The sequence below is a fragment of the Arthrobacter terricola genome (assembly GCF_004354015.1).
GTDB classification, from domain to species: domain Bacteria; phylum Actinomycetota; class Actinomycetes; order Actinomycetales; family Micrococcaceae; genus Arthrobacter; species Arthrobacter terricola.
In genome coordinates, this window is the sequence record NZ_SMRU01000001.1 from 1 (window position 1) to 111720 (window position 111720).

Annotated in this window: 118 protein-coding genes, 1 tRNA gene and 1 pseudogene (1 of these 120 only partly in view); 49 read left to right on the plus strand and 71 right to left on the minus strand. The window is 63.0% G+C overall.

All coding sequences use genetic code 11. From position 1 onward, the window contains the following. The 5 genes from E1809_RS00005 to E1809_RS00025 form a co-directional block, all read left to right on the plus strand. On the plus strand, nt 1-298 hold a 298-nt coding region (locus E1809_RS00005), incomplete at its 5' end, for a transposase (RefSeq protein WP_205754049.1). 142 nt (nt 299-440) lie between these two features. Beyond that, on the plus strand, nt 441-1376 hold the full coding sequence (locus tag E1809_RS00010; RefSeq protein ID WP_165962156.1) for a lysophospholipid acyltransferase family protein: 936 nt from the start codon (nt 441-443) through the stop codon (nt 1374-1376). Next, nucleotides 1373-2161: an ABC transporter ATP-binding protein gene (locus E1809_RS00015; RefSeq protein ID WP_165962157.1), complete on the plus strand. Its 789-nt coding sequence runs from the start codon at nt 1373-1375 to the stop codon at nt 2159-2161. The genes E1809_RS00010 and E1809_RS00015 overlap by 4 nt, the downstream gene beginning before the upstream one ends. Further along, nucleotides 2112-4598 carry an FtsX-like permease family protein gene (locus E1809_RS00020; protein ID WP_165962158.1) on the plus strand — a complete coding sequence of 829 codons (2487 nt, stop codon included), beginning with the start codon at nt 2112-2114 and terminating at the stop codon, nt 4596-4598. The genes E1809_RS00015 and E1809_RS00020 overlap by 50 nt, the downstream gene beginning before the upstream one ends. 32 nt (nt 4599-4630) lie before the next feature. Then, the gene (locus E1809_RS00025) at nt 4631-5497 is read left to right on the plus strand and encodes a HesA/MoeB/ThiF family protein (protein WP_235835376.1); all 867 of its coding nucleotides are present in this window, start codon (nt 4631-4633) and stop codon (nt 5495-5497) included. A 12-nt stretch (nt 5498-5509) separates the two neighbouring features. Here E1809_RS00025 and E1809_RS00030 read toward each other — a convergent pair whose 3' ends face one another. Then, complete coding sequence (locus E1809_RS00030; RefSeq protein ID WP_205754050.1) at nt 5510-6331, minus strand: general stress protein; 822 nt, start codon at nt 6329-6331, stop codon at nt 5510-5512. A gap of 76 nt (nt 6332-6407) precedes the next feature. Here E1809_RS00030 and E1809_RS00035 point away from each other — a divergent pair, with 76 nt between their 5' ends. Genes E1809_RS00035 through E1809_RS00045 form a run of 3 tightly spaced genes read left to right on the plus strand, consistent with a single transcriptional unit; the run spans nt 6408 to nt 9525 of the window. Then, complete coding sequence (locus E1809_RS00035; RefSeq protein WP_133202185.1) at nt 6408-7691, plus strand: magnesium transporter MgtE N-terminal domain-containing protein; 1284 nt, start codon at nt 6408-6410, stop codon at nt 7689-7691. Nucleotides 7692-7740: 49 nt separating this feature from the next. Then, nucleotides 7741-8385: a DUF1003 domain-containing protein gene (locus E1809_RS00040; protein WP_133202479.1), complete on the plus strand. Its 645-nt coding sequence runs from the start codon at nt 7741-7743 to the stop codon at nt 8383-8385. Nucleotides 8386-8397: 12 nt separating this feature from the next. After that, nucleotides 8398-9525: an Mrp/NBP35 family ATP-binding protein gene (locus tag E1809_RS00045; RefSeq protein ID WP_133202187.1), complete on the plus strand. Its 1128-nt coding sequence runs from the start codon at nt 8398-8400 to the stop codon at nt 9523-9525. Nucleotides 9526-9536: 11 nt separating this feature from the next. Here the strand turns inward: E1809_RS00045 and E1809_RS00050 are convergent, their stop codons facing one another. Genes E1809_RS00050 through sigE form a run of 3 tightly spaced genes read right to left on the minus strand, consistent with a single transcriptional unit; the run spans nt 9537 to nt 11515 of the window. Beyond that, nucleotides 9537-9923, minus strand: coding sequence for a twin-arginine translocase TatA/TatE family subunit (locus tag E1809_RS00050; RefSeq protein ID WP_133202189.1), 387 nt, complete (start codon nt 9921-9923; stop codon nt 9537-9539). 31 nt (nt 9924-9954) lie between these two features. After that, nucleotides 9955-10863 carry a hypothetical protein gene (locus E1809_RS00055; protein ID WP_133202191.1) on the minus strand — a complete coding sequence of 303 codons (909 nt, stop codon included), beginning with the start codon at nt 10861-10863 and terminating at the stop codon, nt 9955-9957. 7 nt (nt 10864-10870) lie between these two features. Continuing rightward, a complete protein-coding gene (gene sigE, locus E1809_RS00060; RefSeq protein WP_133202193.1) occupies nt 10871-11515 on the minus strand; it encodes an RNA polymerase sigma factor SigE in 645 nt (214 codons plus the stop codon). A gap of 270 nt (nt 11516-11785) precedes the next feature. Here sigE and E1809_RS00065 point away from each other — a divergent pair, with 270 nt between their 5' ends. Then, nucleotides 11786-12418 (plus strand): O-methyltransferase, encoded by a 633-nt coding sequence (locus E1809_RS00065; protein WP_133202195.1) that lies wholly within the window; start codon nt 11786-11788, stop codon nt 12416-12418. Between the two features lie 53 nt (nt 12419-12471). Here E1809_RS00065 and E1809_RS00070 read toward each other — a convergent pair whose 3' ends face one another. The 4 genes from E1809_RS00070 to E1809_RS00085 form a co-directional block, all read right to left on the minus strand. Then, entirely contained in the window at nt 12472-12639 is a 168-nt protein-coding gene (locus tag E1809_RS00070; RefSeq protein WP_009357720.1) for a DUF3117 domain-containing protein, read from the minus strand. A gap of 231 nt (nt 12640-12870) precedes the next feature. Next, nucleotides 12871-14124 (minus strand): hypothetical protein, encoded by a 1254-nt coding sequence (locus E1809_RS00075; RefSeq protein ID WP_374102625.1) that lies wholly within the window; start codon nt 14122-14124, stop codon nt 12871-12873. Beyond that, nucleotides 14121-14525, minus strand: coding sequence for a DivIVA domain-containing protein (locus E1809_RS00080; protein WP_235835360.1), 405 nt, complete (start codon nt 14523-14525; stop codon nt 14121-14123). The genes E1809_RS00075 and E1809_RS00080 overlap by 4 nt, the downstream gene beginning before the upstream one ends. Nucleotides 14526-14567: 42 nt before the next feature. Further along, nucleotides 14568-15419 (minus strand): LOG family protein, encoded by an 852-nt coding sequence (locus E1809_RS00085; RefSeq protein WP_133202197.1) that lies wholly within the window; start codon nt 15417-15419, stop codon nt 14568-14570. Nucleotides 15420-15628: 209 nt separating this feature from the next. Between E1809_RS00085 and E1809_RS00090 the strand changes: the two genes are divergently transcribed. From E1809_RS00090 to E1809_RS00105, 4 genes are all read left to right on the plus strand, one after another. Continuing rightward, nucleotides 15629-16384, plus strand: a complete 756-nt coding sequence (locus tag E1809_RS00090) for an amino acid ABC transporter ATP-binding protein (RefSeq protein ID WP_133202199.1) — start codon at nt 15629-15631, stop codon at nt 16382-16384. A gap of 49 nt (nt 16385-16433) precedes the next feature. Beyond that, on the plus strand, nt 16434-17330 hold the full coding sequence (locus tag E1809_RS00095) for a glutamate ABC transporter substrate-binding protein (RefSeq protein ID WP_133202201.1): 897 nt from the start codon (nt 16434-16436) through the stop codon (nt 17328-17330). Between the two features lie 62 nt (nt 17331-17392). Then, nucleotides 17393-18040 (plus strand): amino acid ABC transporter permease, encoded by a 648-nt coding sequence (locus tag E1809_RS00100; RefSeq protein WP_133202203.1) that lies wholly within the window; start codon nt 17393-17395, stop codon nt 18038-18040. Beyond that, the gene (locus E1809_RS00105; protein WP_133202205.1) at nt 18037-18891 is read left to right on the plus strand and encodes an amino acid ABC transporter permease; all 855 of its coding nucleotides are present in this window, start codon (nt 18037-18039) and stop codon (nt 18889-18891) included. Before E1809_RS00100 ends, E1809_RS00105 begins: the two co-directional genes overlap by 4 nt. A 69-nt stretch (nt 18892-18960) precedes the next feature. On the opposite strand, the gene dapE is transcribed toward E1809_RS00105, so the two are convergent. Then, nucleotides 18961-20085, minus strand: a complete 1125-nt coding sequence (dapE, locus tag E1809_RS00110; RefSeq protein ID WP_133202207.1) for a succinyl-diaminopimelate desuccinylase — start codon at nt 20083-20085, stop codon at nt 18961-18963. Nucleotides 20086-20171: 86 nt separating this feature from the next. Here dapE and dapD point away from each other — a divergent pair, with 86 nt between their 5' ends. Together dapD and E1809_RS00120 are read left to right on the plus strand one after the other, a co-directional pair. Beyond that, nucleotides 20172-21197 carry a 2,3,4,5-tetrahydropyridine-2,6-dicarboxylate N-succinyltransferase gene (dapD, locus tag E1809_RS00115; protein WP_133202209.1) on the plus strand — a complete coding sequence of 342 codons (1026 nt, stop codon included), beginning with the start codon at nt 20172-20174 and terminating at the stop codon, nt 21195-21197. A gap of 13 nt (nt 21198-21210) precedes the next feature. Beyond that, complete coding sequence (locus E1809_RS00120; RefSeq protein WP_133202211.1) at nt 21211-22053, plus strand: hypothetical protein; 843 nt, start codon at nt 21211-21213, stop codon at nt 22051-22053. A gap of 43 nt (nt 22054-22096) precedes the next feature. Here the strand turns inward: E1809_RS00120 and E1809_RS00125 are convergent, their stop codons facing one another. Both E1809_RS00125 and E1809_RS00130 read right to left on the minus strand, forming a co-directional pair. Continuing rightward, nucleotides 22097-22708, minus strand: coding sequence for a hypothetical protein (locus E1809_RS00125; protein ID WP_133202213.1), 612 nt, complete (start codon nt 22706-22708; stop codon nt 22097-22099). A gap of 62 nt (nt 22709-22770) precedes the next feature. Then, nucleotides 22771-23397, minus strand: coding sequence for a TetR/AcrR family transcriptional regulator (locus tag E1809_RS00130; RefSeq protein WP_133202215.1), 627 nt, complete (start codon nt 23395-23397; stop codon nt 22771-22773). Between the two features lie 114 nt (nt 23398-23511). Here E1809_RS00130 and galE point away from each other — a divergent pair, with 114 nt between their 5' ends. After that, nucleotides 23512-24528 (plus strand): UDP-glucose 4-epimerase GalE, encoded by a 1017-nt coding sequence (galE, locus tag E1809_RS00135; protein WP_133202217.1) that lies wholly within the window; start codon nt 23512-23514, stop codon nt 24526-24528. 137 nt (nt 24529-24665) lie between these two features. Here the strand turns inward: galE and E1809_RS00140 are convergent, their stop codons facing one another. The 3 genes from E1809_RS00140 to fdxA form a co-directional block, all read right to left on the minus strand. After that, on the minus strand, nt 24666-25949 hold the full coding sequence (locus E1809_RS00140; RefSeq protein WP_133202219.1) for a citrate synthase: 1284 nt from the start codon (nt 25947-25949) through the stop codon (nt 24666-24668). A 231-nt stretch (nt 25950-26180) separates the two neighbouring features. After that, a complete protein-coding gene (dapC, locus tag E1809_RS00145) occupies nt 26181-27329 on the minus strand; it encodes a succinyldiaminopimelate transaminase (RefSeq protein ID WP_133202483.1) in 1149 nt (382 codons plus the stop codon). Between the two features lie 15 nt (nt 27330-27344). Beyond that, nucleotides 27345-27671, minus strand: coding sequence for a ferredoxin (gene fdxA / locus E1809_RS00150; RefSeq protein ID WP_018776555.1), 327 nt, complete (start codon nt 27669-27671; stop codon nt 27345-27347). A 136-nt stretch (nt 27672-27807) separates the two neighbouring features. Between fdxA and E1809_RS00155 the strand changes: the two genes are divergently transcribed. After that, complete coding sequence (locus E1809_RS00155) at nt 27808-28050, plus strand: putative acetyltransferase (protein WP_165962161.1); 243 nt, start codon at nt 27808-27810, stop codon at nt 28048-28050. A gap of 416 nt (nt 28051-28466) precedes the next feature. Here the strand turns inward: E1809_RS00155 and E1809_RS00160 are convergent, their stop codons facing one another. Then, on the minus strand, nt 28467-29291 hold the full coding sequence (locus E1809_RS00160; protein WP_133202221.1) for a type IV toxin-antitoxin system AbiEi family antitoxin domain-containing protein: 825 nt from the start codon (nt 29289-29291) through the stop codon (nt 28467-28469). A 177-nt stretch (nt 29292-29468) separates the two neighbouring features. After that, a complete protein-coding gene (locus tag E1809_RS00165; protein WP_133202222.1) occupies nt 29469-30749 on the minus strand; it encodes an MFS transporter in 1281 nt (426 codons plus the stop codon). Nucleotides 30750-30812: 63 nt separating this feature from the next. Between E1809_RS00165 and E1809_RS00170 the strand changes: the two genes are divergently transcribed. Continuing rightward, a complete protein-coding gene (locus E1809_RS00170) occupies nt 30813-31319 on the plus strand; it encodes a helix-turn-helix domain-containing protein (RefSeq protein ID WP_133202223.1) in 507 nt (168 codons plus the stop codon). Here E1809_RS00170 and E1809_RS00175 read toward each other — a convergent pair whose 3' ends face one another. From E1809_RS00175 to E1809_RS00205, 7 genes are all read right to left on the minus strand, one after another. Next, the gene (locus E1809_RS00175) at nt 31320-31697 is read right to left on the minus strand and encodes a hypothetical protein (protein WP_133202224.1); all 378 of its coding nucleotides are present in this window, start codon (nt 31695-31697) and stop codon (nt 31320-31322) included. 43 nt (nt 31698-31740) lie between these two features. After that, nucleotides 31741-33669: a translational GTPase TypA gene (typA, locus tag E1809_RS00180; RefSeq protein WP_133202225.1), complete on the minus strand. Its 1929-nt coding sequence runs from the start codon at nt 33667-33669 to the stop codon at nt 31741-31743. A 290-nt stretch (nt 33670-33959) separates the two neighbouring features. Continuing rightward, complete coding sequence (locus E1809_RS00185) at nt 33960-35672, minus strand: dipeptide ABC transporter ATP-binding protein (RefSeq protein WP_133202226.1); 1713 nt, start codon at nt 35670-35672, stop codon at nt 33960-33962. Nucleotides 35673-35683: 11 nt separating this feature from the next. Continuing rightward, nucleotides 35684-36634, minus strand: coding sequence for an ABC transporter permease (locus E1809_RS00190; RefSeq protein WP_133202227.1), 951 nt, complete (start codon nt 36632-36634; stop codon nt 35684-35686). Between the two features lie 7 nt (nt 36635-36641). Continuing rightward, nucleotides 36642-37571 carry an ABC transporter permease gene (locus E1809_RS00195; RefSeq protein ID WP_133202228.1) on the minus strand — a complete coding sequence of 310 codons (930 nt, stop codon included), beginning with the start codon at nt 37569-37571 and terminating at the stop codon, nt 36642-36644. A gap of 138 nt (nt 37572-37709) precedes the next feature. Continuing rightward, nucleotides 37710-39392 (minus strand): peptide ABC transporter substrate-binding protein, encoded by a 1683-nt coding sequence (locus E1809_RS00200; RefSeq protein WP_133202229.1) that lies wholly within the window; start codon nt 39390-39392, stop codon nt 37710-37712. Nucleotides 39393-39817: 425 nt separating this feature from the next. Continuing rightward, complete coding sequence (locus tag E1809_RS00205; protein ID WP_133202230.1) at nt 39818-41665, minus strand: ABC transporter ATP-binding protein; 1848 nt, start codon at nt 41663-41665, stop codon at nt 39818-39820. Between the two features lie 79 nt (nt 41666-41744). Between E1809_RS00205 and E1809_RS00210 the strand changes: the two genes are divergently transcribed. Next, nucleotides 41745-42374, plus strand: coding sequence for a PH domain-containing protein (locus E1809_RS00210; RefSeq protein WP_133202231.1), 630 nt, complete (start codon nt 41745-41747; stop codon nt 42372-42374). Between the two features lie 45 nt (nt 42375-42419). Here E1809_RS00210 and E1809_RS00215 read toward each other — a convergent pair whose 3' ends face one another. From E1809_RS00215 to E1809_RS00225, 3 genes are all read right to left on the minus strand, one after another. Further along, entirely contained in the window at nt 42420-43514 is a 1095-nt protein-coding gene (locus E1809_RS00215) for an ABC transporter permease (protein ID WP_133202232.1), read from the minus strand. Then, nucleotides 43511-45052: an ABC transporter permease gene (locus E1809_RS00220; RefSeq protein ID WP_133202233.1), complete on the minus strand. Its 1542-nt coding sequence runs from the start codon at nt 45050-45052 to the stop codon at nt 43511-43513. Before E1809_RS00220 ends, E1809_RS00215 begins: the two co-directional genes overlap by 4 nt. A 134-nt stretch (nt 45053-45186) precedes the next feature. Continuing rightward, a complete protein-coding gene (locus E1809_RS00225) occupies nt 45187-46962 on the minus strand; it encodes an ABC transporter family substrate-binding protein (protein WP_133202234.1) in 1776 nt (591 codons plus the stop codon). 391 nt (nt 46963-47353) lie between these two features. On the opposite strand from E1809_RS00225, the gene E1809_RS00230 reads away from it, so the two are divergent. Continuing rightward, nucleotides 47354-47551 carry a hypothetical protein gene (locus E1809_RS00230; RefSeq protein ID WP_133202235.1) on the plus strand — a complete coding sequence of 66 codons (198 nt, stop codon included), beginning with the start codon at nt 47354-47356 and terminating at the stop codon, nt 47549-47551. Between the two features lie 124 nt (nt 47552-47675). Here the strand turns inward: E1809_RS00230 and E1809_RS00235 are convergent, their stop codons facing one another. Together E1809_RS00235 and ychF are read right to left on the minus strand one after the other, a co-directional pair. Next, nucleotides 47676-48188, minus strand: a complete 513-nt coding sequence (locus E1809_RS00235; RefSeq protein ID WP_133202236.1) for a DUF1877 family protein — start codon at nt 48186-48188, stop codon at nt 47676-47678. An 82-nt stretch (nt 48189-48270) separates the two neighbouring features. Then, a complete protein-coding gene (gene ychF, locus E1809_RS00240) occupies nt 48271-49356 on the minus strand; it encodes a redox-regulated ATPase YchF (RefSeq protein ID WP_133202237.1) in 1086 nt (361 codons plus the stop codon). 134 nt (nt 49357-49490) lie between these two features. Here ychF and rmuC point away from each other — a divergent pair, with 134 nt between their 5' ends. Further along, complete coding sequence (rmuC, locus tag E1809_RS00245; protein ID WP_133202238.1) at nt 49491-50768, plus strand: DNA recombination protein RmuC; 1278 nt, start codon at nt 49491-49493, stop codon at nt 50766-50768. 319 nt (nt 50769-51087) lie between these two features. Here the strand turns inward: rmuC and E1809_RS00250 are convergent, their stop codons facing one another. Beyond that, nucleotides 51088-52173 (minus strand): 4-hydroxy-3-methylbut-2-enyl diphosphate reductase, encoded by a 1086-nt coding sequence (locus tag E1809_RS00250; RefSeq protein ID WP_133202239.1) that lies wholly within the window; start codon nt 52171-52173, stop codon nt 51088-51090. Nucleotides 52174-52195: 22 nt separating this feature from the next. Continuing rightward, entirely contained in the window at nt 52196-53047 is an 852-nt protein-coding gene (locus E1809_RS00255) for a hypothetical protein (RefSeq protein WP_133202240.1), read from the minus strand. A 290-nt stretch (nt 53048-53337) separates the two neighbouring features. On the opposite strand from E1809_RS00255, the gene xseA reads away from it, so the two are divergent. Together xseA and E1809_RS00265 are read left to right on the plus strand one after the other, a co-directional pair. Continuing rightward, a complete protein-coding gene (gene xseA / locus E1809_RS00260) occupies nt 53338-54657 on the plus strand; it encodes an exodeoxyribonuclease VII large subunit (protein ID WP_235835379.1) in 1320 nt (439 codons plus the stop codon). 3 nt (nt 54658-54660) lie between these two features. Continuing rightward, nucleotides 54661-54903: an exodeoxyribonuclease VII small subunit gene (locus E1809_RS00265; RefSeq protein ID WP_133202242.1), complete on the plus strand. Its 243-nt coding sequence runs from the start codon at nt 54661-54663 to the stop codon at nt 54901-54903. A gap of 45 nt (nt 54904-54948) precedes the next feature. On the opposite strand, the gene E1809_RS00270 is transcribed toward E1809_RS00265, so the two are convergent. The 8 genes from E1809_RS00270 to E1809_RS00305 form a co-directional block, all read right to left on the minus strand. Beyond that, entirely contained in the window at nt 54949-55803 is an 855-nt protein-coding gene (locus tag E1809_RS00270; RefSeq protein ID WP_133202243.1) for a polyphosphate kinase 2 family protein, read from the minus strand. A gap of 50 nt (nt 55804-55853) precedes the next feature. Further along, nucleotides 55854-57074, minus strand: coding sequence for a pyridoxal phosphate-dependent aminotransferase (locus tag E1809_RS00275; RefSeq protein WP_133202244.1), 1221 nt, complete (start codon nt 57072-57074; stop codon nt 55854-55856). A gap of 129 nt (nt 57075-57203) precedes the next feature. After that, nucleotides 57204-58148 carry an ABC transporter substrate-binding protein gene (locus E1809_RS00280; RefSeq protein WP_133202245.1) on the minus strand — a complete coding sequence of 315 codons (945 nt, stop codon included), beginning with the start codon at nt 58146-58148 and terminating at the stop codon, nt 57204-57206. Continuing rightward, entirely contained in the window at nt 58145-58888 is a 744-nt protein-coding gene (locus E1809_RS00285; protein WP_133202246.1) for an ABC transporter permease, read from the minus strand. The genes E1809_RS00280 and E1809_RS00285 overlap by 4 nt, the downstream gene beginning before the upstream one ends. Beyond that, nucleotides 58885-59607 carry an ABC transporter permease gene (locus E1809_RS00290; RefSeq protein ID WP_133202247.1) on the minus strand — a complete coding sequence of 241 codons (723 nt, stop codon included), beginning with the start codon at nt 59605-59607 and terminating at the stop codon, nt 58885-58887. Before E1809_RS00290 ends, E1809_RS00285 begins: the two co-directional genes overlap by 4 nt. After that, nucleotides 59607-60692: an ABC transporter ATP-binding protein gene (locus E1809_RS00295; RefSeq protein WP_133202248.1), complete on the minus strand. Its 1086-nt coding sequence runs from the start codon at nt 60690-60692 to the stop codon at nt 59607-59609. The genes E1809_RS00290 and E1809_RS00295 overlap by 1 nt, the downstream gene beginning before the upstream one ends. Nucleotides 60693-60828: 136 nt before the next feature. Next, the gene (locus E1809_RS00300; RefSeq protein WP_133202249.1) at nt 60829-61287 is read right to left on the minus strand and encodes an NUDIX hydrolase; all 459 of its coding nucleotides are present in this window, start codon (nt 61285-61287) and stop codon (nt 60829-60831) included. Between the two features lie 9 nt (nt 61288-61296). After that, nucleotides 61297-63096: a glycoside hydrolase family 35 protein gene (locus E1809_RS00305; protein ID WP_133202250.1), complete on the minus strand. Its 1800-nt coding sequence runs from the start codon at nt 63094-63096 to the stop codon at nt 61297-61299. 50 nt (nt 63097-63146) lie between these two features. Between E1809_RS00305 and E1809_RS00310 the strand changes: the two genes are divergently transcribed. Continuing rightward, nucleotides 63147-64199, plus strand: coding sequence for a pirin family protein (locus E1809_RS00310; protein WP_133202251.1), 1053 nt, complete (start codon nt 63147-63149; stop codon nt 64197-64199). Here E1809_RS00310 and E1809_RS00315 read toward each other — a convergent pair. Both E1809_RS00315 and E1809_RS00320 read right to left on the minus strand, forming a co-directional pair. Further along, nucleotides 64196-65116, minus strand: coding sequence for an N-acetylglucosamine kinase (locus E1809_RS00315; protein ID WP_235835361.1), 921 nt, complete (start codon nt 65114-65116; stop codon nt 64196-64198). The genes E1809_RS00310 and E1809_RS00315 overlap by 4 nt on opposite strands. 49 nt (nt 65117-65165) lie before the next feature. Further along, on the minus strand, nt 65166-66140 hold the full coding sequence (locus tag E1809_RS00320) for a LysR substrate-binding domain-containing protein (RefSeq protein WP_133202253.1): 975 nt from the start codon (nt 66138-66140) through the stop codon (nt 65166-65168). Between the two features lie 106 nt (nt 66141-66246). Here E1809_RS00320 and E1809_RS00325 point away from each other — a divergent pair, with 106 nt between their 5' ends. After that, complete coding sequence (locus tag E1809_RS00325; RefSeq protein WP_133202254.1) at nt 66247-67503, plus strand: MFS transporter; 1257 nt, start codon at nt 66247-66249, stop codon at nt 67501-67503. 3 nt (nt 67504-67506) lie between these two features. Here the strand turns inward: E1809_RS00325 and E1809_RS00330 are convergent, their stop codons facing one another. Then, a complete protein-coding gene (locus E1809_RS00330; protein ID WP_133202255.1) occupies nt 67507-68466 on the minus strand; it encodes an MIP/aquaporin family protein in 960 nt (319 codons plus the stop codon). A gap of 411 nt (nt 68467-68877) precedes the next feature. Here E1809_RS00330 and E1809_RS00335 point away from each other — a divergent pair, with 411 nt between their 5' ends. Further along, a complete protein-coding gene (locus E1809_RS00335; protein WP_133202486.1) occupies nt 68878-69345 on the plus strand; it encodes an Lrp/AsnC family transcriptional regulator in 468 nt (155 codons plus the stop codon). A 19-nt stretch (nt 69346-69364) separates the two neighbouring features. Here the strand turns inward: E1809_RS00335 and E1809_RS00340 are convergent, their stop codons facing one another. The 3 genes from E1809_RS00340 to E1809_RS00350 all read right to left on the minus strand — a co-directional run bounded on the left by E1809_RS00340 (nt 69365) and on the right by E1809_RS00350 (nt 71581). Next, entirely contained in the window at nt 69365-69592 is a 228-nt protein-coding gene (locus E1809_RS00340; protein WP_133202256.1) for a 2-nitropropane dioxygenase, read from the minus strand. Next, nucleotides 69589-70254 carry an ArsR/SmtB family transcription factor gene (locus E1809_RS00345; protein ID WP_133202257.1) on the minus strand — a complete coding sequence of 222 codons (666 nt, stop codon included), beginning with the start codon at nt 70252-70254 and terminating at the stop codon, nt 69589-69591. The genes E1809_RS00340 and E1809_RS00345 overlap by 4 nt, the downstream gene beginning before the upstream one ends. A gap of 88 nt (nt 70255-70342) precedes the next feature. Continuing rightward, a complete protein-coding gene (locus E1809_RS00350) occupies nt 70343-71581 on the minus strand; it encodes an MFS transporter (RefSeq protein ID WP_133202258.1) in 1239 nt (412 codons plus the stop codon). A 182-nt stretch (nt 71582-71763) separates the two neighbouring features. Here E1809_RS00350 and E1809_RS00355 point away from each other — a divergent pair, with 182 nt between their 5' ends. The 4 genes from E1809_RS00355 to zapE are packed head-to-tail and all read left to right on the plus strand — an operon-like array spanning nt 71764 to nt 74355. Further along, complete coding sequence (locus tag E1809_RS00355) at nt 71764-72294, plus strand: Lrp/AsnC family transcriptional regulator (RefSeq protein WP_133202259.1); 531 nt, start codon at nt 71764-71766, stop codon at nt 72292-72294. A gap of 9 nt (nt 72295-72303) precedes the next feature. Next, entirely contained in the window at nt 72304-72729 is a 426-nt protein-coding gene (locus E1809_RS00360; RefSeq protein ID WP_133202260.1) for a DUF1761 domain-containing protein, read from the plus strand. 18 nt (nt 72730-72747) lie between these two features. Then, nucleotides 72748-73743: a magnesium/cobalt transporter CorA gene (gene corA / locus E1809_RS00365; RefSeq protein WP_133202261.1), complete on the plus strand. Its 996-nt coding sequence runs from the start codon at nt 72748-72750 to the stop codon at nt 73741-73743. A 27-nt stretch (nt 73744-73770) separates the two neighbouring features. Then, complete coding sequence (gene zapE, locus E1809_RS00370) at nt 73771-74355, plus strand: AFG1/ZapE family ATPase (protein ID WP_165962162.1); 585 nt, start codon at nt 73771-73773, stop codon at nt 74353-74355. 15 nt (nt 74356-74370) lie between these two features. Here zapE and crcB read toward each other — a convergent pair whose 3' ends face one another. From crcB to E1809_RS00385, 3 genes are read right to left on the minus strand one after another with little or no spacing between them, the layout of a single operon-like run. Beyond that, on the minus strand, nt 74371-74739 hold the full coding sequence (crcB, locus tag E1809_RS00375; protein WP_133202263.1) for a fluoride efflux transporter CrcB: 369 nt from the start codon (nt 74737-74739) through the stop codon (nt 74371-74373). Continuing rightward, nucleotides 74736-75233 carry a fluoride efflux transporter FluC gene (locus tag E1809_RS00380; protein ID WP_133202264.1) on the minus strand — a complete coding sequence of 166 codons (498 nt, stop codon included), beginning with the start codon at nt 75231-75233 and terminating at the stop codon, nt 74736-74738. The genes crcB and E1809_RS00380 overlap by 4 nt, the downstream gene beginning before the upstream one ends. Further along, nucleotides 75230-75766: a universal stress protein gene (locus E1809_RS00385; RefSeq protein WP_133202265.1), complete on the minus strand. Its 537-nt coding sequence runs from the start codon at nt 75764-75766 to the stop codon at nt 75230-75232. Before E1809_RS00385 ends, E1809_RS00380 begins: the two co-directional genes overlap by 4 nt. 107 nt (nt 75767-75873) lie before the next feature. On the opposite strand from E1809_RS00385, the gene E1809_RS00390 reads away from it, so the two are divergent. Together E1809_RS00390 and E1809_RS00395 are read left to right on the plus strand one after the other, a co-directional pair. Then, nucleotides 75874-76608: an SOS response-associated peptidase gene (locus tag E1809_RS00390; RefSeq protein ID WP_133202266.1), complete on the plus strand. Its 735-nt coding sequence runs from the start codon at nt 75874-75876 to the stop codon at nt 76606-76608. A gap of 59 nt (nt 76609-76667) precedes the next feature. Then, nucleotides 76668-76943: a hypothetical protein gene (locus E1809_RS00395; protein ID WP_133202267.1), complete on the plus strand. Its 276-nt coding sequence runs from the start codon at nt 76668-76670 to the stop codon at nt 76941-76943. 17 nt (nt 76944-76960) lie between these two features. Here the strand turns inward: E1809_RS00395 and E1809_RS27665 are convergent, their stop codons facing one another. The 7 genes from E1809_RS27665 to E1809_RS00425 all read right to left on the minus strand — a co-directional run bounded on the left by E1809_RS27665 (nt 76961) and on the right by E1809_RS00425 (nt 85900). After that, entirely contained in the window at nt 76961-77083 is a 123-nt protein-coding gene (locus E1809_RS27665) for a hypothetical protein (protein WP_268908650.1), read from the minus strand. Beyond that, on the minus strand, nt 77073-78302 hold the full coding sequence (gene manD / locus E1809_RS00400; RefSeq protein ID WP_133202268.1) for a D-mannonate dehydratase ManD: 1230 nt from the start codon (nt 78300-78302) through the stop codon (nt 77073-77075). Before manD ends, E1809_RS27665 begins: the two co-directional genes overlap by 11 nt. A 218-nt stretch (nt 78303-78520) precedes the next feature. Continuing rightward, nucleotides 78521-79888: a glucuronide transporter gene (uidB, locus tag E1809_RS00405; RefSeq protein WP_133202269.1), complete on the minus strand. Its 1368-nt coding sequence runs from the start codon at nt 79886-79888 to the stop codon at nt 78521-78523. Between the two features lie 59 nt (nt 79889-79947). Then, nucleotides 79948-81744: a beta-glucuronidase gene (gene uidA, locus E1809_RS00410; protein ID WP_133202270.1), complete on the minus strand. Its 1797-nt coding sequence runs from the start codon at nt 81742-81744 to the stop codon at nt 79948-79950. Between the two features lie 214 nt (nt 81745-81958). Continuing rightward, nucleotides 81959-83356, minus strand: coding sequence for a mannitol dehydrogenase family protein (locus E1809_RS00415; protein ID WP_235835362.1), 1398 nt, complete (start codon nt 83354-83356; stop codon nt 81959-81961). After that, entirely contained in the window at nt 83353-84759 is a 1407-nt protein-coding gene (uxaC, locus tag E1809_RS00420; RefSeq protein WP_133202271.1) for a glucuronate isomerase, read from the minus strand. Before uxaC ends, E1809_RS00415 begins: the two co-directional genes overlap by 4 nt. A gap of 94 nt (nt 84760-84853) precedes the next feature. After that, entirely contained in the window at nt 84854-85900 is a 1047-nt protein-coding gene (locus E1809_RS00425) for a LacI family DNA-binding transcriptional regulator (protein WP_235835363.1), read from the minus strand. Nucleotides 85901-86075: 175 nt separating this feature from the next. Between E1809_RS00425 and E1809_RS00430 the strand changes: the two genes are divergently transcribed. The 3 genes from E1809_RS00430 to E1809_RS00440 all read left to right on the plus strand — a co-directional run bounded on the left by E1809_RS00430 (nt 86076) and on the right by E1809_RS00440 (nt 88409). Next, entirely contained in the window at nt 86076-86585 is a 510-nt protein-coding gene (locus tag E1809_RS00430) for a DUF2127 domain-containing protein (protein WP_133202273.1), read from the plus strand. 106 nt (nt 86586-86691) lie between these two features. Beyond that, complete coding sequence (locus E1809_RS00435; protein WP_133202274.1) at nt 86692-87147, plus strand: MarR family winged helix-turn-helix transcriptional regulator; 456 nt, start codon at nt 86692-86694, stop codon at nt 87145-87147. Beyond that, on the plus strand, nt 87144-88409 hold the full coding sequence (locus tag E1809_RS00440) for an MFS transporter (protein ID WP_133202275.1): 1266 nt from the start codon (nt 87144-87146) through the stop codon (nt 88407-88409). The genes E1809_RS00435 and E1809_RS00440 overlap by 4 nt, the downstream gene beginning before the upstream one ends. A gap of 60 nt (nt 88410-88469) precedes the next feature. On the opposite strand, the gene E1809_RS00445 is transcribed toward E1809_RS00440, so the two are convergent. Together E1809_RS00445 and E1809_RS00450 are read right to left on the minus strand one after the other, a co-directional pair. After that, nucleotides 88470-89111 (minus strand): FMN-binding negative transcriptional regulator, encoded by a 642-nt coding sequence (locus tag E1809_RS00445; protein ID WP_133202276.1) that lies wholly within the window; start codon nt 89109-89111, stop codon nt 88470-88472. Next, on the minus strand, nt 89111-90034 hold the full coding sequence (locus E1809_RS00450) for a DMT family transporter (protein ID WP_133202277.1): 924 nt from the start codon (nt 90032-90034) through the stop codon (nt 89111-89113). Before E1809_RS00450 ends, E1809_RS00445 begins: the two co-directional genes overlap by 1 nt. Here E1809_RS00450 and E1809_RS00455 point away from each other — a divergent pair. Continuing rightward, a complete protein-coding gene (locus E1809_RS00455; protein ID WP_133202278.1) occupies nt 90033-91442 on the plus strand; it encodes an aminotransferase-like domain-containing protein in 1410 nt (469 codons plus the stop codon). The genes E1809_RS00450 and E1809_RS00455 overlap by 2 nt on opposite strands. A 228-nt stretch (nt 91443-91670) precedes the next feature. Here E1809_RS00455 and E1809_RS00460 read toward each other — a convergent pair whose 3' ends face one another. Continuing rightward, entirely contained in the window at nt 91671-92144 is a 474-nt protein-coding gene (locus E1809_RS00460) for an MFS transporter (RefSeq protein WP_133202279.1), read from the minus strand. Nucleotides 92145-92186: 42 nt separating this feature from the next. Between E1809_RS00460 and E1809_RS00465 the strand changes: the two genes are divergently transcribed. Next, entirely contained in the window at nt 92187-92435 is a 249-nt protein-coding gene (locus E1809_RS00465) for an MFS transporter (protein WP_133202280.1), read from the plus strand. On the opposite strand, the gene E1809_RS00470 is transcribed toward E1809_RS00465, so the two are convergent. Beyond that, nucleotides 92432-92710, minus strand: a complete 279-nt coding sequence (locus E1809_RS00470) for a YciI family protein (protein WP_133202281.1) — start codon at nt 92708-92710, stop codon at nt 92432-92434. The genes E1809_RS00465 and E1809_RS00470 overlap by 4 nt on opposite strands. A 96-nt stretch (nt 92711-92806) precedes the next feature. Between E1809_RS00470 and E1809_RS00475 the strand changes: the two genes are divergently transcribed. Beyond that, the gene (locus tag E1809_RS00475) at nt 92807-93373 is read left to right on the plus strand and encodes a dihydrofolate reductase family protein (protein WP_133202282.1); all 567 of its coding nucleotides are present in this window, start codon (nt 92807-92809) and stop codon (nt 93371-93373) included. Nucleotides 93374-93415: 42 nt separating this feature from the next. Here the strand turns inward: E1809_RS00475 and E1809_RS00480 are convergent, their stop codons facing one another. Both E1809_RS00480 and E1809_RS00485 read right to left on the minus strand, forming a co-directional pair. Then, entirely contained in the window at nt 93416-93775 is a 360-nt protein-coding gene (locus tag E1809_RS00480; RefSeq protein ID WP_133202283.1) for a hypothetical protein, read from the minus strand. Nucleotides 93776-94177: 402 nt separating this feature from the next. Continuing rightward, on the minus strand, nt 94178-95344 hold the full coding sequence (locus E1809_RS00485) for a helix-turn-helix domain-containing protein (RefSeq protein WP_165962163.1): 1167 nt from the start codon (nt 95342-95344) through the stop codon (nt 94178-94180). 175 nt (nt 95345-95519) lie between these two features. Between E1809_RS00485 and E1809_RS00490 the strand changes: the two genes are divergently transcribed. The 4 genes from E1809_RS00490 to E1809_RS00505 are packed head-to-tail and all read left to right on the plus strand — an operon-like array spanning nt 95520 to nt 100832. Continuing rightward, complete coding sequence (locus tag E1809_RS00490) at nt 95520-97007, plus strand: amino acid permease (RefSeq protein WP_133202285.1); 1488 nt, start codon at nt 95520-95522, stop codon at nt 97005-97007. Between the two features lie 5 nt (nt 97008-97012). After that, nucleotides 97013-98275 (plus strand): M20 family metallo-hydrolase, encoded by a 1263-nt coding sequence (locus E1809_RS00495; RefSeq protein ID WP_133202286.1) that lies wholly within the window; start codon nt 97013-97015, stop codon nt 98273-98275. Continuing rightward, entirely contained in the window at nt 98272-99129 is an 858-nt protein-coding gene (locus tag E1809_RS00500) for a nitrilase-related carbon-nitrogen hydrolase (protein WP_133202287.1), read from the plus strand. Before E1809_RS00495 ends, E1809_RS00500 begins: the two co-directional genes overlap by 4 nt. A 56-nt stretch (nt 99130-99185) precedes the next feature. Next, the gene (locus E1809_RS00505) at nt 99186-100832 is read left to right on the plus strand and encodes a flavin monoamine oxidase family protein (RefSeq protein ID WP_133202489.1); all 1647 of its coding nucleotides are present in this window, start codon (nt 99186-99188) and stop codon (nt 100830-100832) included. A gap of 51 nt (nt 100833-100883) precedes the next feature. Here the strand turns inward: E1809_RS00505 and E1809_RS00510 are convergent, their stop codons facing one another. Next, complete coding sequence (locus E1809_RS00510) at nt 100884-101126, minus strand: fibronectin type III-like domain-contianing protein (RefSeq protein ID WP_133202490.1); 243 nt, start codon at nt 101124-101126, stop codon at nt 100884-100886. On the opposite strand from E1809_RS00510, the pseudogene E1809_RS00515 reads away from it, so the two are divergent. Both E1809_RS00515 and E1809_RS00520 read left to right on the plus strand, forming a co-directional pair. Further along, a pseudogene (locus tag E1809_RS00515) lies at nt 101111-101803 on the plus strand (transaldolase family protein); the annotation flags it as partial. The gene E1809_RS00510 and the pseudogene E1809_RS00515 overlap by 16 nt on opposite strands. Nucleotides 101804-101876: 73 nt before the next feature. After that, nucleotides 101877-102605: an SDR family oxidoreductase gene (locus tag E1809_RS00520; RefSeq protein ID WP_133202288.1), complete on the plus strand. Its 729-nt coding sequence runs from the start codon at nt 101877-101879 to the stop codon at nt 102603-102605. Nucleotides 102606-102904: 299 nt separating this feature from the next. On the opposite strand, the gene E1809_RS00525 is transcribed toward E1809_RS00520, so the two are convergent. The 3 genes from E1809_RS00525 to E1809_RS00535 form a co-directional block, all read right to left on the minus strand. Further along, nucleotides 102905-103387, minus strand: a complete 483-nt coding sequence (locus E1809_RS00525; RefSeq protein ID WP_133202493.1) for a GNAT family N-acetyltransferase — start codon at nt 103385-103387, stop codon at nt 102905-102907. A 32-nt stretch (nt 103388-103419) separates the two neighbouring features. Continuing rightward, nucleotides 103420-103770 carry an ArsR/SmtB family transcription factor gene (locus tag E1809_RS00530; RefSeq protein WP_133202289.1) on the minus strand — a complete coding sequence of 117 codons (351 nt, stop codon included), beginning with the start codon at nt 103768-103770 and terminating at the stop codon, nt 103420-103422. Nucleotides 103771-103853: 83 nt separating this feature from the next. After that, nucleotides 103854-104594: an aquaporin gene (locus E1809_RS00535; RefSeq protein WP_133202290.1), complete on the minus strand. Its 741-nt coding sequence runs from the start codon at nt 104592-104594 to the stop codon at nt 103854-103856. Nucleotides 104595-104640: 46 nt separating this feature from the next. Here E1809_RS00535 and E1809_RS00540 point away from each other — a divergent pair, with 46 nt between their 5' ends. Both E1809_RS00540 and E1809_RS00545 read left to right on the plus strand, forming a co-directional pair. Next, nucleotides 104641-105315: a metalloregulator ArsR/SmtB family transcription factor gene (locus E1809_RS00540; RefSeq protein WP_133202291.1), complete on the plus strand. Its 675-nt coding sequence runs from the start codon at nt 104641-104643 to the stop codon at nt 105313-105315. A 109-nt stretch (nt 105316-105424) separates the two neighbouring features. Beyond that, nucleotides 105425-105847 (plus strand): arsenate reductase ArsC, encoded by a 423-nt coding sequence (locus E1809_RS00545; RefSeq protein ID WP_133202292.1) that lies wholly within the window; start codon nt 105425-105427, stop codon nt 105845-105847. Between the two features lie 141 nt (nt 105848-105988). Here E1809_RS00545 and E1809_RS00550 read toward each other — a convergent pair whose 3' ends face one another. The 7 genes from E1809_RS00550 to galU form a co-directional block, all read right to left on the minus strand. Continuing rightward, the gene (locus E1809_RS00550) at nt 105989-106198 is read right to left on the minus strand and encodes a hypothetical protein (protein ID WP_133202293.1); all 210 of its coding nucleotides are present in this window, start codon (nt 106196-106198) and stop codon (nt 105989-105991) included. Nucleotides 106199-106203: 5 nt separating this feature from the next. Further along, nucleotides 106204-106371, minus strand: coding sequence for a hypothetical protein (locus E1809_RS26500; protein ID WP_165962164.1), 168 nt, complete (start codon nt 106369-106371; stop codon nt 106204-106206). Nucleotides 106372-106828: 457 nt separating this feature from the next. Then, nucleotides 106829-106901, minus strand: a tRNA-Ala gene (locus E1809_RS00555). Nucleotides 106902-106931: 30 nt separating this feature from the next. Beyond that, on the minus strand, nt 106932-107726 hold the full coding sequence (locus E1809_RS00560; RefSeq protein ID WP_133202294.1) for an SDR family oxidoreductase: 795 nt from the start codon (nt 107724-107726) through the stop codon (nt 106932-106934). A gap of 7 nt (nt 107727-107733) precedes the next feature. Then, nucleotides 107734-108483, minus strand: coding sequence for a hypothetical protein (locus E1809_RS00565; RefSeq protein ID WP_308166702.1), 750 nt, complete (start codon nt 108481-108483; stop codon nt 107734-107736). A 307-nt stretch (nt 108484-108790) separates the two neighbouring features. Further along, nucleotides 108791-109411 (minus strand): GNAT family N-acetyltransferase, encoded by a 621-nt coding sequence (locus E1809_RS00570; protein ID WP_133202295.1) that lies wholly within the window; start codon nt 109409-109411, stop codon nt 108791-108793. A 6-nt stretch (nt 109412-109417) separates the two neighbouring features. Continuing rightward, nucleotides 109418-110323 (minus strand): UTP--glucose-1-phosphate uridylyltransferase GalU, encoded by a 906-nt coding sequence (galU, locus tag E1809_RS00575; protein WP_133202296.1) that lies wholly within the window; start codon nt 110321-110323, stop codon nt 109418-109420. A 118-nt stretch (nt 110324-110441) separates the two neighbouring features. Here galU and E1809_RS00580 point away from each other — a divergent pair, with 118 nt between their 5' ends. The 3 genes from E1809_RS00580 to E1809_RS00590 form a co-directional block, all read left to right on the plus strand. Further along, the gene (locus E1809_RS00580) at nt 110442-111047 is read left to right on the plus strand and encodes a 5-formyltetrahydrofolate cyclo-ligase (protein ID WP_133202297.1); all 606 of its coding nucleotides are present in this window, start codon (nt 110442-110444) and stop codon (nt 111045-111047) included. A 159-nt stretch (nt 111048-111206) separates the two neighbouring features. Next, a complete protein-coding gene (locus E1809_RS00585) occupies nt 111207-111482 on the plus strand; it encodes an FmdB family zinc ribbon protein (RefSeq protein WP_133202298.1) in 276 nt (91 codons plus the stop codon). Between the two features lie 78 nt (nt 111483-111560). Continuing rightward, nucleotides 111561-111720 carry the 5' portion of an RcpC/CpaB family pilus assembly protein gene (locus E1809_RS00590; RefSeq protein ID WP_133202299.1) on the plus strand. The gene runs 632 nt beyond the window's last position, so the window shows 160 of its 792 coding nt (coding positions 1-160); its start codon is at nt 111561-111563; its stop codon lies beyond the right edge, outside the window.

Below are 111720 nucleotides of genomic sequence, written 5' to 3' on the forward strand. Positions count from 1 at the left end.
CTACGCCACGCACAAGACCCCCGAAGTCAAGGCATGGCTTGCGGCCCATCCCCGCTTCACCGTCCACTTCACTCCTACCTCGGGATCCTGGCTGAATCTCGTCGAAGTCTGGTTCGGCATCATCGACCGGCAGGCCATCCGGCGCGGCGTCTTCACAAGCGTCAAAGACCTCAACCAGAAAATCCGCCAGTTCATCACCGGCTGGAACGACCGATGCCACCCGTTCGTCTGGACCAAAACCCCCGAACAAATCCTCGCAAAAGCCAACCGCTTAACTACTTCAGAAACGCGACACTAGATTGCCGCTCCGGGCACCTAGTTCGTCCATGGGCCACCCATCGGGGTCGTACTTTCGTCGTAGGCGGCACCGAGGAGATTCCGCTCCCGCCGCCAACAATCCACCATCACAGCAATTACCGATACGGGAATATGGGGAAACCGTGCGCTTACCACTCTTTAATGTTTTTGAGTTCCCACAACACAAGAGCCTCTATGAGGCCATCCACGCCGCAGGTCCAGGGGTCGCGTGGAGCATCATGAAAGAGCTTGAAGCTTTCGATCAGCCGCTCTACCGGGCACACCAAACAGGCGACGATAATTTTGATTCATTAAGGACGCGTGCCCTCGGATTCATGAATGCCGTTCCTGGCCTTGCTGCCCACGACAAATCCATCCATGCAACACGATTTGCCGAATACGGCCCAAAACTGCAGTTTGAGTCGACGTTCCTCAATCTTTGGATGAGGGACAAAGAGACCCTCTTCCGTGATGTTGTCGAAGTCGTCGGGCGGCACCACCTTCATGAAGCAGCCGGTACCGGACGTGGCGTCATTGCGCTCCCGCTTCATCTGGGTCCCTCGTATGCTGCAATTCCCATGCTTGCCCATGAGATGCCGACAACAACTCTGTATAACCGGATGAATTTCGACGAGATTCAGGCTGTGTCATTCCCCGACTTGGACTTCCGCGGAATTCAGCTTGGAAGCAGGTCCGCCTTGCGTGCAGGACTGTCCGCACTGCGAGAAGGCAGGATCTTCTCCATGTTCCCGGAACTCGATCCCCGCGGCGTGGACGAACACCATGTGCGGGTTCCATTCCTTGGGACGACAATCATGGTTCCGACGGGCCCCGTCATCCTCAGCCATATGTCGCGTGCTTCCATGGTTCCGGTGGTGCTCAAAGCCGTGGGCGGAGGTCGCTTCCAACTCACATTCCATCCTGCGATAGTTCCACCGACGTCTGAGAACGCGCTCCTCAATTCGTTGCTGGACCTCTGGAAGGTCATAGAGTCAGAACTCCTCACCGGCGAAATCGGTGAATGGGAAATGTGGTTCGAATTCGATCGGATGCTCCCAAAAATAGGCAAAGCTGCATGAATACAAATTGCCAACCACTGCTCTCCATCAGAGGAGCCGGCCGCAACTACAACGACGGGGCCGGGAACACAAAGATCGCGCTCAGCAGGGTCGGCCTGGACGTACTTCCCGGGGAACTCGTCGCAATCATTGGTCCTTCGGGATCAGGCAAATCCACTCTGCTCCAGCTTGCCGGAGGAATCGACTCACCGACGACTGGAAGCGTCGACGTGGCCGGTCGCCGGATCTCTGATATGACCGAGAAGGAACGGACGCTGTTTAGGCGCGAACACATTGGGTTCGTTTTCCAAGCCATTCATCTTGTCCCAAGCATGACGGTGGTGGAGAACATCGGATTATCGTCGATTGTTTCGAACCACAGAACTGTCGATTGGAAGGCCGAAGCCCTGGTTCTGCTGCAGCATTTGGGACTTCATGAATATGCGGACAAGTTCCCTGACCAATTGTCGGGAGGCCAGCGGCAACGAGTAGGTGTGGGACGCGCGATCTTCGGAAATCCGAGTGTGATCCTCGCCGACGAGCCGACCGGAAGCCTCGACTCCGGAAACCGGGATATCGTCCTCAAGCTGATCCGCCACGCTATCGATGACGGTCAGCGGACAGGTGGCCTCATGGTCACCCATGACCTGCAGGCCGCAAGCTATGCGGACAGGGTCATAGCAATAAGCGATGGAATCATCATTGACCAGTTCGTGAATACTGCGGCTCAACCGTTCAATGGCCAGAGGGGAGGCCATGACCATGATGAGCGCATTCGCTCGTGGTTTACGGCAATTTCGCTTTGACTTTCCACGCTATGGGATAGCGGGGATTGCCCTGACACTGGGTGTGGCACTGGTTTTTGGAACGCTGCTGACTTCGAAAGCCTTCAACGATCAACTCACACGCGGCGTCGGTTCGCTGAACGGGATTGCGGATGTCGCCGTGGTTCCAGCAATTCCAGGTACCACGGTGCCCGAAAGCACCGTGGAACAAATAGCCAAGTTGGCGAATGTTGAAACCACCATCCCAACCCTCGCCCGCAACACAAGCCTCAGGTCTTCGACATCGGCTGAATCAGAGCAACGACTCACTTTGACGGGGTACCCGACCTCGCTCAACGCGGTATTAATGATGGGCTTGGATGTCCGGGGAAGGGCTCCCGCCGCGGACAAGCCGGAGGCGTTAGTCCCGGAAGACGTAGCCACTCGCCTTGGCGTCAGAATTAATGACTTTCTCACAGCTTCGTCAAGCGAAGGTGCAACAAAGTTACAGGTGGTGGGTATTTTTGACGGACGACGCCTCGGCCCACTTGCCTACGACAACATATTTGTCGATTTGCAGTACGTCCAGAGAATATTCTCCCTGCCGGGCCAAATATCCAGGGTCGACATTCGTTTGCATCCAGGGCATTCAGCAGCAGACTGGCAAACCGACAACGTAGGAAGCTTGCCACGCGTTCTAAAGGTGCAGGACACCTCCGTGCTCAGCTCCACCTTTGGACCGCTCCTCACTGTGGTGTCCATTATTTTGATGGTGGCGTCCGGGACGGTTCTCGGCATAGCAATACTGCTGTCGGCGACGGCCTTTCGCATGGTGGTCGCCGCCCGCCAACCGGCCTACGGCATTTTGAGAACCGTTGGTGCGCAAGGTCGGTGGCTTGCAACGTCCGTCCTTTTCGAATCACTCATCCTCGCGCTGGCATGCTCAATTGTGGGTGTTGCAGCCGGGTATGGGGTCAGCTTGCTCCTCAATCAGGTGCTCTCATCAGTTGGCAATCTTCCGGGCGGAACAATTGCAGCCGAGCCATGGCAGATTGTCATCGCAGTTTCGAGCGGTGTGTTGGCAAGCATGGCCGGCGCATCCGCGTCCATCTTGAAAGTGCTCCGCCAAGTCCCCATGGCGGCCATCTCACCAGAAAACGCCGAACGTCGGCGTCGGCAAACTCTCCGATCCATCCTCGGATTCCTTTTGCTGGCGTTCGGCGCTGCCACTTACATGCTGCATGCTGCAGCAGCCAAGTGGCTTGGTGTGGTCGTTTCGCTGGGAGCATCCGGACTTCTCGCTCCCCAAGTCCTCATGGCCCTGGTGCGGCTGAAATTTCATCCGGAATGGACGGGAAAGGCCGCGGCCAGCCGACTGAGGCGGCATGCCTCGTTGGACTCGACCGTCACCGTCACCGCGATGGTTGTGTGCCTTGGAACCGCGCTCGTCATTGGGGTTAGTTCGGTACGGAGCGCCATGGTCGAACAGATCGATCGCCAATTTGGCGCAGATATCCAGATATCCTCGGCCACGGCAATGACCGGAAAGTTGGACGCAAAGCTATCCTCGGTCCCTGGCATTCAGAAGATTTCGGAGACGGTCTGGGATTATGGGGCCATCGATTTCGCCGGAAAAACAGGTCAGGTTGGAATCCTCGCCGTCGATCCAACCAGCTATTTTGACACGGCCCAACTCCCTTGGCGTCAAGGCAACGACGTTTCCTCACCAACTGCCCTCAAAGATGGTGGATCAATCATTTTTCCTGAGGCCCTTGCAGCCAGCCGGGAGATTTCAGTCGGCGATCGCGTGCAACTGAGCCGGGCCGGGAAGGCAGTTACCCTCCGAGTGGTCGCGACGTTTGCCTCTCTCGCCACCGGGACGCAGGTAGTTGTTGATCGTGACACTGCCTCTGCGCTCGGATTGATCGGATTCAATGGCTGGAACATTGAAGCCAAGCCAGGTGTTGACATTGCAAGCCTCCGTGACGCGATCTCCGCTGTAACGGCGGACATCCCGGGGACCACCGTGATAACCGCAGAAAAAATGCGACAACGCTCGGAGTCTGAACTCGGTTCTTATGCCAGGGCAGCGTTCGGGGTAGTGGTGATTGCACTCGGTCTCGGCGCAATCGGTTCAGCGGGCCTGTTTTCGGTGGCCGTCGTGAGGCGGGAGAAAGAATTCGGAATGCTCCGCGCGGTTGGTGCAACCCGTGGAAACATCACAAAGCTCGTTGTCTACGAAGCAATTTTGACGGGGACCGCAGCTTCATTGAGCGGCCTGCTCATCGGTCAGTTGTCGGGCTGGATCCTCACCCAAATCGTCGCCGAAACCCTTGGAGCGACGCTGCAACCGTCGTTTGGCATATCCGCTTGCATTGGAATCCTTGCCACCACTCTGACATCCCTGTGCCTCGCGGCACTGGGTCCCGCCATCCGCAGCTCGCGGGTCGAGCCGGCAACCGCGCTACGGACCGAATAGCACACAAATAGTTAGGGTTGACTTTGGACGAAATGCCCTTGAGGCTGCGTGACAGTGTGCTGGTGTTTAATCAAGAAAACCGCCTGCAATTTATTTGCACCATGGAATTGAGAGTCATCGAATTCAATGTGTTGCCGTACGTCGTCGAGCTAATTCCCTTGCTGGATGGGACGAATTCCATTGAAGCAATTGAACTGGCTCTTGATGGAACCCCCGGATTCACTCGCCAGTCGTTGAAAGACGTCCTGACAGTCATGCGGGACCAGCGCCTCCTCGATCGTCACCCACAGATAGAACATCCGGGAACCTACCGATTTGAAAGACAGGCGAGGCTTTTTCACGAGTTCGCCTCAACCTTTTCCCTTGATGCGTCGCCTTCCCAACTTCAGGAGCTACTTGAGGCGTCGAAAGTAGTGGTTGTGGGGACCGGTGGAACGGGAACCTGGCTTCTGCAATCCCTGTTAGCCGCCGGCGTTGGGAGCTTCGAGATCTTCGACCCGGATTACGTCGAGCTGACGAACCTGAATCGGCAGGTCCTCTATCGGCCAGAGGACGTCGGGCGCTCCAAGGTGGTCGCGGCGTCTGATCGCCTAAGGGCAATTAACGAAAGCGTCAACATCAAATGTCACCCCGTCAAGATTGACTCCCCGGTGGCACTGAATGCGGCATTGCGGGACGCGAGCGTTCCGATCAAAGGTAGGACAAGGAGCGGTGGGAGCCTTGCCGCCGTCTCCGGGCTCGTCGCGAACTTGACGGCGTGGGAAGCGTTACGGCTGCTGCTCAGTCTGCCGCTGGCTCTGTCCAATCAGGTGCGCGAGCTTGACCTATTCACTTTGGAGTGGCGGATCAGAAAAATTGCACCACGGCCCGGATGCCAAGCCTGCGAAAACGTACCTTAGCGCCCGGCGCCCCTACTGCTTTGCCGCGTCGCCGCCGTCGTTGTTTTCCTCGCCGTTTCCGGAACCGTCCACGCGGATGCCGTATTGCGGCCGCCCGTCCGGGAGATCCGGGTACCGCACGCTGCTGGTTGGGCGTGCCGCCGGCGCGGGAGCTTCCGCACCTTGCTGGCCCGGCTCCGCCGTCCCCGGTTGCTGGTTTTCCGGACCGCGCTGGCCATATGGATCCTGCCAGGACGCAGGACGTTCCGGGGCGGGACCATGTGATCCACCGGACTGGGTGGGCTGGTTCCGGTAGTCCTGGGGCGTGTACGACTGCGGCGGCCGGCCGAAGGAAGCCTCCGAAGGGTTCATCGGCAGTTGGTGGAGCAGGCGGCGGGCTTCCTGCGAGGCTTCGACGGCCACAATGACGTCGTAGTTGGTGGCCACTACCTGGCTCGTTGACGTGAAGTCGCGCTTACCGCGTTGCGCCGCATAGGTAACGATCCCGAAGAGCATGAAGAACGCCGCACCCATCAGGACCGATGTGAAGATCGAGAACGGGCCACCGGCCGGGGTGAAAAACGAAAGCATGACTCCGACGAACAAGCCGAACCACATACCACTCAACGCCCCGGACAACGCAACCCGTGGGTAGCTGAGCCGTCCAGTGACCCGCTCCACCATCTTGAGGTCATTGCCCACGATGGAAACATGCTGCACCGGGAACTGCTGGTCAGCTAGGTAGTCCACCGCCTTCTGGGCATCAAGATAGGAGGTGTAGGAACCAACAGTGTCTCCCTTAGGGACGCTGCGGGACTCCTCCGTGGCCTTGGGGGCACCGAAAATGTTCGCCATAGCCCCATTCTGTCCCATTCGTATGGGAAGCGGCTGAAATTCAGCTAAAAGAGAGCAGACTCGGTAGCCTGTAAACGTGAGCACAAATCCTTCACGCGTCTTTGTTGCGCGCTTGCTCGGCCTCGACGTCTTCGACCCCCTTGGAGACCGCCTCGGCCGGCTACGTGACGTCGTAGTGCTCTCGCGCGGCATGCGCGGGGCCCCGCATGCGGTGGGTATCGTCGTCGAAGTTCCGGGCAAGAAGCGCGTCTTCGTTCCCATGACCCGGCTGACGTCGATGGACCAGAGCCAAATCATCTGCACTGGGCTGGTCAACTTGCGCCGGTTCCAGCAACGCGGCGCCGAACAATTGGTGGTCGGTGGACTTTTCGACCGCAAAGTGACGCTCAAGGATGGCAGCGGCGAGGCCATCATCGAGGACATTGCGATGGACCAGCAGCGCAATGGCGACTGGCTTGTCTCAAAGCTCTTCGTACGCCGCGGGACATCAACCTCCAGGCTGCGTGGATTGCGCCGCGGCCACACCTTGCTCGTGGACTGGGGGGACACCCTGCCGGACACCACCACGGATCCCCAGGGCGCCAGTCAGTTCGTCGCCACCCATGAGGACCTGAAACCCGCAGACTTCGCCGATGCCCTCCAGGAGATGTCGGACAAGCGCCGAATCGAAGTAGCGAGCGAGCTCCAGGACGAACGCCTGGCTGACGTCCTCCAGGAATTGCCGGAAGAAGACCAGGTAACGCTGCTGTCCGCGTTGGACAAGGAACGCGCCGCCGACGTCCTCGAGGAGATGGACCCGGATGACGCCGCGGACCTCCTCGCCGACCTTCCATCCGCCAAGGCGGAGGAATTGCTGCTCCTGATGGAGCCGGACGAAGCCGACGACGTCCGAAGACTCCTGCAGTACGACGAAGACACCGCCGGCGGCTTGATGACCCCGGTACCCGTCATCCTGCCACCGGAAGCAACGGTCGCCGAAGCCTTGGCCCACGTCCGAAGCGAGGAACTCTCTCCCGCGTTGGCGTCCGCTATATTTATCTGCCGTCCGCCGCTCGAGACTCCGACGGGACGTTTCCTGGGCGTCGTCCACATCCAGCAATTGCTCCGCAGTGCCCCGCCCGAACAACTCGGCACTATCGTGGATAAGAACCTCGAACCGGTATCGGACCATGCCAGCGTCGGCGAAGTCAGCCACACCATGGCGTCGTACAACCTGAACTCCTTGCCGGTAGTCAACAGCGCCGGCCGCCTGGTGGGGGCGGTGACAGTTGACGACCTCCTGGACCATCTCCTCCCGGACGACTGGCGAACCCACGAAGACGGAGCCCCGATCAGGAAACTAGGAGGTCGCATTGGCTGAGAAGCACACCACTGCCGGGCTGGATACGCCGCTCGAGCTACGTTCGAGGATGCTCCCGAACTTCGGTAGCGACCCCGACGCGTTCGGCCGTTTCGCCGAACGTTTCGCCCGGTACATGGGCACCGCGAATTTCCTGTTCTACATGACGATCTTCGTGACCGTCTGGATCATCTTCAACGTTGTAGGACTGTTCGGGTTCCAGTGGGACCCCTACCCCTTCATTCTCCTCAATCTCTTCTTCTCGACGCAGGCTTCCTACGCCGCACCCCTGATCCTCCTGGCGCAGAACCGCCAAGATGACAGGGACAGGGTAACGATCGAGCAGGACCGAGCACGCGACGAGCGCAACTTGGCTGACACCGAGTACCTCACCCGCGAGGTCGCGGCGCTCCGCATCGCCTTGCGCGAAGTCGCCACCCGTGACTACATGCGGGCGGAACTCCGTTCCTTGCTCACAGACCTGCTCGAGGCCCAGGAAGAACTCCGCACCGACGAATCGACCGGCCCCGAGAGGCGCGAGAAGGTCAAGGACAAGATCAAGGACAAGAGGGAGAAGCAGCGCAATCCGCGGACGCAGCAAATCCCCAAGGTCCAGGCCGCCCAGCCGAAGAACGAGGACCTGGATTCGGGGCTTTCGTCTGTGGGCACCTCCTCGGAACGGCAATCAGGACCATCCAGCAATCCCGAAAGTTAGAATGACCCACCCATGAGCATTCCCACCCCCGAGGCCCTTCACGGCGCCCTGGCCACCGTCATCGATCCCGAACTGCGCCGTCCCATAACTGAACTCGGGATGCTGGATTCGGTTGAAGCCAACGCCGACGGAACGGTCCGGGTCACCGTGTTGTTGACCATCGCAGGGTGTCCCCTCCGTGAAACCATCACGACGGACGCGACGGCGGCCCTCGCCAAACTGCCGGGGGTTACCGGCGTCGATGTTGAACTGAAGGTGATGACGCAAGCCCAGCGCGATGCGCTCAAGGAGCGTCTCCGCGGTCCGGGCGGCCAGCGCGGCATCCCCTTCAATGAGCCCGGTTCACTCACCAAGGTCTTTGCCGTTGCCAGCGGCAAGGGCGGGGTGGGGAAGTCTTCCGTGACCGTCAATCTGGCGTGCGCCCTCGCGGCGCAGGGGCTCAGGGTGGGGATTGTCGACGCCGACGTCCATGGCTTCTCGGTCCCGGCACTTATGGGCATCACGCAAAAGCCGACGCCCGTGGACGACATGATCCTCCCGCCGGTGGCATTTGGCGTCAAAGTGATTTCCGTCGGCATGTTCGTCGCCGGCAACAAAGCAGTCGCGTGGCGGGGCCCGATGCTGCACCGCGCATTGGAGCAATTCCTCACCGACGTCTATTTCGGCGATCTTGACGCCTTGTTCCTCGACCTCCCGCCGGGCACGGGCGACATCGCGATCTCCGTGGCCCAGTTGCTCCCCAAAGCCGAAATCCTCGTGGTGACCACTCCGCAAGCGGCTGCGGCCGATGTTGCCGAGCGCGCCGGCACCATCGCTACGCAGACCGGCCAGCACCTCGCCGGGGTCGTGGAGAACATGTCCTTCCTGGAAATGCCCGACGGCGGCAGGATGGAATTGTTCGGAAGCGGCGGCGGGCAGGTGCTCGCCGAGAGGCTGAGCGCGGCCGTGGGAACCGAGGTGCCGCTCCTTGGCCAAATACCACTCGATATCCGCCTACGCGAAGGCGGAGACGCGGGCCGACCGGTAGTGTTGGGCGCTCCGGAGACGGCAGCCGCGCAAGCACTTCAAACGATCGCGGACAAGTTGAGCGCGAAACCGCGCGGCTTGGCCGGCATGTCGCTGGGCATACAGCCTAAATAGCCTCCAGGTGGCTAGGTGGCCTCGGAATCGAACGGGGCCAGCTCTCCGGCCGCGAGCCGCTCGACCACGCGCTCGGGAGCCTTGGGGGCCGGCTCCCCCACGACTGACGCAGCAACGGGAGCGCCCGGGCTGACAGGCTTCGTGTCGTCCTCGAGCAACGCCTCCCGGATAATCCGGCGGGGATCGTACTGGCGGGGATCGTACTTCTTCCAGTCGACTTCGTCGATGTCGATGCCGACTTCTTCCCTGATCTGGTCCCGGGCGCCGGACGCCATGCGCCGCAATTCCTTGACCAGGTTCGCCAGTTTCCGGGTATATTCGGGCAAGCGGCTGGGACCGATCACGATGACGCCGATGACCAGCAGGATCAGAAATTCCGGGCCGTTGATTCCAAGCACGTATCGAAGATTACCTTGTCCTCTGGTCCGCTCAGAAACCTGCGAGCCCGGCAAGGGTTCGCAACCCGCGCTGCACGCGATCGTTCCATGATTCGCTTATGTCCTGGGCGGGCCGGGCGAGCAAGCCGTCCCCTGCCTTGACGAGCTCGGGAAGGGCGCTGGCAGCTTGTTCGGGCGGCATGTCCGACGAGTAACGCAAGACAGCCACGGGCGAGGTATACACGGCCTGCCACGGCATTCCGGGGCTAGTGGAAAGCCGGGTGCCCGTTGATCCGCTGCCCTCCAGGTGTTCCTCAGTCAGGGTGGCGTGATGCACGCCGTTGTCGAGCTGCAATTCCACTGCCGGGTGGCCGTCCTGCATCATGGCCCGCGCCCCGACGACGTGGAACCCCATGCTTTGAAGCTCGGGACATGCCCATCCTTCATTGCGCAGCTCGGCCAGTTGTTTCGGGTTGAGCGCGACAGATGCGGCAACGGTGACGGGCAGGCTAACTTGCGGGCTTGTCAACGGCAACTGGTCCGGCAAATTGGCGGCAGAGGTTGAACTGACGAGGGTCCGGACTTCCTGCTCGCCGGCATTCGACGCCTGCGGAGTGGCCTCGCCACCGAGGACGTAGGCCGCGACCGCCAGGATCCCGGCACTCAATGCGAGTCCGCCCGCCGCCGCTCCGGCAATCCGCATGCCTTGCCAAGGCCGCCGCTCCGACGCCGGTTGGCCGGTGTCATCCGACTCGGCCAGTCTTCGGGTGTGCTCGATCAAGCGATTCGTGAAATCCTGGCTTGCTTCGGGCACGGAAGCACGCCGAAGACGTTCCAAGTATTGCCGCTCCCGGAGAACGGCCGCCTGGCACTCGGAGCACTCCTCCACGTGGCCTTCGGCACGGCTATGCCGGAAGTTCACCCTCTGCAAACCGCCTCGACGTCCGTTCAACAGACCCATCGGCGAACTAGAGAAGACCGGCGATCCGCGGCATCTTGAGGCGCGGCTTGCGGGATTGGACCGGGCGGGGGTCGCGGTGCGCCAGCTTTTCACGCAGCATGGTTCGGCCGCGGTGGATACGGGACCGGACGGTCCCGAGCTTTACGTCGAGCGCTTCAGCAACTTCGTCGTACGAGAGACCTTCGAGGTCGCAAAGAACGACGGCGGCGCGAAAGTCCGGGGGAAGTTCCTCCAAGGCGCGCTGGACGTCAAGGTCCAGGTTGTTCAGCTCGAAGCTCTGTTCAGGGCCTGGCTCGTGCCCGGGCAAGCGGGATTCGGCGTCTTCGGCCAGGGCATCGAAACGGATGCGGCTCTTCCTGCGGGCCTGGTCGAGGAAGAGGTTGGTGGTGATGCGGTGCAGCCAACCGTCGAGGGTGCCGGGCTTGAAGTTGTCGAGCGACCGGAAGACGCGGACGAAGACTTCCTGTGTGAGGTCCTCTGCGTCGAACTTGTTGCCGGTCAGCCGGTAGGCAAGGCGGAAGACCTTCGCCGAGTGGTTTTCCACCACTTCTTCCCAGCTGGGCCTGACCCATTCTTCCGCAGGCGGAGCCGCATCGGTGGAACCCAGGACTGCTGCCGTTGACTGGACTGGCGCAGCATTTGATGCCCGCATCGTCCGCTCCCCTCAAACTGGTGGTCGTCCTGCCTGTTACTCAGGACTTCGATGCCGGCCGCCGCTTGGATGGCCGGATTTACATCATCCCAGTGTTGCCTGTGTTTTTGCTGGTCGAGGGCTTCCTGTTCCCCCAGAGCGAACATTGGCGGAAGGACGGCGGCGAACAGTGCTCCGGGACACAGAATTCCGCGGCCCGGGCGTCCGTTCCCGGTGGCCCGGAACCAGTAGTCTGGAACCATCACCCCTCTGTCTGGAAAGCGAACCCCCATGAGTGCCGACAAGTCAACAAGCTGGTCCTACGCAGAAGGTCTTCCTGCCGAGGACGACGTGTTGCTTCGTGCCCGTGAACGGTCCTTCGACTTGGGCGTTACTCCTGTCAGCGCCGGCGTCGGCGCGGTACTCACCGTGCTGGCCGCGGCCTCGAAGGCCCAGACAGTTGTTGAGGTAGGTTCAGGAGCCGGCGTCTCCGGCGTTTGCCTTCTGCGCGGGCTGGGTCCGCAGGCGGTCCTCACCACGATCGACGTCGACGTCGAACACCTCAAGGCCGCCCGGGAAGCCTTCCTGGAATCCGGCAGTCCTGCCAACCGTACGCGGACCATTTCCGGCCGCGCGGCCGATGTCTTGCCCCGCCTCACCGATTCCGCGTACGACCTCGTTTTCATCGATGCGGACAAGCCGAACTTCCCGGGCTACGTCGAGCAGGCGATCCGCCTCCTGAAATCAGGCGGAACACTGGTCGTCAACGACGCCCTGGACAAAGACAAAGTGTCCAACCCCGCTGCCCGGGACACCACCACCGTGGTGCTGCGCCAGATCGGCAAGGCCATCCGGGACGACGAGCGGCTCTCCTCGGCAATGCTTCCGACCGGCGATGGCTTGTTGGTAGCGGTCAAAAAGTAGCTTAAACATGAAAGCAGGGCTCCGGCTCTCTTGCCGGGCCCTGCCCAGTGAATCTATTCGGTAACGCCTACGAGGCATTCCTTGAGGTTCGCCGCTTCTGCTGCGTTGAGCTCGACCACAAGCCGTCCTCCGCCTTCGAGCGGCACACGCATGATCAGGCTGCGTCCCTCTTTGGTTACTTCCATAGGGCCGTCGCCAGTACGTGGTTTCATAGCCGCCATTAGGAAAATCCCCTCCAGTTTGTCCCAGATCCCGCCAACCCGGCCGGGCTGGCTCCGCGTGGAATGTACGGCGTTGACAGTTCGGGCTTCCAGCCGTCTTCACCGAGCACCCGGAGGTGCCGTCTAGTCCTTGCTTATATCTATTATCCCGTAATTACCCGCCCGTAGCTAATTGATGGATTTTTTCCCTTGCCCCGCGATCCCGCGCCAATAGGCGGCAGAGCCACGGCATCACGGTGGATAGTCGCCGCCGCCGGGCAGCGGTGCCCACGCCCACAACCAGACGATCCACACGATTTGGAGCAAGAGGAACATCACCACGACGGTGCCCCGGTACGCCCTTGACCGCGAGAGCCACGCGGCACTGAGCGCCAACGGGAACAACGGCAAAAGCATCCGGAATGTGCTCGTTTGCGGTTGCAGGAAGACCAGTAGATAGCCCATGTAGCACGCACACCACAGCCTCAACTCCGTGCCCAGCGCCCGGACCGGCTTGCTGAACATGAGCAGTGCGAACAAGGCGACGAACACCAACGGCGCGAACGGTCCGATGACCGGCCCGAAAAGCATCCTCCCGGTATCGAACCACGGTTGGAACGGAACGAGGTCGTCCCCGCGCCACACCGTTTCGGTCTTCGTGTAGGCCAGCGGATCGCCCGTCACCGCCCAGGCAATGGCCGGCCAGGCGAGGGCTCCCGCTGCGCTGACCACAACAAGGGCGGCGAGGGAAACAAGGTCGCGGATGGTGGGCGCTACGCCGTCCAGGCCCAGCCCGGGCTGGCGCCGCCGGCCGAACCTTTGCCAGAGTTGGATCAGGAGGAGGAAGCCGGTCATTGCCGCGAATGGCACGCCTGTGGGCCTGGAAAGGCACATAAGCACGACGACCGGCATCGCCAGGAGATATTTTCGACGCAGGACCAGCAGGAGCGACGCTGCGATCAGCAGGATGTTGAGGGACTCTGCGTAGGGCACCTGCAGCACCGGCGAGACCGGGAACGTGGAGAAAAAGACCACAGCCCACAGCGCGGTATGGCGCCCGGCAAATTCGCGGAACAGCTTGTAGGCAAGCAGTGCCGCCCCAAGTCCGGCCACCATCGCAAGGGTTGTCAGGGCAGGAAGAGTCGCCATTCCCGTGAAGGTGCTGAGGGCCCGGGCCAGGAACGGGAACAACGCGTAGAACGCCCACGTATTTTCGGCAACGCCGCCGCCCGAATTGAGCGGCAGCACCGAGGGATACCCGTTGTCGGCCGCGTTGGCGTACCAACGGCCGTCCCAGATGGTGATGAAATTCCAGTAGTCGGGCGCCGGCGGAAACCACGGATTGACGCCTTGCTGCAAGGCAGCGGCCATGAAGATGCAGGCGCTGACCAGCCGAGCGGCGAGGTAGATGAGGAATACGTGGACCCACCACGGCCACCCAGCGGCATGCCTTGCGAGGCGGCCCAGCGCCAGCCTGGGCGATCGCGATTCGACTGATTGGGTCACGCGTCCGGTTCCGGTTCTTCCGATTTTCCAGGCTCCACAGGCTCTACGGGCTTCCCAAGCTCTCCGGTTTTCCCAGGCTCCGCAGGCACCTCCGGAGATCCTTGCAGCTCCAAGGCCCGTTTCAGCTGCTCGATCTCGGCTTCCCTCGCGATCAATTGGTCCCTCAGCTCATCAAGCACCTCGTCAACCTGGTCCATCCGGTAGCCTCTCAGGCCGAGCGCGAACCTGACGTGATCGACGTCAGACGCTTTCGCTCCCGCAGGGAGCAGGACAGGCGGGAGGTTCGGAACGGGATCATCGAGACCGGCCCCGGGGTTGCGCCCGGAGCGGGTCATCCCGGTACCGATGAACAGGACGACCCCGACGACGACGATCGCGAGGAAAACCAGAAAGAAGCTCACAAACCCATCGTGCCAGACTCGGACGTGAGCCCGGCGCGCAGGTTACTCCGGGCGCTGGTCTCCGTTGGGCTCGGGCGGCAGCGGGACGCCGTGGAGCACCCGGTGCACCGCGTCTGCGGGGTCGTCCACCAGCTGGATGAGGTCCAGGTCCTTGGCGGACACCATGCCTTCAGCCACCAGCGTCCCCTTGATCCACTCGATCATGGGTCTCCAGAATGCAACACCCAGGAGGACGATCGGGAACGATGTAACTTTCCGGGTCTGCACCAGGACCATTGCTTCAAAGAGCTCGTCCAGCGTTCCGAGGCCACCCGGGAGAACGATGAATCCCTGCGCGTACTTCACGAACATCGTCTTGCGGGCGAAGAAGTACCTGAAATTGATGCCGAGGTCCACCCAACGGTTCAGGCCCTGCTCGAAAGGCAACTCAATGCCCAGGCCGACGGACACTCCGTTGCCTTCGACCGCGCCCCTGTTTGCAGCTTCCATCGACCCCGGTCCGCCGCCGGTGATGACGGCAACCCCGGCTTCGGCGAGGTGCCGGCCAACGCGGACTGCCATGTCGTAAAAATCGGAACCTGGCTTGGTGCGGGCAGAGCCGAAGACGCTCACGGCCGGGCCGAGTTCCGCGAGCGCGCCGAAGCCTTCGACGAACTCGCTCTGGATGCGCAGGACGCGCCAAGGATCGGTGTGGATGAAATGTTCGGCCCCGCGGGTATCGAGGAGCCGTTGATCGGACATCGGTACGGCAGCCTGTTTACGCCGGAGTTCCAACGGTCCTTTGTGCTTGGCGGGCGCTTCCGCAGTGATCGCGGAAGTGGATGTCGCTGCTCCGTTGCTGGCGGCATCGCCATGGGCGTCTGAACGTGGAACTTCGGGCTGGCTGGTACTCATTGACCAAGGCTAACGCGGATAACGGGCAGTACATTCGCAAGATAGCAGTGTTGTTTCTGATGTTGACGTGATTGAAGTGGCGGGCCGCGCGTGGACACAAGCACATTTAGCTGATTGTTAACTGCAAGTCAGGTTTCTGTTGAATCACGATCTGCCCAAGTTCGCGTGATCGCCGTCATCTTGAGTCGTTTCTTCGCTAGATTCGACCCATGACTATTCAAGCCTCCAGCGATGCCCTCGTCTCACTGAATGGCGTCAACAAGCATTATGGTCAACTGCATGTCCTGAAGGACATCAACTTGCAGGTCAAGAAGGGTGAGGTCGTGGTGGTGATCGGGCCTTCGGGCTCGGGCAAGTCAACCCTCTGCCGGGCCATCAACCGGCTGGAAACCATCGACACGGGAGTGATCTCGATCGACGGCAGGAAGCTCCCCGAAGAAGGCAAGGAACTCGCTACGCTCCGTGCCGACGTCGGGATGGTCTTCCAGTCCTTCAACCTGTTCGCCCACAAGACGATCCTCGAGAACGTCACCCTGGGCCCCATCAAGGTCAAGAAGCTGGACAAAGCAACCGCGGACAAAGACGCGATGGCGTTGCTGGAGCGGGTGGGGGTAGGGCAGCAAGCGCCCAAAATGCCCGCCCAGTTGTCCGGCGGGCAACAGCAGCGCGTGGCCATCGCGCGCGCCCTGGCCATGAAGCCGAAGGTCATGCTGTTCGACGAGCCGACCTCTGCGTTGGACCCGGAAATGATCAACGAAGTCCTCGACGTTATGGTTCAGCTGGCCAGGGAAGGCATGACCATGATCGTGGTGACACACGAAATGGGCTTTGCCCGAAAGGCCGCGGACCGCGTGGTCTTCATGGCTGACGGCCAGATTGTCGAGGACGCCAAACCCGAGGAGTTCTTCACGAATCCCCAGAGCAACCGTGCCAAGGACTTCCTCTCCAAACTCCTGACCCACTAGTACGCCCGCACCCAGGCCGCGGGGGCGGCCGCACAATGAAAGGTATGTCATGAGAGCTTTTATCACCCGGAGGAAAACTCTGCTGGTCGCTGCCAGCGCCGCGATTGCGCTTTCGCTCAGCGCGTGCGGCGGTAGCGGCGGCGCAGGCGCTCCGAGCACCGACGCAGCACCCTTCACCGTTGCGCAGAACGTGTCCATCACGGGTAGCCCGACGTTCGACACGATCAAGTCGAACGGAAAAGTCCGGATCGGCGTAAAGCAGGACCAGCCCGGCCTTGGATTCAAGGATGCCGCCACCGGCGAGTACAGCGGCTTCGACATCCAAATCGCGGAATGGATTGCAGCTTCCCTCGGGTACTCCAAGGACAAGATCGAGTTCAAGCCCATCCCGTCAGCCAACCGCGAGTCTGCGATCACCAACGGTGACATCGACTACTACGTGGGCACCTACTCCATTACCGACAAGCGCAAGCAGCTCATTGACTTCGCGGGCCCGTACTTCGTGACCGGCCAGGGCCTGCTCGTCAAGAAGGACAACAGCACGATCAACAGCGAGAAAGACCTTTCCGGAAAGAACGTCTGCTCGGCAACCGGATCCACCCCGATCCAGAACATCAAGGCCAACTTCCCGGGTACCAAGACCACCGAATTCGATACCTACTCCCAGTGCGTCGAAGCCCTCAAGAGCGGCCAGGTGGACGCAGTTACCACCGATCAGGCAATCCTCATCGGCTACGCCTCACAGGACACGGACAACCTCAAGGTGGTCGGCCAGCCGTTCACGGTTGAGAAGTACGGCGTAGGCCTGAAGAAGGGCGACACCGCCCTGCGCACCTTCGTCAACAAGATGTTTACCGACGGCGGCTCTACGTGGCAGAAGATCTACGACTCCACGCTGGGGCAGTCCGGCACCAAGGTCACCCAGCCCGCAGTAGACAACTACTAAATCGGTGGTGAGGGGGCGGCGTACTGCCGTCCCCTCAAACATAGGCTGAAAGCGACCATTCCATGAATACGCTGCTGAACAACCTGGACCTCTTCACGACGGGGTTCCGGAACACCCTCATCCTTTTCGTTGTCTCGGGAATCTTCGCCCTGATCCTGGGGACCATAGTTGCAACGCTCCGGGTTTCCCCCATCCCCGCAATGCGGGGTGCTGCCACGCTGTACATCAACGTAGTCCGCAATACGCCCCTGACGCTCGTCTTGTTCTTCTTCGCGCTCGGCTATCCAAAGCTGGGGCTCGTGGAAATCGACTTCATGACTGCCGCGATCATCGGGCTTAGCCTCTACACCGCAACCTACGTGGCCGAAGCCGTCCGCTCCGGAATCAACACCGTTCCGGTCGGCCAAGCGGAGGCGGCACGCGCAATCGGGCTTCCGTTCACACAGACCCTGACTTTGGTAGTCCTCCCCCAAGCGTTCCGCGCGGTCATCCCGCCGATGTTCAGCGTGTTCATCGCGCTGCTGAAGAACACCACGGTTGCCGCGGGTTTCTCGGTCCTCGAAGCCGGTGCCATCCGTTCGAACCTGTCCGAGCGCGGCGAACCTGCCATGGCCGGCCTGTTGTGGGTCGCGTTGGTGTTTGTCCTGCTTGTTTTCATCCTTTCCTTCGTGCAGCGAAAGCTTGAGAAGAAATGGAAGGTGGCTCGATGACTTCGGTCCTCTTTGACTCCCCGGGCCCCAAAGCCCGCACACGCTACCGGATCCTTGGCGTGGTCACCGCGTTGGTCATCATTGCCATCGTCGGCTTCATCGTCCTGCGGTTCGCCGAAAGCGGCCAGTTCGATGCGAAGAAATGGCGTTTGTTCACTTTTCCGCTGGTGCAGCAGACCATCGTCCAATCGGTCGGCGCCACTCTTTCAGCATTCGCCACGGCCGCGATCCTCAGCTTGGCGCTGGGTATTCTCCTGGCCTTCGGACGTCTTTCCGACCGCCGCTGGATCAGCCTGCCGTGCTACGGATTCACGGAGTTCTTCCGTGCCATTCCGCTGCTGATCCTAATGATGATCTTCTACTACGGCCTTCCTCCGCTGGGCGTCCAAGGCATTACGCCCTTCACCGCCGTCGTGGCCGGCCTGGTGCTGTATAACGGCTCGGTCCTCGCCGAGGTCTTCCGTGCCGGCATTGAATCGCTTCCACGCGGACAAAGCGAGGCAGGTTATGCGATCGGCCTTCGAAAGAGCGCGGTCATGACCAACATCCTGCTCCCCCAGGCGATACGTTCCATGCTTCCCGTCATCATCTCTCAGCTCGTCGTGATCCTTAAGGACACCGCGTTGGGCTTCATCGTGACCTACAACGAGATCCTGTTCCAGGCGAAGTACTTCGGAAGCCAGGCCCAGTACGGTTCACCCATCATCCCGTCGGCGATCATCGCAGGCGTGCTGTACGTGGGCATGTGCTTGATCCTCGCAGGCATCGCAAAATGGCTTGAGAGCCGGATGCGCCGTAGCCCCAAAGTGGCGAAGGTCGCCAAATCGGACATCGTGGCCGTCGAAGGCTAAGCCGCACCCAGGCTGGCAAACGGAGGACCCGCAAGCAATAGCTTGCGGGTCCTCCGTTTTTCAGTCGTCTTAGTCAGCCAGCCACAGCCGCAGAACCCGCAGGCACTCACGGATGGCATCGGCGTCGACATGTTCGTTGTCCTTGTGCGCCAGCAACGGGTCTCCCGGGCCGAAGTTGACGGCTGGAACTCCCAGCTCGCTGAAGCGCGCGACGTCGGTCCACCCGTATTTGGGTTTGGGTTCCGCGCCGACCGCCGCAACGAAGGACGCGGCGGCAGGGTGCTTCAGTCCGGGACGCGCTCCGGCGGCCGCGTCAGTGCGGACGACGTCGAAGCCTTTGAGCAATTCGCGGACGTGGGCCTCCGCCTGGTCCGGAGACTTGTCCGGAGCAAAGCGGTAATTGATCTCGACGACGCAGCGGTCCGGGATCACGTTGCCCGCGGTTCCGCCATTGATCCTGACGGCGTTCAGGCTCTCGCGATAGTCCAGCCCGTCCACATTGATCGTCCTGGGCTCATATGCTGCCAAACGGCCCAGGATCGGCGCCGCCGCGTGGATCGCATTGCTTCCCATCCATGCCCGGGCCGAATGGGCTGCTTCCCCCACGGTGGTCGCTTCGAAACGGCTCGTGCCGTTGCAGCCGCCCTCAACAGTGCCGTCGGTTGGTTCGAGCAGGATCGCGAAGTCACCCTCGAGGAGGTGCCCATGGTTCCGGACCAGGCGGCCGAGGCCGCTCTTGGCCGCTTCCACTTCCTCGTGGTCGTAAAAGACGAACGTGACATCCTTGCCCGGCTCCGCACCGCCGTCGAACATTGTTGCCGCGAGCGCCAGCTGCACCGCGACGCCGCCCTTCATGTCGGTAGCGCCGCGCCCGTAGAGGACGCCCTCGCCCGGGACGCCGGACTCCCAGGTGGAGGGCACCGTGCCAAGCGATCCCTCAACAGTAGGCAGCGGCACAGTATCGAGGTGGCCCGCCAGGATCACCCGTTCCGGGCGGCCCAGTTCGGTGCGGGCGATGATGGCGTCGCCGTCGCGCACGAGGTTCAGGCCGGGGATGGTGCGAAGGGCTGACTCGACGGCGTTGGCCAAGGGGGTTTCGTTGCCGGACACACTGTTGATGTCCATGATTGCGGCGGTGAGCAAGGCGACATCTTGCCGGAGGTCGAGGGGAATCGGGGAGGGTTCAACGGTCACCCGTCCACTGTATCCCGAGCCGAATGCGACCTTCCGGGTCCATACGCGGTTTCAAAGGAGCCAACTGCTCTCGATAGAATTGCGCTATGACTGAAACCGCTGCTTCTGCCGTGCTCTCCGGCGCATCCTCAAACCATCGTTCCGCCTTCGGCTTCGGCCTGGCAACCATCGCTACCTCCGGCTCCGGTGAAGCGACAGTTCTCGACGCATGGTTTCCGGCACCGGCCCTGGGGGTAGCGGCCGAATCCCTGCGGGCGGTGGAGAACGCGGACGAGTCCCTGACCGCAATTGCCGCCGACAGCCGAGACGCCGACCGCGGTACCGAGCAGAAGGTGGTCTTCGCGCAGATCAACCTTGACGAAGCTCCCGCGGACACCGTGGACGCCTACTTGCGCCTGCACTTGCTCTCCCACCGCTTGGTCCAGCCGAACAGCATCAACCTGGACGGCATCTTCGGTAAGCTCCCCAACGTCGTATGGACCAACTTCGGGCCCGCGGCAGTCGAAGGCTTCGAGCTGACCCGCGCCCGCCTGCGCAAGCGCGGCGCCGTGACCGTGTACGGCGTGGACAAGTTCCCCCGCATGGTGGACTACGTGGTTCCCACGGGCGTCCGGATCGCCGACGCCGACCGCGTCCGCCTGGGTGCCTACCTCTCCGAAGGAACCACGGTCATGCACGAAGGCTTTGTGAACTTCAACGCCGGCACCCTTGGCACCTCCATGGTCGAGGGCCGCATTTCCGCAGGCGTCGTGGCCGGTGACGGCACCGACGTCGGCGGTGGCGCCTCGATCATGGGCACCCTGTCCGGTGGCGGCAAAGAGAAGATCGCCCTCGGTGAGCGCGTGCTCCTCGGTGCCAACTCCGGCGTTGGGATCAGCATCGGCGATGACTCTGTGGTGGAGGCCGGCCTGTACGTGACGGCCGGAACCCGCGTGCGCGTCCCCGGCCCCAAGGACGAGAACGGCGAGGACACCAGCAACATCATCAAGGCCGTTGAGCTCTCGGGTGTCCCCAACCTGCTGTTCCGCCGCAATTCAACCACCGGCGAAGTCGAGGTCCTTCCGCGCAAGGGCCAGACGGTAGAGCTTAACGAAGCCCTCCACGCCAACTAGCCCGACCATCTGGATGCGCCGTCTCCGACGCACCATCATCCTGTCGCTGGCGCTTGCCTTGGTGGCTGGCGCCATCGTTACAGTGGTGACTGTACTGCAGCGCTCCGAAACCCTGGTTACGGAGCGCTGCGTCGCCGTCGTCGGCTCCGATTCATACGAGTTGGCGACGGACCAGGCAGCGAATGCCGCCCTCATTACCGCAATCTCGGTCCAGCGCGGCCTCCCGCCGCGGGCAGCTACGATCGCGGTGGCCACCGCCATGCAGGAGTCGAAACTGCGGAACATCGGTCATGGTGACGAAGTTGGCCCTGACTCACGTGGACTGTTCCAACAGCGGCCTTCGCAAGGTTGGGGCACCGAGGCGCAGGTTTCGGATCCCGTGTATGCCACGAATGCGTTCTACGACCATCTGGTGAAAGTGCCCGGCTACGAATCCATGGCGATCACTGACGCCGCGCAGGCCGTCCAGCACTCGGCCTACCCGGAGGCGTACGCGCAACACGAACCAATGGCCCGGGCATACGCTTCGGCGCTGACAGGAAACTCCCAGAGAGCCTTGGACTGCACCCTCCGCCAAGCGGATACCGCCGGCGATCCGAACGCAGTGGTGGACGCAATGACGGCAGTGTTCGGTTCGCTTCCGGCCGACACCCAAGGCCGCGCTGTGGAATTGAACCTCACCGGGACCCAAGCCTGGGCCGTCGCCCAGTGGGCAGTCGCGAACGCCAAGGCGCTTTCCATCACCGAAGTGGACGTCGCGGGATCGAAGTGGAACCGGCAGGACCGGAATGGCTGGCAGGAAACCGGGGGCACATCCGGACCTGTGACCATCACGGTTTCCGCGCCGAAGACCTAGCGCAATTCCCGACGGCGGCCGGTCGCCAGTAGGGGCCCGGCCGTTAGACGAGCAGCTCCACCACAGGCTGGACGTAGCTCCGGAAAATCTCGGGCTGGGACAAAAGCCTGTGGCTCATGATCATCTTGTCCGGCTCGAGGTACCACGCCCGGGGTTCGTTGAGGGGCAGTTCGATAATGCTCAGTTTGAAGTCCCGTGAACTCCGGCCGACTTCGAGCAATCGATCCTCCACCATGTCCCCCAGGAGCAAGGTGGCCCCGCTGGCCTCGCGCTCGGCTTCGAGTTTCTCGTACTCCTCAAGCCGCTCACGAGCCCACGTCAGGGCAGCCCCGAAGTGCGCTTGGAGTACCTTTCGAAGGGCGGGCGAGTTGCCAAAGGCGTTGAAACCCGGGGGCGAGAGTTCGGGCGCGGCGTCCGGGTAGGCCTTCAGCAGCTTCTCCCACCACGCTTCCCACTCCGTTTTGAGCGCCTTCACCCCGCCCACTTCGGCTGTGAGGTGCGTATGGTCCGCATGCCTGACTTTGGGTGCCGCATGGGACAGGGTGGGTGTTCCGGCTCCGTCCAGTCCAGCGACGTCTCTGAGATACAGGGCAATAAGCATTGGTCCTGAGGTGTCCATGGTAATCCGCCACCCCTGGCCGCCTGTGTCATGCATCCGAATGCCTCCCTTTGCAGGTGCCGCTCAGAGTTCCAGTCTATTCCCGATGGGCCGCGACGTTAACGGTTAGTCGGGAGTCGTCCAAGCGTGGCTAAATGGGCCTGCAGGACATCCCCGCACCCCTCGGCCGTCATCCATTCCGGTTGAAGGAGCGCGTGCATGCAGAGTCCGTCCATCGTCGCGAGCAGGCGCTCCGCCTCGGTGACGAGGCGCTCCTGGCTCGTTCCGCCGTCGGGCATCAACCGCATCACCAAGCGGCCTACGACGGCGGCCACCGCGCGGTGGCTGCGCCCGGCCTCCTCAGCGAGCACGGGCTTGATCCTGGCCGCTTGGCGGAAGGCCATCCATACGCAAGCGTCGACGGCGAGTTCCTCGTCCAGGGGCAGGAATTGGCCCAAGAGGGTTAACACGGCATGGTCATGTTCCGTCGTGCCCGGTTCCACGGATTCGACTGTCGAGAACGCGTCCTCGAGCCGGCCGACAATCCGGTCGATGACCACGGCGAAGGAATGGACCAGCAAGTCATCGCTGCTGGCGAAGTAGTGCCGGACCGAACCGACGGCCAGGTTCGCTTCCTCGGCCACTTCCCGCAAGGAGGCGCGCTCCAGGCCATCGCTTGCGATGATCCTGAAGACGGCGTCGACGACGTCCTGGCGCCGGGCTACGGCATCAACAATCTTGGGCACAGATCTTTTTAGCACGAACGTGCTTGAACGGAGCCGGCGGCACACCCGAGCCGCACGGTTGTGGCCAATGCAACACTCAGCGTGGCTCCACAAAAGTTCGCTAGCGTTGGTCCCATGAGAATTCTTGTCACGGGTGGCACCGGGTACATCGGCTCGCACACCGTTCTGTCCTTGTTGGAAAGTGGACACGAAGTGGTGGTGGTGGACAACCTCGTGAACTCGAGCGAAGAATCCTTGCGCCGGGTGGGGGAACTTGCCGGCAGGACGGCGGCTTTCCACGAGTTGGACCTCGTCGACGAATCTGCGCTCGAGTCCGTGTTCGATCAGCACAGCATCGACGCCGTCATCCATTTCGCCGGCCTTAAGGCGGTTGGTGAGTCTGTGCAGGAACCGCTCAGCTATTACTACAACAACATCGTGGGCACCTTGAACCTGCTCCGGGCCATGGACAAGCACGGCGTCCGCTCCATCGTGTTCAGTTCCTCGGCTACCGTGTACGGGGAGCACAATCCGATCCCCTACGTCGAGAAGATGGAGATCGGCGCGAACAACCCCTACGGGCGCACCAAGGAACAGATCGAGGACATCCTGACGGACTTGGGGGCGGCGGACGAGCGCTGGCATATCGCCCTGCTCCGCTACTTCAACCCGGTCGGCGCGCACCCTTCGGGGAAGATCGGTGAGGATCCGCAGGGCATTCCCAACAACCTCGTGCCATTCATCGCACAAGTGGCGGTCGGTCGACGCGAAAAGCTCATGGTGTTCGGCGGCGACTACGACACGCCTGACGGGACGTGCCTGCGCGACTACATCCACGTCGTCGACCTCGCCCAAGGGCACGTGGCCGCCCTCGACTACGTCTCAGCCCGCCCGGGCGTGCACCGCTGGAACCTTGGCTCCGGGAAGGGCACCTCGGTGCTCGAGATGCTCCATGCCTTCGAGCAAGCTGTCGGCCGCCCCTTGCCCTACGAGATCACCGGGCGCCGCTCCGGAGACCTTCCCGCATTCTGGGCCGACGCGTCATCGGCCCTCGCGGACCTCAGCTGGTCCACCACGAAGTCGGTGGAGCAGATGTGCGAAGACCACTGGCGCTGGCAAAAGAACAACCCGTTCGGCTACCGGCAGTCCTAACAGGAACGCGGGGTCACCTACGGCCCATGGTGGCGCCCGGGATGGGCCGTAAATGACCCCGCGTTGGAACGACGGCGGCCGCTCACCTCGCGCGAGGTGAGCGGCCGCCGTCGTTATGTCAGTTCTTGCGCTGGGCGTTAGACCGCCGGGTAGTTGCGCTCAGGTTCCCCTGTATAGAGCTGCCGCGGACGGCCGATCTTGGTCTGGGGGTCGTTGATCATTTCGCGCCACTGGGCGATCCAGCCGGGGAGGCGGCCGATCGCGAACAGGACGGTGAACATCTTCTCCGGGAAGCCCATGGCCTTGTAGATCAAGCCCGTGTAGAAATCGACGTTCGGGTAGAGCTTGCGCTGGATGAAGTAATCATCCGCCAGGGCTTTCTCTTCGAGCCGCAGCGCGATGTCCAGGAGTTCGTCGTTGCCGCCAAGCTTGCCCAGGATCTCGTGCGCGGTGGCCTTGATGATCTTCGCGCGGGGGTCGTAGTTCTTGTAGACTCGGTGCCCGAAGCCCATGAGGCGGACGCCGTCTTCCTTCTTCTTGACCTTCTCCATGTAGTCCTCGGGCTTGATGCCCTCGGCCTGGATCTGGCGCAGCATCTTCAACACAGCTTCGTTGGCGCCACCGTGCGCGGGACCGAAGAGTGCGTTGATGCCGGCCGAAACCGAAGCGAAGAGGTTCGCGTTGGACGAGCCCACCAGGCGGACGGTGGAAGTGGAGCAGTTCTGCTCGTGGTCGGCGTGCAGGATCAGGAGGAGATCCAAGGCCTTCACGACAACCGGATCGAGTTCGTACTGCTCTGCCGGCAGGCCGAAGCTCAAACGCAGGAAGTTCTCCACCAGGTTCATGGAGTTGTCCGGGTACAGCATCGGCTGGCCGATGGACTTCTTGTGCGCGTAGGCCGCGATAACCGGAAGCTTGGCCATGAGGCGGATCGTGGACACTTCCACATGTTCCGGGTTGAACGGATCCAAGGAGTCCTGGTAGAAGGTGGACAGCGCGGAAACAGCCGAAGAAAGCACGGGCATCGGGTGCGCGTCACGCGGGAAGCCGCCGAAGAAGCCCTTGAGCTCTTCGTGGAGCAGGGTGTGGCGGCGGATCTTCCGGTCGAACTCTTCCAGCTCCGTAGGGGTGGGAAGGTCGCCGTAGATCAGCAGGTAGGAAACTTCCAGGAAGCTGGAGTGCTGGGCAAGCTGCTCGATCGGGTAGCCGCGGTAGCGCAGGATGCCGGCGTCGCCATCGATGTAAGTGATTGCCGACGTGGTGGCGGCGGTGTTCATGAAGCCGGGGTCATAGGCGACGGCGCCCGTCTGCTTCAGCAGCTTGGAAACGTCGTATCCTTCGTTCCCTTCTACAACCTTGATCCGCGGGAGCTCGAGCTCTCCGCCGGCATGGCGCAGGGTAGCGCTGGTGGTCTCAGTCATGGAGTCCCCTTCATGAGGCTCTTGGCCTCGGTCGAAAGCTTGATCCAACCACCATCTGGTGACACCGCCCTTGGCCTGCGGGTCCGCAGGAGTGATGGGCGGGACTGCTTTCGCGGGGAAAGCCACCATTGATAGTCAGTTAAAAGCTACCGCCAGTAAGCGGGACAAACTAATTCACTAGCTCCGATTACTGGCGGAATGACGCGCCCTGTGCCACAAGTCACAGGATTGTTACTGAGTGGCGTTCAGGCGCTCGACGGCGGCATCGATGCGTTCGTCGGTGCCCGTGAGCGCCACTCTGATGAAGCCGTTGCCGGCTTCGCCGTAGAACACGCCCGGGCCGACCACGATGCCGAGATCAGCGAAACGCTGGACGGTATCCCAGGTCTGCTCCCCCGCGGTGGACCAAAGGTAGAGGCCGGCTTTGGATTCCTGAATCTCCAAGCCGAACTTTTGGAGTGCCGGGAGGAGCCGTTCGCGGCGGCCCCGGTAAAGGTCCTTCTGGGCCAGGACGTGCCCGGCGTCGCCGAGTGCGACGCGCATGGCTTCCTGGACCGGGAAAGGAACGATCATGCCGGCGTGTTTGCGGCTGTTGACCAGGTTGGCAACGATCGACGAGTCCCCAGCAACGAAAGCGGCCCGGTATCCTGCGAGGTTCGATTGCTTACTCAACGAATAGACGCACAGCAAGCCGTCCGTGGAACCGCCTGAAACCCGGGGGTCGAGCACGCTGGGCACGGCTTCGCCGCCACGCTGGGCGTCCCATTCGCCCCAGCCAAGTTCGGCATAGCATTCATCCGAAGCCACCACCGCGCCGACTTCCCGGGCCTGGGCGACAACCTCCCGAAGGGACTCAACGTCCCGGACGCTTCCGGTGGGGTTGCCCGGAGAGTTGATCCAGACCAGCCGGACCTTCGCGCGGGTCGCGGCATCCAGCTCGTCCAGGTTGTCCGCAGCTACCGGCGTAGCCCCTGCGAGCATGGCCCCGATGTCGTAGGTCGGGTACGCAACGGTGGGCCGGACGACGACGTCTCCCGCACCGAGTCCCAGGAGGAACGGCAGCCAGGCCACCAGTTCCTTGGACCCGACGGTCGGCATGATGTCCCGCGGGTCAAGGCCAGGGACGCCGCGACGGTTGGCAAACCAGCCGGACACGGCTTCGCGCAAGGCCTCCGTGCCGTGAACCGTCGGGTACCCGTGGGCGTCAGCGGCGCCGGCAAGCGCCGCCCTGATCAACTCCGGCGTAGGGTCCACGGGAGTGCCGATGGAAAGGTTGACCACGCCATCCGCGTGTTCCGCAGCTTTGGCCACATAAGGTGCCATGGCTTCCCACGGGTAATCGGGCAGGTTGAGTCCAAAGGCGGGGGCCGCGGAAATCAAGAGGGGCAACCGTCCTTAGTGGTCTTGGTTCTGCGGAGGCAGGGCCGCGATGAACGGGTGGTCCTTCCCGGTGTTGCCGATCTTGGCTGCTCCGCCAGGGGAACCGAGGTCATCGAAGAACTCGACGTTGGCCTTGTAGTAGTCGGCCCATTCCTCAGGAGTGTCGTCTTCGTAGTAGATGGCTTCCACCGGGCAAACGGGCTCGCACGCACCACAGTCGACGCATTCGTCCGGGTGGATGTACAGGGACCGTTCACCTTCGTAAATGCAGTCGACAGGGCATTCTTCAATACACGCCTTGTCCTTGACGTCTACACATGGCTGCGCGATTACGTAGGTCACGTCCCTTGCCTCTCCACAGTTGCCCCGGAACATCTCCGGGTAGTACCACCGGCGTTGTTGCCGGTACATCGAATTCTGAGCCTATTATCCACCAGCCCGAACTCGCCAACCTACTCGGGCGTCCTACTATGAACTGGTGACCTTCCTCCGCCCCCAGGATTTCCTGCTCAACGCCGCCTCCGGGACCCGGGTGGTCGTTCGTTACCGGGTAGATGGCGGCTTCACCGACGCCCTCGGCTACTTGTTATCCGCCACCGCTGGTTCCTGCACTGTCCGCACCCGTCAATCCGACGTCGAGATCCCTTTGGCGCTCGTGGTAGCGGCCAAGGAAGTCCCGCCCCCACCCCCACGCCGCGAAGCCCGGAGTGGTCGAGCGTAGGTACCTCCCTCTCCCAACGGACATGCGCCCCCGCCTACTCCCCAGCTGAGCATGCGCCTCCCTTGGGCCAAGGAATGCGCATATTCCCTATATGTCCATTCCTTGCGCCTCGCAATGAGCATGCTCCTCGGTGGCAAACGCTTCGCTAAGGAGCATGTCCATTTTTCGCGGACAGAGCTGGGCATGTCCTCTGCCAGCCCGGCTCGTTTCGCTCATCCGGGCCGACACAGTTCTCTAGCCCGACAAGTTTCCTAATTCGGCCCAAGACGTCTCTCTAGCCGGGTTCGATTCTCTGATCCGGCTCGACGCGCTTCGCTAGCCGGACGCGTACTCTAATCCGGATCGACGCGCTCTTTTAATGGAGTCGAGTTTTGTACCTGCCTCGAAAGCCCCAGTGCTCCCACCATGCCCGTGGGCTAAGCCGCTTGTGTCGTAAGGCCGCGATCGAAGGATTTCAACGTTTCCCTGACCATCCACACAAACTCTCGCGGCCTTTGGACCAATAGAGCGTGGCTCACCACCAAAGTGGGTACGCCGAGCCTGGTGGTGACGTTCCAACGGCGTCGGTCTTCTTCGAAACTCGCTTTGTCCATGTGGAAGCCGGTTCCATCGGTTTCAATTCCCAGCCTCCCATCCACCATGAGATCCAGATGTCCCATGCCTGGAATATTCACTTGCGACTCGACGTGAAATCCGGCTTGACGCAGCAGGAACCTGGCAATGCACTCAATGGTCGACTGGGATTGCGGGACGATCATCGACACCAGCCGGCGTTCCCTCAAATCGTTCCGTCCGGTAAGTCGGTTACGCAAGGCCGACAGCTCCACTTTGCCCAGCGCCACCGCGGACTCGGCTATGACGAGGCCGTCCAAATCCGGCATGCATCGCAACGCTTGGACAACCGAATCCAGCAGGGTGGGAGGAGCCGCAGATCTGTGGCATATGAATCCGGGATATTTGCGGCTATGCGGAGCGGCAACATGCGGCACCCGAGGCCTTTCGACGATCCATAATCCTGCCAATTCAGCGGCCGAGATACAGGCTGGTTCGGCCGGGAGGGAGCGGATAGCTACAAGGGTGGGATTTGCTCCCTGCCTCGCATAAACCCCGCGGGCAACCCGACCGACCTGTCCCTTCGCCAGCGCAGCCCTTAGCTGAAAATCGGAGATTCCCGCCGCCGCAAAATGTTTGGCGCGCGCAACGCCGTCGAACTTGGAAAGTACGCCATCGATCTTATGCATGCCGCCATCGTCTCCCGCGTCGGAAGCCGGCAGAAGGGGCGTTTTGCCGTATGTGGACAACGCAGCAGTCCATTTCTGGGCACGGACAATGAGCATGCGAGGCGCGGAGGCCAAGGAATGCGCATATTGCCAATATGTCCACTGTTGAGCGTGGACAATGGGCATGCTCCGCGGGGGTCAGGGGTGGTGGACGGCGTCGGGGAGCGTGCGCATTCCCATCAGCGGGGAGAACAACACCGGCGCCACGCTGAGCACGCTGCCGGCTAACGCAATCCATAGCGTGGGGACGAGTCCTAAGCTCTCAGCGAGCAGGCCCGAGGCAAGCGCCGAGATCGGCATGACGCCCCACACCACAAAGCGGATGGAAGCGTTCATTCGCCCGAGGAGGCGGGGTGGGCACACGCGCTGCCGCATGCTGAGCTGCATGATGTTGTACACCAGGACACCGAAGCCGAAACCGAAGTCGGAAACGATGAGCATCACCAGAGACATCCAACGCTCCGGGGCGAATACGCTCAGCGGGACAAGGAGGAGGAAGACCGAGCTGATGATGGATGCCACCGGGATGGCGGTGCCTTCGCCGGTCCAAGCGGCGAAACGGGGCGCGGCAACGGCTCCGATCAATCCGCCGACGGCACCCACTGCCATGATGAGGCCCATGCCTTGCGGTCCCAGCTCCAATTCCCGCAACACCAGGATCGGCATCAGCGTGAAGGCAATGGTCGTGAAGAAGTTGACTCCTGCCGTGCACGCCGCGATCCTGCTGATCAACGGGTGCTTGGCCACAAAAGCGAGGCCCTCCTTGATCTCGCTGCCCAACGGACGCCGATCCGCCGTCGGGATCCGCTGCTCGGCATCCCGTGTCCGGAACAGGAAAACGGCGGACAAGAGATAGCCGGCAGCCTCTCCGACAAAAAGCACGGGTGCCGAGACAACTGCGAGGAGTGCGCCACCGGCTGCAGGACCGCCGATCCGGGCAATCTGCGAGGTAGCCTCAAGCTTGGAGTTGGCTTGTGGCACCTTTGCCGCGTCAACCAGTACCGGTACGTAGCTTTGGTAGGAAACGTCGAAGAAGACGGTCGCTGCCCCGACCACGGCGGACACCACGTAGAGGTGCCACATCTGAAGGACACCCGACCACCACAGGACCGGGACGCTTGCCATCGCAACGGTACGGACGAGGTCGGCCAGCATCATGGTCCGGCGCTTCAACCAGCGGTCCACCCATGCCCCGGCCGGAAGTCCGATCACAAGGAACGCCGCCAATCCCGCAGCATTGAGCGCCCCGACTTCGAATTCGCTTGCCGACAGCAGCGCAACGGCAAGGACGGGAAAGGCGAGTTGTCCCAGTTGCGCACCCAACTGGCTGACCGCCTGGCCCGACCAGAAAGTGATGAAGTTCTTGTCTCGCCAGAGAGATGCGGCGGCCTGGTCTGTGCGCGTGGTCCCGGCAGTCACGCGCCCAGTTTCACGCACTGATTGGGATATGTCAATCACTTGCTGGTGGCTACACTGGCGTCCATGACCGAACAAGAGCGGACCGATGCCGATCTTGTCGCCAAGGGGCGGGCCCTCAGCTCGCCCCTGCGCTTGAGGATCCTTCGGCTGTGCCTGCACCAAGCACGTACCAACAAGGAAATTGCCGGTTTGCTGGGTATCAACCCGGCGTCCAGCCTGCACCACGTCCGGACTTTGGTCCGTACTGGTTTCCTCGCGCCGCAGGAGGGCCGCAAAGGAAAACGGGGCGCGAAGGAGGTGCCTTATATCGCCACGCGCACCTCGTGGAGCACTCCTGTAGACAACATTTCCCCGGTCCTGATTGAAACTTTCGTGCAGGAAACCCGCGGACTCGCTCCGGAGGATATCGACGTCTGGCGGCTCGGGGTGAAGTTCAACGCGGCCCGCCAACAGGAGATGATGGCAAAGCTGCGCGCCGTGGTGGAGGAGTACATGCAACTACCCGCGGACGACGACGGCGAGGCCACCTCGCTGCTGATCGCCCACCACCGGGATCCCACCGCGGATTAGCTACTCACGTCGGCGGCGGTACCGGTGGCACCACAAGAGCATGACGACAGTTACTGCCGCGATCCCGAAGACCCACACATTTCCGGGCAGGTCCGCGACGATCAGCTGCTTGCCCGTCCCGCCGGTCGACAAGAGCCCGACCGTCGCGTAGCAAACAATCCCGACGACCGCCGTCGGGATCAAAGAACGCGACCACGCACCCAGCAGCAGCTGGAGCGCCGCGAGCAAGAGCAGGGCGGCAGCGCAACCCCAAAAGATGTCGACGCCGGATATCGCGAGGGATTGCCTGTGCAACGCCGTGCCGGCCAAGGCAGCAAAAAGAGCCGCCGGAACAGCTACGGCAATTCCACGTAGTGTTCCAGCGGCTCTTCTATTCATTTCGTCTATCCGTAGGATGCGTCAGGCTGCAGGCAGGGCCAGCTTAGGCCTTGGCGCGCGCACGGGTCGCCTTGGCACGCTCGTTGGCGTCCAGGATCACCTTGCGGATGCGGATGTCTTCCGGGGTGACTTCCACGCACTCGTCTTCGCGGGCGAATTCGAGGGACTCTTCGAGGGTCAGCTCGCGCGGCGGGGTCAGGTTCTCGAAGGAATCCGAAGACGCCGCACGCATGTTGGTGAGCTTCTTTTCCTTCGTGATGTTGACGTCCATGTCGTCGGCGCGGGAGTTCTCGCCCACGATCATGCCTTCGTAGACCTCGGACGTGGGCTTCACGAAGAAGGAACCGCGCTCCTGCAGGTTGATCATGGCGAACGGGGTGACTACGCCTGCACGGTCGGCGACCATCGAACCATTGGTGCGGTATTCGATGGGGCCGGCCCACGGCTCGTAGCCCTCGGAGATCGAGGACGCGATACCGGCGCCGCGCGTGTCGGTGAGGAACTTGGTGCGGAAGCCGATGAGGCCACGGGCAGGAACGATGAATTCCATGCGGCACCAGCCGGTTCCGTGGTTGGCCATGTTGGTCATGCGGCCCTTGCGGGCAGCCATGAGCTGGGTGACGGCACCGAGGTATTCCTCAGGAACGTCGATGGTCATGTGTTCCATCGGCTCGTTGAGCTTGCCGTCGATGGTGCGGGTGACCACCTGTGGCTTGCCGACAGTCAATTCAAAGCCTTCGCGGCGCATCTGCTCGACGAGGATGGCCAGCGCGAGCTCGCCACGGCCCTGAACTTCCCAGGCGTCGGGACGCTCGGTGGGCAGAACCTTGATGGAGACGTTACCGATCAGTTCCTTGTCCAGGCGGTCCTTCACCTGGCGGGCCGTAACCTTGGCGCCCTTGACCTTGCCGGCCAACGGCGAGGTGTTGATACCAATGGTCATGGAGATCGCGGGGTCGTCAACCGTGATGAGCGGAAGCGGCTGCGGGTTCTCGACGTCGGTGAGGGTCTCGCCGATGGTGATTTCCTCGATACCGGCGACGGCCACGATCTCGCCGGGCCCGGCGGACTCTGCCGGGACACGGTCCAGGGCCTTGGTGGCGAGGAGTTCGGTGATCTTGACGTTCTTCAACTCACCGTTGGCGCGTGCCCAAGCAACGGTCTGGCCCTTGCGGAGCGTGCCGTTGTAGATACGCAGGAGGGCGAGGCGGCCGAGGAACGGCGAAGCGTCGAGGTTGGTGACGTGGGCCTGGAGGACGCCCTCGGGGTTGTACGTCGGAGCCGGGATGTGCTCGATGATGGTCTTGAAGAGGGGTTCCAGGTTTTCGTTGTCCGGAGCGGCGCCGTCAGCCGGCTGCTCGAGGGACGCGCGGCCCACCTTGGCGGCCGCGTAGACCACGGGAACTTCAAGGACCTTGTCGAGGTCAAGATCGGGAACTTCGTCCGCGAGGTCGGATGCCAGGCCCAGCAGCAGGTCCATGGACTCGTGGACAACCTCTTCGATGCGGGCGTCGGGACGGTCCGTCTTGTTGACGAGCAGGATGACTGGAAGGTGCGCGGCGAGGGCCTTGCGCAGCACGAAGCGGGTCTGCGGCAGCGGACCTTCGGAGGCGTCCACGAGAAGGACGACGCCGTCAACCATGGACAGGCCGCGCTCCACCTCGCCGCCGAAGTCGGCGTGGCCGGGGGTGTCGATCACGTTGATGGTGATGGTTTCGCCGTTCGACGACGGGCCGTTGTAGGCAACCGTGGTGTTCTTGGCGAGGATCGTGATGCCCTTTTCGCGTTCCAGGTCACCGGAGTCCATGACGCGGTCTTCGAGGTGGTTGTGCTCGGCGAAGGAGTTGGTCTGCTTGAGCATGGCGTCGACCAAGGTGGTCTTGCCGTGGTCAACGTGCGCCACAATCGCGACGTTCCGCAGGTCGCTGCGCGAGGCAGTGGCCGCAGCGATGTTGGTAGTGGTTTCAGACATGCGTTATGGCTCGATTCAGTGGTGAAGTCAGCTGTAGTATCGCGACATCCCCAACCGGAACGCACGACGGATCAGACCCTTTGCACAGGGCACCTTATTAGAGTCTAAACGCTGCGGTATTTGTTGGCCTAAAAATCGCCCCTACGGGCACTATTTTGTGCTCCTCATCACAGGGGCGGACGGTTCGCGGCAAACCGAAAGGCCGGCATCCCCGCGAGAAGGGACACCGGCCAATCGGCAGCTCCGGCCGCATCTCAGCTCAACGCTGCGGCTTAGGCCACCGCCGCAGCTCAGGCCACCGCCGGCGGAAGCATGAGGCTCGCACCCGGGATCGCATTGAGCAGTGCCCTCGTGTAGTCCTGCTGCGGCGAATCGAAGACCTCGTCCGTGCTTCCGGTTTCAACGAGCTTGCCCTTCTGCATGACGCACACGTGGTCGGCGATCTGCCGGACCACAGCGAGGTCGTGCGTGATGAAGAGATAGGTCAGGCCGAGGTTGGCCTGCAGCTCAGCCAGGAGGTTCAGCACCTGGGCCTGGACCAGCACGTCCAAGGCCGAGACGGCTTCATCGCAAATGATCACTTCGGGGTCCAGAGCCAAAGCCCGGGCAATCGCGACGCGCTGCCGCTGGCCGCCGGAGAGCTCGTTCGGGTACCTCTGCATGGTGCTCTGCGGCAACGCCACCTGGTCCAGCAGTTCCCGGACCTTCTTTTCGCGGCTGGCTTTGTCCCCGATCTTGTGGGTCCGGAGCGGTTCCTCGATGGTCCTGAAGATGTTGTACATCGGATCAAGGGAACCGTACGGATCCTGGAAGATCGGCTGGACGCGGCGACGGAAGGAGAAGATCTCCCGGCTCTTCAACGTGGAGGTGTCCACGCCGTCGAACACGATCCGGCCGGATGTCGGCGGTAGGAGGTTGAGGACCATCTGGGCCACAGTGGACTTGCCGGACCCCGACTCCCCAACGATCGCCGTCGTAGTACCGCGCTTGACGTTAAAAGAGACGTTGTCCACCGCGGTGAAGTCCGTGGCCTTGCCGATGCTCGAACGCAGCTTGAAGACCTTGCTCAGGCTTTCGACCTTCAGCACGTCCTCGGTCAGGGCCTTTTCCACGATGGTCTCCGTGGGTGCCAGAAGCTCTTCGGCCTGGATTCCCTCGGCTTTGGCAGCCTGGATCCGGCGGGAAGCCAGCGAGGGCGCCGACGCGACGAGCCGCTGGGTGTAAGGGTGCTGCGGGTTGCGCAGCAGTTCCAGGGAGGGTCCGGCTTCCACCACGTTTCCGCGGTACATGACCACTACCTTGTCCGCCCGCTCGGCGGCGAGGCCGAGGTCGTGGGTGATGAGCAGGACTGCCGTGCCAAGCTCCGACGTCATGGTCTCGAGGTGGTCGAGGATCTGCCGCTGCACAGTGACGTCCAACGCCGACGTCGGTTCGTCCGCAATCAGCAACCGGGGCTGGCAGGACAAGCCGATGGCAATCAGGGCGCGCTGGCGCATGCCACCGGAGAACTCGTGCGGGTACTGCTTCGCGCGCCGCGCCGAGTCCGGCAAGCCGGCTTCGGCCAGGACCCTTGCGACGTCGGCCGGGGCGTTGGGCTTGCCGTTGGCACGCAGCGTCTCGCGAACCTGGTAGCCGATCTTCCACACCGGGTTGAGGTTGGACATCGGATCCTGCGGAACCATGCCGATCGTGTTGCCACGCAGTTCGATCATCCGCTTTTCGGGCGCGTGCGAGATGTCTTCGCCGTCGAGAAGGATCCGGCCGCCGGAAACCTTGCCGTTTTCCGGCAGGAGGCCGATGGCCGCGAGCGCCGTCGTCGACTTCCCCGAACCGGACTCCCCCACGATGGCGACCGTCTCACCCGGCATGATGGTCAGGTGCGCGTTCTTGACGGCCTGGAATTCCCCGTTGGCCGTCTGGAAGGAGATGGCGAGGTCCCGGATTTCCAGAAGCGGCCGCTCTTCGGTATCGGCCTCGTTGATGGTCACGTTGGACGTTGTCATAATTGCCTCCTTCATCGCTTGCGGCTCTTGGGGTCAAGGGCGTCCCGCAGCGCGTCGCCAAGCATGATGAAGCTCAAGACCGTGATGGACAGTGCCGTCGCGGGATACAGCAGCACTTCGGGGTTGGTGCGCAGCGTGTCCTTCGCCGCGGAAATGTCATTGCCCCAGGACATGATGCTTCCTGGCAGGCCAATGCCGAGGAAGGAAAGCGTTGCCTCCGTGACGATGAAGACGCCGAGTTCCATGGTGGCCAGGACAATGATCGGCGCAAGGGCGTTCGGTACCACGTGCCGGACGAGCGTTCCGATCTTCGAGACGCCCAAGGAGCGTGCGGCGGTGACGAAGTCCGCGTTGCGGACCTCGATGACCGCGCCGCGCGTGATGCGTGCCATTTGCGGCCAACCGAGCATCACGATGACCATGACCACCGTGAAGACGCTCTTGTTCTCGCGGAAGAACGGGAGCTGGGTGACAACCAGCGCGCCAAGGACCAGCGGAAGGGCAAAGAAGATATCGCCGAGGCGGGCAATGACGGTATCGATCCAGCCGCCGAAGAAGCCGGCGAGGGCACCCAGCGTCACTCCGATGATCAGGACGAAGATGACGGACACGACGCCGACAGTCAGGGATGCCTGCGTGCCATGGATGATGCGGGAATAGATGTCGCAGCCCTGGAAGGTGAATCCGAGGGGGTGCCCGGCCGAGGGGCCTCCGAGGGAGTCGCTTAGCTGGCAGTTGTCGTTCGGCGCGGTCTGCGTGAACAGGCCCGGGAAGAACGCAACGACGAGAAGCAGGCAGATCATGAGTGCCGAGATGATGAACAGCGGACGACGGCGGAGCTTCCGCCATGCATCCGCCCACAGGCTCAGCGGTGCTGCGTCTACTTTGAGCGTATCGGTCGCCAGCAGGGGCGTCTCGTCAATGGGGGCAACATAGTGCTCGATCTGGCGGTTACTTTTCATAGCGGATCTACTTTTCATAGCGAATCCTGGGGTCAAGCCAGGCGTACAGGAGGTCGACCAACAGGTTGGCGGCGACGAACACCAGGACCAATACGCTCACGATGGCCACGACGGTGGGGCCTTCGCTGCGGATCACCGCCTGGTAGAGCTTTTGCCCGACGCCGGGCACGTTGAAGATTCCTTCGGTGACGATGGCGCCGCCCATGAGGCCGCCGAGGTTCGCACCCAGGTAGGTGACCACGGGAATCATGGAGTTCCGCAGGATGTGGGCCAGGACCACCCGGGGGCGCGAGAGGCCCTTCGCGGTGGCGGTGCGGACGTAATCGGCGTTCATGTTCTCGATGACCGAAGCACGGGTCAGGCGCAAGACGTAGGCGAAGGACACCAGGCCAAGGCCCGTCGCCGGGAGGATCAGCGTCCCCCAGTCAGCGCTCGAACCGACGGTCGGCTTGGCCCAGCCGAGCTGGACGCCGACGAGCAGCTGGAGCACGAAGCCCAGGACAAAAGTGGGAACGGCAATGACAACGAGCGATGCGACCAACACGGTGGAGTCGAACAGCTTTCCTTTGCGCAGGCCTGCGATCAGGCCGAACGCAACACCGAAGACCGCCTGGATGGCGAGGGCTTCGATGGCGAGCATGGCAGTCACCGGGAAGATGCGGCCGAGGGTGGCAGCGATCGGCTGTCCGGTGAAGTCCACGCCGAGGTTGAAGGTGAACAGGTTTTTGAGGAACAGTCCGTATTGGACCCAGAACGGCTGGTCCAGGTTGTATTGCTGGCGAAGCGCGGCAATAACGGCTTCGCTCGGCGGACGGTCGCCGAATAGTGCGCGAATGGGGTCGCCGGGGAGGGCGAAAACCATGAAGTAGACGAGCAGGGTGGTTCCCAGGAAGACAGGAATGACCTGTAGCAGACGCCGGAGGATGTACTGGATCACAGCAAGGTTCCCTCGAGGCTCGTGGAAATGTGGGATTTCATGTGGGACAGCTTTCGTGCCGGTGCAAGCGCGTTCGGGGGCCCGGGTGTGACACCGGACCCCCAAATGCGCTAGCGAGCTTGGAACAGGTCCAGTGGACTACTTAGCGGTGATGTTGTAGTAGAGCAGGTCGCCGTTCCAGCCGGAGTCGACGTTGCTCACGTTCTGGCTCCAGACGACCTGGCGGGCCTGGTACCACAGCGGCAGGTTGGGCAGGTCCTGGAAGAGGATCTCCTGTGCCTGGGTGAACTTCTGGTTGGCATCCGCCGTGGTCTTGGAGGCGAGGCCTTCCTGGAGCAGCTTGTCGAAAGCCGGGTTGCTGTAGCCCTCGTAGTTGGCGCTGGCGCCGGTCTGGAGGACGGGTCCGAGGAAGTTGAACAGGGACGGGTAGTCTGCCTGCCAGCCAGCGCGGGTGAAGCCCGGGAGGGTCTTTGCCTTACGGAGGTTCAGGATCTCGGCAAACTTGGCGAACGGCTGGCCTTCGGCCTGGATGCCGAGGTTGTTCTTCAGGTTGTTGGCAACGGCGTCGATCCATTCCTTGTTGCCGCCGTCGGTGTTGTAAGCGAGCTGCAGGACCTTGCCTGCGGGCCACGGGCTCATGGCGTTTGCCTTTGCCCACAGGTCCTTTGCCTTCGCGGCGTCGAACTTCAGGACGTCGGATCCGGGGACGTTGTCGTTGTAGCCGTCAATGGACGGAGAGGTGAAGTCCTTGGCCGGGATGCGGGTTCCGCTGAAGACCACCTTGGTGATTTCGTCACGGTTGATCGCCATGGAAATGGCCTGGCGGCGGAGCTTGCCGGCCTCTCCCTGGAATTCAGGCAAGTAGTTCGGGATGTTGAGCGTCGCGTTGCCGGCGTAAGCCTTGTTCAGGTTGTGGTCCGGGAAGTCCGTGGTGTAGGTCTTCAGCGCGTTGGTCGGCAGGACGTCGGTGACGTCGAGGTTGTTGGCCTGGATGTCAGTGTAGGCCGGTGCCGGATCGGTGTAGAACTTGAACGTCACGCCACCGTTCTTGGCGGTGCGCTCGCCTTGGTAGTCGGCATTCTTGACGAGGGCGATCTGGCTGTCGTGCTGCCAGGCACCCTTGGCTGCCATCTTGTAGGGGCCGTTGCCGATCGGGTTTTCGCCGAATGCCTTCGGGTCCTTCAGCGCTTCGGCCGGAAGCGGCATGAACGCGGAGTAGCCGAGACGCTGGGGCCAGTCGGCTTCCGGCTGCGACAGCTTCACGGAGATGGTGTAGTCGTCCTTCAGGACCAAGCCGGACATCGTCTGGGCAGTCGGCGCAGGCACGTCGTTGGACTTGCCGTCCGCTCCGGTCTCCTTCTTGGTGGCGCTGACGGCGTCATAGCCTTCGATGGACTCGAAGAAGCTGCTGCTCGCCTGGGCATTGGTGCTCAGCGCGGCGAAGTTCCAGGCATCGACAAAGCTCTTGGCGGTGACTTCCTCGCCATTGGTGAACTTGGTGCCCTTCTTGACCTTGATCGTGTAGTTCTGGCCATCGGTGGTGTCAATGGAGTCCGCGAGTTCGTTCACGGTCTTTCCACTGGCGTCGTAGCTGGTCAGGCCCTCGAAAAGGAGCTCGACGACGCGGCCGCCGTACACCTCGTTGGTGTTGGCCGGCATCAGGGGGTGCTGGGGTTCATTGCTGTATGCGGTGATGATCTTGTTCGGATCGCCGGCGGCCTGACCGCTGCCTCCGGTGCTGGCGCCGCCGCCGCATCCGGTAAGGGCAAGTGCGGCAACCGCGAGCAAGCCAAGAGCTGTGGAAGTGCGCGAGAAACGCATTCCGCCTCCTATGGAGTCAGGGGGATTAGTCAGGGCAACTCACGGTTGCCGCTGGGCCAGGCACAGAGATGTCCTGTGACGAGGCCTACATGGATGTGTAATCCTAACCACAGCTTGTCCGAAATATGGAATCCTCTTGGCACTTTCCAGCGATTATGCATATGACAGTTTTAGTAATGAAGCAGTCATTTCAAGTAAATGAAGCAGTCACTTCACGTAACAGGTTACTCACTGGTAGACTTGTCAGGCCTGACCCTTGTTTTCCCGCGGAAATCCGGGGTTTCTCGCAGTACCCGAAACACCGCGGAGATGGATTAAAGCATCGGCGCCGCAAGCGCAAAAAAGCCCCGAAGCCGGTTGGCTCAGGGCTCTTTCGTCGTCAAGGGCAGGCTATGCTGCCACGCCGGAGGTGGCGCTGGAGGGCGCTACTCGATCCCGGCGGCCATCAACTGTTCACGCAGTTCCCGGCGCTCCCGTTGCTTTTCCGGGTCCGGAAGGGGAACGGCAGCCAACAGCCGCTGCGTGTACGCCTCCTGCGGGTTGCGCAGGATCTGGTCGCGGGTTCCCTGCTCCACGATCCGCCCGCGTTGCATCACGCAGATACGGTCGGCCAGCACGTCCACCACGGCGAGGTCGTGCGTGACGAAGAGGCACGCGAACCCCAGTTCCTTCTGGAGGCTCTGGAAGAGTTCCAGCACCTTGGCCTGCACGGAAACGTCCAGCGCCGACGTCGGCTCATCCGCCACCATCAGCTTGGGCTGGAGCGACAACGCCCGGGCGATTCCAACCCTCTGCTTCTGGCCGCCGGACAACTCGTGCGGGTATCGGTTGCGATAGCTCCGCGGAAGTTCCACTTGGTCGAGGAGGTTCTCGATCCGCTTCTGCAGGTCCACACCCTTGGCCACCCCGGCGAGGTACATGGGCTCGCCAATGCTCTCACCAATCGGCAAACGCGGGTTGAGCGAGGACGACGGGTCCTGGAAGACCATGCCGATATCGCGCCGGACCTGGTGGAGTTGCTTGCCGTTCCGCTTGGCGGCGGAAATATCCTGCCCCACCACGTGCATCTTGCCTGCGGCCACCGGCAAGAGCCCGACGGCGGCACGTCCGATGGTCGTTTTGCCGGAACCGGATTCGCCGACCAGGCCTACGACCTGCCCGGGGTAGATCACGAGGTTGGCGCCTTCAACCGCTCGGAAGGCGGGGACGCGGCCCTGCTTCGGGTACTCGATGGCGACGTCGATCAATTCGAGGACCGGGCTGCCTTTGGGCTTTGCAGCTTCCTCGGCGGCAGCCTTCAGGGCCTCCTGGTTCTCGCGCTCGCGACGCAGCAACTCGTCATGCTCAACGGAGTCCAGCTCCGTCTTGGTTGCAGCTGCCAAGGCGGCGGTGACGTCAACATCCGCGGACTCCGCGCTTTGGCCAAGGTGCGGGACGGCAGCCAAGAGCGCCTGGGTGTATTCGTGCTGCGGATTGCTGAAGATCTGCTGCGCCGTTCCGGTCTCCACGATGACGCCTTTGCGCATGACGGCGATGCGGTCGGCGAGGTCGGCCACCACGCCCATATCGTGCGTGATGAGCACGATCGCGCTATCCAGCTTATTGCGGAGGTGCCGCATCAAATCCAGGATTTCGGCCTGCACCGTGACGTCCAGGGCGGTGGTCGGTTCGTCCGCGATCAGGAGCCTGGGGTCGCAGGACAACGATTGGGCGATCATGGCTCGTTGCCGCTGCCCGCCCGACAATTGGTGCGGGTAGGACTTGAAGGCCTTTTCCGGATCGGGGAGTTCCACAAGGTCAAGCATCCGCAGGGCGCGTTGCTTCGCTTCATCCGGCGAGATGGTGTTGTGCAGCCGCAGGGTCTCCACAATCTGGGCGCCTACGGTGTAAACGGGGTTAAGCGCTGTCATAGGCTCCTGGAAGATCACCGCCACATCCTTGCCGCGAACTTCCCTGATGGCCGAAGCCTTGGCCCCGAGCAACTCCTTGCCCCCGAGCTTGACGCTTCCCCGCACGCGGCTGTTGCTGGGCAACAGCCCCAGAAGTGCCATGGAACTCGCGCTCTTCCCGGAGCCGGACTCACCGACAATCGCCAGGACCTCACCTGCCCGGACCTCGTAGTTCAGGCCAATCGCGGCCGGCACCCATTTCTTCTCCACGCCGAAGTCGACGCTGAGGTCACGCACTTCCAGGACCACGCGTCCCGGCTCAACCCTGTCCGAAGCCGTTTCAAGCGGTGTGGCTTCCGGTTCGGGAATAGCGTTGTCAGTCATGGTGGGTCTTCCCTTCCACCCGGGCCACCCTCCACAAGGTGATTAGTGAAGTAGCCCGGAATCCTGAATTATTAGGGGCATGAGCCCTGAGCCGCATGCCGGAAATGTCGAAATCTTCAAGGCGCGAACCAGCAAGCTGCTCGCTTGGACGTGCTGGGCGGTTGCCGCGATTGGAATCATCGTCACGCTCGCCGTCGGCGGACCACGGAACCTTCCTGGAACTGCTCCCCTGTTGCTGCTCGCATTCCTTGGATGGCTGCTCTTCTGGCGGCCGGCCGTGCTGGTCATGGACTCGGGCGTGACGTTGGAAAATCCCTACCGAACCATTGACGTCCCTTGGGATGCCTTGGTGCAGGTCGATACCCGGTACGCCCTCACCCTCATGACCCCGCACAAGAAGTACCCCGCCTGGGCAGCTCCGGCCCCCGGCATCTGGGGAGGCCGGAACGCCCGCCCGGAGCACTTGCGGGGACTTCCCGAAACTACCTACGGTCCCGGCAGCTCCGTCCGTCCCGGAGACCTCCGGAACACGGATTCGGGGGCTGCCGCAGTGCTGGTCCGCGCCCGCTGGCGGGACTTGGTGGAATCCGGCCGCGTCGAGCCTGGCCGCGCCGAAGACACGGCGGTGGCCGTGCGGATCGAATGGCTCCGCCTCGGAGGCACCATAGTCCTCGCCGCAGCGAGCTACTGGGCGATCTTCATCCAATGAGGCCCCTCGGGCCTCAACGAGCCCGATACCCCTGACGGGAATCACTCACTGTTCCTTCGGCACATTGGGGACTACCGGCGTCGTACTTGAATGCCGTGTGGTTTCAACGGCGCTCTTCGCCTTGAACTTCTTCTGGCGCGGGTCGAAAGCGTCCCGCAGGCCGTCGCCGATGAAGTTGATGCTGAGGCAGATCAAGATGATGAACAGGCCCGGGAACCAAAACAGCCAAGGGCGCGTGGCGAAGGCTTCCTGGTTTTGCGCCACCAGGAGGCCCAGCGAAATATCCGGTGCGTGCACGCCGAGTCCCAGATAGCTCAACGCCGTCTCAAGCAGGATTGCCGCGGACATAGTCAGGGTGACGTTGACGATCAGGACGCCGACGGCGTTCGGCAGGATGTGCTTGAAGATGATCCTCGCGTTCGATGCCCCGGAAATGCGGGCAGCGTCCACGAATTCCCGCTCGCGGAGCGTCAGGAATTCGCCGCGGACCAAACGCGCAAGGCCAACCCAGCTGACAAAGCCGAGGAAGATGCCAAGAATCACGACGCCGTTGCTGGAAGCGAAGCTCGCAAACCAGCTGCCCTCGTCCCTCCGGTTGGCGATCTGGCCAACGACGGCGGCGAGAAGGAGCACGGGAATGATGATGATGACGTCCGTGAGGCGCATCAGCACTGCTTCAACCCAACCGCGGAAATACCCGGCAAGACCTCCGACAATCGCGCCAACGGCACCCGCGATCGCCCCGATCAGGACCATGACAGTGATGGACTGTTGGGCGCCGCGCATGGTCATTGCAAACAAGTCGCGGCCGATGCGGTCCTGGCCGAAGGGGTGCTCGCCCCAAGCGAGCGGCCACAATGACGCCGTCGGAGCGCCGTCGTTCACCAGGGGCGAAACGTCGAGGTAGTTGTACTTCCACCATCCCGGAAGACCCCAGGCCCCGACTGAGGTGAAGGCGAGGACAAGGATGATGGCGAGGACGGCCAAGCCGACCAAGGCGCCCGTGTGGCCAAAGAACCGTTTACGGACAATCTGGCCTTGGCTCAGGCCGCTGGTCTCTTCGCTGCTGGCTTCGGTGGCTGCAGCCTCTGCAAGCGCCTGTTGCGCGAGGATTTCTTCCTCTTGTGTTGGCTGGCTCATGCTTTGATCCTTACGCGTGGGTCGAGGGCGGAGTACGCGAGGTCCGCTATGAGGTTGAATGCCATGGCTGTGATGGCGACGCACACGAAGACACCCATGACAGGGTTGGGATCGGTGTGCAGCAGTCCGTCGATAAACAGGAAGCCCATCCCGTGGACGGAGAACACCGTCTCTGTGATGACGGCACCACCGATCAAGGCGCCGATATCGAAGGCAACAATCGTCGCGATCGGAATCAAAGCGTTCCGGAAGGCATGGCCCATGATCACGGAACGTTCGCTGAGGCCCTTGGCGCGAGCCGTCCGGATGTAGTCCATGTTCATGATTTCCAGCATGGACGAGCGTGTGAAGCGCGTGTAGCTCGCCAACGAAACAAGGATCAGGGCAATGGTCGGCAGCACGAGGTGGGTCATCGTGTCCGTTGACAGGACCCAGAAGTCCCCCTGGATGTTGGGAGTCCCCGCGCCGATGGTCGCAATAGGACGCCCGCGGACCCTGCTGTTGTCGAAGTACGACGGCCATGCCTGCATGTACCTGTCGATCAGGACAAGCGCGCCGACGAGGAACGCGGTGATTCCGGCGGCACGCATTGACTGTCCACGGTCGTAGCCGCCCATGAAATAACCGACCGCAACACCGATCAGGATGGTGCCGACGGCGAGGATGAAGATCATGAGCCCAGTGGCTTCATTGAGCAGCGGCTGCACGGCGAAGTAGGCAATGACCCCGATGGCCACGACGATCAGGCTGGACTGCAACGCCTTGCGGTTCTTGAGGCCGGACACCAGAACCGTGATTCCGACGGCGATGCCCGCACCCAGGATGGCGATGACCACCGGCCCCAACCCGGGATTGCGGAACCAGAGCGTGATCGAGAAGTAGATGAGGATCAGTGTGACGACCGCGAACACGGTGCCGCCCACGATCAGTCGACGCTTGGCCGCCCCGCCAACCACGACGGCGGCGATCACGCCGAGGACCGCCCCGATCCCGAGCGCCACTCCCGGTGGTATTTGCGGATTTCGGAGGAAGTCGTTGAAGCCGATGGCACCGAACTCCTTGAGGAGTACGGCGACCCAGAAGATCGGCAGGGAGAAGAACAGGAATGCCATGAACGTCACTCCGTAGTCCAGCGCGCTGTACTGGCGGAGGGCGGTGACGATACCCAACGAGATGCCGATGAGGATGGCAAGGACCGTGGCCCCGGTAACCAGGGTGAGGGTCTGGACCAGCGCGAATCCGAGGGCCTCGGTAATCGGCTGGCCGGCGATGTTCTTACCCAGGTTGCACGCGTTCCCGAAGGGAACCAGGCATTGCGCGGCTCCCCCCAGCCATTTGAAGTAGCGCACCGGGGCGGGGGTGTCCAGGTCAAGGAGGGAGCTGCGTGCGTCCATGAGCGCTTGCCTGTTGGGCGCACTACTGGCGCGGAGATCGGCCAGTGGGTCTCCGGACAACGCTGTCAGGAGATACACCAGGAACGATGCTCCAAGGAGAATCAAAGCGGCGGTCACTAGTCGCCGGACAACATAGGTCAACATTTGTGAGGAACCTCGAAATCCAGGCCCGGGGTCGCCGGTGCCCATTGCAGTTGCCGATCGACCAACCGAAAGCGCCGGGACCAAGTTACGTCGGTCCCGGCGCCTCGGCTGGTCATGTGCTCAGTGAGCGGGGTCTACTTCTGTGCCCACTCCCAGAAGTTCCACCAGACACCCGTCTGGTTCGGCATGAGCTTCACGCCCGTGATGCGGTCACTGTACGCGTCCACGTTCACGGACTGGAAGAGCGGCAGGCCGTACGAGCTGTCCCAGATCTTCTTGTCGATCTGCTTCTCGAGGTCGTCCTGCTTGCTGCGGTCGGTGGTGACCACAAGGTCTTCCATCAGCTTGTCGGCATCCGGGTTGCTGAACTGGTTGAAGTTGTTTCCGCCGGCGGTCTTGAAGATCTGCGGAACACCAGAAACACCGACGCCCGGGTTGATCCAGCCGAAGATCGTGGCATCGTAGCCGCCCTTGCCGAGGGCCTTGCCCCAGTCGGAGGCGCCCAGTCCGCCGTCGTCGATCTTGAAGCCGGCCTTCGTGGCGGATTCGCGGATCAGCGAGAACGCGTCCACGCGGTTCGGGTTGTCCTTGTTGTACATGATCCGGATTTCCGGAGTAGCGCCGTTGAGGAGCTTCTTGGCACCGTCGATGTCAACATCCTGGTAGGCCGAGGAGCCGTTGTTCTTGGCCGAGTCCGCGTAGGCTGCCTGCTGCGGTACGAAGATCTGCGAATCGAGCGGCTTGGCATTGGGGTCGAGCTTGCCGACGATCTTGTTGACGATGTCCTTGCGCGGAACCGTCTTCATGAAGGCCGTGCGGACGTTTTGGTCAGCGAACGGGCCGGTGTAGTTGAGGTCGAGGTGGTCGAAGGCCAACTGGTTGCCTTGGTCCACCGTGACGCCCTGGCTTTCCAACTGTTTCAACTGGTCTAGCGTGTCAGCCGAGGCCTGCGGAGCGATGATGTCCGCTTCGCCGTTCTTGAGGGCCTGGACCTGTGCCGGTGCCGAGCCGATGTAGCGAACCGTGATTTCGTCGAGGCTCGGGATCGGTCCCCAGTTGTAGTCCTTGTTACGGACCATCGTGAGGGACTGGTCCTGGTTCATGCTCTTGACGATGTAAGGACCGTTGGAAAGGAACAGGGTGGGATCCGCGGGAAGCGTCTTGGTGTCAAAGCCGGTGTTCCACATGTCCGACATTGCCTTCAACTTTGGATCGACAGGCTGGGGATTCTTGGTATCTCCGCGCGGCTTGCTCTTCATGAAATCGATCATTGCCTGGGTGTCCTTCAGGCCGGCTTTCTGGGCCAGGACGTGCGCAGGAACGTCGATCCCAGGTCCGCCGAGGGCAATCTCCCAGTCCGCGAAGGGCTTGGAGTACTTGAGCGTCAGGCTCTGGTTGTTGTCGCCGATCTCCGGGAAATCAGTAAGGCTGAGTCCGGTGTTGTCGCCAGCGTAGGAGAAGTAGGACGTTCCGGTCTTTGCCTTCGGATCGGCGTCGTCGTAGTAACCGGAGAAGGCGGCCCATTGGAGGAGGAGGTCGGCTGCCGTGACGGGCGCACCATCGGACCACTTCACGCCATCGTTGATGGTGTACTTGACGGTCAGCGGGTTGTCCGAGACCTTCTCAAACTTGCCGAATTTGTCGTTATGGACAACGTTCAGCTTGTTGTCGATGTAGTAGAAACCCGAGTGCGTGGCGTAACTGATCTTGGAGTTGATGTCAGTATTGCCGTCGGCCGTGTTGGGGTTGAAGGTATTGAGTGCGTTGACCTCAACGACAGTGGCCGAGCCACCTTGCTTGGATGCTCCTGTGGAAGGTGTGTTGCCACCGGAATTGCCGGCGCAGGCACTCAGCGCGAGAGCGGCGATTGCCGCTATGCCCACTGCTTTGGAAATACGTCCGAAACGCATTCCGCCTCCTATTTATAGAGTGGAAAAAGCCGGCGCGGTTGACTCCGGCAGACTGCCACAAATCCCCTCAGCAGGCTTGTGGCTAGTCTCACATGAGCAGTAGCCTAGCGTCCGGAACGGACGATTGGGCGCAAAGTTTCCGGCGAGTAAAGTTTGTTACCGAGATGCAATCTTTGCGGGTTGCACGTGGCTCTGCGCGGTCCGGCCGACATGACAAAACGCCCCGATTCTCAGCGAATCGGGGCGTCAGTCAGTTAATTCTCCATCACTGAAGATGGCTGGGAAGCGAACGAAACCGAATGCAATTAAGGTCGTGGCGTTTGTCCCGCGCGCTGGTCGCCGATAACCGAGGGTACCCAAGCGCTCTCCCTTACGGTTTACGTTGGGGAGCATGGGTGAGAAATTCGTGGATCTGGGCGGTCCCCGGGACAAAGAGCACAGCGAAGGTGAGGTCTCGGATTTCCCGGAGATCCACCCCGACGGCGAGTACCAGTGGTCAGGCCTGGCCCATGGCGCCGAGGCTGAATCGGCCAACCCGTCAGACGACGGCGACCCGGCTACCGCCGTCTTGTATCCAAGAGTCGACTAGCCTGCCCTGGCCTCCGCTCCCCCGCTACACGCACTGGGGTTGATACGACGGATCTGCGGGCCCGCTCTGGAGAAATAGCCAAATCCAAAGACTCCGCGACCGCGGGGCGCTATCAGGCTCATCGCTACCCAATCAGGTAGACCATGCCGCGCCCCTCGTCGGCGAGGTTCCTGGCAAAGACCCGAGCCCGTCGAAGATAGCCAACGGCATACTCAACATCAAGGTCGCGATCGACATACGGCGAAACGGGCAAACGCAGCCTCACCTCCGCGTCAGAAACATCGTCCAAGTCCTGAGCAATCGCCAAGACCTCGGACGGAGCCAGGGCCCGTACCCACGGCTCCCAACCATCGTCATGCATGGTCACGTTGCCTTCAAACATGCGAAAAGCGGGTCGCGCCGCCATGCCCGCCCGCAACGGGGCAGTGAGAACCTGCAGATGCCCCCACGCCTTGTCCAGGTAGAGCATGTCGCGCTCAGGTATTGATTGCCCGAAGGTGGTATAGCTGGTCCCGACACCCGGTTCAAGGCCCCAAGCGTCAGCAAGAGGATCGGCCGACATGAAGCTCATCGGGTCGGAAAGCGCCTTTTTAGCGACGTCGCCGTCGAATGCATATGCGTAATATCTGATTCCCATTCACCAAGTATTGCCACGACGAAAGCTTCGAAATGCCGCCGCGTTGCGTTATGTGGATAACTTTGCGAAATGGTTTATAACGCTAGACGTTGAACCTGAACTCCACGACGTCGCCGTCGGCCATCACATATTCCTTGCCTTCAATGCGGACCTTGCCGCGCGACTTCGCCTCGGCCATGGAGCCGGCGTCGATCAGGTCGTCGTAGGAGACAACTTCGGCCTTGATGAATCCGCGTTGGAAATCCGAGTGGATGACACCGGCAGCCTGGGGGGCGGTGTCGCCCTGGTGGATGGTCCAGGCTCGCGCTTCCTTGGGGCCGGCCGTCAGGTAGGTCTGGAGGCCCAGGGTGTGGAAACCGACGCGGGCCAATTGGTCCAGGCCGGACTCATCCTGCCCGTTCATCTCGAGCATCTCGCGGGCTTCTTCCTCGTCCAGCTCCACCAAGTCCGATTCGAGCTTGGCGTCAAGGAAAATGCAATCGGCCGGGGCAACCAGGGTACGCAGTTCTTCCTGCTTTTCCGGGCTGCCGAGGATTCCTTCGTCGGCGTTGAACACGTAGATGAAAGGCTTGGCCGTCAGGAGGCTGAGCTCCTTGAGGTGTTCCATCTCCAGTTTGTCGCTCTTGATCGAGGCAAAGATGGTGTCTCCGCGCTCAAGAACCACCTTCGCAGCCTCGATGGCCTTCAGCTCGGCGGCCTCGCGCTTCTTGATCTTGACTTCTTTTTCGATCCGGGGAATGGCTTTTTCGATCGTCTGGAGATCGGCCAGGATAAGTTCGGTATTAATGGTTTCAATGTCCGAGCGCGGATCGACCTTGCCGTCGACGTGGACGACGTCCGGATCATCGAAAACGCGAATGACCTGGGCGATGGCTTCAGCTTCGCGGATGTTGGCGAGGAACTTGTTGCCCAGGCCTTCGCCTTCGGAGGCGCCCTTCACGATTCCCGCGATGTCCACGAAGGAAACCACGGCCGGCAGGAGGCGCTGCGAGCCGAACACATCGGCGAGCTTCTGCAGCCGCGGATCCGGCAAGTTGACGACACCGATGTTGGGCTCGATCGTGGCGAACGGGTAGTTCGCAGCGAGCACCTGGTTGCGCGTCAGGGCGTTGAAAAGGGTTGATTTGCCGACGTTGGGCAGTCCGACGATGCCAATAGTAAGAGCCACGAGCGTTAATTCTACCTGCTGGAATCGGTTGCCCCACCGTGAGCCAAGGGTCAGCGTGCCCCGCCTGGAACCCTGCGGGGCACGCTGGGATCCGGCTTCCTTATATTGTCGGTGCCCTATGCCAAGGTTGGGGCATGGATGGTTTTGCAGTGTTGTTGGCGTTTTTCATGCTTCTCCTCGGGGCCGCTGCCGGCCTCGTGGCGGGATTCCTCCTCTTCCGGCGCCGGAGCGCCGCCTTGGAGGAAGATTTCGACGGCGTTTCGGCCCGCCTTGCGGAGGTAAACGCGCAGTTTGCAGCGGCCGACGCCGAAAGGCGGCTTCTGTTGTCACAGAACCGGGAACTCAGCGAGTCAAGGACCCAGGACGGCAGTGTGCTCCGCGCGCTCGCACCGGTCGCCGAAAAGTTGAGTGCTGTCCAGCAACAGGTCTCCCTGCTGGAACGGGACCGGCTGGAGCAATACGGCCAGTTGGCGCAACAGCTTCAGGAAGCCCGGTTGTCTGATGAGCAATTGCTCCGCTCCACCCATGCCTTGGCGTCGGCCCTGCGGTCCAACAGCGCACGTGGCCAGTGGGGAGAGGTCCAGTTGCGCAGGGTCGTGGAGGCTGCGGGCATGTTGCGGCACGTCGATTTTCTCGAGCAAGTCCATTCCGCCTCCGCGGACAACACCGTGCGGCCGGACTTGGTTGTCCAGTTGCCCGGCGGAAAGCAACTCGTCGTGGATTCCAAAGTCCCGTTGGCCTCGTACCTGGCCGCGCAGGACAGCGCGAACCAGACGCAAACGAGCCCGTTACAAGGGAACACGGCACAGGGAAATGCATCCCAGGCTGACGCCCAGTTCAACGCAGTCCGGGCCGAAGCGCCGTACGGGGCAAATTCGAATTCCTTGCTTCTAGCTCACGCTAAAGCCCTCAAGTCCCATGTGGATGCCTTGGGTTCCAAGAAATACTGGGACATAGCCGGGAACTCCCCCGAACTGGTCATCTGCTTCCTGCCGGCTGAATCCATCCTGGCCGCTGCATTGGAAGCCGACCCTGCGCTCCTTGACCACGCCCTGTCACGGAATGTTGTGCTGGCCTCGCCCGGAACGCTCCTGGCTGTCCTGAAATCAGTCGCCTTCACCTGGCGCCAGGATGTCTTGACGGACAACGCCCGCGAACTCTTCGAACTCGCAAAGCAGTTGTACGAGCGCATGGGCACCCTCGGAGAGAACGTGGGCAAGCTGGGCTCGTCGCTCAAGACCTCGGTGGATCGCTACAACGCGCTGGTAGGCACCCTTGAGGCCCGTGTATTGCCGACGGCGCGAAAGCTCAATGCCATGGACACAGCAGCACTCGCCTCACCGGCTGCTGTGGAAGCGGTGCCTCGAGCCCTTTCGGCGCCCGAACTGCTTGAGGAGGACCCGGCGGCCTGATGGCGCGTGCCGGGGATCCTCGTGCCGGGGATCCTCGTGTCGAGGACGCCCCGCCTGGGGGACTCCGTTCGCCTCCGGGTAGCTGCGACATCCAACCACAACAAACGCACCCGATACGGACCCACGCACCCGGAGCAACGGCGGCGCAGGTCCTTACGGGGTGCCGCTGGCCCGGATGGAGGCCCGGGTCCTTACGGGGTGCCGCTGGCCCGGATGGAGGCCCGGGTCCTTACGGGGTGCGTTATCAGACGCGTTGATAGGGCAGTGGAGGTCCGGGACGAACGATCGGGCGCGGGATCCGGAGGGGAAGTTGCGGAAGCTAGGATGTAGACCGGTTCCCGCGTCCACCCAGGGCGCGGGAAACGTCGCCGGCTTCCTTGAGCGTGGCGCGCAGTTCCTTGGGGAGGGAGAACAGCAGGTCTTCCTCCGCAGTGACTACCTCTTCAACAGCTCCATAGCCGTACTCAGCCAGAAGCCGAAGCACATCCTGAACCAGGACTTCTGGGACGGAAGCACCGGAGGTCACACCCACGGTGGCAACGCCTTCGAACCAGGACTCATCCACTTCATTCGCAAAGTCCACCCGGTGGGAAGCCTTGGCCCCGTATTCCAGTGCCACTTCCACGAGCCGTACGGAGTTGGAGGAGTTCGCCGATCCAACCACGATCACGAGGTCCGCCTGCGGAGCGATCTTCTTGATCGCGACTTGGCGGTTGGTGGTGGCGTAGCAGATGTCGTCGCTGGGCGGATCCTGGAGGGTGGGGAACCGCTCCTTGAGCAGCCGGACGGTTTCCATGGTCTCGTCCACGCTCAGTGTGGTTTGCGAGAGCCAAATAGTCTTTTCCGGATTGCGCACGGTGACTTTATCCACTTCGTGCGGACCGTTGATGATCTGAATGTGGTCCGGTGCTTCGCCGGCCGTGCCTTCTACCTCTTCGTGGCCGTCGTGGCCGATCAGGAGGATGTCGTAGTCGTCCTTGGCGAAGCGCACGGCTTCGCGGTGGACCTTCGTGACAAGGGGACACGTGGCGTCGATAGTGCGCAGCCCGCGGTCCTCTGCGGACTGCACCACCGCAGGGGACACGCCATGGGCGGAAAAGATAACGAGTGCGCCCTCCGGAACCTCGTCCGTTTCATCGACGAAGATGGCACCCTTTTCCTCCAACGACGTGACCACATGCACGTTGTGGACGATCTGCTTGCGCACGTAAACGGGAGGACCATAGTGTTCGAGGGCCTTCTCGACGGCGATAACCGCACGATCCACCCCGGCACAGTATCCACGGGGGGCGGCAAGAAGGACCCTCTTGGGGCCGGAAACCGGAGCGGCGGCCAGCACCTCTTCCGGTGTCCGACGCCTGCGGGGGACGGTGGGCATCGGAATGGAAACGACTGAGCTGCTCATGCTTCCATGCTACCGGCAGCGATCAGCGGGCTGGCCGGCGTGCCTTTGGCGTAAGGATCAGGATGAGCACTCCGAGCACCGCGAGGACTCCCCCGGCCACCGCGGCTGTGGCAATCCAGCTGGAGAAGTCGGACACGGCAGCCGCCATCAATTGCTTCACGAAAAGCGCTCCCGCGGCTGTTCCTCCCAGGCCCGCGTCTCCCGCACCCTTCGCGATGGTGGAGAGCGCTTCCCACAGCCCTGCAAGCGCTGCCAAACCCAAGCCGGCGAAGAGCACCACCGCACCCCTGCGCCTAGCGAGAAGCAAAGCCAGGGCGAACAACAGGACGGCTCCAAGCGCCGGAACCCACCACAGCGGCGCGTATGCCGCCACACTGTCAACCTGCTGGCGTTGGGTGGGGCCTCCGATATTGATCGGTACCGAGTCCGGCGGGGTGACCGGAATTCCGGTTGTCGATGCCAAGCGTTTGGCCACAAGCGCCGTCAGGGGTCCGACGTCGAGCACCAGCGAGGTTGACGCGTTCGCCTGCCCCGCCACGGCGGCGCCCCCGAAATTCAGCCGGTGGCTTTGGCGCACCGTGTCGCTCCAGGCTTGGGGGTACTCGGGCCAGGTAGTCATCGACGTTGCCGCATTCTTGAAGAGCGAGGCGCCGACTTGTTCCGCTGGCCCAGGCAAGTCGACTTTGGATTCAAGGCTTCCGACGGCGGCAGCCGCCAGGCGGGACTGGAAGGCCTGGTCTTTCCCGAGGGGAGCCGTGAGGGCCACGAAGCCGTCCTCGCGTACGACGTTTTGGTTGGTCCACGCCATCGGAACGGCAACTCCCGTGAGCAGGAGGGAAAGGATCACTGCCAGGGCAGAGACAACGGAGCGCAATTTGTTCCTCACATATTGGCGACTGGTGGTCCCGGGAGCAGCCCGGACGACTGAATGTCAGTCATGCATGCTACAAGGTATGGATAGAGTGGTAAGCCTGCCGGCAACCCCCAAAACGTACTGGATACGTACTAGCAACGTATCAGCACTTAGCAGCGAGGACGGATCCATGCACCAGCCACGTGAAGGAGGCTTCACGCGTGTCACATGATGCCGCCCATGGCGGCACTCCAGCGGCGTTCCCACTCGCGGCTTCCCCTGAAGCGGGATCCGAGGGCACTGAATCCACCTTGCCCGCCACGGCGGCCGAAACCAGCCCGGACAACCCATGGCCGCTGCAACTGCTGTCCCGGAAGCTCAAGGTGCACATCGAACGTGCCCCTGCCGCGTGGATCGAAGGCCAGGTCATCGAACTCAACCGCCGCGGCAGCAGCGCGTTCGTGACATTGAGGGACACTGACGCGGAAATTTCCCTGCCGGCCTCGCTCTGGTCCAACGTGCTGGACCGCCAGAAAGTACCCCTGGAGCGTGGCTCGCGCGTCGTGGCCCTCGTAAAACCGGAGTTCTGGCTCAAGACGGGCAGGCTCAACATGTCCGTCAAGGACATCCGGCCCGTTGGACTCGGCGACCTCCTCGCAAGGATCGAACGCCTCCGCCAGGCCTTGGGCGCCGAGGGCCTCTTTTCGGATTCGCGGAAGAAGCGGTTGCCGTTGCTCCCCCACCGGATCGGCCTGATCACCGGACGCGATTCCGATGCCAAGAAGGACGTCCTCCGCAATGCTGCCCTTCGCTGGCCGGCGGTCGAATTCGATGTCCGCGAAGTCGCGGTCCAGGGGGTCTCGGCGGTCAATCAGATTGTGGCTGCCCTCAAGGCCCTCGACGCCGATCCTCACATCGATGTCATCGTGATCGCTCGTGGCGGCGGCGCGTTGGAGGACCTCCTTCCTTTCAGCAACGAAGCCTTGGTCCGCGCCGTGTCCGCCGCCGCAACGCCCGTGGTCAGCGCGATCGGCCATGAAGCCGACCATCCGATCCTTGACGATGTCGCCGATCTCCGGGCCTCCACTCCAACCGACGCCGCCAAGCGGATCGTGCCGGACGTCGCCGAAGAGTTCGCCCGGGTGCGGCAAGCCCGCGAGCATCTCCACCGCAGCGTAGGGCGTTTGGTGGACCGGGAGACGGACCGTCTCCACGCGCTGCGCTCCCGCCCGGTCCTGGCTTCGCCGGAAAGGATGCTCACGGCACGGGAAGAGGATGTGGAACGGCTCCGGAAGCACGCCCACAACGCCGTGAACTCCGCCGTCGTGAGGGCATTGGACCAAGTGCGCCATCTTCGTGCCCAAGTGAGGGCCCTGTCCCCGCAAAAGACCCTGGACCGCGGCTACGCCGTGGTCCAGGTCGCGGGGGCGGACGGAGTCGGCCACGACGTCGTGCGCAATCCGGGCCAAGCCCCGGAAGGCACACACCTGAGTGTCCGCCTCGCGGAAGGCCGCCTCGGCGCTGTGTCTACCGGAGGGGCAGCGTCCGGCGGAGAACACGGAGAAGCGGCGCCCGGCAGAGAGCGCCCTGGAGCCGGACAACCAAGCACCCACCAGCAAAACAAGGACTGAGGAATGACCGCAGAGAACAACGCTGCCACCGGTAATTTGGACGCGCTCAGCTACGAGGAAGCCCGCGAAGAGCTGATGAACGTGGTATCGCGGCTCGAAGCCGGCGGGGCAAGCCTTGAGGAATCGCTCGCCCTGTGGGAGCGGGGCGAAGCCCTGGCCAAGCGCTGCGAGGAATGGCTGGAAGGGGCCCGGCGCAGGCTGGCGGCTTCCCGCGACAACGAGGAGGACAGCGGCGACGCCAACTGACGCACGTATCGGCCTGGCGGCCCTTGTCCGGAGGGGACCCGAGGACTACGACTGAACGGCCCGCGCCCTTTCAGCAGGCACGTTGAAGGTTGCCTTCGGCCATGCCAGGTCCATTTTGGCGAGCGTCTCTAGGAGGAGTTCCTGGACCGCGATCCGCGCGTACCACTTCTTGTTCGCGGGAATCACGTGCCAGGGCGCTACGTCGGTTGACGTCTTGTCGAAAACAATCTGGTAGGCATCCATGTAGGAATTCCAGAACGCTCGTTCCGTGAGGTCTACCGGACTGTATTTCCAATGCTTGGACGGGTCGTCCAAGCGGGCCAGGAGCCGCTCTTTCTGTTCGTCGCGGCTGATGTGCAACATGACCTTGATGATGGTGGTCCCCTCCGCGGAAAGGCGCGCTTCGAACTCGTTGATGGCCTTGTAGCGCCGTTCCAATTCAGCGGCGTCGGCCCATGCGTGCACCCGGTGGATCAGGACGTCTTCATAGTGGGACCGGTCGAAAACACCGACGAAGCCGGGGGCGGGCAGGGCCTTCTCGATGCGCCAGAGGAAGTCGTGGGCCTTCTCCTCATCGCTCGGGGCTTTGAAAGGCGCCACTTTGACGCCTTGCGGGTCCATCGAGCCCACCACGTGCTCGACGATTCCGCCCTTCCCTGCGGTGTCCATCGCTTGGAGGATCAGCAACAGCCGCTGGGGGTTGCCGAACTGGCCCTGGGCAAAGAGCATCTCCTGGAGAACGTCCAAACGGTGGTCCTGGCCGGCGAGCAAGGCAACGCCTGATGCCTTCTTCCCGGGATAACCAGGCGTCGACTGAGGATCCACGCCGGAAAGCTCGAAACCGCGCCCGACTTTCAGTATTTTCGACGGACTCTTCTTGAACTCCACAACCGCGGCCATTCGACATCCCCTCGGCTCAGGCCGCTCTCCTGGCGGCGATGCTCAACAGGCTAGTTGCCCGGGTACCGCCCAAGGAAGTCTGCCATGCGGCCAATCGCCTCTTCGATATCTTTGACGTTCGGCAGCGTCACCATCCGGAAGTGGTCCGGACGCACCCAGTTGAAGGCTCGTCCATGCGAGACGAGGATCTTTTGTTCCTTCAGCAGGTCCAGGACGAATTTCTCATCATCACGGATGTGGTAGACCTCGGGATCAAGTTTCGGGAACAAGTAAAGGGCTCCCCTGGCCTGCTGCGTGCTGACCCCGGGAATCGCGTTCAGCAGATCGTAGGCTTTGTTCCGCTGTTCAAGGAGCCTGCCGCCGGGCAGGATGAGATCGTTGATGCTTTGGTGGCCACCCAAGGCGGTCTGGATGGCATGCTGTGCGGGCACATTGGCGCACAGTCGCATGTTGGCCAGCAGGTTGATGCCCTCGAGGTAGTCCGCGGCGTCCTTCTTGGGACCGGAGATGGCCATCCAGCCGGCGCGATAACCACAGACACGGTAGGCCTTCGACAAGCCGCTGAAGGTGAGGCACAAGACGTTCTCGCCCGTGAGCCCGGCGAGGTTCACATGGACGGCGTCTTCGTAAAGGATCTTTTCGTAGATTTCGTCGGCAAACACCACGAGGCCGTGCTTTTCGGCCAAGGCCACGATCTTCTTCAGCGTCTCTTCAGGGTAGACCGCGCCCGTGGGGTTGTTGGGGTTGATGACCACGATGCCCTTGGTGTGCGGCGTGATCTTGGATTCCATGTCCTCAAGGTCTGGCTGCCAGCCGGATTCTTCGTCGCACAGGTAGTGGACCGGACGGCCGCCGGCCAGTGCCACCGAGGCGGTCCAGAGCGGGTAGTCCGGGGTGGGAATGAGGACCTCGTCGCCGCTTTCCAGGAGCGCCATGAGGGACATGGTGATGAGCTCGCTGACGCCGTTGCCCAGGTAGATATCGTCAACGTGGATGCTTTGGATGCCGCGGGTCTGGTAGTACTGCGAAACCGCGGTGCGGGCCGAGAAAATGCCGCGGGAATCGCTGTATCCCTGGGCGTGGGGCAGGTGGCGGATCATGTCCACCAAAATCGCGTCCGGGGCTTCAAATCCAAACGGTGCCGGGTTTCCGATGTTCAGTTTGAGGATGCGGTGACCCTCTGCCTCCATCTGCTGGGCGGCCTGAAGAATCGGTCCACGGATGTCGTAAAGGACATTATGAAGCTTGGTGGACTGCTTGAATTCTGCCATTCATCAAATATGCCACACCGGTGATGTACTTCCGTTGAGACATCACTCACATACAACGACGGCGGCAAGGCCCCCAAAAGGTTCCTCGCCGCCGTCGGGCATTTCAGGTCGGATGGTTCCAGCGGGACCCTACTTCACGATCCCCTTGTCCTTGAGCCAAGCAATCGCGGCATCCTTCGGGTTCTCCTTTTGGTTGCCGCTCACTTCACGGTTGAGGTTGACGAGATCGTCCGTGGTCAGGACCTTCGAGACGGCGTTGAGCGCGTTTTTCGCTGTGTCCGTCATCTTGGCCGTGTTGTACAGCGGGAGGACCTGCTGGGCCTTGAAGTTGTTCTTGGGGTCGTCCAGGACCACCAAAGCGTTGTCCTGGATGGACGGCGTGGTGGTGAAGATATCCGCGACCTGGACGTCGTTCGTGAGGAGGGCCTGCAGCGTGAGGTTGCCGCCGCCGTCACTGAACGGCTTGAGGCCCTTGAGGACGCAGTTGTAGTTTGACTTCAATCCGGGGAAGCCGTAGGCGCGGGTTTCGAAGGTCGCCGGCGCCGCCATGGTGAACTGGTCGCAGACCTTCGCAAGGTCAGTTATGGACTTCAGGTTGTACTTCTCGGCGGTCGCCTGCGTGACAACCATGGCGTCCTTGTCTTCGGCCTTGGCGGGGTCGAGCACGCCTAGTCCCTGGGGCAGCTTTCCGGGAAGGGCCTTGTAGACGTCGTCGGCCGAGACCTGCGTGGCGTTCGCGTCCAGGTAGGACAGCAGGTTGCCGGAATAGTCCGGGGCGAGGTCGATCGAACCGTCCTGAACAGCCTTGAAGTAGATCTCGCGGGATCCGATGTTCGGCTTGGTGGTGGCCGTGACACCTGCGGCGTTGAGTGCGCCGGCGTAGATCTCCGCGATGATCTGGCTCTCCGGGAAGTCGGCCGAGCCGACCACGAGGGAGCCGCCGGATCCCGCGGGCGCGCTGGTTGACGGACTGGACAGGGGGCTGCCGCCGCAAGCGCTCAGGGCCAGGGCGATGCCGACGCCGGCCGCTAGGCCGCCAAGCGTGCGGCGGGTCAGGGGGACGGGGTGCTTCATACGGTACCTCCTTGAACGGCAGCCCCGGCTGGTGCGGCTGCGAGATCTCCGGCGGCCTTGTGGCCGCCGCGGGAATCGATGGAAAGCCCGGGCGGGAGGAGCAGCCTCTGCGCCGCGGCCAGTACGAGGTCGACGGCGATGGCCAGTGCCGCGATGAGCAGCGAACCGCCGAGCATGCGGGGAAAATCCTGAAGGACCAGTCCGTCAAAAAGGTAGCGCCCCAAACCACCCAAGGGAAGATAGGCCACGACGGATACGGTCGCGATGACTTGGAGAACGGCGGTGCGGAACCCGCCGAACATGACTTGGAGTCCGTTGGGCACTTCCACCCGGAACAGGACTTGGAGTTCGGTCATTCCCATGGCGCGGGCAGCGTCCACAACGGTCGGTTCGACGCTGGAAATCCCGGCGTAGGTGCCAGCAAGGAGCGGCGGGACCGTCAGGATCACGAGCGCCCAGACCGGCGGCATGAGGCCGGTGCCGGCAAGCAAGGCGAACAAGACCAACAAGCCGAGGGTCGGAAGGGCCCGTAGGGCACCGGCCACAGCGACGGCCACTACGCGCCCGTGTCCGGTGTGGCCAATGAAAAGGCCAACCGGCACGGCGATCGCCACGGCTATGACCAGGACCAGGCCCGAATACTGCAGGTGTTCCAACAGCCGCGTCGCGATTCCGTCGCTTCCAGACCAATGCGCCGGGTCAGTGAGCCAGGCGACGGTGTCGGTGAAGATGTTGCTCATCTTTCCACCTCCGCGTGGACGTGGGTGTCCGCGATCGTCTTTCCCGCCTTGGCGTCTTGTTCCGAGGCCTGCCTGGCCGCGAGCGCGGATGCCCGGGTCCACGGCGTCAGGAGTTTTTCCAAGAGGACAAGGGCTGTGTCCATGATGAGCGCCAAAAGGAGGATCGCGACGATGCCCACCACGACCTCGGTGACGAACGCCCGCTGCAGGCCGTCCGTGAACAGGATTCCCAAGTTGCCCACTCCGAGGAGGGCGGCGACGCTCACCAAGGAAATGTTGCTGACCGACACCACGCGCAGGCCCGCGAAGAGGACGGGCAGGGACAGGGGAAGATCGATCTGCAGGAACCGCGCGGCGGGCTTGAAGCCCATGGCGACGGCGGCCATCCGGAGGTCGTCGTCCACGGAGTCAAAGGCGTCCATCGCTGCCCTGACCAACAGCGCAACGGCGTAGATGGTCAGTGCCACCACCACGTTGAGGGGGTCAAGGATCCGGGTTCCAAGGATCGGCGGCAGGATGATGAAGAGGGCCAGCGAGGGGATGGTGTAGAGGAGCGAACTGGCCGTGACCACGAGGGTCCTGAGGGTCCGGTTCCTGCGGGCCAGCTGGCCGAGGGGCACCGAGATTAACAAGCCCAGCACCATGGGGATCAAAGCCAGGACGAGGTGTTCGCCTGCCCGTGAGAAGACCATGCCGCTGTTCGCCAGGAACCATTCCATCAGGTGGCGTCCTCCCGGTAATGCCGGGTTTCCTCGATGAGCGCCAGGACCTCTTCGGCTTTGAGCACTCCGGCGAGCTTGCCGTCGTCGTCCACTACTACGCCCAGACCGGACGGCGAGGACAATGCCGCGTCCAGCGCCCGCCGCAAGGTGTCCCCGCGACGGAACAGTGAGCCGCCGGGGATCAGGCCGGTCCCGTCGCGCGGGGAGGCCCAACCCAGAGGCCGGGAGCCGGCGTCGAGCACTACCGCCCACTCGCGGTTCTCCGCGGCGAGCTCCGGCGCCTCGACGGTCTTGACCGGATGCACGCGGATGGATTCGGCGGCGTTGAAGGCCAAGTGCCGGAATCCCCTGTCGCGCCCCACGAAGGACGCCACGAAATCATTGGCCGGTGCGCGGAGGATCTCCTCCGGCGCGGCGTATTGCGCAAGCTTCCCGCCGACGGCGAAGACCGCCACCTTGTCTCCCAGCACCGTGGCTTCGTCGATGTCGTGGGTCACGAACACAATGGTCTTGGCCAGTTCGCGTTGAAGCCTGAGCAGTTCTTGTTGGAGTTCGTCGCGGACCACGGGATCGACGGCGCTGAACGGCTCGTCCATCAGCAGCACGGGCGGATCTGCCGCGAGCGCGCGAGCCACGCCGACGCGCTGCTGCTGGCCGCCGGACAGTTGCGAGGGATACCGTTTGCCGAGCGCGGACGCGAGACCGACGACGTCGAGGAGCTCGGCGGCGCGTTTCCTCGCAACGCCTTTGGAGACGCCGTTGAGCCGCGGGACGGTGGCAATATTGTCCAGCACCGAACGGTGCGGCATGAGGCCCGACGACTGCATGACGTACCCCATGGAGCGGCGCAACCGGGCCGCCGGCTCTTTCGATACGTCCCGGCCGTCCACCGTAATGGTGCCCGACGTCGGTTCCACCATGCGGTTGATCATGCGCAGCGAGGTGGTCTTTCCGCAGCCGGAGGGACCAACGAATACCGTGATGGCGCCTTTGCCGATGGACATGCTCAAGCCGTCCACAGCGGGCTGGCCGCCCTGATACTGCTTTGTGACGCTCTGGAACTCAATCATGGCTTCAGCCATTCCCGGGCTTACCTATCTCTAGGGCGGCAATATCAACGTTTCAGATGAATCAACAGCGGTCCAATATTGCTCCAGCCTAGCCAGCACCACAAGCCATGTCAGCGCAGGAGCGAAGACCGTAATGAATCGGCAATCCTCAGACGGCGTCGAGTTTGCCGTTGAGGGGACGCTCGCGGTGCAGGCGGAGGCCGACGTCAACCAGGGAGACCCGGTTCAGCGTGGGCACCTCGTGCAGCGGTATCCAGGCGGCGTGGGTAGTGCTTCCACCGATCTCGTGGGCCAATTCACCGCCGATGACGTTGGCTTCGTAAATGAGCCGGAACGCTTGGAAATCACGGTCCAGTCCGTCGAAGCGGTCTTCTCCCCGCCAGTGGCCGACGTCGGCGCCGAGCATGATTCCGATTTCGGCGTCGTATCCGGTTTCTTCCTGGATTTCGCGGCGGCAGCCGTCAACAGGGTGCTCGCCGAGGTCCAGGCCTCCGCCGGGGAGGGTCCAGCCTTCTTTGCCGTTTTCCTTCCAATAGGCCAGAAGGATCTCTTGGTCGCGGATGACCACTCCGTAGGCGGCAGCGCGGGTGTCGAACTCAATGCTCATGGAGCCAGCCTAAGCGGGCAGCAGCGCCTCCGCGATCTCCGCGTTGTCCGCCTCGCCGAGATCGGCACTTTCCCGGAGCTCGACGACGGTGCCCGGCTTTTCGAGTTCGAGCACCTTGATGGTGTTGCGGCCGGCCCGGATCAAGGGCGCGGGGACGTAGAGGGTGCGCTGTGGGCCGACGCTCCAGTATCGGCCCAGAAGGAAGCCGTTGATCCATACGAAGCCTTTGCCGGAGTCGGGAAGCGCCACGTAGGTGTCGGCCGGTGTTTCCGCGGAAAATTCGACCCCGGGCAGTTGCTCGAGTTCCGCCGGTCCCCAGGCGGCGAGGGGCACGGGCGTTTGTGTCCAGTGGAAGGTGTACCGCTGGTTGACGAGGACGCCGGCGAGGATCCCCTTTCCGTGTCCAGTCAACGGTCCGTAGTTGATGCGGCCAAGGTTTTCCACGAGGATCTCTACGCGCACGGGTACGCCGGTGCCCGTAATCGTCAAGCCGTCCGGTGCCGTGCTGTCGTCAAGGATGCCGGCAAAGACTCCGTCCAGCCAGACGTACGCGCGATCATTTAGGCCGGCGATGCGGAGCGTGGACTCGCTTGGGGCATCCGGCCGGCCGGGGAAGACAGCTTCGGCCGCATACAGCACCATCCCGGCGTCGAGTCCCAATCGCTCGAAGCTCAGCGGACGGACGCTGGGAACCGGATTCCCGGCCGCCCTGGCAAGGGTGAGGAGTTCGACCCCGGCGGAAAGCGGGAGCGACCGGGCGGGGAGGACGGGCGGCTCCTCAAGGAACTGCGGAGCGAGTTCCGGTACCTCGTCGATCCCTTGTGCCTGGAGGAATTCTCGCCTGAGCGCGTGGAACTTTGGCGTGAGGGTTCCGTTTTCCGCGATCGGAGCGTCTGAATCGTAGCTGGTAACCGTGGGCTGGATGCGTTTGCCGTCGTGGTTGCAGCCGGATCCCAGCCCGAAGTTCGTGCCGCCGTGCGCCATGTAGATACACACGGAGGCGTCCAGGTCCAGCATTTTGCGCACTTCAGTGGCAGCATCCTCGGGGTCCCGCAGGTGATGGCGTTCTCCCCAGTGGTCGAACCAGCCGCCCCAGAACTCGACGTTGAAGAACGGCTCGCCCGGGCGGCGCCGCTGCCAGGTCGCCACGGCTTCGTCGCCGCGGCTGCCGAGGGTCGCCGTCGCCCACGTCCCCTCGATGGCGCCGCCGTCGAGGTAGTAGTCGGTGCCGCCGTCGGCTGTGAACAGCAGCTCAGCGATGCCGCGCTCTTCGAGCGCGCGGCGGTTCCAGCGGAGGTACTCGTGGTCGTCTCCGTAACTGCCGTATTCGTTTTCGATCTGCACGGCCACCACCGGTCCCCCGAGTGATGCCTGGCGGCTGGCGATGATGGGGAGCAGGTGGTCGAACCATTGCTCCACCGCGGCGGTGAACACGGGATCGAGGCAACGCAGCCCGATCCCGGGCATCCCGGTGAGCCAGGCGGGGAATCCTCCGTTGTCCCACTCGGCGCAAATATAGGGACCGGGACGGACAATGACGTCAAGGCCTTCCTCGGCCGCAAGGTCGATGAAACGTCCGAGGTCCCGCCATCCGCTGAAATCCGGGGCGGCGTCAGGACTAGGCTGGTGGAAGTTCCATGCGACGTAGGTGTCAACGGTGTTGGCACCCATCGCTTTGAGCTTGCCCAGCCGGTCCCGCCAGTGGTCCGGGTGGACCCGGAAGTAATGGATGGCTCCGGCAAGGATGCGGTAGCGTTCCCCCGAGCGGTAGAGGATGGCGTCGTGGTAGCTCAAAACGGCACTGTTCACGCGGAACAGAATAGTACATTTTCCAACATTTCAGCACATGGAGATGCATCGTGACCAATCTGGAAACGGCCCCGGCCGAGGAAGTCTGCCCGGCGGGCCACGTAGGCACGGGACCGTGCGTCCAATTGTGGCCTTCCCGCGACGTTCCCCTGGGCGGCGTCCGCGCCATGACGGTCTCCCGCACCCTCCCCCAGCGCGGCCTGCCGACCGTGGGCGCCTGGTGCTTCCTCGACAGCTTCGGCCCCGACCGCGTGGCAATGAGCGTCCTCCCCCACCCCCACACCGGACTCCAGACCGTCACCTGGCCGCTCCAAGGCGAAGTCCGGCACCGCGACAGCATAGGAAGCGACGTCGTGGTCCGTCCCGGCCAGTTGAACATCATGACGGCGGGCCGCGGCATTTCGCATTCCGAGTTCGCCGTCCTCCCCGCCGCCCTTCCTAAAGCGCCCGACGGCGGAGACCTCCTGCCGCAGTCCCGCGGGCTGCAGCTTTGGGTCGCCTTGCCCGACGCCGAACGGCACCGCGCGCCGTCGTTCCAGCAGGTAGTCGACTTGCCGAGAGTCATCACGGACACCTACACAGCCACCGTGCTCGTGGGCGAATTCGCGGGGCAACGCTCCCCCGCCGTCATGTTCAGCCCGATCGTCGGCGTCGAAATCTCGGCGTCAGGCAGTATCGACGTGCCCTTGGACCCCACCTTCGAACATGCTGTCCTCGTCCTTGACGGCTCCGCTGCGATCGACGGCCAAACGGTCGATCCCGGCCCCTTGGCGTTCCTCGGCGCGGGCCGGGACGCGCTTCACCTCGACGCGAACCCGGGAACGCTCTTCATGCTCCTCGGCGGTGAACCCTTCGAGGAGGACGTGCTGATGTGGTGGAACTTCGTGGGCCGGACGCACGAAGAAGTGGAACAAGCGCGCGAGGACTGGGAAGCACAAGCCTCCCTCAGCGACGAGGAAGCCCGCTCCGCCCGTTTCGGCCGCGTCAGTGGCCACGGCCCGGACGCCGGGGCCGAAGCCGGACGTATTCCCGCGCCTCCCATGCCGGCGGTCCAGCTCAAGCCTAGGACCAGGGCACGGTCCCAAGAGGAGCTCCAGGGCTAGGGCAGCTCCGCCACGATCCGCAGGACACCGAATACGGGTTCTTGGTCGAGAACCCGTACGTCGGTGATCCCGTGGGCGGCAAGCCCGGCACGGAACGCTGCCTGCAACGGCTCCACGTTCATGCCGAGGCCGCCACCCAGGATGACAGGCCCGTCCAAGCCCAGCTGCCGCACAGGCTGCGCCGCCAATTCCGCGAGGTCACGCCCGGCCTGGTCCAGCAATTGGCGGCTCACGTCGAGTCCGGCCTTCGCTGTTTCGACAACGGTCGCCGCCCGCTGGGCCCAGTAGCGCCGGCCGGTCTCCTTCGAATGGAACAGTGCGATGAGTTCGTTGGGATCGTCCACGCCGCAGGAATCAAGGAGCGCCACAGTGAGGGCGTCCGGTTCGAGGCCCTTGTTCATCCGGCGGAGGCTGTGACGCACGGCTTCCCTGCCGAGCCAGTAGCCACTGCCTTCATCGCCCAGGAGGAAGCCCCACCCGCCGGCGCGGGCTTCGACGCCGTCGGCATTTTTCCCCCACGCCGCGGAACCGGTCCCCGCGATGACGGCCACCCCGGTGCTCGCCCTGCCCGCCGCGAGCAGCAATTGCGAATCATGGACCACTGTGACCTGCGCCCCGGGAACATGGGGCTCGATCAACTCGGCGAGCGCACGAGCGTCTGCTTCGGTGTCTATTCCACCCGCGCCTGCCAACACGCGGTCAACAGCACCGCCGCCGATCATGGCAAAGAGCTCGGCGAGGCTCTTCTCCGCGGCTTCGCGCGTGACGTTCTGGACGTTGGAACTGCCCGTACTTTCGTCCCGGACCGGTATTCCGTCCTCGAACCGTACGCCGCGGGTCTTCGTACCACCGATGTCCAGCCCGATGACCGTGACCGGACGAGCACCTTCTTCTACTGTCTCCACGTCTGTATTCACGACCAAAAGAGTAACGCGCGGCTTCTCGCTGGCCCTACTTGCTTTGGTCCTACTCGCTTTGGGACCGCGCTTTCACGAGGCCCGCGAGCAAACCCGGTCCTTCGGAAAGCACGAGTTCGCGGAAAAGCCGCACGGGGTCGGGCTCCTTGCGGCGTTCCCGCCACGCAATTCCGATCTCCCGGAAGGCGAACGGCGATTCGAGCGAAACCTCCACCCAGCCAAGATCCGTGGATTCCAGGACTCCTTGGGGCCCGGGTCCGAGCCCGCCAGGGGGAAGGATGCTGTACCCCAGCCCCGCGGAAACCAAGCCCCGGATGGTGTGCGAGTCCTGGCTTTCGAAGGCAACCCGGGGCCTGAACCCTGCATCTCGGAAAATCGCATCGGTCAGCGAGCGCAGGCCGTAACCCGGGCCCATGGAGACGAACGGTTCGAACCTCAACTCGGAAAGCCGGACGCTCGCGCGTTCCGCCAGCGGGTGGCGGTGATGGAGCACGAGCCTCAACGGCTCCTTGTACAGCGCCGCCGAGCCGAGGTTCCTCCCGGGGCCGGCAACGGGAGCCGTGAGCGCGAAATCAGCGTCGCCGGCGGTGAGCAGGTCCAGGCACGCCGCACGCGCTCCCTGGCTGAGTTCAAACGCCGTTGATGGGTGCCGGCTGCGGAAAGCGCTCATCAGGAGGGGCAGGGTTGCCTCGCCGAAGGTGTGCTGGAAGGTCACCGCGATGCGTCCGCGGACTACGTCCGATTCGTGGCGGACGGTGTCCAATCCGGCCTGGACATCCGCGAGCGCGGACTCGATGTAGGGAAGGAGGCTTTTGGCGGCTTGAGTCAGCCGAACCCCACGGCCTTCGCGCACCAGCAACTCGATTCCGACGACGGCGCTCGCCCGGGCCAGCGCCCGGCTCACCGTGGACTGGGGTACTCCGAGCAGCTCCGCCGTTTCTGTGATGTGTTCGGTCCGGCCCAGCTCAGCGAGCAAAGGCAACAGGGGAAGCAACTGGACCAGTTGCTTGTGTTCGATGTCCATCCAGCCCTCCACAATCCCGTCGCGGCAAAATTCATCCGAAACTGCTATTAATCATAGTCAAATCATGCATTGGAATCATCACTCGCCCTCGCCGTACCGTGGATGGGTGAGCACAAGCACCGCATCTCGAAGCACTACTGAGCCGGAGTGGGAAGGCCACCTCAAGGGGTCCACCGCGTACCGCAGGATCCTCGCAGGCCTAGCGCTCGCCGGCGTCGCGACGTTCGCACAGTTGTACTCCACGCAGGCAGTGCTGCCGCTCATGGCCAACGAACTGCAAATCTCAGCCTCGGAGGCCGCCCTCACGATTTCCCTGGCCACCGTAGGCCTCGCGTTGACGGTGCTGCCGTGGTCCTTCCTGGCGGACAGGATCGGCCGGGTGCGGGCGATGACAATCGGCATCGCCGCAGCCACGGTCCTCGGCCTCCTGGTCCCCCTTGCCCCTACCTTTCCGCTCGTTCTCGCCTTGAGGGCGTTGGAAGGCATGGCTTTGGGTGGAATCCCTGCCATCGCAATCGCGTACCTGAACGAGGAAGTCAGCAAGGTCCACTCCGCCCTCGCCGCCGGAAGCTACGTCGCCGGAACCACGCTGGGCGGTCTTTCCGGCCGTTTGCTTGCCGGTCCCGTGGGTGAGTTGTGGGGTTGGCGCGCCGCTGCCCTATCGGTTTCGGTCCTGGCCGCTGTTTCCGCGGTGTTGTTCCTCCTGCTGGTTCCGAAGCCACGCCGGTTCACGCCGAGTGCCGCCGGTGGTTTGCGCGGTGCCCTGAAGACGCTGTCCGCGCATTCTTCCAATCCGCGGCTTCTTGCCCTGTACATCCAGGCGTTCCTGTTGATGGGCGGCTTCGTCGCCGTCTACAACTACCTCGGCTTCCGCCTCCACGCCGAACCCTTCGGCCTCCCCGCAACAGTCGTGAGCTTGATCTTCCTCGCCTACCTGTCCGGCACAGTGAGCTCGCGGTGGGGCGCCGGGCTATCCATGCGCTTCGGCCGCCGCACGGTATTACTCGCCGGCATCGCCATGATGACCTTGGGGCTTGGACTCACTCTGTGGAACAACATTGCGGCGGTCCTCGCCGGCCTGGTGGTCTTCACTGGCGGCTTCTTCGCAGCCCACAGCATCGGCTCCGGCTGGACGGGCATCATCGCGAGCACGGGGCGTGCGCAGGCCGCTTCCCTCTACAACCTTTCCTACTACCTGGGTTCCAGCGTCATCGGTTGGGCCGGAGGACTTGCCTTCCAGGCATTCGGCTGGGCAGCCCTCGCGTGGACCGTCATCGCACTGGGGTGCACGACGGCGGTGATCACCGCCGTCGTGCACCGCTCCCCCGTCCGCGAGTCCGCCGTCGTCGTCCCTTCCGCGTAACTCCTAGCTCTCCGCCGCCTGGACGTCATCGACGCCGGTACGGCCCGGAGGCGGTTCTTCCGCGAGCCGCGCCCGCGCGTGCAGGACGTCACCGATGAACCAGTCGTAAATCACGACGCCGATTATGCCGCCCACGAGGGGACCGACGATCGGCACCCAGAAGTACCAGCTGAATGATCCGTCCACCGTTCCCGGAAGCGCCGTGTTTCCCCATCCTGCCAACCAGGCGAACAGCCTCGGGCCGAAGTCACGGGCCGGGTTGATCGCATAGCCGGCGTTCGCGCCGATCGACATACCGATCGCCGCGACGGCCAGGCCGATCATGAACGGGCCGAGGTTCGCCTGGACAGCCGTATTGCGCAGGTCGATGATTGCCACCACGAACATGACGAGGAAGGCCGTGCCCGCAATCTGGTCGATCAGTGGGCCTACCGGATTTCCATGGAAGTACGGCGCCGGGAAAGTCGCGAAAATTGAATACGTCGCGAGCCCCTTCGGATCGCCCCGTCCAGTGCCGACGGCCTTGTTGTAGGCGTCAATGGCGTCGTGATACAGCAGGTACACCAAGGCGGCGCCGGCGAAGGCACCGACCACTTGGGCAACGATGTAAGGCCCTACCTTCTTCCACGGAAATTTCCTCCGTACGGCGAAAGCCACCGTCACGGCCGGGTTGATGTGGGCGCCGCTCACTCCGCCTCCGACGTAGATCGCCAGCGTCACCGCCAGGGCCCATCCCCACGTGATCAACAGCCAGTCACCGGCCGCCTCGAAGATCGTAGTGGGTGTGGCTGCCCTGCCCGAGCCGGGCAAAGCGGCGACCGCCATGGCCACAACTCCGTCACCGAAGGAGATCAAGACAAACGTGCCGAGAAACTCCGCAAGGAGTTCGCCCCAGGTGCCTCCCAATTGCTTGAGGCCGCTCCCGTGGCGGACCGCATTCCGTAGTGGACTGATATCACTCATCCCTAGTGCCTCCCCGAGTCATCTTATTCACCATTGGAATTGACAACCCCAGTGAATTCATGCTATTGCGACTGCGCCCGGATAGCCATGGCTCACGCACAGGTCCTGGCAGACGCCCTGGAGGGCCGGGCGGGACGGAATTGCTACACGCGCAAGTCGCGCAATCAGCCTCCGCAACCTGCTTGACGTAGGATTCCAGAGACGCCCCGCTAGCGCGGGTCGCGGGCCCCTCCGTCGCCGCTACAGCACACAAGGAACGATTCGCCGGAAAATTGGGTGTGAATCTCCCTAAAATTCGGAATTTTGAGTTCGAAATAAATGGGATATGCGGAAAGTGCCGTCTATGATGAATAGACAGTGCTTTCAGGAGGATCCGTGACCACCACCCCGAAGAATGTTCGCCCCGTCGGGATGAGCGAACCATTGGACGCGATCGACGAGCGTATCCTCGCGGCACTGGTTGACGATGCACGCATCTCCAACAAGCAATTGGCGGAACTCGTGGGCATCGCACCCTCCACGGCCCTCATGCGTACGCGTTCGCTTTCCGAGCGCGGGATCATCGAAGGTTTCGAAGCGATCCTGAGCCTTCCGGCCATCGGACGATCGGTGCAAGCGCTCATCGCTGTCCGCCTGCGCGCCCACGACCGCGACCAGATTGATCGCTTCACGGCCCGCGTCCCCGCCCTTCCCGCCGTCATCTCCACGTTCCACACTTCAGGTTCCGTGGACTACCTGCTGCACATCGCCGTCGCAAACACGGACGACCTCCGCGACTGGGTCCTGGACAACCTCGCTACCGATCCCGTGGTGGGCCACACGGAGACAACCCTTGTCTTCGAGCACATCCAAGGCAACCACGGGCCCCTGCCCGAATAGCTTCTTAGCGGCTGTTCCCTTAGCGGCGGGGCTCCAGGCCGGAGTGCGCCGCTCCGATGGCGTCCTGCCGCAAATCCGTGAGTTCCCGGCGACGCATCAAAGCCGCACGCTGCAGGCCAGGATCCACGGGCGGCACGTAGCGCCTGCGCTCGGACCAGGAGACCAGGCTTGACCCGATTCCCGCGGCCGCCGATTCCAACATTGAGGGACGGCGATAGGTGCCGCATGATGCGGTGGCGGTGCTCATGACTCTTTCCCTTCGGTGATTGCTGCATGCGACTTGGCGTCGCGGGATTTCTTGTCCCCGGCCCATGCGGGGACGCCCAGGATCGGGAAGGCATTGAAATGGATCTGCACAGGACGGGCGTCTTCCTGTTCGGGCTCGCTCCGAATTTCCTCGAGCAGCTTGTAGGCCATTGCCTCCACGGCGTGGGAATAGCGGTGGAGCTGCTCGGCGGACATACGCGCGTTCGCGGTGTTGACGATGGCAGCTTCCAGCCATTCCTCGTCAAGTGAATCCATGCCGTGGGCCATGAAATCCGCGAGGACTGACTGCCGGTTGCGTTCGAATTCACGCGTAACGAGCCGCGAAGCCTCCTGCGTGGCAGGCGATTGCGCCAGTTCGGGCGAGGTGATCTGGATGGCACCCTTCGGCCGCTCCCACCACCGCTCCCGCGCCGTCCCTTTACCTTCGACTTCGCGTACGAAGTCGAATTTGGCAAGCTGCCGAAGGTGGTAGCTCGTAGCGCCGCTGGATTCGTTCAGGAGTTCGGCCAGGCTGCACGCAGTCTGCGCGCCGTAACGGGAGAGCATCTCGAGAATTTGCACCCGCAAGGGATGCGCAAGTGCCTTGAGGGACGCCGTGTCCACCTTACGGAGGGGAACGCCCGGTTCCTGAACCTTGTCCATGCACCAAACGGTACGCTTGCAAAGAAACCTTTGCAAGGATTTCTTTGCAAACTTATCTTTGGAACTTTTGAAAGCCCGGTGGAGCCCTTCAGCGCTTCGCGAGCGCTCCACGGACGGAAACCGCCGCGAGCACCATGGCTGCGACGCCGCACACGATAGTGAAAGCGCTGGCAGCGGGTCCCAGTCCCAAGACGGACGCGGCCGCTCCGAGGCCTACCACCGGCACTGCGCTGCCCAGGTAAGTGATCACATACACCGTGCTGATGATCTGGGCGTGCCGGGATGCCTCGACTTTGCCGGCGACATCATTGAAAACAGTCCGGAATGAAAGGCCTTGCCCCACACCGGCAGCCAGGCTAGCGGCCACGAGCAAGACCGCATTGGACATGGATGCGGCGACTCCCAGTAACAGGACGGACACACCCAGGACAGCGAGTCCCGCGGGCACCGCGAAATGGCTCCTGACGGTCACAAGCTGGCTCAGCGCAGAAGCACCCAAGGTCAATCCGGCCAAGACCCCCATCATGGGACGCGAATCTGCGTGCACCACTGCGGCGAAGTATCCGGGGGCCAACGAAAGGCAGAACCCGAATACAGCGAAGCTCAAAAAACCCACACTGGACGCGAGCCAAAACGCTCCACGGGCGTCCCGCGATACCGAGGGCCGACGGGGCGCCAGGACAGTGTAGGGACGGGGGCCGTCCGCGGGCCGGATGGCAGGACGCGCCTTGAGCAGCCACAAAGGGACCAACAGGAAGACCAAGGCAGCTGCGTGGACGTAGAACGGCGTCGACGTCGGCCCGGGCAGGAGGGAAAGCAACCCGCCGATGGCCGGTCCGGCAGCCACTCCCCCGGACGAGGAAAGCAGCGTGAAGCGGGAAGCCCGCTCGGGCCGGTAAGGGAGCAACTCCCGCAGGGCGGCAGAACTGGCTCCGGTGGCTAGGCCCACCGCGACGCCTTGAAGCATCCGGCCGAGCGAGAGCATCAGCAGGTTGTCGGCCGACGCGAAAACCAGGCCACCGGCCAGTCCCACAACCACTGCCAGCACGAGGGCAGCCCGTCGGCCGATGTGGTCCGACCAATGGCCCGCGAGCATGAGCACGGCCACGAGCGCCACGACGTAGCTCGCGAACGCCACGGTCACGCCGAGCGACGAAATTCCCAGCCGGACTTCGAGCAGCGGATACAGCGGACTGGCCAGGTTGGCGCCCACCAGCAACGTGAACATCACGGCGCCGGCAAGAACCAGCCGCGCCGTGGTGGATGCGTCCCAGCCCCAGCGGCCGGCGGTGGCCGGACGCATGCGTAGTTCGCTCAAGACAGTCATTTCCGTGCCTTCGCTTCTATGGCCGCGACGCCTCCCGCTTTGTGGGCAGGGACGCGACAGCCGCATATTGATGGCAATAGAATGTCCCAGTCCTGCCCTTTTGAGCAGAAAGCTATGGAATAGTTGACCAAAACAGTCAAAATTGGTGCGCCCCGGTTGCCGTAATTGATTTGGAGTGATGAGTGCATCCGCTCGACCCCACCGACCTCAAGATTCTTCTGGAACTGATTCGCGATCCGCGCGTCCAGATCGGCGAGCTCAGCGAATCCCTCGGGATTGCCCGCAACACGGCGCAGTCCCGGATGCGGCGCCTTGTCCGCTCCGGCGTGCTGAACGACGGCGGACGTGAAGTGGACCTCGAAAAGGTGGGCTACGACGTCGTCGGCTTCGTCACCCTGGAAGTGACCCACCGCGAATTGGACGGCGTCATCGGCGCCCTGCGCCGCATCCAGCAAGTGCTGGAGGTGCACGAGATCTCCGGGAGGGGCGACCTCTTGTGCAGGGTGGTGGCCACGGACACGCACAACCTTCAGACAGCCCTCCGGGCCATCCTGAGGATCAAAGGCGTAATCCGCACCGAAACGGTCCTCGCGCTGCACACCCATATCCCCTATCGGACAGAGCCGCTGATCGGCAGGCTGGTGGAAACAGCCGAAACGAAAAAGCGCAAGCCGCAGCCGGCTCCCGAGGTGCCGCCGACCGCAGACGACTAGGATTCCAGAATGGATTGGCTCACTTCTATGTCGCAGCTCAACTGGCTGGCCATACTCCTGGCCTTCATTTCCAGCCTGGTGATCGGGTTCATTTGGTATATGCCCGCGGTCCTAGGCCGGAGATGGATGGAAGCGATCGGCAAGACTGAAGAGGACCTCAAGAAGATCGATGGCGGCACGCGGATCTGGATCCCCATGTCCGTGGCGGCGGCGTTGACGAGCATTGTCCTCGCGGTCCTGATCGGCAGGCTCGACGTGCACGGAAGCCTACCCGCAGCGCTCTTCGCATTGGTGATAGGCGTCGTCTTCCGCGCGGGCGGCCACGCCATCCACAATGGCTTCGCGGGCAAGCCCTCCGCCGTCACCGTGATCGATTCAGGCCACGACATCGTGGCGATGACTGTCGCCGGGGCCATCATCGGGGCAATGCAGTAGCGGAAGGAGGACCACGTTGTGACCATCATCGACAACGCCGTCTACGTGGACGGCATCCGGACCGCCACTCCGGAAAACCTGGAGCAAAGCGTCGAGACGCTGGCCGCCCACGGCGGGATGGTATGGATCGGCCTCTACCGGCCGGACGCAGCTGAAATGGCGGCACTGGCGGCCGAATTCGGACTCCATCTACTCGCCGTCGAGGACGCCGTCAACGCCCACCAGCGGCCGAAGCTGGAACGCTACGACAATAACCTCTTCACCGTCCTCCGGCCCGCACGGTACCTCGACGAAACAGAGACGGTGGAGTTCGGCGAGCTCCACATCTTCACCGGAAGCAACTTCGTGGTGACCGTCCGCCACGCCGAGACGCCCGGCGTCGCCCGCGTGCGGCGTGAACTGGAGGAACGGCCCGAGCTGTTGCGCCATGGCCCTGAAGCCGTGCTGTATGCATTGCTGGACCAAGTAGTGGACGATTACGGCCCCGTCATTTCGGGACTGGAAAACGACATCGACGAGATCGAAGACCAGCTCTTCGGCGGCGATCCCAACGTGTCCCGGCGCATCTACGAACTGGCACGCGAAGTCATCCAGTTCCAGCGCGCCATCAACCCCTTGCCGGAAATGATGGCGTCCCTCAAACGCGGCTTCGTGAAGTATGGGGTGGACATCGAACTGCAGCGAAGCCTCCGGGATGTGGAGGACCACGTAGAGCAGGTCATCTCCCGCGCGAACGGCTTCCGCGACCTCCTGCAAAACGCCCTGACGCTCGACGGGACCTTGACTGCGTACCGCCAGAACGAGGCAAGCGCTGCGCAAAACGAACAAACCAAGAAGATCTCGTCCTGGGCGGCGATTTTCTTCGCGCCTGCCTTCGTTACCGGGCTCTACGGAATGAACTTCGACATCATGCCCGAGCTCCATTGGCCCTTTGGCTATCCCATGGCGATCGCCATGATGATCGGGGCTTCACTGATCATGTACCTGATATTCAAGAAGAAAAGCTGGCTCTAACGTGTGATGAAGGAGATGATGGGGAGCGTGGAGAACAAGGAAAGCACCGAGTTCACGACCACCGAGGCCCCTGTTGCCGTTGATCCGCCGGACGGGTTCCGCGCCGGAGATGCGTTCAGCAAGGGCCGCATCATCACCCCGGGAACGCGGGCCCAGTTAGGCGCGTTCGGACTGTTCGCGCCACAGCCGTCCCAAAGGCAAGTCCTCCTCCCGACGACGAAGCCGCTCAACGTCAAGTCCGCGGAGGATGTCCTCTGGGTCGCTTTCGCAGAACTGTGCGGCTGGCCGGCGTCGGCTGAGGACTATCGCGAATTAGCGAAGGAACACCGCACGTGGGTGATCGACGGCGTTCCGTCGCCTACTCATGAGTCAGCCGCCGGATCGGCGGCGGCTTGGGAGCGGTTCCGCGATGTGGTCGATGTCCTTTATGAGCAGGACATCACGCTTTTCCTGATCGGCAACGGCCCCTTGGACTGGAACATCGCCCAGGATCCGGCGCACAAGACAAACGCCCGGCCCGAAGACCTGTCCAGGATCGCGAGCCGCGTATCGCTCCTGTCCAGGGTCGAGTCGTTCGAACCGTTCGACGAAATCGAGATCTCGGGCAGCTGACGCGGAGTTCCCCGCTCAGAGCAGCGTGACGAGCCCGACGCCGGTAGCCGCCGCCGCGACGCACGCCACCATGGTGCCGAGCCCGTTGAGGACGGCCAAGGCCGGCCGGCCGCTCTGGACGAGCCTGACGGTCTCCAGGCTTGCCGTGCTGAAGGTGGTGTACCCGCCCAGGAACCCGGTGCCAAGGACAAGTTGCAGCGACTCGGGTGCGTGCTTCGCCATGACGAAGCCAGCAAGGATACCCATGAGCAATGATCCCGAAACGTTGATGATGATCGTCCCGAGCGGCAAAGCTGTGCGGGCCCAGGATCGGACCAGCCCGTCAACGATGAATCGGGCCGCCGCGCCCAAGCCACCGGCCAATGCGATTAGCAAGACGGTCATGGTTTCCTTCCTTGAACGGCGCGGTGCCGGAACGTGCCGAACCAGATGCCGAGTGTCGTGGCGACGGCCCCGCCGAACAGGCTCGCGGCCAAGTACCACAGGGCGTCCAAGGAACGACCGGCGCTGAAGAGGTGCACCGAATCGAGGGCGAGCGTGCTGTACGTCGTGTAGGCGCCAAGGAACCCGCTGCCCACGGCGAGCCGGGCAACCCGGCGGAGGCCGACGTCGGGACCGCTCCTCGCGAGGCCCTCAAGGAGCCACCCCAGGGCAAAAGCCCCGGACAGATTGATGAGCAAGGTGGCCAACGGCCACCCTCCCGGAGGCGGAACGGCCAAACCGAACGCATAACGGCTCAAGGCGCCCAGGATCCCTCCGGCAACCACGAGAAGGATGAATCCACCGTGCAGGTGGATCGGGCGATGCGGCCTATCCGGCTTGGCGTGCGTCGATTCAGCGCCGACGCCTGTCGCGGCCGCGCTCCCGTTCTCCCTCATTCATCCCTGCCGGCGTGATGCTGCCCCAAGGGAACAACCAATACCGGGCGGTTCTGGGTGTGGGCCAGGTGAAGCGCCACTGATCCGGTGACCAATCCCTCGAACCTGGACCCCAAACCATGTTCCTTGGTTCCGACGACGATCATCGACGCAGCGATGGATGCGGCGTAGCGCCCCAAAGACCGGGCCGGTTCCCCTGCGAGGACCACAAACGACCACGGCAGGTCCGTGTCCTCGAGCTGATTCGCAATTCGCGACTGGAGCGACTCCGCAATAGCCGTGGCGTCATCGTCGATGCCGTCGGGATCGATCGATTGTGCCGCCACGTGCCCGTCGCGGTCCCCCGCTGCCGGGAAACTCGTGACATCCGCGAACGCGAGGACCAGTTCCAAACCCGCGCCCAGCGCGACTTCTGCCGCTTTTCGAACAACTGCAGCGCCTTGGTTCGGAAGCACCCCTGCCAGGACCGGACCGCTCAATGGAGGGATCGGGCCGTGGCCCCCCGGTGTGTCACCGCCCAGGGAATTGCTCATGAAAAATCCTTCCCGATGTCCGGTTCCTGCAACGTGCGCCCTCCCGCCAGGGTCGGAAAGCCCGTCTGGACTGGCGCCGATTCCACGTGCTAGGTAAGAATATCGCTATGTGTGGTCGGTTCAGTGTGGGTTTCGAAGCGGACTATCTCTCAAGGAAGCTGGGCGCGGTCTTGCGCGGGGATACCGATTATCCCTCGCCGACCCTCCAGATCAATCCAACAGATCCTGTGGTCTTCCTGCGCGGCAGGGCGCAAGACGACTCGGTGGGCCGGGAACTCGCCGCGGGACGCTGGGGCTTGGTGCCGTCGTTCTCCAAGACTTTCGATTCGAAAGTGCCCACGTGGAACGCACGCTCGGAAACAGCGGCGCGGCTCCCCGCGTTCAAGGCCTCCCTCCCTAAATGGCGGGCGGTAGTTCCGGCGTCGGCCTATTACGAGTGGAAGAAGTCGGGGCCGGGCCGCAAGGACCCCAAGCAGCGCTACATTATTGAACCGCAAGACGAACTGATCACCTTCGCCGGCCTGTTCGCGCCGTGGCGCGACCCCGGCATCGAAGACAGGTCAGCTCCGGGCGCATGGCGTTTGTCCTGCACCATCCTGACCATGGATTCGCCGCCGGACGGCGTCCATGAGCGGTTGCACAACCTTCATGACCGGCTCCCCGTACCGATTGCCGCGGACATGATCGACGATTGGATCGACCCCAGGGAATCCCGGGGGCAGGAACTGTTGGATGCCGTGCTCGCCGATGCGTACAAGGTGGCCTCGAACTGGACCTTGAGGCCGGTGGAGCTCGTGGACGACAACACGCGCCTGGTGGACGTCGCGAACCCGGCAGCGTGACTCACTTCGCGTAACGGAGTTCCGCCCGGATATCCGTATCCTTCAACCAGGTGGACCTGGTGGCCGATCCAAAAGGATTCGGCCACCATTGCACCAGCACCTTGCCCTCCGCCGTCCGGATCACCATGGCGGGAACGTACTGGATGTACTTCGGCCAGACAAACTTGGCGATCACCGGCACCCTCGAGACCGTAGACAAAGGCTCGGTCTGGCGGGGCGAAGGCGCGGCGACCGCGTTCAAGGGCGCAGGGTACTCAGGCTCGTCAGGCATGCCCGCATACTACTGCGGGGCGCTGACATTGGAAGTGGACGGGCGCCCGGGTGCCCGGGTGTAAACGCCGACGGCGGGACGCTACAGGCGAGTGTCGAACGAACCGCAGAACCCGTTCTCATTGAACGTCCCTTGGAATTCGGACTTGCCCTGGATTTTCTCAATGGTGGCCACTTCGCCGGCTGTGGAGGGTTTACCAGTCATGCACGGTTCCATCCACGAGCCGGTTGTAGGGCAGGTAGGCCTGCTGGTACGGGAAGGCGTTCGCGGCTTCCTCGTTGAATTCGACGCCGAGTCCTGGCTTGTCGCCCGGGTGCAGGTAGCCGTCGGTGAAGGTCATGGACTGCTGGAAGACCTCGTTGGTCTTCTCCGAGTGCTGCATGTATTCCTGGATGCCGTAGTTGTGGATGGCCAGCCCCACGTGCAGCTGCGCAGCGAAACCGATCGGGGAAATGTCGGTGGGGCCGTGGAAGCCGGACTTGATCTGGTACTGCGCGGCGAAGTCCATGACCTTCTTCAGCGGGCTGATCCCTCCGAAGTGCGTGGACGCGGCCCGGACGTAGTCGATCAGCTGTTCCTTGATGAGGGTCTGGAAGTCATAGACCGTGTTGAAGATTTCACCGATGGCCAGCGGTGTGGTGGTGTGCTGGCGGACCAGGCGCAGGCCTTCCTGGTTCTCGGCCGGGGTGCAGTCCTCGAGCCAGAAGAGATCGTACGGTTCCAGGGCCTTACCGAGCTTCGCGGCCTGAATAGGGGTCATCCGGTGATGGCCGTCGTGCAGCAGCGGGATCTCCGGGCCGAACTCGTTGCGCACCGCCTCGAAGACCGTGGGCAGGTGGCGCAGGTAGGCGCGGGTGTCCCAGTCCTCTTCCTGCGGGAACGCACCGCGGCCGGCGGGTTCGTAGTCGTAGCGCTCCCCCGAGGCCTGGGCCTGGGCCGCGACGCCGTACACGGCCTTGATGCCAGGAATCGCGGTCTGGACCCGGATGGACTTGTACCCGAGCTCCAGGTGTTCCCGGATGGAGTCGAACAGCGAGGGAATGTCCGAACCCGATGCATGCCCGTAGGCGCGCAGGCCGTTGCGCGACGCCCCGCCCAGGAGTTGGTAGACAGGCAGCCCGGCGATCTTGCCCTTGATGTCCCACAGCGCCATGTCGACGGCGGCAATCGCCGCCATCGTGACCGGACCCCGGCGCCAGTACGAGGAACGGTACAGGAACTGCCAAGTGTCCTCGATCCGGTGCGGATCCTTGCCGATCAGCAGCTGCGCGACGTGCTCCTTGAGGTAAGCGGCGACGGCGAGTTCCCGGCCGTTCAAGGTGGCGTCACCGATGCCGGTGACACCGTCCTCCGTCGTAATCCGAAGGGTGACGAAATTGCGGGTAGGGCTGGTCACGAAGACTTCAGCGGCAATGATTTTCACAGCCGGTCCTTTCACGGGTGCTGATCGAGGGCTGATCCGAAGAGAATGCGATGTGCATCACAATGCGGATATTGATGAGGTTAGCTTGGATGACAATATTTGGCAACCGGTTGCAATACACACTCTTCTCGAGTTTGTGTACACCTGGCACCCCTTAAAACCGGTTTTTAGAGGGTGTCAGGTGTACACAAACTCCGGGTTAGTTGGGGCCGCAGCGGCTACTTCAAGGAAGCTTCCAATTCCGGGTGCCGCACTTCGGCCGAATGGCGGGCGGTGATCTCGCTGACGATCCGCTCGTGGAGGGCGTCCGTCAGCTTGTACTTGGACATGACAGCGACTGCCAGGATGGTCATGATTGCGGGCAGGGCTCCTGCGGCAAACTGGATGGCCTGCAAGGATTCGGCACTGTGGGTGGTGCCGGACTTGTATCCGCCGATCGCCAACGCATATGCGGCCAGTGCACCGCCGACGGCCTGTCCGGTCTTGCGGGTAAAGGAAAACAGTGCGTACGTGATGCCTTCGGTCCGGACACCGGTCTTCCATTCGCCGTACTCCACGGTGTCGGCTTCCAAAGCCCACACCACGATGTTGACGGCCATGACCCCAAGCATGCTCAGGAGGAGGCCTGCGAAGCCGAACCACAGCATGGCGGCTGGAGCGAAGAAGACTATCGCGCCGCCAACGATTGCAAACGCTCCGGCGGCGACGTAAATGGCCTTCTTGCCGAACTTGCGGACCAGCCTTGGCATGAGCGGAGCCAGGGCGAGCGTCACCACCAGCTGGATGATCGAAAGCAGCGCGTAAAGATCCAAGCGGCCCAGGACGTCCCTCAAGTAGTAGAGCTGCACGGAAGACATGGCCATGTATCCGGTAAGGAACAGGAAGGAGCTAAGGCACAGCATGAGGAGCGGCCGGTTGGTCTTGAGCGTCGCCATGCTTTGGCTGAAGGAAACCTTCGGCACTGACCGGTGCACGCGTTCCTTTGCCGTCAGGAAAGTGAAGAAATACAGCGCCGCACCGATCACCACGAAGACCAGGGTGATCGTAGTGAATACCGCTTGGAGGTTGGCTCCGGGCTTGATGAGCGGCGCAACGAAGATGCCCAGCGCGGAACTGACCAGGAGGGCACCCACCATGCGTGCCGATCCCAGCTTCGCGCGTTCTCCCGCATCTTGGGTCATGGCCCCGGCCAGCGAACCGTAGGGGATGTTGACCAAGGAATAGGCCAGCCCGAGGGCCGCATACGTCACATAGGCATAAAGCAGCATGCCGGTTTCGCCGATTTGCGGAATCGAGAACGACGCAACACTCAGCAACAGCAGCGGAACGGAGCCAAACATGATGAACGGCCGGAATTTTCCGAAACGCCGGCTGAAGGCCCGGTCAACCAGCCTTCCGGCGAAGACATCCGAAAAGGCGTCAAAGATCCGGACGGTGAGCAAGAGCGTACCCGCCGCGGCCGCCGATATTCCGGCGACGTCGGTGTAATACACCAGGAGGAACATGGTGGCTGTGGTGAAGGCCAGATTGTTGGCGGCATCGCCGGCACCATAGCCGAAGATGCTGACCTTGTTGAGCTTGTTCATGGCGGGCTCCTTTACCCTTGCCGGCACTGAAAGTCCCGGCATTGCGATGAGTGATGACGCTAGGCCTTTGGCTTGCGGTTATTGAGGGTGCTCCAGCGCGAACGCAGGGCGAAGGCGGCGGCTTTGGGCCGGCGGTCCCGGGTGAAGACGCCCTTCTTGTTGCCGTCCACGCGCATGATCCCGTTGGAGGTCTGGAAGTCGGCGAAATTCCATACTTGTTCGCCCACCATGGCATCCACGCGGTCAAAGACGCGGTGGTACATGTCCAGGAATCCGGCTTGGTATTCCTCGCTCCACGGTTGGGCGTAGAGGGAATGGAGGCCGGGCATGGTGTCGGCGCCATATTCGGTCATAATCATGGGCTTGCCGTACTTCGTTTCCCAGGCGCGGAGTTCCTTTTCCAACGCCTGTTCGGCCGACTGCAGGTCCCCGTTGTTCAGGTACCAGCCGTAATAGCGGTTGAGCATGATGACATCGAAGAGATCGCCGATGAGTTCCTTGTCCGGCGTATCGAACATGACGTTGACGTACCCCACCGGACGGCTCGGGTCCAGTTCGCGCGCCAGTTCGGCCAGGGGCCGGAAGTACTCGCGCGCCCCTTCCTCCGAGGCGTTAGGTTCGTTGGCGATGCTCCAGATGACGACTGAGGGATGGTTCTTGTCCCGGGCGACGATCTCCGAGATGGATTGGCGATGGCTGGCAGCGGTATTGCCGTCGATTCCGCCGTCAACGTAGGTCTTTTCAGCGATCCCGCCAAACACAGCCCCGAATCCCAAATGCAGCCCCACAGCCGGGGTCTCGTTGATGACCACGATGCCATGGCGATCGGCGTATTCGAGGACTTCTTCCGCATACGGGTAGTGCGAGGTCCGGAAGGAGTTGGCACCGGTCCACGCGAGCAGTTGGAAGTCGTTGACCATGTGGGCATTGCTGTGGCCCTTGCCGATGGACGAGTGGTCCTCGTGCATGCCGAAGCCCGTGAAGTAGAACGGTTCCCCGTTGATCAGGAACTGCTTCCCTTCTACTTCAACGGTACGCACGCCGACCGGGAGGCTGTATTCGTCACGCAACGTTCCGCCGTCGTCGAGCACTTCCACGGTGAGCTCATACAGGTAGGCGGCGCCTGGTTGCCAGAGCACGACGCCGGGAATCGACAGGGTGCCGGAGGCGCCTTCCGCGGTGGCGACCTCAACGCCGTCGGCGTTTCGGAGCGACGCACGTGCCCTCCCTTCACCAAGCACGACGGCGACATAGTCCACCGTGCCCGTGTCGCCGTCGTACCCGGTCACCACGGTGATGTCCTCAACGGCGGTCGCGGGAGTGCTGTAGAGCCAGACGCTGCGGTGCAGGCCGGCGTAGTTGTAGAAGTCGTGCAGGTAGGTCTGCTGGCGGCGGCCGTCTTCGGTGACAACGATCTTGCCGGGCGGGATGGTTGCCCGCGTCAGTTCGTTGTTGACTGCGATGGTGAGGCGGAAGCTCCGGCCGGCCTCGACGACGTCCGTGATGTCGGCGCTGAACGGCATGTATCCGCCGACGTGTTGAGCGACGAGCTGGTCATTGACGTAGACCATGCCCTCGTGGGTGGCGGAGTCGAGGCGGATGTGGATCCGCTCCCCTGCCCATCCGCGCGGGACGCGGACTTCCCGCTGGTACCAGACATATCCGACGTGGTCGCGGATGGCCTGGTCGGCGAAGATGTCGTTGTAGCTCGCGGGGACGGCCATTTCGAGATCGCTCTGAAGCGGGCTCTTGAACCACTCCTCGGTGTGGCCGGAGCGGTCAAAGTCGACCTTGAACGCGTAGAGACCGTCGAGATTGACGAGCTCGCGAGTGGAGTTGGCTTGGGGTTTCAGCATGGAGAAAAGTCCTAACGCGTCATTGCGGGCGGGACCGGATCCGGGGGAATCGTCCGGTTGAAGCAGCCCCTGAATTGTTGAAGCTTTATGTAATTCTAATCACTTCGGCAACGATTAGGCAATCGGTTGCCAGAAATTTCCACGCGAGTTTGTGTACACCTGATACCCCTTAAAACAGGTTTTAAAGGGGTATCAGGTGTACACAAACTCGGGGTTAGTTGAGGTGGCTGGCACTGTCGAAGGTAATGGACAGGCTTTCGACGAGGTCCACGACTGCGCGATCGGCAGCGAGGTCGGCATCGATGAGGGATAACAACGCCTCGATGCGGGCGCGGCCCTCCAGGAGATTGGCGGAAGCAATGCCTGCAGCCTGCGGATCCTGGATTCCGGAGCCGGCCGCGGTATAAGCGGTCCACGCAGCGATGACCCGTGCGGTGGCCTCACCGCTTCGGCCGGCCGCTCTTTCAGCCCGGAGGACGGGCAGCGCGCGCATCCGTAGCTTGGTGGTCCCGTCCATCGCGATCTGGGCCAAGTGGTGCTCGATCCGGGAGTTGCCGAATCGCTCCAGGAGGGCCGCGCGATACGCCGGGATTTCCAGGCCCTCACCGTGGAGGTGGGCGGCCGCCTCGTCCCAGAACGCTTCAACTGCTTCGCGGCACGAGTCGTCGGCAAGGGCTTCGGCGACGGTTTTGTGGCCTCGTAACTGCCCGGCGTAGGCCAGGAGGGAATGCGCCCCGTTGAGAAGCCACAGTTTGCGGTTTTCGTAGGGTTCGATTTCATCGACGAAGACAGCTCCGGCGTCTTCCCAGCGCGGGCGTCCGGCCGGGAAATCGCCACTGAGCACCCAGTTGCGGAACGGCTCCGCCACCACAGGCGCGTCGTCGCGGTATCCGCACGCGGCGGCAACGGCGTCGATATCGGCTTCGGTGGTACGCGGCGTGATGCGGTCCACGGAGGTACTGACGAAACTGACATTGGCGTCTATCCAGGCGGCGAGGCCGCCGTCGACCGCCTTTGCCATCCCTACTACGGCGTTCCTAGCGACGGTTCCGTTGTGGGAGAGGTTGTCGCAGCACACGACGGCGAGGGGGCCGGCGTCAGCATCCCTGCGGGACGCGAGGCCGAAGACCAAGCGGCCCAACGGCGTCGTGGGCGTTCTTGAACGATCGGTGAGTGCCGCGAGATCGGCCGCGACGCCGGGGGCATTGGCGTCGAGCTTACCGTCGGCGCCGAGCCGGTAGGCGGCTTCCGTGATGGTCAGCGTTACTACGGAGGTAAGCGGCGCGGCGATGAGTTCGGCGAAGCGTCCGACGTCGGCGCCGTCGATTGCCTCGACCACGCTGCCGATCACCTCGAACGAGTCGCCCGCGTCGGATCGCTCCACCACCGTGAACAGCCCGTCTTGGGCCGCGAGGACAGTAGCGGCATCCGGCCGGCGGCCCGTAAACGAGGCGATCCCCCACTCGGACGCATCGCCCGCGTGCTGCGTGTACCAGGCTTGGTGGGAGCGATGGAAAGCCCCCAAACCCAGGTGGACAATGCGGATCGGCGCCCTGCTGAACGGCTTCGTGACGCGGTTCAATCGGGGAAGGATCCGTTGTTGGGTGCTCACAGCTTGAATACCCTTCGCGGCGAGGAGTCGACGACGTCGACAATCAACTCGTGCGCGCGGTCTTCCGTGACGCGGTGCTCGGCGACGAGCCGGGCCAAGAAGGATGCTTCGATCCGCCGGGATGCGTCATGCCGGGCAGGGATCGAGCAGAAAGCCCGCGTGTCGTCGATGAAACCGGACGACCTCGAGAAGCCCGTTGTCTCCGTGACCGCCGACCGGAATCGGAGCATGGCATCCGGAGCGTCCAGGAACCACCACGGCGCGCCGAGGTACACCGAAGGATAGAAGCCAGCGAGCGGTGCGAGCTCGCGGGAAAAGACGGTCTCGTCCAAGGTGAACAGGACCAAGTGCAGGTTCTTGTCCGTACCGAAGTCCTGCAGCAGCGGCCGGATCGCTTCGGTGTAATTCACGGCGAACGGAATATCGTGTCCGGTGTCAGCGCCGAAGGCTTCGAAAGTGGGCTGGTGGTGGTTGCGGAACGAGCCGGGATGGATGGTCATGACCAGGCCGTCCTCCACGGACATCCGGGCCATCTGGTACATCATGTGCGCTTCGAAAGCGTCGCGGTCCGCGGCCGTGGCCTTGCCGGCGCGGGCTTTTTCGAAGAGCGATTCCGCTTCGGCGGCGTCGAGCTTAAGGGTGGCCGGCGTCGGGACGCCGTGGTCGGCGGAAACCGCGCCATGCTCCACGAAATAACGACGGCGGTTTTCCAGGCCCGCGATGTAGCCGGCGTAACCACTAGCGCCGTCCCCCGCAGTTTCGGTCAACCTCTCGACCTTGGCGGCCCATTCCGGGTGCGCGATGTTCAAGTAGGCATCTGGCCGGAAGGTCGGCAGGACGCGTCCGTTGAAGGTGGGATCGTCGGCGAGCGCCTTGTGGCTTGCCAGGTTGTCCAGGGGGTCGTCGGTGGTGGCGAGAACTTCGATGTTGAAGTCCTTGAACAACTGGCGAGGCCGGAAATCCGATTCGACGAGTTTCGCGGCGATGGCGTCGTAGCTCGCGTCGGCGGACATCTCGCCAAGGTCGGCTGCGAGTTTGAACACGCTTTCGAACTGGGTCCGGAGCCAATAGCCGGAAGCTGTGCCCTCAAAGAGCGGCCAGGCTTCAACGAACGTCCGCCAGATCTCGCGGGATTCCGGTGCATTGGGACCAGTCGAGCGCAGCTTGTCGAAGGAGACCCCACTGGCATGGATCAGCCTGGTGACGTAATGGTCCGGGCTGACGAGGAGCGCAGCCGGGTCCGGGAACGGAGTGTTGTTTTCGATGACGGCGGCGTCAACGTGGCCGTGGGGGGAAATGATGGGCAAGTCCTGGACGCGTTCAAGCAGGGAACGCGCGATGCTGCGTGTCCCGGGATCCGCGGGAAGGAGCCGGTCAGGGTTGGCTGCAATGGACTGTGACATGGATCAATCTTCAGTCTGGCTGACACAAACTGTCAACCGGTTGCCAAAAATTGCCGGTACGTTGCATTTCGGTTCTTTCGGAGCTGGGTTCGCTTCAGGCGAGGAGCCTTCCGCTGGAGCCCCGCACCACGAGTTCCGTGTCTACATGGATGGCTCCGGACGGCCCTTCGTTGCCGTGGAGCATGTCCAGCAACAGCGTGGCGGCACGGGAGCCGCACTCCCCCAACGGCGAGCGCACGGTGGTGAGCGGCGGCGTCGTGAAGTCCGCCCCGAAGATGTCGTCGAAACCCACAATGCTGATCTGGTCCGGGACCCGCACACCGGCGGCCTGCAATTCCTGCATGAGGCCAATGGCGAGGAGGTCGTTGTAGGTGATGACCGCCGTCGCACCACTGTCCAGGATGTCCCGCGCCACGTAGCGGCCGCCGTCGACGGTCGGTTTGGACGATTCCACGCGAACCGCCCCGAGTTTCGACCATTCGGACGCGGACTGGACGCCTTCCCATCGGCGGGCGGACATCCACGACTGCGCCGGGCCGGCGACGTACGCGATCTGCTTGTGGCCGTTCGCCGCCAGGCTTCGCACCGCCTGCCCAATTCCCTTGGTGACGTCGGGAACGACGCACGGCACGCCGTCGACGTCCCGGTTGATGACAACCACGGGCTTGTCGGCAGCCAGTGCACGGATCTGTTCGTCGTCCATGCGGGGGCTCGCCAGGATCAGCCCGTCAACGGTGCTGAGCATCCGGCGCGAAGCCGTGACCTCGGTATCCGCCGACTCCGCGGATTCGGCAAGTACCAAGGTGTAATCGCGGCTTGAACCCGTAGATTCCGCGCCCCGGATGATGTCGAAAAACGTCGGATTGGTGATATCGGCGACGATCAGGCCAAAGGTTTGGGTACGCCCGGTGGGAAGGGCCCTCGCAAACGGATTCACCCGGTAGTTGAGCTGCTCAGCGGCGTCCTCGATGATCTTCTGCGTCTTGGCACTGACCCGTCCGGGCTTGCTCAAGGCCCGGGACACCGTTGAAGGATTGACCCCCGCGAGCTTCGCGATGTCGTAAATGGTCGGCGAGGATTTATCGCCGCGGCCACGCCTTGAGGGGACGGTTGCTGCTCCGGAATTTGTCGCTTCAGTCACGGCTACATCGTAATCCGAGTTGGCAACAAGGAGCATGACGGTTGCCAAGCCGGCCTCGCCGTTTAATGGCCAGCCGGTAGTGTGAAGGTTCGGACGCATTTGGCGCCGCGCCAGGGGCAAGGTGCTTTTCGTGTGGCAGCCGGAAAGGCGGCAGCCGTCACAAAGGAGGAATGTCATGGAACATATCCCAAGCGGACAAACGGCGGAAAAGCGGACGGCCCTCGACCGGACGTTTCGTATCAGCTTGAGCCTCAAGGGCCTCGACGGCGTGCTGGAACTGGTGGGCGGGGTCCTGTTGCTGTTCGTCTCGCCCCAGCAAATCGGCTCCATCGTCCGCCTCTTGACGCAGCATGAACTCTCCGAAGATCCCCATGACCTCATCGCCAACGCGCTGGTCCATGCCACCGGGAATCTTCCGGCCTCAGCGTCGATCTTCGGAGCGATCTACCTCTTGCTCCATGGCATCGTGAAAGTCGTCCTCGTGTGGGCCGTGCTGAGGGACAAGCTCTGGGCCTATCCGTGGATGATTGCCTTCTTGCTGGTCTTCATCGCGCACCAGGTCTATAAGATCCTGGTCTCCTTCTCGTGGGGCCTGACACTCCTGACGGCGTTCGACATCTTCATTGTGTGGATCACGTGGCGTGAATTCCGGCGCCACAAGCCCAAGCCTGCGGTGGTTGCTTAGGGCTTTCGCCCGGGTTTCCATCCGGATGGCTTTGGTGGATAATCGTTAGCATAGCTAATTAGTTCTGCTAAGAATCGACCCAGGGAGGCCCGCAACGGCAACGCCAATGAGCCAGGAAGCAAAACAGGACAACGGGGACCCGATCAGTCCCGATACTCTCGCGATCGACCTTCGGACCGCCGTGATGCGGACGTCCCGGCGGCTGCGTGTGGAGGCCACCGGTGAGGTCATTACGCCCGGGCAATACACGGTGCTCGCCCATCTTGATGGCGGCGGCCCCAGCACACCACGGGAACTGGCCCAGCGTGAACACGTTCAGGGGCCTTCAATGACCAGGATCATCAACGCCCTGGCCGAGCAGGACTTCGTTTCCCGGACAGCCCATCCGGAGGACGGCCGGCAAGTCAAGGTAGCCATCACCCCGGCGGGCAAGGCCGTCCTGGAACAGGCGCGCGGCCAGCGGACCGCGTGGCTGGCACAGCGGGTGGCCGGCCTGAGCCCGGAAGACAGGCTGATCCTCAGCCGCGCTGCGCACATCATGCAGGAGATGAGCGCCCAATGAGCTCCACTTTCAGGGCATTGAGGAATCCGAACTATAGGCTGTGGGCCAGCGGGGCCGTGGTCTCGAACATCGGGACCTGGATGCAGCGGGTGGCGCAGGACTGGCTTGTCCTGACCGTCCTGACGGACCATTCAGGCACCGCAGTCGGCATCACCACCGCTCTGCAGTTCCTTCCCATGCTCATGTTCGGTCCCTACGCCGGCGTACTCGCCGACCGCCACCGCAAACGCGTGATCCTGCTCTGGACCCAGTCGGCCATGGGAGTGTGCGGGCTCGCCGTCGGGCTCCTCGTGGTCACCGGGGCAGCGCAACTCTGGCAGGTTTACGCCGCCGCGCTGTGCCTCGGACTGGCCAGCGCCTTTGACGGCCCGGCCCGCCAAGCCTTCGTCTCCGAACTCGTCGGACAAGAAGACATCGCCAACGCAGTGTCGCTGAACTCCGCTTCCTTCAACACAGCCCGGCTCACCGGTCCTGCAATCGCGGGAGTGCTCATCGCTTGGGCAGGAACGGGACCGGTTTTCCTGCTCAACGCCGCCAGTTTCGCCGCCGTCATCGTGTCACTGGTCAAGATCCAACCATCCGGGACCGTCTCAAAGCCATCAACCCAGAGCAAACACCCGGTCATCGAGGGTCTGGGCTACGTGCGCCAGCGTCCGGACCTGGTGATGATCCTCGTCCTGGTAGCCGTCATCGGTGCCTTCGGCATGAATTTCCCGGTCACGAACGCCCTGATGTCCACGGCGGTGTTCGGCATGGGGCCAGGCGAGTTCGGCCTGCTGGGCTCGGTCATGGCGATCGGAACCCTCGCCGGTGCCTTGCTGGCCGCCCGCAGGTCTGCCCCGCGGATGCGATACCTTCTCATGGGCGCCCTCGGCCTGGGCATCTTCACGCTGATCGGCAGCGTGTCACCGTCATTCTGGCTTTACGCAGCGGTCCTGGTCCCGATCGGGCTCGCATCGATGACCTTCCTGAACAGCTGCAACACGAGCATCCAGCTATCCGTCGATCCCCGGTTCCGCGGACGGGTGCTCGCGCTCTACCTGGCCACACTCCAGGGCGGAACAGCTCTAGGGGCACCGCTCATGGGCTGGATCGGCACCACTTTCGGAGCCCGCTGGTCAGTGGCCTCCGGCGGAGCAATCGTCCTCGCGGCCGGCTTAGTGGCACTTTTCCTCGTTGCACGCCGCAGCCCCCTGACCTTGCGGCAGCACCTGCGCAAGCGCACCCATGTGACCAGGGATCCCTCGGCGGCGTCCCGCTGAAAGAGCCGGCCCAACCTGGCCTATGAACGGATAGTTCGCGAGCAGGCCCGCACAGGGACATCAGGGCGAACCGAGTGGAGTCCCTGCCGTTGTTGATGGCGGTTTGCTGCTTTGCGTGCGTCGCATTTCGTGGGCGAGGGCGGGGTTGTGCTCTTTGAGGCGTGTAGTGATGTTCTCTCTGATGTCGTCGGTCTTGTTTTGGCTTAGCTTGGCGCGGGCATCGAAATGCGTGACCCGCATACGCAGGCCGATGGTGCCTTTGGCGGCGCGGCGGGTGCCGGCTTCGTCTTCGTTGAGGCTGCGGCCCTTAGGGTAGTGCTGTTCGAAGTGGCCGGTGAGGCGGGAGAGCATGGTGTAGTTCTCCTCTTCGCTGAGTATTTCAGGGGTTCCGTAGAGGTGCGCGGTGACGTGGTTCCAGGTGGGGATGAGGTCGCCGGGGGCGTACCAGCTGGGCGAGATGTAGCCGTGCGGGCCTTGGATGATGACGAGTATTTCGTGTTGTCCGAGTTCGTGGAGGATTTCGTCGGGGCGTCCGAAGTGGCTGACGATGGTGATGTCCTCTGATTCATCGACCAGGACGGGGTAGTGCGAGGCGATGAGTCCTTTACTGGTCGCGGACACGAAAGTGGCCCACGGGTTGTCGCGGATGAGGTGCCTGACTTCGTCGAGGTCTGTCATCAAGAAGTGTGGGGTGTGGCGCATTAGGGGGTCTTCCTGTCAAGGCGTGTGCGGACGGCCAGTCCGGCGCAGAGGATCACGATAGCGCCTCCAGCCAGGGTGGACCAGGTCAACTGTTCGTGCAGGATGAGTCCGGCCCAGGCAATGCTCATGACGGGTTGGGCGAGCTGTACCTGGCTGACCTGTGCCATGGGGCCGATGGCGAGGCCGCGGTACCAAGCAAAGAAGCCCAGGAACATGCTTACGACGGCAAGGTACGCGAACGCGGCCCATTCTGCCGGGTCGGCCGTGGGAGCCTGCCCGGCAATGGCAGCGGCGGTTGATGCTGCCATGACGGGCAGCGCCAGGACGAGGGCCCAGGACACTGTTTGCCAGGGTCCGAGTTCGCGTGCAAGGAGGCCTCCTTCTGTGTAGCCGACCGCCGCGGCCACAACAGCGCTGAACAGGAGAAGGTCGGGCCAGCCCAGGTGTCCGAGTCCGCCGTTTTGCAGGGCGGCGAAGGCCACGACGGCGATGGCTCCGAGGCCCGCGAACAGCCAGAATAGGCCGGAAACGCGTTCCTTGCCGCGCAGGACGGCAGCGGCTCCTGTCGCCGCGGGCAGGAGTCCGATGACCACGGCACCGTGGCTGGCCGGGGCGGTGGTCAAGGCGTAGGTGCTAAGCATCGGGAAACCGACCACGACACCGCCAGCGACAATTGCCAGCCGTCCCCACTGGGCTTTGTTCGGAAAGCGCTGCCGCGTGAGTGCCAGAGCTATGATCGCCAGCACGGCGGCGATGACCGCACGGGCCGATCCAATGAACAATGGCGAGAACCCGCCCGTGGCGACGCGCGTGAGGGGAACGGTGAACGAAAAGGCGGTCACGCCGAGAAGTCCCCACCACAATCCGGCCCGGTGCGATAACACTTTCGGAGTTTTGACGATAACGCTACTATGTACTGTCATGAATAACGATAGCACTGATCGGATTGTTTCGGGTCTTCGGCGATGGATTGCGCAGGCCGCTCCCGGCGCCCGGGTGCCGTCCAATAGGGCGCTCATGGCCGAGTATGGTGCGAGTCCGGTCACCGTGCAGAAGGCCATGCGTCAGCTCTCCGCGCTGGGCCTGGTGGAGAGCCGGCCCGGGGTAGGGACGTTCGTGCGGGCGGTGCGGCAATCCCGGCCAGCCGATTACGGGTGGCAGACGGCCGCGCTCGGGGCACCGCCGGGCCGGGGTTTGCTGCTTTCTTCGACCCAGCGCACCGCTGCCCCGGATGTGATCGGGCTGCATTCGGGGTACCCGGCGCGTGAGCTGCTGCCGGAGCGGCTGGTGCGCGCCGCGATCGCCAGGGCCGGGCGGACGGAAGCGTCCTTGACGAGGTCGCCCGCGGCGGGGCTGCCGGAGTTGCAGGCTTGGTTTGCCACCGAACTTGCCGACGCCGCCCCGGCCGGTGTCAGAGCGCCGTCGGCGCGGGATGCTTTGATCATCTCAGGAAGCCAGAGCGGGCTCAGTTCCATTTTCCGGGCGCTGATCGGTCCCGGCGGGCCGTTGCTGATTGAGTCTCCCACGTACTGGGGTGCGATCCTGGCCGCTGAACAGGCAGGAGTGAACCTGATTCCCGTTCCCGCGGGAGCGCTGGGACCCGATCCCGACGAGATCGACCGGGCATTCAGGGCAACAGGGGCACGCGGGTTCTACGCCCAGCCAACATTCGCGAACCCGACCGGGGCGAAGTGGCCTGCCGAAACCGGACAGGCCGTGCTCGAAACGGTCCGCCGGCACGGGGCGTTCCTCATCGAAGACGACTGGGCCCACGATCTGGCGATCGACGCCGAACCCCGCCCCCTGGCCGCCCAGGACGATGACGGTCACGTCATCTATCTCCGATCGCTGACCAAGAGCGTCTCACCCGCCCTCCGGGTCGCGGCCGTCATCGCGCGCGGACCTGCCCGGGACAGGATCCTTGCCGACCGCGCCGCCGAATCGATGTATGTCAGCGGTCTGCTCCAAGCAGCAGCACTGGATGTAGTAACCCAGCCGGGCTGGCGCACGCACCTGCGCGGATTTCAGCAAAGCCTGCGGGTCCGCCGCGATTCGCTCCTGGAAAGTCTCCGGCAGTACTCACCAGCCGCCGATGTCGAGAACATCCCCGTGGGTGGCCTGAACCTATGGGTACGGTTGCCCGAAGGAACCGACGCTGCCCGCCTCGCCCGGGACTGCGAGACCCGCGGACTGATCATTGCCCCAGGCACCGAATGGTTCCCCGCCGAACCTTCCGGACCATACATCCGGCTCAACTACTCAGGAGAGAACCCCGAACGATTCCCCGAAGCAGCCCGCATCCTCGGAGAAGCACTAGACGAAATGACCTGACAATTGCAGAACAACCAAAAAACCACGAGATGACCGGCCATTAGTGCCCATGGTCAGCTTCTGAAAGTGACACTTCCCGGCGCCCGGGGCTCCCGGCCGCGAGGTACCTGAAAAGAACCATGAGCGCGGCCGAGGCAATCAGGAGAACCGTGCACGCCGCAAATATTCCGTGAAACCCGATGGTTGTTCCGGTCGACAGGGCGATGACGGCTCCGGACAACACGGATCCTACGCTGTTGGTGTTCGAATACAGTCCGGACGCCAAAACAACGCCATCGACGTGACAGCGGATGAGTTGGCCGCGTGGGCGGCAATGAAGGCGGTGGCCAGGCAAACGATCGCCGGCTTGGACACCGCCGGTTTCGCCCCAGGCTCCTCCGCAAGCGGGGAGCCCGCGCGTAGGCGGTTACCCCGCCGACGGAGCAAGGCGACAATGATCGCGGCGATGTTGAGAATCGAGACCACACACATCGCCACTGCGACGGCCCGGTTTCCCAAAGCACCCATCAATACTGTGGCGACGGGCGGTCCCCCGACCCAAGCGAAGGAAAACACCGCCCTGATCCTCAGGACGTAGGAAACGTCGGCCTGGGCCGTCTGCTTCAACTGGGCGAACAGCAACGACATGCCAGCCGCACCCGGACCACCCAGGACAATCAGCGCGGCCGCCGCCGCCCTCGTGGACGAGGTCGCAGTCAGCACCGCAGCCGTTGCGAGTGAGAAAGCCGCACAAAGAAGTTGCGGGTGCTCAACGCCTGGTTCTTCGGGACCGTCGCCGGGCCCGGACTCACTTTGTTCCAGAGGATCATTCAGCGCCCAGGCCTCGCATCAGGCGTGTACACCAACACAACGCGCTTGGGCGCGGTGGCTTCGGGGCCGATCATCGCCCTGGGCTCGATCAGTCCTCTGGGGTATCACGGGATCTTCGCCACCTGCGCAGGGCTGACCCTCGTCGCGGCGGTGATGCTCGTGCCGAACGGGCGAAAATCCTAATCGAAGTGGACAGCGTTCCACTCGAGAATGCGCGGGTCGGCAAGACCTTCGGTGACAAACGGATCGTGGGCGATGAAGCGCTCTGCGTCCTCGCGTGAGGTGAAAATCCCCATCGACCCTGCGGCCTGTTCCGCGTCCTGGAACGGCCCCAATGCGACGAGGCCACCACCGGCAGCGCGGAACGCCTCGTAGTAGGCCTTGTGGCGAGGGTACGTTTCCAGGACACGCGAGCGATCGACGCCCTCGCGCAGGGTGTACATCACAACGGATTCCATTCGGCAAACTCTACAACGGCCACCGAGGGTTGTAGTTGTCCTTCTGCGGAGCGAGGATGGGGGCACCACCCGGGATTCATGGACAAGGACGCGACTATGCCGGAACTCCTCATCGACTTCATCACTTCGCTCGATGGCTACGCGGCTGCTGAGGGCTGGCCGGGCTGGTGGGGGCTTGAAGGGCCCGAGTACCTGGCGTGGCTGGGCGAGGCCCCCGAAGCCGACTACACCGTGCTGATGGGCGCAACGACGTACCGTGTCATGTCAGGATTCGCGGCCGCCGGCGAGCCAGGTACGGAACCGCTGGCGGGCATGTCGAAGATCGTCTTCTCAAAGACATTGCATGAACCCCTCGCGTTGGCGAACACGCAACTCGTCGCCGGAGACGCCGTCGAGACGGTGCGGGAGATGAAGGCAAGCGAGTCGAAATCCATGCGAACGATCGGCAGCCTCACGCTATGCCGCTCACTGCTGAAAGCCGGTCTCGTGGACCGCTTCCGCGTGGTCGTCTTCCCCGTCATCACCGGGAGTACCGGCCGGGAGCGGATCTACGACGGCTACCCTGACGTTGCCCTCGACCTCATCAGCAGCCGCACCTTTGACGGACGCATCCAACTGCTTGACTACGTTCCGACCGTTTTGTCCGGGCCGCCTCGTTCGTAGACCGATTGGACCGTGTCAGGCGATGTGTCAGGGGCGCTTGGATTATTGGGTCCAAATGCTGAGAACGTCCTCCCGCGCGGTGACCAGCGGTGCCGTTTCGATGGTGATCGACCCTTCGTTGATCTCCAGCCCGGGCCAGTCATAAACCAGGCGCAACGAACCGGCCTGTGGCGCCGGCCACAACCAGGCGTCGATGCGATAGCCGTAGTCCTCGTCGGAACCGCCGCCACCGCCTCCGCGCACGGTGAGCTGCGGACGATCCGGCTCCGCTCCGTCGAACGGATAGCGGCGTGACATGTCGCCGCCGATGACCCTGGATCCGTCAGGCAGTTCCACGCCCAGCCGGAGTGATCCTTCGGCACCCCGTCTGCGGAACGGACGGTGCAGTTGAAGATTGTCCATCAGATCAATCCACTGATCATCCGTCATGTCTGCGTGACGGCTGGCGCGTACCGAGAGAGCGAACATGCAACCCGCCCGGTATACGTCGATGCGACGCAAGCAAAGGGCCGCACCAGGCCGGCGAGCCAGAATGTTCGTCACCGCGACCGGAACAGGCAACTCGTTCGACGGCGGGCTGACCCAGATGGGCGTTTCTACCCGTGTGGGACGCGGTTCCGCCGGCCTCTCAACCTCCGGAAAGAATGACATGGCACTCACTCTAGTTGGGATTGTTTACCGTGGCTTCCACTGCGGCCGATGAGATTCCGCCGCTGCACTCAATGGGCTTTTTGGACTGGGTGCGAATATTCTCCAGGTGACAGGTCCCAGCGCTACCGGATTTCGCTGCTTGTGCCCTTCGGGTCAGAAACGGGACGAGGTCACCGTCCCAAGCGCGAGCAGGGCGGCCGCGGCGTCCCGTGGTTTCTGCAGGTCCAGCCCGGTGTATTTCTCGAAGGATGCGAGCCTGTTGACGATCGTGTTGCGGTGGCATCCCAGCAGGGCTGATGTTTCCACAAGGCTTCCGGTGTCGAGGAACGTGGAAGCCGTCGTCAAAAGCCGCTCCCGTTCGCCGTCGGAACACCGCCGGAGGTAGGGGAAAACGAGGTTTGCCGGGTCGCAGCCGACTTGGGTGAGCCGGTATCGGGTGATGGATTCCCAGCGGTCTTCGAGCCTGAACACTCCGGTGCTGCCCACCGGCAAGTCCGTCATGATCTCGCGTGCCGCGACAACAGCAATGCGGACGCCCTTGAATCCGCGGACGATCGGCGCGACGCCGGCTGCGATTCCGTCGAAGACAGCTTTCTCTTCGAAGGTGGGGTCGATACGCATGGATTCCCGGCGCTGCATGATGACCACGGTGTGATGGCCTTGGTCCGAGGTGAAAGCCGGGTTGCCGTGCCGCGTTCTCAGGTTCAGGCGGCGTTGCACCGTAAGGCTGTCATCCCTGCTGATCGCGGCAACCAGGAAGTCGGCTTGCGCGTTGACCTTGAGGGCGCCGATGATGCGCTGCATGTCCGACGGTGAGGGTTCGGCCGAGGCAAGCAGCTTGGCGAGGTATTGGTGCTGAAGGTCGGCGTCGGCCCTTTCCTGTTCCTCGAATTCCGCCAGGTAGGCCTCCTGCACCCGGGCTGCGAAGGTATCGACAATGCGCCAGACCAGTTCCGTTCGGCTGACCAGCAGTTCCGGGTTCACATTCAGGGAACGGGCCGACAATGCCTGCCAGAGAACCGCGAAGTCCATCCGGATCGCCCGGACGAGGCCGTCCAAGGGGACGCGCTGGCGCGCCCGTTTGGCTCCGAGTTCCGAGGCGATCGCTTCAAGGCGGTCGACGTCGGCACCGTCCTTCGCCAGTGAATGCAGCATCGCGCCAAAGGACTTTTCACTGCTGCTCCGCAAGTCCTCCATAGTCAGCCCGGACTCGGAGTAGGCCGGATCGATGAGGATCCGGCCCAGGAAGTTCTCGGCGAGTTCAGGCACTTGACCGGCGAGGATCGCGATGGTCCTTTGCCAGTGTTCATCCTCAGTCATGTTCGTCCTCCCGGTATGCGCCTCTTCAAGGATGGCTTTCGAGGTCTGCGAGCGCACTGTATCTTCGTACATTTTTTGCTTCGAAATTCCGAATTCCTGTCATTGGCCGATGCTCCATGCCTTGGAAAGATCGATACCTGCCGCCCAGTGGTGGCCATCACATCCAGGAGTTTCCATGAGCACAGCAGACCCGGTCCAGGAACGGACGCCTTCCGTCCATCCGGACGAACAGGCCGGCTACAAGAAGGGCCTGTCCAACAGGCAGGTCCAAATGATCGGCATTGGCGGCGCTATCGGAACAGGGTTGTTCCTGGGCGCCGGCGGACGTTTGGCTTCGGCGGGACCCATCCTGCCGATCATCTACGCAATCTGCGGGATATTCGCGTTCTTCGTTCTTCGGGCCCTCGGCGAACTGGTCCTTCACAGGCCGTCGTCGGGATCGTTTGTCTCTTATGCCCGTGAATTCTTCGGCGAGAAGGCGGCGTTCGTCTCGGGGTGGGTCTATGCCATCTCCTGGGCCCTGACAGCAATCGTCGACATCACCGCCATCGCCGTCTATTTCCACTACTGGACAGCGTTCAGCAGCGTTCCCCAGTGGATCCTTGCGTTGGCTGCGTTGAGCGTAGTCACGGCGGTCAACCTGATCTCGGTCAAACTGTTCGGCGAGCTCGAGTTCTGGTTTTCGGTCATCAAAGTAGGTGCCTTGGTCACGTTCTTGCTGGTGGGAGGCATTTTCTTCGCGGGGAACTTCCCCGTCGCCGGCCACGCCCCTGGATTCTCCCTCCTCAGCGAGAACGGCGGACTCCTGCCCAACGGAATCCTTCCGGCAGTCGTCATCGTGCAAGGCATCGTGTTCGCCTATGCGGGCATCGACCTCATCGGTGTGGCTGCAGGCGAGACGAAGAACCCGGAAAAGGTCATGCCCAAGGCCGTCAATGCCGTCATTTTCCGCATCGCCGTCTTTTACGTCGGGTCCACGGCGCTGCTTTCCCTCCTGCTCCCGTTCAACGCCTATAAAGCAGGCGAATCGCCGTTCGTCACCTTCTTCACGGCCATCGGTGTCCCCGGAGCGGGCGACGTGATGAACTTCGTGGTCCTCACTGCCGCCCTTTCCAGCCTCAACGCCGGGCTCTACTCAACGGGCCGGATCTACCGATCCATGGCACAGACGGGCGCCGCTCCGAGGTTCATGGAACGAATGAGCCGCGGCGGCGTGCCCTACGGCGGCATCCTCTTCACCGCAGCGTTCACGCTCCTGGGCGTCGGGCTCAACGCCATTGTTCCTGCGATGGCATTCGAGATCGCCCTCAACGCCACAGCCCTGGCGATCCTCTGCACGTGGGGAACGATTGTCCTTTGCCAGCTCAAGCTCTTCAGGCTCTCAAAGCTGGGAGTCATGAACCGGCCCTCGTTTCGCATGCTTGGCGCCCCGTGGACTTCCTACCTGACACTGGCGTTCCTCGCCGGTGTCCTGCTCCTCATGCTGTTCGACTTCCCGGTGGGCACCTACACGGTAGCGTCCCTCGCCATATTCATTCCCGCCCTCATTGCAGGGTGGTTCGCGGTGCGCAAGCGCGTCAACGAACTGGCCGTGACGAATCTAGGAAGCCACGCACTCCCCGTCCTGTCCCATCCCCATGACAACAACCCGAAGGAAAGCTGAGCCGCATGAGCACCGTAACAAGCACCACCACACCCGATGCAGAAGCCTTCCTCCGCGATTTCCGAAGCCTTTCCGTCATCGGCGAAACTCCCGGACACGGCGTGGACCGGCAAGCTGCCACCGCCGCCGACGCACAGGCCCGCACCTGGTTTACCTCACTGGCCGCACAGTATGGCTTCAGGACCGAAACGGACCAGGTCGGCAACGTGTTCGCGCTCCTCGAATGGACGCCCGGCGCGCCTTATGTGTTGGTCGGATCCCATTTGGACAGCCAGCCCACAGCCGGAAAGTTCGACGGCGCATACGGCGTTGCCGCTGCCCTGCATGCCGGCCGCCGGCTCGCCTCCACCAATTCCGGAGAGGCGCCCAAGTACAACCTTGCGATCGTCGACTGGTTCAACGAGGAAGGCTGCCGCTTCGCTCCCTCAATGATGGGCAGCTCCGTCTACGCCGGAAAGCTACCCGCGAACGACGCCCTCGCAGTCACGGACAAGAACGGCACCACGGTTGCCCAGGCTTTGGATGCAATAGGCCACCTCGGCACCGGATCCGGTCCCGAAGCCGCCGCCTACGCTGAAATCCACATAGAGCAAGGCCGCTCCTTGGAAGCCTCCGGCACCACTATCGGCTTGGTACATTCCTGCTGGGCGGCTGCCAAGTACACCGCGACGGTCCATGGTGAACAGGCACACACCGGATCCACCGTCATCGCAGACCGCAAAGACGCACTATTGGGTGCTTCCCTGCTGGTGGTGCTGCTCAGGGAAATCGCAGACTCCTTCCCGGGCGCGGTCCTTCACACCTCCGTTGGCCAGCTAAGCGTGTATCCGAACTCACCCGTCGTCGTTCCAAGCAGGGTGGACCTGGTCATGGACCTGCGCAGCGCCGACGAGCAAGTACTCGCCGATGCCCAAAAGGTCCTGCGCGACGGAATTGCGAAGATCGAACGCGGCGCGAACGTCACCATCGACGTTGAACAGTCCCATGCCTGGGGAATCAACCCCTACCAGGCCGCCGGCGTCGAGCTCGCCCGCGAATGCGCCGAGAAGCTCGAACTCAGCCATGCGCCGGTGTTCACCCTCGCCGGCCACGACTCGATCAATATGAAGGACATCGTTCCCACTGTCATGCTCTTCGTGCCAAGCGCCGACGGAATCTCCCATAACGAACGCGAATACACCACGGACGCGGACGTGTGCGCGGGCGTCGATCTGCTCACCGAGGTGGTTGCGCGGCTGTGCCGCGGCGAACTCGACGGCGCCAAGTGACCGCCGTTCAAGACCCCGGGGCCGCACGCCGGGACGGCCATCTCCGCATCGCCGTCCTCCAAGCAACGGGCGTAGTGAACTCGGATCCGGAAAACCTGGAGCGGATCGCTGCGGGAGCACGCGAGGCAAGGCAACACGGCGCCCAGCTGCTCATCACCCCGGAGCTGTTCGCCTGCGGCTACGCACCAAAGCTGGTCCACGGCACCGACGGCACCTCCCAGCGCGGCCGACTCGCCGCGATCGCGGCCGAAAGCGGCTTGGGGCTGGTGGCCTCCACGGTCGAGCACGACGACGGCGATCGCCACTACATTTCCGCCTCGTTGTTCACCCCGGACGGAACGGAACTGACCCGCTACCGCAAGCAGAACCTGTTCGGCCCCGAGGAGAACTCCGTTTTCACGCCGGGAACCCGGCCTCCCGCCGTCGTACGCTTCAACGGTGTCCGCATCGCGCTGGGGATCTGTTTCGACGTCGAATTCCCTGAGTTCGTCCGCGCGGTTGCCTTGGCGGGCGCCGAACTGCTGTGCGTGCCGACGGCGGTACCCCTGCGCGCTGACAACGCAGACGGCGAGCACCCCTTCGACACCAAGGTGATTCCCGCCATGGTCGTCCCCACGCGGGCGCTCGAAAGCCAGCTTTTCATCGCCTACGCGAACCATGCCGAACCGGGATTCGCGGGCCTCAGCACCATCGCGGATCCGTACGGACGGCGGCTCTCGACAGCTACCGGCGTCGACGAGCTCATCGTCGCCGACATCAATCTGGAAACCCTGGCACAGGCCCGCAAGGACACCGACTATCTGGTCCGTTTCGCGCCCTCCGCCCCGACTACCCACCAGCAAGGACAGCAGTGACCATCGCAGCAACCACCCCCGCGGCAGCTTCCACAGCAGCCGCCGCACCCATCACCATGCTCAACCCCGACTTCCCCTTCCCCTACGACGAGTACCTCTCGCATCCGGCAGGACTCGGAAGCGTCCCGGCGGAGATGCACGGCACGGAAGTCGCCGTGATCGGTGCGGGCCTGTCGGGCCTCGTCGCCGCCTACGAACTCATGAAAATGGGCCTGAAACCGGTGGTCTACGAATCGTCCCGGATCGGCGGCCGCCTGCGGGCGGGCCGACCGGACGGCCAAGCCGGTCCCGTTGCGGACCTTGGCGGGATGCGCTTCCCGCGCTCGGGCAAGTCATTCTTCCACTACGCGGACAAGCTCGGCATCGAGACGTCCCCGTTCCCTAACCCGCTAACGCCTGCCGCGGGCAGCACTGTCATCGAACTCGGCGGCAGGGCCCACTACGCCGAAACCACGGCCGATCTCCCGCAATTCTTCGCCGACGTCTCCAATGCCTGGGACGACTGCCTCGAGGAACGGGCGCACTTCGCGGCCATGCAGGAAGCCATCCGAAACCGCGACCTCGCCACCATCAAGCGGTTGTGGAATGAGCTGGTCCCCCGCTTCGACGACGTCTCCTTCTCCGGCTACCTCGCCACGTCCAAAGCGTTCTCCGCACTGCCTTTCGAGTACCGGGAGGCCTTCGGGCAGGTCGGTTTCGGGACCGGCGGCTGGGACACCAACTTCCCGGACTCGTTCCTGGAAATCCTGCGAGTGGTCTATGTCGACGCCGACGCCGACCAGCACCGCATCATCGGCGGCGCCCAACTCATCCCCGAGCGGTTGTGGGAGCACGCGCCCGGGTCCTTGGCGTACTGGCCGGCGGGCACCAGCCTTTCGTCGCTCCACGGCGGACACCCCCGTCCCGGCGTCACGTCAGTGCGGCGGTTAAAGAACGACGGCGGAGCCCCCGGAGACATCGCCGTCACCGACCGCTGGGGTTCCGTGGCGGCGTACCCGGCCGTCATTGCGACGTGCCAAAGCTGGCTGTTGTCCGCCCGCATCGACGTGGACGAATCCCTGTTCAGCCACAAACTCTGGACCGCGATCGAACGCAGCCACTACATGCAGTCCTCCAAAACGTTCGTAGTTGTCGACCGGCCGTTCTGGAAGGACATCGATCCGGAGACCGGGCGGCAGGTCATGAGCACCACGCTCACCGACAGGCTCACCCGCGGCACCTACCTGCTGGACAACGGACCCGACCAGCCCGCCCTGATCTGCCTGTCCTACACATGGAACGACGACGCGCTCAAATGGCTCCCGCTGGATGCCGACGAGCGTGTCCGGCTCATGCTGCACTCCCTCAAGCAGATCTACCCCACTGTGGACATCGCCTCGCACATCATCGGCGATCCCATCACGGTCTCGTGGGAGGACGACCCCAACTTCATGGGAGCCTTCAGCGACAACCTGCCCGGCCACTACCGCTACCAGGAACGCCTCTACACCCACTTCATGCAGGCTTCCCATGAACAGCGCCACCGCGGAATCTTCCTCGCAGGCGACGACATTTCCTGGACCGGAGGTTGGGCCGACGGCGCCGTCACCACTGGCCTCAACGCCGTCTGGGGAGTCATGAACCAACTTGGTGGCTCCACCCCGACCGAGAACCCCGGCCCGGGCGACCGATTCGAAGAACTCAAGCCAATTCGGCTTCCGTAAGTCAGCGCTGAAGGGTGGGCCGATCGGCCCACCCTTCAGCTTTGGCCGGACCTATTGGACCACTGTTCCGGCTGCCTGGACGTCGGCAATGGAGGATCCGACCTGGACGAGGAACGCTCCGTTCTCTATCTCCCACGATTGCCGGGAAGCGTTCCAGTGCTCGTAGGCCCGCCGGGAGATGGGAATTTCGATTCGTTGGGTGCAACCGGCTTCGAGGAAGATTTTCGCGAATCCTGCCAGCCAGGCGGCCGGGCGCTCGATGGCCGAAGTCAGCCGGGAAAGGACTGACGGCAATCACGGAGTCCATCGCGGCCGGAATCAGCATTAACGTCACCCTGATCTTCAGCCTGGACCGCTACCGGAAAGTCATCGACGCCTACCTGGGCGGCCTCGAACGAGCCCAGGCAGCCGGCATCGGGCTGTCGGGCATCCACTCCGTAGCCTCGTTCTTCGTCTCCCGTGTGGATGCGGAGATCGACAAGCAACTCGACGCCATCGGTGGAGACGCCGCAGCGGCGCTGAAGGGCAAAGCCGGGATCGCCAACGCCCGGCTCGCCCACGAGATCTACCAGCAAGCATTCTCCTCCGAACGAGCACAGCGGCTGATCAACGCCGGCGCCAACCCGCAACGTCCGCTCTGGGCGTCAACAGGCGTGAAGGATCCGGCGCTGCCCGATACCGCATACGTCGTCGAACTCGTCGCTGACGGACTCGTGAACACCATGCCGCACAAAACCCTCGACGCCGTCGACGACCACGGCGAGATCCGGGGTGACACCATCACCGGCACCTATGCCGACGCCAAGGCGACCCTCGAAGCCCTCGATGGTCTCGGCATCAGCTACACACGCGTGACCGAGAAGCTAGAGCGCGAAGGAGTGCAGAAATTCAACGCGTCCTGGGACGAACTCGTCGAAACCGTGGCCAACGCCCTGGCACAGCACCGCACCGCTTCAGCCGCGGACGCCTAAAACACAGCGGCAGCCCACAAAGGCTGCCCATCATCCAAGCCCTACCACTACGAAACAACAGGAAGTAATCCCCATGACTGATTTCGACGGCCGAACCATCCTCGTCACCGGAGCAAGCGGCGGCATCGGCGGCGCGATCGTGCGCCAGCTCACCGCTGCGGGAGCCAAGGTCATTGCCAGCGCCCGCAACCTGGACTCGCTCACAGCCCTCTGCGAAGAAACCGGCGCCCAACCACTGACTTTCGACTTGACCTCAGAACAGAGCATTAAAGACGCCGTCGAAGGCCTCGACCTCTGGGGCGTCGTCAACTGCGGCGGCTACGGCGGGGAGATCGCTACCCCTCAGGACACCGACATCGACGTCTTCGACAAGGTCATCAGCATCAACGCCCGTGGTGCCCTGCTGGTCATCAAGCACGCAGTGCCCTCGATGATCCGTCAAGGCAACGGCGGTGCGATCGTCAACGTCTCCAGCCAGGCCAGCCTCGTCGCCCTCACCGGCCACATCTCCTACGGCTCCTCCAAAGCCGCCCTGGACAACATCACCCGCGTCTCCGCACTGGAACTCGGAACGCACAACATCCGTGTCAACAGCGTCAACCCCACCGTCGTCATGACACCCATGTCCGCCTGGTACTGGGGCCGCCCCGACATCGAAGGCCCCTTCCTGGAACAGATGCCCCTGGGACGCTGGGCAACCGTCGAGGAAATCGCAGCACCTGTTGTTTTCCTCCTCAGCGACGCCGCATCCATGATCACCGGCGTTTCCCTGCCCATCGACGGCGGATACAGCAGCCGCTGATGGCCGTGCTCAAGGAACACGCGGGAATAACGGTGAATTCAGGGTTGGTCTGACACGCCGGGCAGTGTGCCTGGCGGGGACTGATTATGAGCGAAACACACGATCCCAACGCTCGGCTGGAAATACTCCAGCCGAGCGTTTACGTGATCTACTACTAACCACCTAACCCAACAGGTGTTGCAACTGTGACCCCTGGAATCCAAGTTACCTAGGCGTCAGCACATGGTGGTGCGCGCGACTACGTTAGTGCCCTGACGAGCCCCTCGACGCACAAAATGGCCGGAAAGGCACCGTTGGCGTCAGACGCGGGCTGAGCGGCGTTCAAGCAACAAGGTGTCGCGCCACTGGCCTGCAGCCGGCCCATAGCTCATTCGCGCGATCCGTTCGCGGCGGCCGACGATCGTGAAGCCGTTGGCTTGGTGCAGGCGGAGGCTGGCATGGTTTTCAGGGAAGATGCTGGATTGGATTGTCCAGATTCCGTGCTGCTCGGTCGATGCCGCCAGTGCCCGCAGCAAGCTGCCTCCGATGCCCTGGCCGCGGGCCGAGCCCGCGACATACACGGAGTGTTCAACGACTCCGGCATAGACGGCACGGGACGATACCGGGGAAACAGCCGTCCAGCCCAGCACCAGACCGGAAGCTTCCGCGACGAAGCGGTGATCGGCAAGCCTGGAGGAATCGAACTGCTCCCAGTCCGGGGCTGATGCTTCAAAAGTGGCCTGCCCGGTCTCGATGCCTTCTGCGAATATCGCCTGCACCGCCGGCCAGTCCTCAGGCAGCATCGCCCGGACCGACACGTCCGCAGTTGCGCCGATCACAGGCTGCCCAGAAGACCCGCGGCCCGTTCGAGGGCTCCGGGGATCAAGGAGTAGTAAGCCCAGGTGCCGCGCTTTTCCCGGTGTAAGAACCCGGCGTCGACCAGGATTTTCAGGTGGTGGGACACCGTGGGCTGGCTGAGATCCAAGGGGTCGATGAGATCGCATGCGCACGTCGAGCCAGAAGATTCGGCCTTGATGATGGAGAGCAGCCGCAGCCGGTTCGGATCCGCCAAAGCCTTGAAGACCAGGGCGCGGCGCTTCGCCTGTTCGGCGTCCAAGGCCGGCCGCGAGGCAGGGGTGCAGCAGGTTTCGTCCGTCACCGGTTCGAGTATTGGCAACGCGTTCATCCACCCATTATGCCCGAATATTGACCACCATCAATATATGCATCGCTCGGGAGCGGCATCCACCGCTCAAGCCGAGGCGATATCTATGCGCCCGTCTTTTCCAGGGAGTGCGGAAGAACGACGTCGTCGGCGCTGCGTGCCGCCACGGGGAATAGCACAGCGAGGAGACCCAGCCCCAGCACGGCGCCGATCAGCTGCGCCACAACGAAGCCAGGAACAGAGCCCGGTGCAATACCGGCGAAGGTGTCACTGAAGATCCGCCCGACCGTCACGGCAGGGTTCGCGAACGACGTCGAGGACGTAAACCAGTACGCCGCGCCGACATAGGCGCCCACCGCGGGTGCCGCGAGGGCGCCCCGCTTGGTGGCGGCCAGGGCGAAGATCAGCACGATCAGTCCGGCGGTGGCGACGACCTCGCCCAGCAGGTGCCCACTGGTGGCGCGGCCCTTCACCGAAACTGACGTCCCGACGTCGAACATCGCGTTGGCGAGGAGGCTGCCGCCGATCGCGCCGACAACCTGAGCGACCACGTAGGTGCCGAGTTCAGCCAGGGTCAGGCCGGCGCGGCTGCGCCGGCCCAGGAACCAGTCGGCGGCAGAGACCACCGGGTTGAAGTGCGCGCCGCTCACGGGTCCGAAGACGAGGATCAGGACCGTCAGACCGAGCACCGTGGCGGTGCTGTTCTCGAGCAGCTGCAGGCCGACATCGTTCGGGGAGAGCCGCTGCGCGGCGATCCCGGAGCCCACGACGATCGAAACAAGCAGGCAGGTGCCGAGCAGTTCGGCGACGGCGCGGCGCCACAACGGCGGCTGGTGAGAAGTCATGGAAACCAGCTTGACCGATGAAAGTAACTCAGTCAAAATTGAATCAATGAATATTGAGCAATCTGATGTTTTCCGGGCACGGGTCGCCAAGCACGCCGCCCTCGCCGATCCTGCACGGCTACGCATCGTGGACCTGCTGACCCTGGGCGACCTCTCCCCGACGGAACTGCAGTCCGAGCTCGGGATGCCCTCCAACCTGCTCTCCCACCACCTGCGCACCCTGGAAGACGCCGGGCTGGCGACACGCCACCGCTCGGAAGCCGACAAGCGGCGCAGCTATTTCCGGCTCGCCCCCGGCGCCCTGAAGGGGCTGGTGCCGGGGCGTGAATACGGCGCGGGCCGTGTCCTGTTTGTCTGTACGCGCAACAGCGCCCGGTCCCAGCTCGCCACCGCACTCTGGCGGCAAGCCAGCGATATCCCCTCCACCTCGGCGGGCACGCACCCGGCGGAGCGCATCGCCCAGGGAGCCATCGACGTCGCACGCCGTTACGGTCTGGATCTTGCAGGCCTGACGCCGCGCCCGTTGGAGGAGGTGGCGCGCGAGGAAGACCTCATCGTCACCGTGTGCGACAACGCCCACGAGGAACTCCCCGGCCTTCGCGGCATCCACTGGTCCATCCCGGATCCCCTCCGCCTGAACACCCGGGAGGCCTTCGAGAACGCCTTCACCGACATCAACCGCCGCATCAACGACCTCGCACCCCGCCTCCACGCGGCCTGAACCCGACGCCGGGCATATATTGACAGTCATCAATATCTAGGCGGTGCGGCACGATGACCTCAAACCAGACCGAATCCCACCATCCACACTGATCCGAGGAGAGAAACCCGTGAGCACCGAAACCGCCAAGAAGCCCTCCGTCCTGTTCGTCTGCGTGCACAACGCCGGCCGTTCCCAAATGGCGGCTGCGTTCCTGACCACGCTGTCCGAGGGGGCCATCGAGGTCCGCTCCGCCGGTTCCCAGCCCGCGAACAAGGTCAACCCCGCAGCGGTGGAGGCCATGGCTGAGCTGGGCATCGACATGTCCGCCGAGATCCCGAAGGTCCTCACCACCGAGGCCGTCCAGGATTCCGACGTCGTGATCACCATGGGCTGCGGCGACGAGTGCCCGTACTTCCCCGGCAAGCGCTACGAGGACTGGGTCCTCGAAGACCCCGCCGGACAGGGCCTCGAAGCCGTCCGCCCCATCCGCGACGAGATCAAGGCCCGAATCGAGAACCTGATCGAGTCCCTTATCCCGGCCGCCAAGTAACCGTTCCCGCACCCCTCGAGTCCTTCGTGAGCTTCGACGCTGCTGGCTGCACCGCCGCGATCTACGCAGCCCGGGCCGGGTTGAACCCGCAAGTGCTGGCTGCCTCGGTCACGGCGGCGCGCTGATGCAGTGCAACCTTGGTTAGTTTCCTGATACAGACAAGGTCCCGGCTTCCATCGCAGCGATCTGCAACGCGAGCAGTTTGGAGTAGAATTGGCCGTCGCCGATGCCGAGCGAAATCATGAACCACAATTTGTCGACGCCGGTCTGACGCCAAAGGCGTCCATATTCTCGGTCTTCGCCGACGTCCGCAAATTTTCCGACCTGGTCTGCGACTGCATCTCCGAGCACTTTCCTCACGGCAGTCGCAGGGCGAGCACGCCTTGGCCGTCAGGACCATCACTGAGCTCGAAACCGGCTGCCGTGAGAGCCGCGAGAAGTTCGTGGTCCCGTTCTTTGACGAGTGCAAGCTGTGCCGCACCGTATGAGGGAAGCGCACCGAACGGCGTCGAGGCGTTGACCAAATCGGCTTCGTCAACCGTGTACCGCCCCCTGTGTGATGGAACCCTGGATGATGGTCACGTCGACGCCATGCTCCGCTAGATCCCGACACCGCCAGCTATTTCGCTGAGTTGAGGCTGTCGCGGCACCTCGTCGAAAGGCGTGCCGCAGTGTGGCGGCCTTTCACGGACCTTCGGCGAGCATCGGCGCACCCGGTGAACGACCGCGGCGGCGCCTGTGTGTGCAGAGTCGATCGCCGTGGCAGTCGACGACGTCGGGATCGCGCGGACCCGGTCCGCGTTGCATCGCTCGGCCAGCGCTGTAGAAAAGTCGAGCCATCGTAGCGCAACCGTCGACGATCGCCCTGGTCTGCAGCGCGTCCTCGTCCCAAAACGTCGGGTTTCCATGTAGTGGGTTCAAAACTCGCCACGAAAAAGACCCTCCAACCCAACGTTTCCGCAGGTCAAAGGGCCTTCACTGTGGAGCTAAGGAGATTCGAACTCCTGACCTCTTCGATGCGAACGAAGCGCTCTACCAACTGAGCTATAGCCCCTGGTCAACATGTGTTGCCAACTTCCCTAGGCTACAAACTTTTTTCGCTCTTCGCCAACCAGGACTCGAACGTGTCGCTTCCGGTCCTCTGTTCCGGGATGACGTTCAGTCCGCTCCGTAGATATTTCCCCATCGCTCCGGGCAACGGGAACTCCACGATGCGCCCGGCATGCCCCGTCCTCAGCCAGATTTCGGCCATCTGGCGCATCGTCAGGACCTCCGGGCCGCCGATGGTCCGCTTGCGATGCTGGTCGGCGGACGGCTCGCCCAGCGCTTCTTCGAGCAACACTGCCGCGACGTCGGCTGGCGATGCCGTCTGGAAGCGGGCACCCTTGAACACAGGGATCAGTCGCAGCTTTTCGCCGGCCCGGAAAATGCCGGCTACCAGGCTGTGGAACTGCGTTGCCCTGACCACAACAGTCTCACGGGACGAAGCCTCGTACACCCGTTCCTTGTCCGCCTTCGAGACATAAAAGGCGGCCTCGCTCTCATCGCAATTAATGATCGAGAGGAGCACCGCCCGTCCGACTCCGGCACTGGCGGCCGCGGCAAGAAGCCGTGCGCCGCCGTCGGGATATTTCCGTCGCGCCTTGCCGAAGCGCCCCTCGAGGCAGTCGATCACGACGTCGGCACCCTGCAAGGCGTCCAGCAGGCCGTCGCCCGTGGTGACGTCGGCATGAAAGTAGCGCGCGCCGTCGTGATCGGTTGAAGTGCCCGACGGCGGTCGGCGGCTGAGGACCGCGACGTCGAGTCCGGCGTCGAGCGCCAAACGGACTACCTCGCGGCCCACCTGACCGGTTCCACCCGCAACGCAGACCCGCGTCATCTGCGGCTTACGCCCGGCGGCGCTGCAGGACGTCGTCGAGGTTGCTCAAAGCGCTCTGCGCCTTGCCGTGCTGCGTGTTGGCTGCTGGAGCCGCGACCGCTGCGCCGGCCTTCTTGAGGGTCGGCTTCCCCACCGGCTTAGGTGCCTCGGGAAGGGCGAGGGGTTCGGGCGCGGGGCGGGGGGCTTTGGCCGCGTCAACGTAAGTGGGCTTGGGAACGTCCACCGGCTCCCAGGAGGACGGCTTGACATCGGCGGCCAACTGCGCGGATTCGTCACCCGCGGCCACGGCCACTTTGAGTGCCGCCTGGCGAAGTTCGACGGCGGTCAGCCGCTTGGCGGCGCGGGCCTCGGCCTCGGCGTCGAACACCTTCGTTTGCGGCCGCTCAACTTCCCCGGATACCGGAGCAGCGCTCTCTGCACGATGCACGGCAGGTGCCGCGGCGACCGGCGCCATTGCCGAGCGGAAGGCTGCGTTCACCTTGGCCCTACGGTCCCTGATGGCAAGGCGGCGAAGGAAGAACACACTCCCGAACGCGCCGATCGCGGCGATCACCGGCAGCCAGCCCGAAACGAGGTCCAAGACGCGAAGCACCCCGGTCACGACGGCGGTCAGCAGCAGGAGGAGCCCCGCGAGAGCTAACGCACAACGCCCATATCTGACCTTGAAGACCACGGCATTCGTCGCAGCGTCACGCCGTTCGCCGGAGACGGCGGTTCCCGTGGGCAATGCGGTTACGTTGCTCTGCATGGTTTCCATTGCTTTCTCCTGCCGGGGAATGATTGACAAAACCACCCCGGCTTGCGGTTCGTGAGCGTTATCTTCACTGTCGTCTATCAGCGCTTCACCGGCTACCAGGAATTGTTGGCGTCGGTTTTGCAACATGTATGGCGCAACCCAAAAAATCCACAGCGCGACAGCAATGACCAGTACCACCGAGCTGCTGAGAGGGAAGTCCACATTCAAAACCGTAGAAGGAAATACGCAGGGGCCACCGCATTGCCATCGGTGTGTCGTGGGACTGTCGGCAAATCAATGGATTTACCGGTGTAGATCCGCTCGCGGACTAGTTTGCCTGCCGCCCGAGCCATGCGGAAAGCAAGCCTCCCGGGACCTCTTCGGACGTCAACGCAAAGCTGCGGTGATCGGCCCATTCCCCATTGATATGAAGAAAACGGAGCCGGCGTCCCTCGTCGCGAAAGCCGAGTTTTTCGACGACCCGCAGGCTCGGCCCATTTTCAGGCCGGATATTGATTTCCATCCGATGCAGGCCGAGCGCCGAGAAACAATGGTCCGTTGCCATGGCTACGGCGGTGGGCGCAATTCCGTGCCCGGCCCGGGCCTCATCCACCCAGTATCCGAGCGTGGCAGTCATCGCCGATCCCCACATAATCGAGGAAACCGTCAATTGCCCTACGATCCTTGGCTCGGGAAACCCCGGGACGCGCTCCGTGATGAGGAAAGGGAGGGCACTGGCTTGTCGTGCCTGGGAATTAAGCGAGGCCACCATCTGCCGATAGTTCGGAAGGCGACCGCCTGGCGCGGGGTTCGACGCCTCCCAAGGCGCGAGCCAGTCGCTGTTTCGCGAACGGACAGCTGTCCATTCCTTCTTGTCCCGGTAGTGGATGGGGCGCAAAATGAGGTCCCCGCACTCAAGCGTCACCGGCCAAATGGCCGTGGCCCACACCAGGGGCTACTTGCTGAGGCCGGAGGCAAAGCCTGGCAGCCACTCACGAAGACCAGGGCCCAGGTCATCGCTGTCACAAGCAAGTTCCACGCAAGCCTTGAGATAGCTCAACTTATCGCCTGTGTCGTAACGCCGCCCGCGGAAGACCACGCCGTAGACGCCGCTGCCTTCGCCGTCGGCAGCCGCGAGCACCTGAAGCGCATCCGTCAGTTGGATCTCGCCGCCCCTGCCCGGCTCGGTTTCCTCAAGAACGTCAAAGACTGCAGGGTGGAGGACGTAACGGCCGATCACGGCCAGGTTGGACGGAGCTTCATCCGCAGCCGGCTTTTCCACGAGCTGCTTGATCCGGACATAACCGTCTTCGCTGATGTCCTCGATGTCCGCGCAACCATAGGCGCTGATCTGGGAAGGCTCGACCTCAATCAGGGCCACAACGGATCCGCCGGTCTTCCGCTGGACCTCGATCATGTCACTCAGGAGGTTGTCCCGCGCGTCGATGAGGTCGTCACCAAGAAGGACGGCGAAGGGTTCATGCCCGACGTGCTGCTTGGCACGCAGCACTGCGTGGCCAAGGCCCTTGGGATCGCCCTGCCGGACATAGTGGATGTCGCCCAGGTTGCTGGTCGCTTGGACCGCGTCCAACTTGGCGGTGTCGCCCTTTGCTTCCAGGGTCGCTTCCAATGCGGGTACCCGGTCGAAGTGGTCCTCCAAAGCGCGCTTGTTACGTCCGGTGATCATGAGGATGTCGTTAAGGCCGACTCCCACCGCTTCCTCGACAACGTACTGGATGGCCGGCTTGTCCACGACAGGCAACATTTCCTTGGGCATTGCCTTAGTGGCAGGCAGGAACCTGGTCCCAAGCCCGGCAACGGGGATAACGGCTTTTCGGACAGCACAGTTATTGGAAGTCACCGGACTAATCTAACGGAAGGAATCGGAGATTGGGCAAAAGGACCATGGTTTGGCTGACCACTGGCTGTCCGTCCACCGAACCCGTGCTGGCTGAAAGCGACAAGGACTGGAGTGAAGAATGACCTTGAAAGACGACATCCGTCGGAAGCACCGGACTCGAAGGCTCAGCCTGACCGAACAACAGCGTGCCGAGGCCGGGACAGGCATTGCCCGCCGCGGCCTCGATTGGGCGAATGCGAATGCGCAGGGTGAATCCGCGACGTTCGCCGTCTACGTCGGAGTAGCAGCCGAACCACCGACCATGCCCCTGTTGGAAGCCCTGCACGCAGCCGGACATAGCGTCCTCCTTCCTATCTGCGAGCCGGAAAGGATGCTGAGCTGGGTGTACTGGACCCCGGAGACCGAATTTGTCCGTTCCCGGTACGCTCCGATCGACGAACCCCTTGGCGATCGTTTCGACAGCGACGTCGTCAGGGAGGCGGCGGGCATCATCCTCCCGGCTACCGCCGTCGACGGGAGCGGGAGCCGAATCGGTCAGGGCGGCGGCTATTACGACCGCCTCCTCGAACTGCTGGACAACTCGGGCCGGCGTCCACCCACCGTCGCCGTGGTCTACGACGACGAAGTCCTGCCGGCCGGCACTATTCCGACGGAACCGTTCGACAAGGCCGTGGCCGAAGCACTCACGCCCGATCGTGTTGTCCAATTGGCATCGGCCGGCTAGGAATGCCGGACCTGCGGCCTGTGCAGTCCACCACAATTCCTACTGGTGGCACCGGCAACGGGTGATAGAATTGGCACTCAGGCCCTAGGACTGCTAATGGGAAGAAACAGCCACCCATGCAGGACAGGACCTGTAGTTCGTCCCCGAGGAGGATCATCAGTGCCAACATACGCTTACGCTTGCAAAGACTGCGGTCACGCCTTTGACATTGTCCAGGCATTCACGGACAGCTCCCTGTCTGACTGCCCGGAGTGCCAAGGCTCGCTGCGCAAGAAGTTCAACAGCGTAGGGGTTGTCTTCAAGGGATCGGGCTTCTACCGCACGGACTCCAGGGACTCCAAAGGAAGCACGGTGTCTGCCGCACCGTCCGCTCCCGCCGCGGCCTCCGCCCCTGCTACCGCACCCGCATCGGTTCCGGCACCTGCGGCCAGCTGACCGCAAGCATTTTCGAAGTTTTCCACATAGGGCTAAAACTCCCTACTGACGGTTGACGCCCGCGCATAGCGTGGCAGCATGCCAGCAATCACGTTTGCCCATGGTGCCCGCTCCGCGGCTGCGGCTCCCGTCCGAAACAATCGCAGCCCGCTCATCGGCCGCCAGCCGTCCACAAGAAACGCCGGCCCCTATCCCCGGTCGCTCCGTGGCCGCAGGCCCGGCCTCTGGCTGAACCGAA

What these genes read in the sequence shown, in the direction of transcription:
- E1809_RS00015 (WP_165962157.1), top strand. Translation starts at nt 1,373, where the DNA reads ATGAATACAAATTGCCAACCACTGCTCTCCATCAGAGGAGCCGGCCGC.
- E1809_RS00020 (WP_165962158.1), top strand. Translation starts at nt 2,112, where the DNA reads ATGACCATGATGAGCGCATTCGCTCGTGGTTTACGGCAATTTCGCTTT.
- E1809_RS00025 (WP_235835376.1), top strand. Translation starts at nt 4,631, where the DNA reads ATGCCCTTGAGGCTGCGTGACAGTGTGCTGGTGTTTAATCAAGAAAAC.
- E1809_RS00030 (WP_205754050.1), bottom strand. Translation starts at nt 6,331, where the DNA reads ATGGCGAACATTTTCGGTGCCCCCAAGGCCACGGAGGAGTCCCGCAGC.
- E1809_RS00040 (WP_133202479.1), top strand. Translation starts at nt 7,741, where the DNA reads ATGCTCCCGAACTTCGGTAGCGACCCCGACGCGTTCGGCCGTTTCGCC.
- E1809_RS00045 (WP_133202187.1), top strand. Translation starts at nt 8,398, where the DNA reads ATGAGCATTCCCACCCCCGAGGCCCTTCACGGCGCCCTGGCCACCGTC.
- E1809_RS00055 (WP_133202191.1), bottom strand. Translation starts at nt 10,863, where the DNA reads ATGGGTCTGTTGAACGGACGTCGAGGCGGTTTGCAGAGGGTGAACTTC.
- sigE (WP_133202193.1), bottom strand. Translation starts at nt 11,515, where the DNA reads ATGCGGGCATCAAATGCTGCGCCAGTCCAGTCAACGGCAGCAGTCCTG.
- E1809_RS00065 (WP_133202195.1), top strand. Translation starts at nt 11,786, where the DNA reads ATGAGTGCCGACAAGTCAACAAGCTGGTCCTACGCAGAAGGTCTTCCT.
- E1809_RS00070 (WP_009357720.1), bottom strand. Translation starts at nt 12,639, where the DNA reads ATGGCGGCTATGAAACCACGTACTGGCGACGGCCCTATGGAAGTAACC.
- E1809_RS00085 (WP_133202197.1), bottom strand. Translation starts at nt 15,419, where the DNA reads ATGAGTACCAGCCAGCCCGAAGTTCCACGTTCAGACGCCCATGGCGAT.
- E1809_RS00090 (WP_133202199.1), top strand. Translation starts at nt 15,629, where the DNA reads ATGACTATTCAAGCCTCCAGCGATGCCCTCGTCTCACTGAATGGCGTC.
- E1809_RS00095 (WP_133202201.1), top strand. Translation starts at nt 16,434, where the DNA reads ATGAGAGCTTTTATCACCCGGAGGAAAACTCTGCTGGTCGCTGCCAGC.
- E1809_RS00100 (WP_133202203.1), top strand. Translation starts at nt 17,393, where the DNA reads ATGAATACGCTGCTGAACAACCTGGACCTCTTCACGACGGGGTTCCGG.
- E1809_RS00105 (WP_133202205.1), top strand. Translation starts at nt 18,037, where the DNA reads ATGACTTCGGTCCTCTTTGACTCCCCGGGCCCCAAAGCCCGCACACGC.
- dapD (WP_133202209.1), top strand. Translation starts at nt 20,172, where the DNA reads ATGACTGAAACCGCTGCTTCTGCCGTGCTCTCCGGCGCATCCTCAAAC.
- E1809_RS00120 (WP_133202211.1), top strand. Translation starts at nt 21,211, where the DNA reads ATGCGCCGTCTCCGACGCACCATCATCCTGTCGCTGGCGCTTGCCTTG.
- E1809_RS00125 (WP_133202213.1), bottom strand. Translation starts at nt 22,708, where the DNA reads ATGCATGACACAGGCGGCCAGGGGTGGCGGATTACCATGGACACCTCA.
- galE (WP_133202217.1), top strand. Translation starts at nt 23,512, where the DNA reads ATGAGAATTCTTGTCACGGGTGGCACCGGGTACATCGGCTCGCACACC.
- E1809_RS00140 (WP_133202219.1), bottom strand. Translation starts at nt 25,949, where the DNA reads ATGACTGAGACCACCAGCGCTACCCTGCGCCATGCCGGCGGAGAGCTC.
- E1809_RS00160 (WP_133202221.1), bottom strand. Translation starts at nt 29,291, where the DNA reads ATGCATAAGATCGATGGCGTACTTTCCAAGTTCGACGGCGTTGCGCGC.
- E1809_RS00170 (WP_133202223.1), top strand. Translation starts at nt 30,813, where the DNA reads ATGACCGAACAAGAGCGGACCGATGCCGATCTTGTCGCCAAGGGGCGG.
- E1809_RS00175 (WP_133202224.1), bottom strand. Translation starts at nt 31,697, where the DNA reads ATGAATAGAAGAGCCGCTGGAACACTACGTGGAATTGCCGTAGCTGTT.
- typA (WP_133202225.1), bottom strand. Translation starts at nt 33,669, where the DNA reads ATGTCTGAAACCACTACCAACATCGCTGCGGCCACTGCCTCGCGCAGC.
- E1809_RS00185 (WP_133202226.1), bottom strand. Translation starts at nt 35,672, where the DNA reads ATGACAACGTCCAACGTGACCATCAACGAGGCCGATACCGAAGAGCGG.
- E1809_RS00190 (WP_133202227.1), bottom strand. Translation starts at nt 36,634, where the DNA reads ATGAAAAGTAACCGCCAGATCGAGCACTATGTTGCCCCCATTGACGAG.
- E1809_RS00200 (WP_133202229.1), bottom strand. Translation starts at nt 39,392, where the DNA reads ATGCGTTTCTCGCGCACTTCCACAGCTCTTGGCTTGCTCGCGGTTGCC.
- E1809_RS00205 (WP_133202230.1), bottom strand. Translation starts at nt 41,665, where the DNA reads ATGACTGACAACGCTATTCCCGAACCGGAAGCCACACCGCTTGAAACG.
- E1809_RS00210 (WP_133202231.1), top strand. Translation starts at nt 41,745, where the DNA reads ATGAGCCCTGAGCCGCATGCCGGAAATGTCGAAATCTTCAAGGCGCGA.
- E1809_RS00215 (WP_133202232.1), bottom strand. Translation starts at nt 43,514, where the DNA reads ATGAGCCAGCCAACACAAGAGGAAGAAATCCTCGCGCAACAGGCGCTT.
- E1809_RS00220 (WP_133202233.1), bottom strand. Translation starts at nt 45,052, where the DNA reads ATGTTGACCTATGTTGTCCGGCGACTAGTGACCGCCGCTTTGATTCTC.
- E1809_RS00225 (WP_133202234.1), bottom strand. Translation starts at nt 46,962, where the DNA reads ATGCGTTTCGGACGTATTTCCAAAGCAGTGGGCATAGCGGCAATCGCC.
- E1809_RS00230 (WP_133202235.1), top strand. Translation starts at nt 47,354, where the DNA reads ATGGGTGAGAAATTCGTGGATCTGGGCGGTCCCCGGGACAAAGAGCAC.
- E1809_RS00235 (WP_133202236.1), bottom strand. Translation starts at nt 48,188, where the DNA reads ATGGGAATCAGATATTACGCATATGCATTCGACGGCGACGTCGCTAAA.
- rmuC (WP_133202238.1), top strand. Translation starts at nt 49,491, where the DNA reads ATGGATGGTTTTGCAGTGTTGTTGGCGTTTTTCATGCTTCTCCTCGGG.
- E1809_RS00250 (WP_133202239.1), bottom strand. Translation starts at nt 52,173, where the DNA reads ATGAGCAGCTCAGTCGTTTCCATTCCGATGCCCACCGTCCCCCGCAGG.
- E1809_RS00265 (WP_133202242.1), top strand. Translation starts at nt 54,661, where the DNA reads ATGACCGCAGAGAACAACGCTGCCACCGGTAATTTGGACGCGCTCAGC.
- E1809_RS00270 (WP_133202243.1), bottom strand. Translation starts at nt 55,803, where the DNA reads ATGGCCGCGGTTGTGGAGTTCAAGAAGAGTCCGTCGAAAATACTGAAA.
- E1809_RS00275 (WP_133202244.1), bottom strand. Translation starts at nt 57,074, where the DNA reads ATGGCAGAATTCAAGCAGTCCACCAAGCTTCATAATGTCCTTTACGAC.
- E1809_RS00280 (WP_133202245.1), bottom strand. Translation starts at nt 58,148, where the DNA reads ATGAAGCACCCCGTCCCCCTGACCCGCCGCACGCTTGGCGGCCTAGCG.
- E1809_RS00285 (WP_133202246.1), bottom strand. Translation starts at nt 58,888, where the DNA reads ATGAGCAACATCTTCACCGACACCGTCGCCTGGCTCACTGACCCGGCG.
- E1809_RS00290 (WP_133202247.1), bottom strand. Translation starts at nt 59,607, where the DNA reads ATGGAATGGTTCCTGGCGAACAGCGGCATGGTCTTCTCACGGGCAGGC.
- E1809_RS00295 (WP_133202248.1), bottom strand. Translation starts at nt 60,692, where the DNA reads ATGGCTGAAGCCATGATTGAGTTCCAGAGCGTCACAAAGCAGTATCAG.
- E1809_RS00300 (WP_133202249.1), bottom strand. Translation starts at nt 61,287, where the DNA reads ATGAGCATTGAGTTCGACACCCGCGCTGCCGCCTACGGAGTGGTCATC.
- E1809_RS00320 (WP_133202253.1), bottom strand. Translation starts at nt 66,140, where the DNA reads ATGGACATCGAACACAAGCAACTGGTCCAGTTGCTTCCCCTGTTGCCT.
- E1809_RS00330 (WP_133202255.1), bottom strand. Translation starts at nt 68,466, where the DNA reads ATGAGTGATATCAGTCCACTACGGAATGCGGTCCGCCACGGGAGCGGC.
- E1809_RS00335 (WP_133202486.1), top strand. Translation starts at nt 68,878, where the DNA reads ATGAGCGAACCATTGGACGCGATCGACGAGCGTATCCTCGCGGCACTG.
- E1809_RS00340 (WP_133202256.1), bottom strand. Translation starts at nt 69,592, where the DNA reads ATGAGCACCGCCACCGCATCATGCGGCACCTATCGCCGTCCCTCAATG.
- E1809_RS00345 (WP_133202257.1), bottom strand. Translation starts at nt 70,254, where the DNA reads ATGGACAAGGTTCAGGAACCGGGCGTTCCCCTCCGTAAGGTGGACACG.
- E1809_RS00350 (WP_133202258.1), bottom strand. Translation starts at nt 71,581, where the DNA reads ATGACTGTCTTGAGCGAACTACGCATGCGTCCGGCCACCGCCGGCCGC.
- E1809_RS00360 (WP_133202260.1), top strand. Translation starts at nt 72,304, where the DNA reads ATGGATTGGCTCACTTCTATGTCGCAGCTCAACTGGCTGGCCATACTC.
- crcB (WP_133202263.1), bottom strand. Translation starts at nt 74,739, where the DNA reads ATGACCGTCTTGCTAATCGCATTGGCCGGTGGCTTGGGCGCGGCGGCC.
- E1809_RS00380 (WP_133202264.1), bottom strand. Translation starts at nt 75,233, where the DNA reads ATGAGGGAGAACGGGAGCGCGGCCGCGACAGGCGTCGGCGCTGAATCG.
- E1809_RS00385 (WP_133202265.1), bottom strand. Translation starts at nt 75,766, where the DNA reads ATGAGCAATTCCCTGGGCGGTGACACACCGGGGGGCCACGGCCCGATC.
- E1809_RS00390 (WP_133202266.1), top strand. Translation starts at nt 75,874, where the DNA reads ATGTGTGGTCGGTTCAGTGTGGGTTTCGAAGCGGACTATCTCTCAAGG.
- E1809_RS27665 (WP_268908650.1), bottom strand. Translation starts at nt 77,083, where the DNA reads ATGACTGGTAAACCCTCCACAGCCGGCGAAGTGGCCACCATTGAGAAA.
- uidB (WP_133202269.1), bottom strand. Translation starts at nt 79,888, where the DNA reads ATGAACAAGCTCAACAAGGTCAGCATCTTCGGCTATGGTGCCGGCGAT.
- uidA (WP_133202270.1), bottom strand. Translation starts at nt 81,744, where the DNA reads ATGCTGAAACCCCAAGCCAACTCCACTCGCGAGCTCGTCAATCTCGAC.
- uxaC (WP_133202271.1), bottom strand. Translation starts at nt 84,759, where the DNA reads ATGTCACAGTCCATTGCAGCCAACCCTGACCGGCTCCTTCCCGCGGAT.
- E1809_RS00430 (WP_133202273.1), top strand. Translation starts at nt 86,076, where the DNA reads ATGGAACATATCCCAAGCGGACAAACGGCGGAAAAGCGGACGGCCCTC.
- E1809_RS00435 (WP_133202274.1), top strand. Translation starts at nt 86,692, where the DNA reads ATGAGCCAGGAAGCAAAACAGGACAACGGGGACCCGATCAGTCCCGAT.
- E1809_RS00440 (WP_133202275.1), top strand. Translation starts at nt 87,144, where the DNA reads ATGAGCTCCACTTTCAGGGCATTGAGGAATCCGAACTATAGGCTGTGG.
- E1809_RS00445 (WP_133202276.1), bottom strand. Translation starts at nt 89,111, where the DNA reads ATGCGCCACACCCCACACTTCTTGATGACAGACCTCGACGAAGTCAGG.
- E1809_RS00455 (WP_133202278.1), top strand. Translation starts at nt 90,033, where the DNA reads ATGAATAACGATAGCACTGATCGGATTGTTTCGGGTCTTCGGCGATGG.
- E1809_RS00450 (WP_133202277.1), bottom strand. Translation starts at nt 90,034, where the DNA reads ATGACAGTACATAGTAGCGTTATCGTCAAAACTCCGAAAGTGTTATCG.
- E1809_RS00470 (WP_133202281.1), bottom strand. Translation starts at nt 92,710, where the DNA reads ATGGAATCCGTTGTGATGTACACCCTGCGCGAGGGCGTCGATCGCTCG.
- E1809_RS00475 (WP_133202282.1), top strand. Translation starts at nt 92,807, where the DNA reads ATGCCGGAACTCCTCATCGACTTCATCACTTCGCTCGATGGCTACGCG.
- E1809_RS00480 (WP_133202283.1), bottom strand. Translation starts at nt 93,775, where the DNA reads ATGGACAATCTTCAACTGCACCGTCCGTTCCGCAGACGGGGTGCCGAA.
- E1809_RS00485 (WP_165962163.1), bottom strand. Translation starts at nt 95,344, where the DNA reads ATGACTGAGGATGAACACTGGCAAAGGACCATCGCGATCCTCGCCGGT.
- E1809_RS00490 (WP_133202285.1), top strand. Translation starts at nt 95,520, where the DNA reads ATGAGCACAGCAGACCCGGTCCAGGAACGGACGCCTTCCGTCCATCCG.
- E1809_RS00495 (WP_133202286.1), top strand. Translation starts at nt 97,013, where the DNA reads ATGAGCACCGTAACAAGCACCACCACACCCGATGCAGAAGCCTTCCTC.
- E1809_RS00505 (WP_133202489.1), top strand. Translation starts at nt 99,186, where the DNA reads ATGCTCAACCCCGACTTCCCCTTCCCCTACGACGAGTACCTCTCGCAT.
- E1809_RS00520 (WP_133202288.1), top strand. Translation starts at nt 101,877, where the DNA reads ATGACTGATTTCGACGGCCGAACCATCCTCGTCACCGGAGCAAGCGGC.
- E1809_RS00525 (WP_133202493.1), bottom strand. Translation starts at nt 103,387, where the DNA reads ATGCTGCCTGAGGACTGGCCGGCGGTGCAGGCGATATTCGCAGAAGGC.
- E1809_RS00530 (WP_133202289.1), bottom strand. Translation starts at nt 103,770, where the DNA reads ATGAACGCGTTGCCAATACTCGAACCGGTGACGGACGAAACCTGCTGC.
- E1809_RS00535 (WP_133202290.1), bottom strand. Translation starts at nt 104,594, where the DNA reads ATGACTTCTCACCAGCCGCCGTTGTGGCGCCGCGCCGTCGCCGAACTG.
- E1809_RS00540 (WP_133202291.1), top strand. Translation starts at nt 104,641, where the DNA reads ATGAATATTGAGCAATCTGATGTTTTCCGGGCACGGGTCGCCAAGCAC.
- E1809_RS00560 (WP_133202294.1), bottom strand. Translation starts at nt 107,726, where the DNA reads ATGACGCGGGTCTGCGTTGCGGGTGGAACCGGTCAGGTGGGCCGCGAG.
- E1809_RS00565 (WP_308166702.1), bottom strand. Translation starts at nt 108,483, where the DNA reads ATGGAAACCATGCAGAGCAACGTAACCGCATTGCCCACGGGAACCGCC.
- E1809_RS00580 (WP_133202297.1), top strand. Translation starts at nt 110,442, where the DNA reads ATGACCTTGAAAGACGACATCCGTCGGAAGCACCGGACTCGAAGGCTC.